Origin of the sequence: Burkholderia lata, from assembly GCF_902499025.1 — a bacterium.
In the GTDB taxonomy this organism is placed as follows: Bacteria; Pseudomonadota; Gammaproteobacteria; order Burkholderiales; family Burkholderiaceae; genus Burkholderia; species Burkholderia lata_C.
This window is the reverse complement of record NZ_CABVPW010000017.1, coordinates 56,376-168,779: the sequence shown is the minus strand read 5'-3', so window position 1 is coordinate 168,779 and position 112,404 is coordinate 56,376. Positions and strand designations below refer to the sequence as shown.

At 67.6% G+C, this 112,404-nt stretch carries 99 protein-coding genes, 2 pseudogenes and 1 riboswitch (2 of these 102 running past the window's edge); of the genes and pseudogenes, 56 read left to right on the top strand and 45 right to left on the bottom strand.

What is annotated here, in order from left to right; all coding sequences use genetic code 11:
• Positions 1-604, top strand: partial view of a M48 family metalloprotease gene (locus BDI24065_RS19110; RefSeq protein WP_175032582.1) — the 3' portion only. The gene continues 158 nt to the left of window position 1, outside the view; only the last 604 of its 762 coding nucleotides appear in the window; the start codon falls outside the window, past its left edge; it ends in the stop codon at positions 602-604.
• 100 nt (positions 605-704) lie between these two features.
• Here the strand turns inward: BDI24065_RS19110 and BDI24065_RS19105 are convergent, their stop codons facing one another.
• The 4 genes from BDI24065_RS19105 to BDI24065_RS19090 are packed head-to-tail and all read right to left on the bottom strand — an operon-like array spanning position 705 to position 5,441.
• On the bottom strand, positions 705-2,417 hold the full coding sequence (locus BDI24065_RS19105) for a lactate permease LctP family transporter (protein ID WP_175032581.1): 1,713 nt from the start codon (positions 2,415-2,417) through the stop codon (positions 705-707).
• A 50-nt stretch (positions 2,418-2,467) separates the two neighbouring features.
• Positions 2,468-3,913, bottom strand: coding sequence for a LutB/LldF family L-lactate oxidation iron-sulfur protein (locus BDI24065_RS19100; RefSeq protein WP_175032580.1), 1,446 nt, complete (start codon positions 3,911-3,913; stop codon positions 2,468-2,470).
• Positions 3,910-4,644, bottom strand: coding sequence for a LutC/YkgG family protein (locus BDI24065_RS19095; protein ID WP_175032579.1), 735 nt, complete (start codon positions 4,642-4,644; stop codon positions 3,910-3,912). Before BDI24065_RS19095 ends, BDI24065_RS19100 begins: the two co-directional genes overlap by 4 nt.
• Positions 4,641-5,441 carry a (Fe-S)-binding protein gene (locus BDI24065_RS19090; protein ID WP_175032578.1) on the bottom strand — a complete coding sequence of 267 codons (801 nt, stop codon included), beginning with the start codon at positions 5,439-5,441 and terminating at the stop codon, positions 4,641-4,643. The genes BDI24065_RS19095 and BDI24065_RS19090 overlap by 4 nt, the downstream gene beginning before the upstream one ends.
• A gap of 134 nt (positions 5,442-5,575) precedes the next feature.
• Between BDI24065_RS19090 and BDI24065_RS19085 the strand changes: the two genes are divergently transcribed.
• From BDI24065_RS19085 to BDI24065_RS19065, 5 genes are all read left to right on the top strand, one after another.
• Positions 5,576-6,292 (top strand): FadR/GntR family transcriptional regulator, encoded by a 717-nt coding sequence (locus tag BDI24065_RS19085; RefSeq protein ID WP_175032577.1) that lies wholly within the window; start codon positions 5,576-5,578, stop codon positions 6,290-6,292.
• A 225-nt stretch (positions 6,293-6,517) separates the two neighbouring features.
• The gene (locus BDI24065_RS19080) at positions 6,518-8,143 is read left to right on the top strand and encodes a phospholipase D family protein (RefSeq protein WP_175032576.1); all 1,626 of its coding nucleotides are present in this window, start codon (positions 6,518-6,520) and stop codon (positions 8,141-8,143) included.
• A gap of 148 nt (positions 8,144-8,291) precedes the next feature.
• Positions 8,292-9,065, top strand: coding sequence for a class II aldolase/adducin family protein (locus tag BDI24065_RS19075; protein WP_175032575.1), 774 nt, complete (start codon positions 8,292-8,294; stop codon positions 9,063-9,065).
• Positions 9,066-9,440: 375 nt separating this feature from the next.
• Positions 9,441-9,875, top strand: coding sequence for a CHRD domain-containing protein (locus BDI24065_RS19070; RefSeq protein ID WP_174955050.1), 435 nt, complete (start codon positions 9,441-9,443; stop codon positions 9,873-9,875).
• Positions 9,876-9,964: 89 nt separating this feature from the next.
• Complete coding sequence (locus tag BDI24065_RS19065; protein ID WP_175032574.1) at positions 9,965-10,927, top strand: alpha/beta hydrolase; 963 nt, start codon at positions 9,965-9,967, stop codon at positions 10,925-10,927.
• On the opposite strand, the gene BDI24065_RS19060 is transcribed toward BDI24065_RS19065, so the two are convergent.
• Complete coding sequence (locus BDI24065_RS19060; protein ID WP_175032573.1) at positions 10,897-11,739, bottom strand: EcsC family protein; 843 nt, start codon at positions 11,737-11,739, stop codon at positions 10,897-10,899. The two genes, BDI24065_RS19065 and BDI24065_RS19060, sit on opposite strands and share 31 nt — an antisense overlap.
• Before the next feature lie 95 nt (positions 11,740-11,834).
• Here BDI24065_RS19060 and BDI24065_RS19055 point away from each other — a divergent pair, with 95 nt between their 5' ends.
• Complete coding sequence (locus tag BDI24065_RS19055) at positions 11,835-13,430, top strand: MDR family MFS transporter (protein ID WP_175032572.1); 1,596 nt, start codon at positions 11,835-11,837, stop codon at positions 13,428-13,430.
• A 26-nt stretch (positions 13,431-13,456) separates the two neighbouring features.
• Entirely contained in the window at positions 13,457-13,903 is a 447-nt protein-coding gene (locus tag BDI24065_RS19050) for a MarR family winged helix-turn-helix transcriptional regulator (protein WP_175032571.1), read from the top strand.
• A gap of 69 nt (positions 13,904-13,972) precedes the next feature.
• Here the strand turns inward: BDI24065_RS19050 and BDI24065_RS19045 are convergent, their stop codons facing one another.
• Positions 13,973-14,554: a DJ-1/PfpI family protein gene (locus BDI24065_RS19045; protein WP_021161332.1), complete on the bottom strand. Its 582-nt coding sequence runs from the start codon at positions 14,552-14,554 to the stop codon at positions 13,973-13,975.
• Between the two features lie 156 nt (positions 14,555-14,710).
• Positions 14,711-15,991, bottom strand: a complete 1,281-nt coding sequence (locus BDI24065_RS19040; protein ID WP_175032570.1) for an amino acid deaminase — start codon at positions 15,989-15,991, stop codon at positions 14,711-14,713.
• A gap of 119 nt (positions 15,992-16,110) precedes the next feature.
• Between BDI24065_RS19040 and BDI24065_RS19035 the strand changes: the two genes are divergently transcribed.
• The 4 genes from BDI24065_RS19035 (at position 16,111) to BDI24065_RS19020 (ending at position 19,590) form a co-directional block, all read left to right on the top strand.
• On the top strand, positions 16,111-17,049 hold the full coding sequence (locus BDI24065_RS19035; RefSeq protein WP_175032569.1) for a MurR/RpiR family transcriptional regulator: 939 nt from the start codon (positions 16,111-16,113) through the stop codon (positions 17,047-17,049).
• Positions 17,050-17,051: 2 nt separating this feature from the next.
• On the top strand, positions 17,052-18,533 hold the full coding sequence (locus BDI24065_RS19030) for an N-acyl-D-amino-acid deacylase family protein (protein ID WP_175032568.1): 1,482 nt from the start codon (positions 17,052-17,054) through the stop codon (positions 18,531-18,533).
• A gap of 76 nt (positions 18,534-18,609) precedes the next feature.
• Positions 18,610-18,996 carry a RidA family protein gene (locus BDI24065_RS19025; RefSeq protein WP_011353171.1) on the top strand — a complete coding sequence of 129 codons (387 nt, stop codon included), beginning with the start codon at positions 18,610-18,612 and terminating at the stop codon, positions 18,994-18,996.
• A 174-nt stretch (positions 18,997-19,170) separates the two neighbouring features.
• A complete protein-coding gene (locus BDI24065_RS19020) occupies positions 19,171-19,590 on the top strand; it encodes a bleomycin resistance protein (RefSeq protein ID WP_175032567.1) in 420 nt (139 codons plus the stop codon).
• Between the two features lie 113 nt (positions 19,591-19,703).
• On the opposite strand, the gene queF is transcribed toward BDI24065_RS19020, so the two are convergent.
• Both queF and ilvA read right to left on the bottom strand, forming a co-directional pair.
• Positions 19,704-20,528 carry an NADPH-dependent 7-cyano-7-deazaguanine reductase QueF gene (gene queF / locus BDI24065_RS19015; protein WP_175032566.1) on the bottom strand — a complete coding sequence of 275 codons (825 nt, stop codon included), beginning with the start codon at positions 20,526-20,528 and terminating at the stop codon, positions 19,704-19,706.
• A gap of 11 nt (positions 20,529-20,539) precedes the next feature.
• Positions 20,540-22,063: a threonine ammonia-lyase, biosynthetic gene (gene ilvA, locus BDI24065_RS19010; RefSeq protein WP_175025241.1), complete on the bottom strand. Its 1,524-nt coding sequence runs from the start codon at positions 22,061-22,063 to the stop codon at positions 20,540-20,542.
• A 574-nt stretch (positions 22,064-22,637) separates the two neighbouring features.
• Here ilvA and BDI24065_RS19005 point away from each other — a divergent pair.
• The 18 genes from BDI24065_RS19005 to BDI24065_RS18920 all read left to right on the top strand — a co-directional run bounded on the left by BDI24065_RS19005 (position 22,638) and on the right by BDI24065_RS18920 (position 44,720).
• The gene (locus BDI24065_RS19005; protein WP_175032565.1) at positions 22,638-26,663 is read left to right on the top strand and encodes a DUF3683 domain-containing protein; all 4,026 of its coding nucleotides are present in this window, start codon (positions 22,638-22,640) and stop codon (positions 26,661-26,663) included.
• Between the two features lie 85 nt (positions 26,664-26,748).
• Positions 26,749-27,192 carry an HIT family protein gene (locus BDI24065_RS19000; protein ID WP_175025240.1) on the top strand — a complete coding sequence of 148 codons (444 nt, stop codon included), beginning with the start codon at positions 26,749-26,751 and terminating at the stop codon, positions 27,190-27,192.
• Complete coding sequence (locus BDI24065_RS18995) at positions 27,189-27,602, top strand: gamma-butyrobetaine hydroxylase-like domain-containing protein (protein ID WP_122946246.1); 414 nt, start codon at positions 27,189-27,191, stop codon at positions 27,600-27,602. The genes BDI24065_RS19000 and BDI24065_RS18995 overlap by 4 nt, the downstream gene beginning before the upstream one ends.
• 53 nt (positions 27,603-27,655) lie before the next feature.
• Entirely contained in the window at positions 27,656-28,387 is a 732-nt protein-coding gene (ubiE, locus tag BDI24065_RS18990; protein ID WP_043190578.1) for a bifunctional demethylmenaquinone methyltransferase/2-methoxy-6-polyprenyl-1,4-benzoquinol methylase UbiE, read from the top strand.
• Between the two features lie 41 nt (positions 28,388-28,428).
• On the top strand, positions 28,429-29,463 hold the full coding sequence (locus tag BDI24065_RS18985) for a Tim44 domain-containing protein (protein WP_175032564.1): 1,035 nt from the start codon (positions 28,429-28,431) through the stop codon (positions 29,461-29,463).
• A gap of 164 nt (positions 29,464-29,627) precedes the next feature.
• Positions 29,628-30,254, top strand: a complete 627-nt coding sequence (locus tag BDI24065_RS18980) for a ubiquinone biosynthesis accessory factor UbiJ (RefSeq protein ID WP_069248831.1) — start codon at positions 29,628-29,630, stop codon at positions 30,252-30,254.
• A gap of 13 nt (positions 30,255-30,267) precedes the next feature.
• Positions 30,268-31,845, top strand: coding sequence for a ubiquinone biosynthesis regulatory protein kinase UbiB (gene ubiB, locus BDI24065_RS18975; protein WP_175032563.1), 1,578 nt, complete (start codon positions 30,268-30,270; stop codon positions 31,843-31,845).
• A 17-nt stretch (positions 31,846-31,862) separates the two neighbouring features.
• Positions 31,863-32,489 (top strand): SAM-dependent methyltransferase, encoded by a 627-nt coding sequence (locus BDI24065_RS18970; RefSeq protein WP_175032562.1) that lies wholly within the window; start codon positions 31,863-31,865, stop codon positions 32,487-32,489.
• 95 nt (positions 32,490-32,584) lie between these two features.
• Positions 32,585-32,932, top strand: a complete 348-nt coding sequence (locus BDI24065_RS18965; protein WP_175032561.1) for an FmdB family zinc ribbon protein — start codon at positions 32,585-32,587, stop codon at positions 32,930-32,932.
• A gap of 61 nt (positions 32,933-32,993) precedes the next feature.
• Positions 32,994-33,644, top strand: a complete 651-nt coding sequence (locus tag BDI24065_RS18960; protein ID WP_011353157.1) for a DUF502 domain-containing protein — start codon at positions 32,994-32,996, stop codon at positions 33,642-33,644.
• Positions 33,645-33,711: 67 nt separating this feature from the next.
• Positions 33,712-35,514, top strand: a complete 1,803-nt coding sequence (gene aspS / locus BDI24065_RS18955) for an aspartate--tRNA ligase (RefSeq protein ID WP_175032560.1) — start codon at positions 33,712-33,714, stop codon at positions 35,512-35,514.
• 159 nt (positions 35,515-35,673) lie between these two features.
• Complete coding sequence (gene nudB / locus BDI24065_RS18950; RefSeq protein ID WP_175032559.1) at positions 35,674-36,168, top strand: dihydroneopterin triphosphate diphosphatase; 495 nt, start codon at positions 35,674-35,676, stop codon at positions 36,166-36,168.
• Positions 36,165-37,439, top strand: a complete 1,275-nt coding sequence (gene clsB / locus BDI24065_RS18945) for a cardiolipin synthase ClsB (protein ID WP_175032558.1) — start codon at positions 36,165-36,167, stop codon at positions 37,437-37,439. The genes nudB and clsB overlap by 4 nt, the downstream gene beginning before the upstream one ends.
• A 200-nt stretch (positions 37,440-37,639) precedes the next feature.
• Complete coding sequence (locus tag BDI24065_RS18940; RefSeq protein WP_006751498.1) at positions 37,640-38,239, top strand: TetR/AcrR family transcriptional regulator; 600 nt, start codon at positions 37,640-37,642, stop codon at positions 38,237-38,239.
• 58 nt (positions 38,240-38,297) lie between these two features.
• Positions 38,298-40,085, top strand: a complete 1,788-nt coding sequence (locus BDI24065_RS18935; RefSeq protein WP_043190599.1) for an acyl-CoA dehydrogenase C-terminal domain-containing protein — start codon at positions 38,298-38,300, stop codon at positions 40,083-40,085.
• Positions 40,086-40,198: 113 nt separating this feature from the next.
• Complete coding sequence (locus BDI24065_RS18930) at positions 40,199-42,634, top strand: 3-hydroxyacyl-CoA dehydrogenase/enoyl-CoA hydratase family protein (protein WP_174915398.1); 2,436 nt, start codon at positions 40,199-40,201, stop codon at positions 42,632-42,634.
• A 27-nt stretch (positions 42,635-42,661) separates the two neighbouring features.
• Positions 42,662-43,861 carry an acetyl-CoA C-acyltransferase gene (locus BDI24065_RS18925; RefSeq protein WP_043190603.1) on the top strand — a complete coding sequence of 400 codons (1,200 nt, stop codon included), beginning with the start codon at positions 42,662-42,664 and terminating at the stop codon, positions 43,859-43,861.
• A 91-nt stretch (positions 43,862-43,952) separates the two neighbouring features.
• The gene (locus tag BDI24065_RS18920; protein WP_175032557.1) at positions 43,953-44,720 is read left to right on the top strand and encodes an enoyl-CoA hydratase; all 768 of its coding nucleotides are present in this window, start codon (positions 43,953-43,955) and stop codon (positions 44,718-44,720) included.
• A 51-nt stretch (positions 44,721-44,771) separates the two neighbouring features.
• On the opposite strand, the gene fdhD is transcribed toward BDI24065_RS18920, so the two are convergent.
• The gene (gene fdhD / locus BDI24065_RS18915) at positions 44,772-45,614 is read right to left on the bottom strand and encodes a formate dehydrogenase accessory sulfurtransferase FdhD (RefSeq protein WP_438820019.1); all 843 of its coding nucleotides are present in this window, start codon (positions 45,612-45,614) and stop codon (positions 44,772-44,774) included.
• A gap of 115 nt (positions 45,615-45,729) precedes the next feature.
• Here fdhD and BDI24065_RS18910 point away from each other — a divergent pair, with 115 nt between their 5' ends.
• Positions 45,730-46,212 (top strand): nitrate reductase associated protein, encoded by a 483-nt coding sequence (locus BDI24065_RS18910; protein WP_175032555.1) that lies wholly within the window; start codon positions 45,730-45,732, stop codon positions 46,210-46,212.
• Between the two features lie 45 nt (positions 46,213-46,257).
• On the opposite strand, the gene BDI24065_RS18905 is transcribed toward BDI24065_RS18910, so the two are convergent.
• Positions 46,258-46,653 (bottom strand): acyl-CoA thioesterase, encoded by a 396-nt coding sequence (locus BDI24065_RS18905; protein ID WP_059684352.1) that lies wholly within the window; start codon positions 46,651-46,653, stop codon positions 46,258-46,260.
• A gap of 174 nt (positions 46,654-46,827) precedes the next feature.
• On the opposite strand from BDI24065_RS18905, the gene BDI24065_RS18900 reads away from it, so the two are divergent.
• The gene (locus BDI24065_RS18900) at positions 46,828-48,699 is read left to right on the top strand and encodes an ABCB family ABC transporter ATP-binding protein/permease (RefSeq protein WP_175032554.1); all 1,872 of its coding nucleotides are present in this window, start codon (positions 46,828-46,830) and stop codon (positions 48,697-48,699) included.
• Between the two features lie 201 nt (positions 48,700-48,900).
• On the opposite strand, the gene murU is transcribed toward BDI24065_RS18900, so the two are convergent.
• Complete coding sequence (gene murU / locus BDI24065_RS18895) at positions 48,901-49,620, bottom strand: N-acetylmuramate alpha-1-phosphate uridylyltransferase MurU (RefSeq protein WP_175032553.1); 720 nt, start codon at positions 49,618-49,620, stop codon at positions 48,901-48,903.
• Positions 49,621-49,651: 31 nt separating this feature from the next.
• The gene (locus BDI24065_RS18890) at positions 49,652-50,701 is read right to left on the bottom strand and encodes an aminoglycoside phosphotransferase family protein (RefSeq protein WP_175032552.1); all 1,050 of its coding nucleotides are present in this window, start codon (positions 50,699-50,701) and stop codon (positions 49,652-49,654) included.
• 223 nt (positions 50,702-50,924) lie between these two features.
• Here BDI24065_RS18890 and BDI24065_RS18885 point away from each other — a divergent pair, with 223 nt between their 5' ends.
• From BDI24065_RS18885 to rsmA, 4 genes are read left to right on the top strand one after another with little or no spacing between them, the layout of a single operon-like run.
• Entirely contained in the window at positions 50,925-53,285 is a 2,361-nt protein-coding gene (locus BDI24065_RS18885; protein ID WP_175032551.1) for an LPS-assembly protein LptD, read from the top strand.
• A gap of 51 nt (positions 53,286-53,336) precedes the next feature.
• Positions 53,337-54,695 carry a peptidylprolyl isomerase gene (locus BDI24065_RS18880; RefSeq protein WP_175032550.1) on the top strand — a complete coding sequence of 453 codons (1,359 nt, stop codon included), beginning with the start codon at positions 53,337-53,339 and terminating at the stop codon, positions 54,693-54,695.
• A gap of 11 nt (positions 54,696-54,706) precedes the next feature.
• Positions 54,707-55,696 (top strand): 4-hydroxythreonine-4-phosphate dehydrogenase PdxA, encoded by a 990-nt coding sequence (pdxA, locus tag BDI24065_RS18875; RefSeq protein WP_175032549.1) that lies wholly within the window; start codon positions 54,707-54,709, stop codon positions 55,694-55,696.
• Between the two features lie 49 nt (positions 55,697-55,745).
• Entirely contained in the window at positions 55,746-56,573 is an 828-nt protein-coding gene (gene rsmA, locus BDI24065_RS18870) for a 16S rRNA (adenine(1518)-N(6)/adenine(1519)-N(6))-dimethyltransferase RsmA (protein WP_047852199.1), read from the top strand.
• Between the two features lie 101 nt (positions 56,574-56,674).
• Here the strand turns inward: rsmA and BDI24065_RS18865 are convergent, their stop codons facing one another.
• A complete protein-coding gene (locus BDI24065_RS18865) occupies positions 56,675-57,610 on the bottom strand; it encodes a DMT family transporter (protein WP_175032548.1) in 936 nt (311 codons plus the stop codon).
• A 370-nt stretch (positions 57,611-57,980) separates the two neighbouring features.
• Between BDI24065_RS18865 and gloA the strand changes: the two genes are divergently transcribed.
• Positions 57,981-58,370, top strand: a complete 390-nt coding sequence (gloA, locus tag BDI24065_RS18860) for a lactoylglutathione lyase (RefSeq protein WP_174955567.1) — start codon at positions 57,981-57,983, stop codon at positions 58,368-58,370.
• A 109-nt stretch (positions 58,371-58,479) separates the two neighbouring features.
• Here the strand turns inward: gloA and BDI24065_RS18855 are convergent, their stop codons facing one another.
• Genes BDI24065_RS18855 through glyQ form a run of 5 tightly spaced genes read right to left on the bottom strand, consistent with a single transcriptional unit; the run spans position 58,480 to position 63,922 of the window.
• Entirely contained in the window at positions 58,480-59,367 is an 888-nt protein-coding gene (locus BDI24065_RS18855; protein WP_175032547.1) for a M48 family metallopeptidase, read from the bottom strand.
• Positions 59,368-59,413: 46 nt separating this feature from the next.
• Positions 59,414-60,178: a lysophospholipid acyltransferase family protein gene (locus tag BDI24065_RS18850; RefSeq protein ID WP_175032546.1), complete on the bottom strand. Its 765-nt coding sequence runs from the start codon at positions 60,176-60,178 to the stop codon at positions 59,414-59,416.
• 43 nt (positions 60,179-60,221) lie between these two features.
• Complete coding sequence (gene gmhB / locus BDI24065_RS18845) at positions 60,222-60,785, bottom strand: D-glycero-beta-D-manno-heptose 1,7-bisphosphate 7-phosphatase (RefSeq protein ID WP_175032545.1); 564 nt, start codon at positions 60,783-60,785, stop codon at positions 60,222-60,224.
• A 10-nt stretch (positions 60,786-60,795) separates the two neighbouring features.
• The gene (gene glyS, locus BDI24065_RS18840) at positions 60,796-62,895 is read right to left on the bottom strand and encodes a glycine--tRNA ligase subunit beta (protein ID WP_175032544.1); all 2,100 of its coding nucleotides are present in this window, start codon (positions 62,893-62,895) and stop codon (positions 60,796-60,798) included.
• A gap of 22 nt (positions 62,896-62,917) precedes the next feature.
• Complete coding sequence (gene glyQ, locus BDI24065_RS18835) at positions 62,918-63,922, bottom strand: glycine--tRNA ligase subunit alpha (RefSeq protein ID WP_175032543.1); 1,005 nt, start codon at positions 63,920-63,922, stop codon at positions 62,918-62,920.
• 310 nt (positions 63,923-64,232) lie between these two features.
• On the opposite strand from glyQ, the gene BDI24065_RS18830 reads away from it, so the two are divergent.
• Complete coding sequence (locus BDI24065_RS18830) at positions 64,233-65,870, top strand: tetratricopeptide repeat protein (protein ID WP_175032542.1); 1,638 nt, start codon at positions 64,233-64,235, stop codon at positions 65,868-65,870.
• A 124-nt stretch (positions 65,871-65,994) separates the two neighbouring features.
• On the opposite strand, the gene lnt is transcribed toward BDI24065_RS18830, so the two are convergent.
• The 8 genes from lnt to BDI24065_RS18790 form a co-directional block, all read right to left on the bottom strand.
• Positions 65,995-67,683, bottom strand: a complete 1,689-nt coding sequence (gene lnt, locus BDI24065_RS18825) for an apolipoprotein N-acyltransferase (RefSeq protein ID WP_175032541.1) — start codon at positions 67,681-67,683, stop codon at positions 65,995-65,997.
• 52 nt (positions 67,684-67,735) lie between these two features.
• On the bottom strand, positions 67,736-68,623 hold the full coding sequence (locus tag BDI24065_RS18820; protein ID WP_011353131.1) for an HlyC/CorC family transporter: 888 nt from the start codon (positions 68,621-68,623) through the stop codon (positions 67,736-67,738).
• 308 nt (positions 68,624-68,931) lie between these two features.
• A complete protein-coding gene (locus BDI24065_RS18815; protein ID WP_175013880.1) occupies positions 68,932-69,081 on the bottom strand; it encodes a hypothetical protein in 150 nt (49 codons plus the stop codon).
• Between the two features lie 70 nt (positions 69,082-69,151).
• Complete coding sequence (locus tag BDI24065_RS18810; protein WP_175013881.1) at positions 69,152-69,784, bottom strand: gamma-glutamylcyclotransferase; 633 nt, start codon at positions 69,782-69,784, stop codon at positions 69,152-69,154.
• A 12-nt stretch (positions 69,785-69,796) separates the two neighbouring features.
• Positions 69,797-70,573 (bottom strand): rRNA maturation RNase YbeY, encoded by a 777-nt coding sequence (gene ybeY / locus BDI24065_RS18805; protein ID WP_175032540.1) that lies wholly within the window; start codon positions 70,571-70,573, stop codon positions 69,797-69,799.
• Between the two features lie 147 nt (positions 70,574-70,720).
• On the bottom strand, positions 70,721-71,767 hold the full coding sequence (locus tag BDI24065_RS18800; RefSeq protein ID WP_175032539.1) for a PhoH family protein: 1,047 nt from the start codon (positions 71,765-71,767) through the stop codon (positions 70,721-70,723).
• 29 nt (positions 71,768-71,796) lie between these two features.
• Complete coding sequence (miaB, locus tag BDI24065_RS18795; RefSeq protein WP_175032538.1) at positions 71,797-73,197, bottom strand: tRNA (N6-isopentenyl adenosine(37)-C2)-methylthiotransferase MiaB; 1,401 nt, start codon at positions 73,195-73,197, stop codon at positions 71,797-71,799.
• 214 nt (positions 73,198-73,411) lie between these two features.
• A complete protein-coding gene (locus BDI24065_RS18790) occupies positions 73,412-74,353 on the bottom strand; it encodes a LysR family transcriptional regulator (RefSeq protein WP_175032537.1) in 942 nt (313 codons plus the stop codon).
• A 144-nt stretch (positions 74,354-74,497) separates the two neighbouring features.
• On the opposite strand from BDI24065_RS18790, the gene BDI24065_RS18785 reads away from it, so the two are divergent.
• The 3 genes from BDI24065_RS18785 to ribB all read left to right on the top strand — a co-directional run bounded on the left by BDI24065_RS18785 (position 74,498) and on the right by ribB (position 77,763).
• Positions 74,498-75,673, top strand: a complete 1,176-nt coding sequence (locus BDI24065_RS18785) for an MFS transporter (RefSeq protein WP_175032536.1) — start codon at positions 74,498-74,500, stop codon at positions 75,671-75,673.
• A gap of 216 nt (positions 75,674-75,889) precedes the next feature.
• Positions 75,890-76,591: a helix-turn-helix domain-containing protein gene (locus tag BDI24065_RS18780; RefSeq protein WP_069248802.1), complete on the top strand. Its 702-nt coding sequence runs from the start codon at positions 75,890-75,892 to the stop codon at positions 76,589-76,591.
• A 194-nt stretch (positions 76,592-76,785) separates the two neighbouring features.
• A riboswitch (FMN riboswitch) is annotated at positions 76,786-76,934 on the top strand.
• Positions 76,935-77,052: 118 nt separating this feature from the next.
• Positions 77,053-77,763 carry a 3,4-dihydroxy-2-butanone-4-phosphate synthase gene (gene ribB / locus BDI24065_RS18775; RefSeq protein WP_085042345.1) on the top strand — a complete coding sequence of 237 codons (711 nt, stop codon included), beginning with the start codon at positions 77,053-77,055 and terminating at the stop codon, positions 77,761-77,763.
• A 97-nt stretch (positions 77,764-77,860) separates the two neighbouring features.
• Here the strand turns inward: ribB and BDI24065_RS18770 are convergent, their stop codons facing one another.
• From BDI24065_RS18770 to BDI24065_RS18750, 5 genes and pseudogenes are all read right to left on the bottom strand, one after another.
• Positions 77,861-78,547 carry an HAD family hydrolase gene (locus BDI24065_RS18770; protein ID WP_175032535.1) on the bottom strand — a complete coding sequence of 229 codons (687 nt, stop codon included), beginning with the start codon at positions 78,545-78,547 and terminating at the stop codon, positions 77,861-77,863.
• Positions 78,548-78,739: 192 nt separating this feature from the next.
• Positions 78,740-79,726 carry an inositol 2-dehydrogenase gene (iolG, locus tag BDI24065_RS18765; RefSeq protein WP_175032534.1) on the bottom strand — a complete coding sequence of 329 codons (987 nt, stop codon included), beginning with the start codon at positions 79,724-79,726 and terminating at the stop codon, positions 78,740-78,742.
• 71 nt (positions 79,727-79,797) lie between these two features.
• Positions 79,798-80,625 (bottom strand): TIM barrel protein, encoded by an 828-nt coding sequence (locus BDI24065_RS18760; RefSeq protein WP_175032588.1) that lies wholly within the window; start codon positions 80,623-80,625, stop codon positions 79,798-79,800.
• A gap of 75 nt (positions 80,626-80,700) precedes the next feature.
• Positions 80,701-81,687 (bottom strand): annotated as a pseudogene (locus tag BDI24065_RS18755) (xylose isomerase); the annotation flags it as partial.
• 156 nt (positions 81,688-81,843) lie between these two features.
• On the bottom strand, positions 81,844-82,908 hold the full coding sequence (locus BDI24065_RS18750) for a LacI family DNA-binding transcriptional regulator (protein ID WP_175032533.1): 1,065 nt from the start codon (positions 82,906-82,908) through the stop codon (positions 81,844-81,846).
• 234 nt (positions 82,909-83,142) lie between these two features.
• Between BDI24065_RS18750 and BDI24065_RS18745 the strand changes: the two genes are divergently transcribed.
• From BDI24065_RS18745 to BDI24065_RS18735, 3 genes are read left to right on the top strand one after another with little or no spacing between them, the layout of a single operon-like run.
• Positions 83,143-84,165 carry a fatty acid desaturase family protein gene (locus BDI24065_RS18745; protein WP_438820020.1) on the top strand — a complete coding sequence of 341 codons (1,023 nt, stop codon included), beginning with the start codon at positions 83,143-83,145 and terminating at the stop codon, positions 84,163-84,165.
• Positions 84,166-84,201: 36 nt separating this feature from the next.
• Positions 84,202-84,510: a non-heme iron oxygenase ferredoxin subunit gene (locus tag BDI24065_RS18740; protein ID WP_011353115.1), complete on the top strand. Its 309-nt coding sequence runs from the start codon at positions 84,202-84,204 to the stop codon at positions 84,508-84,510.
• 4 nt (positions 84,511-84,514) lie between these two features.
• Entirely contained in the window at positions 84,515-85,765 is a 1,251-nt protein-coding gene (locus BDI24065_RS18735) for an NAD(P)/FAD-dependent oxidoreductase (protein ID WP_175032531.1), read from the top strand.
• A 186-nt stretch (positions 85,766-85,951) separates the two neighbouring features.
• On the opposite strand, the gene BDI24065_RS18730 is transcribed toward BDI24065_RS18735, so the two are convergent.
• The 3 genes from BDI24065_RS18730 to glpD form a co-directional block, all read right to left on the bottom strand.
• Complete coding sequence (locus BDI24065_RS18730; RefSeq protein ID WP_175032530.1) at positions 85,952-86,668, bottom strand: MIP/aquaporin family protein; 717 nt, start codon at positions 86,666-86,668, stop codon at positions 85,952-85,954.
• A gap of 81 nt (positions 86,669-86,749) precedes the next feature.
• Positions 86,750-88,252, bottom strand: a complete 1,503-nt coding sequence (gene glpK, locus BDI24065_RS18725) for a glycerol kinase GlpK (RefSeq protein ID WP_175032529.1) — start codon at positions 88,250-88,252, stop codon at positions 86,750-86,752.
• 106 nt (positions 88,253-88,358) lie between these two features.
• Positions 88,359-89,882: a glycerol-3-phosphate dehydrogenase gene (gene glpD / locus BDI24065_RS18720; RefSeq protein ID WP_175032528.1), complete on the bottom strand. Its 1,524-nt coding sequence runs from the start codon at positions 89,880-89,882 to the stop codon at positions 88,359-88,361.
• Between the two features lie 162 nt (positions 89,883-90,044).
• Between glpD and BDI24065_RS18715 the strand changes: the two genes are divergently transcribed.
• On the top strand, positions 90,045-90,413 hold the full coding sequence (locus BDI24065_RS18715) for a hypothetical protein (protein WP_175032527.1): 369 nt from the start codon (positions 90,045-90,047) through the stop codon (positions 90,411-90,413).
• A gap of 88 nt (positions 90,414-90,501) precedes the next feature.
• Here the strand turns inward: BDI24065_RS18715 and BDI24065_RS18710 are convergent, their stop codons facing one another.
• Positions 90,502-90,699: a hypothetical protein gene (locus tag BDI24065_RS18710; protein ID WP_006751304.1), complete on the bottom strand. Its 198-nt coding sequence runs from the start codon at positions 90,697-90,699 to the stop codon at positions 90,502-90,504.
• A 304-nt stretch (positions 90,700-91,003) separates the two neighbouring features.
• Positions 91,004-91,783 carry a DeoR/GlpR family DNA-binding transcription regulator gene (locus BDI24065_RS18705; RefSeq protein ID WP_174955543.1) on the bottom strand — a complete coding sequence of 260 codons (780 nt, stop codon included), beginning with the start codon at positions 91,781-91,783 and terminating at the stop codon, positions 91,004-91,006.
• A 222-nt stretch (positions 91,784-92,005) separates the two neighbouring features.
• Between BDI24065_RS18705 and BDI24065_RS18700 the strand changes: the two genes are divergently transcribed.
• From BDI24065_RS18700 to BDI24065_RS18690, 3 genes are all read left to right on the top strand, one after another.
• Positions 92,006-93,646 carry a gamma-glutamyltransferase family protein gene (locus BDI24065_RS18700; RefSeq protein WP_175032526.1) on the top strand — a complete coding sequence of 547 codons (1,641 nt, stop codon included), beginning with the start codon at positions 92,006-92,008 and terminating at the stop codon, positions 93,644-93,646.
• Positions 93,647-93,972: 326 nt separating this feature from the next.
• Positions 93,973-94,800, top strand: coding sequence for a ferritin-like domain-containing protein (locus BDI24065_RS18695; RefSeq protein WP_174915361.1), 828 nt, complete (start codon positions 93,973-93,975; stop codon positions 94,798-94,800).
• A 70-nt stretch (positions 94,801-94,870) separates the two neighbouring features.
• Positions 94,871-95,377: a hypothetical protein gene (locus tag BDI24065_RS18690; protein WP_175032525.1), complete on the top strand. Its 507-nt coding sequence runs from the start codon at positions 94,871-94,873 to the stop codon at positions 95,375-95,377.
• Here BDI24065_RS18690 and BDI24065_RS18685 read toward each other — a convergent pair.
• From BDI24065_RS18685 to BDI24065_RS18675, 3 genes are all read right to left on the bottom strand, one after another.
• A complete protein-coding gene (locus BDI24065_RS18685; RefSeq protein WP_175032524.1) occupies positions 95,371-96,819 on the bottom strand; it encodes a DEAD/DEAH box helicase in 1,449 nt (482 codons plus the stop codon). The two genes, BDI24065_RS18690 and BDI24065_RS18685, sit on opposite strands and share 7 nt — an antisense overlap.
• A 134-nt stretch (positions 96,820-96,953) precedes the next feature.
• Complete coding sequence (locus BDI24065_RS18680) at positions 96,954-98,252, bottom strand: c-type cytochrome (RefSeq protein WP_175032523.1); 1,299 nt, start codon at positions 98,250-98,252, stop codon at positions 96,954-96,956.
• 19 nt (positions 98,253-98,271) lie between these two features.
• Positions 98,272-99,036 (bottom strand): c-type cytochrome, encoded by a 765-nt coding sequence (locus tag BDI24065_RS18675; RefSeq protein WP_046544481.1) that lies wholly within the window; start codon positions 99,034-99,036, stop codon positions 98,272-98,274.
• A gap of 379 nt (positions 99,037-99,415) precedes the next feature.
• Between BDI24065_RS18675 and BDI24065_RS18670 the strand changes: the two genes are divergently transcribed.
• A complete protein-coding gene (locus BDI24065_RS18670) occupies positions 99,416-100,348 on the top strand; it encodes a CopD family protein (RefSeq protein WP_175032522.1) in 933 nt (310 codons plus the stop codon).
• A gap of 155 nt (positions 100,349-100,503) precedes the next feature.
• On the opposite strand, the gene dgoD is transcribed toward BDI24065_RS18670, so the two are convergent.
• Positions 100,504-101,652, bottom strand: a complete 1,149-nt coding sequence (gene dgoD, locus BDI24065_RS18665) for a galactonate dehydratase (protein ID WP_089426266.1) — start codon at positions 101,650-101,652, stop codon at positions 100,504-100,506.
• 163 nt (positions 101,653-101,815) lie between these two features.
• Here dgoD and BDI24065_RS18660 point away from each other — a divergent pair, with 163 nt between their 5' ends.
• Positions 101,816-102,499: a FadR/GntR family transcriptional regulator gene (locus BDI24065_RS18660; protein ID WP_175032587.1), complete on the top strand. Its 684-nt coding sequence runs from the start codon at positions 101,816-101,818 to the stop codon at positions 102,497-102,499.
• 27 nt (positions 102,500-102,526) lie between these two features.
• Here the strand turns inward: BDI24065_RS18660 and BDI24065_RS18655 are convergent.
• A pseudogene (locus BDI24065_RS18655) lies at positions 102,527-102,786 on the bottom strand (DUF1272 domain-containing protein).
• Positions 102,787-102,941: 155 nt separating this feature from the next.
• Here BDI24065_RS18655 and BDI24065_RS18650 point away from each other — a divergent pair.
• Positions 102,942-103,289 carry a GFA family protein gene (locus BDI24065_RS18650; protein WP_175032521.1) on the top strand — a complete coding sequence of 116 codons (348 nt, stop codon included), beginning with the start codon at positions 102,942-102,944 and terminating at the stop codon, positions 103,287-103,289.
• A gap of 34 nt (positions 103,290-103,323) precedes the next feature.
• On the opposite strand, the gene BDI24065_RS18645 is transcribed toward BDI24065_RS18650, so the two are convergent.
• Entirely contained in the window at positions 103,324-106,425 is a 3,102-nt protein-coding gene (locus BDI24065_RS18645) for a transglycosylase domain-containing protein (protein WP_175032520.1), read from the bottom strand.
• A gap of 410 nt (positions 106,426-106,835) precedes the next feature.
• Between BDI24065_RS18645 and BDI24065_RS18640 the strand changes: the two genes are divergently transcribed.
• Positions 106,836-107,228 carry an MAPEG family protein gene (locus BDI24065_RS18640; RefSeq protein WP_241011889.1) on the top strand — a complete coding sequence of 131 codons (393 nt, stop codon included), beginning with the start codon at positions 106,836-106,838 and terminating at the stop codon, positions 107,226-107,228.
• A gap of 152 nt (positions 107,229-107,380) precedes the next feature.
• Entirely contained in the window at positions 107,381-107,665 is a 285-nt protein-coding gene (locus BDI24065_RS18635) for a PAAR domain-containing protein (RefSeq protein WP_048242675.1), read from the top strand.
• Positions 107,666-107,723: 58 nt separating this feature from the next.
• Here BDI24065_RS18635 and BDI24065_RS18630 read toward each other — a convergent pair whose 3' ends face one another.
• Positions 107,724-108,035: a cupin domain-containing protein gene (locus BDI24065_RS18630; RefSeq protein ID WP_175032519.1), complete on the bottom strand. Its 312-nt coding sequence runs from the start codon at positions 108,033-108,035 to the stop codon at positions 107,724-107,726.
• A gap of 67 nt (positions 108,036-108,102) precedes the next feature.
• Positions 108,103-108,786: a DJ-1/PfpI family protein gene (locus BDI24065_RS18625; RefSeq protein WP_175032518.1), complete on the bottom strand. Its 684-nt coding sequence runs from the start codon at positions 108,784-108,786 to the stop codon at positions 108,103-108,105.
• A gap of 117 nt (positions 108,787-108,903) precedes the next feature.
• On the opposite strand from BDI24065_RS18625, the gene BDI24065_RS18620 reads away from it, so the two are divergent.
• From BDI24065_RS18620 to BDI24065_RS18610, 3 genes are all read left to right on the top strand, one after another.
• The gene (locus tag BDI24065_RS18620; RefSeq protein ID WP_175032517.1) at positions 108,904-109,875 is read left to right on the top strand and encodes a GlxA family transcriptional regulator; all 972 of its coding nucleotides are present in this window, start codon (positions 108,904-108,906) and stop codon (positions 109,873-109,875) included.
• 181 nt (positions 109,876-110,056) lie between these two features.
• On the top strand, positions 110,057-111,031 hold the full coding sequence (locus BDI24065_RS18615) for a LysR family transcriptional regulator (RefSeq protein ID WP_175032516.1): 975 nt from the start codon (positions 110,057-110,059) through the stop codon (positions 111,029-111,031).
• 388 nt (positions 111,032-111,419) lie between these two features.
• Positions 111,420-112,404, top strand: the 5' portion of a protein-coding gene (locus BDI24065_RS18610) for a DEAD/DEAH box helicase (protein ID WP_175032515.1). Its footprint extends 2,426 nt past the window's final position; the window shows 985 of its 3,411 coding nt (coding positions 1-985); its start codon is at positions 111,420-111,422; its stop codon lies beyond the right edge, outside the window.

Sequence of the window (112,404 nt, the reverse complement as noted above, 5' to 3'; positions counted from 1 at the left end):
CGACTCGTGCAAGGCGAGCGATGCCGAATCGAAGATCGCGCCGGCGAACAGCGCGTACGCGAAGCGCCTGACGAAAGTGATGAAGGGCTTCGGCGACATGACGCTGAACGGCCAGAAGATCAACTACAAGGTCTACATGACCAAGGACGTCAACGCGTGGGCGATGGGCAACGGCTGCGTGCGCGTGTACAGCGGCCTGATGGACCAGATGAACGACGACGAGCTGCGCGGCGTGATCGGCCATGAAATGGGCCACGTTGCACTGGGTCACTCGAAGAAGGCGATGCAGACGGCCTACGCGGTCAGCGCGGCGCGCACCGCGGCCGGCGCGGCATCGCCGGGCGTGGCGGCACTGACGAGCTCGCAGCTCGGCGACATCACCGAGAAGTTCATCAACGCGCAGTTCTCGCAGACGCAGGAAAGCGCGGCCGACGATTACTCGTTCGACCTGATGAAGCAGAAGGGCATGAACCAGAAGGGCCTCGTCACCGCATTCCAGAAGCTCGCGAAGCTCGACGGCGGCCAAAGCTCGATGATGAGCTCGCACCCGTCGTCGGCGAGCCGTGCGCAGCACATCGAGGATCGCATCGCGAAGGGCAGCTGATCGCGCAACCGATCGCCTGCCGAAGCGGGCGATCAACCGGCGAAATGAAAACCCCCACGCTCTTCCGGGCGTGGGGTTTTGTTTTTTGGGTGTGCGCCGCTTACGGCACCATGCCCGGCAGCACGTACGCCTGCACGAGCGTGATCAACCCGACGATCACCGCGAACAGCAGGCTGTGCCGCACCGTGAAGCGGAACAGCTCCGACTCCTTGCCGACGAGGCCCGTCGCCGCACAGGCGACCGCGATCGACTGCGGCGAGATCATCTTCGCGGTCACGCCGCCCGTCGTGTTCGCGGCTACCGCGAGCGTCTCGGGCACGCCGAGCTGATGGGCCGTGGCCTGCTGCAGCGAGCAGAACAATGCATTCGACGACGTGTCCGAGCCCGTCAGGAACACGCCGAGCCAGCCGAGGAACGGCGAGAAGAACGGGAACGCGGCGCCGGTCGCGGCCAGCATCAGCGCGAGCGTCGACGACATCCCCGAATAGTTCGCGACGAACGCGAACGCGAGCACGAGGCCGATCGACAGGATCGGGCGCGTCAGCTCCTTCAGCGTCTCGCCGAACGTGACGAGCGCGTCGCGCGGCTTCATCCTCAGCAGCGCCATCGAGATCAGCGCGGTCACGAGGATCGCGCTGCCCACCGCCGACACGAGATCGATCTTCAGCACCGCGTCGAGCGCCTTCGGCGTCGCGGCGATCGGCGCGGTCTTTACGACGAGCTGGTCGAGCCCCGCCACATGGAACTTCAGCACGGTCGACGCGAGTGCGCCGTGTGCGGCGAACAGCGCCTTGAACGGCGCGATGCTCCAGACGGTGACGACGGCCGTCAGGATCAGGAACGGCGACCATGCGCGCACGGTCTGCGCAAGCGTGTACGGCGAGGCCTGCCGGCTCGTGCCGGTGCTGAAACCGTTGCGCGAGCCCGCGCCGCCGAAGCCCGCGAGCGCGGCGCCGCCGCCCGACGCGGCGATGCCGCCCGCCGTCTGCTTCGCGGTGCGCGGCTGCCAGACCTTCAGGAACGCGGCGAGCGCGACGAGGCTGACGAGCGACGACGTGATGTCCGGCAACTCGGGCCCGATGTGGTTCGACGTGAAGTACTGCGTCACCGCGAAGCTGCCGCCCGCGACGAGCGCGGCCGGCCACGTCTGCCGCACGCCGCGCAGCCCGTCCATCATGAACACGAGCCAGAACGGCACCGCGAGCGACAGCAGCGGCAGCTGGCGGCCGGCCATTGCGCCGATATGGAACGGATCGATGCCCGTCACCTGCCCGGCGACGATGATCGGGATGCCCATCGCGCCGAACGCGACCGGTGCGGTGTTTGCAATCAGGCACAGTCCTGCCGCGTGCAGCGGCTTGAAGCCGAGGCCGACGAGCAGCGCGGCGGTGATCGCGACGGGCGCGCCGAAGCCGGCCGCGCCTTCGAGGAACGCGCCGAACGAGAAGCCGATCAGCAGCATCTGCAGGCGCTGGTCGTCGGTGATCGACAGCACGGACGCGCGAATGATGTCGAACTGGCCGGTCTTCACGACGATCTTGTACAGGAACACGGCCGCGACGATGATCCACGCGATCGGCCACAGGCCGTACGCGAAGCCGAAGCCGGCGGCCGCGAGCGCCTGCGGCACGGGCATGCCGTACGCGAGGATTGCAACGCCGAGCGACAGCAGCAGCGTGATCGCCGCGGCGACGTGGCCCTTGAGCCGCAGCACGGCCAGTGCAACGAAAAAGAAGATGATCGGGATTGCGGCGACGAACGCCGACAGCCCGAGGCTGCCGAGCGGGGTGTAGATCTGATGCCAGGCCTGCATGGATGTCTCCTCCATAGGTTTTTGTCGGTACGGCTTGAAAAACGGAACGGCTACTCGGGCTGGCCGCGTGCGCGCAGCAGGTCGGACAGGCTGCGCGGCGCCGGTTCGAGCGGCGTGCGGTGCTGCGTCCAGCCCATCTGTTTGGCGGGCGTCAGCGCACGCAGGCGCGTCGCGGCCCAGCGGAACGCGCGGTACGCGCGCGGATGCGCGAACGCACCCGACCAGAAGCGCCACACGAGGTCTTCCGCGCGGTTGTAGTTCGCGCCCTGGCCGCGCAGCGGATGCGCGACCGGTTCGTCGGGCTTGCGGTTCGCCTCGGTGCGCAGCCGCACGAGCAGTTGCGGGATCGGGATCCGCACCGGGCACACCTCGCCGCATGCGCCGCACAGCGTCGACGCGGTCGGCAGGTCGGCCGTCGCGTCGAGGCCGAGCAGGTGCGGCGAGATGATCTTGCCGATCGGGCCCGGGTAGGTCGTGCCATACGCGTGGCCGCCGATGCGCGTATAGACGGGGCAGTGGTTCATGCACGCACCGCAGCGGATGCACTGCAGCGTCGCGCGCAGCTGCTCGTCCGCGTAGGCCTGCGTGCGGCCGTTGTCGAGCAGCACGAGATGCAGCTCGCGCGGGCCGTCGCGTTCGCCGTCGCGGCGCGGGCCCGAGATCAGGTTGAAGTAGGTCGTGATCGCCTGGCCGGTGGCCGAGCGTGTGAGCAGGCTCGACAGCGGCACGATGTGCTCGAGCTTCTCGACGACCTTCTCGATCCCCATGATCGCGATGTGCGTGTCGGGTACCGTCGTCGACAGGCGGCCGTTGCCTTCGTTCTCGACGAGCCACAGCGTGCCCGTGTCGGCCGCCGCGAAATTCACGCCGGACAGACCGATGTCCGCATCGGCGAACGCGCGGCGCAGCGCGCGCCGGCCGGTCTGGATCAGCTCGTCGACGTCCTCCGTATAGCGCGTGCCGGGGATGTGTTCCTCGAACAGTTCGGCGATGTCGCTGCGCGTCTTGTGGATCGCCGGCATCACGATATGCGACGGCTTCTCGCCCGCGAGCTGCACGATGAACTCGCCCATGTCGGATTCGATGCAGTCGACACCGTGCTCCGCGAGGTAATGGTTCAGCTCGATTTCCTCGCTCGCCATCGACTTGCCCTTGATCACGCGGCGCGCCTTCTTCGCCTGCGCGATGCCGAGCACGATCGCGTTCGCGTCGGCGGCCGTCTCGGCCCAGTGCACGTGCACGCCGGCTTCGGTGAGCTTCGTCTCGAGCCGCTCGAGCAGCGCGGGCAACTGCGCGAGTGCGTGCTGCCGCACCGCTTCGCCGAGGTCGCGCAGCTGTTGCAGCTCGGCGTCGTCGGGGAACTGCGTTGCGCGCTTGCCCTGCAGGAAGTCCATCGCGCCACGAAAGCTGTTGCGCAGCGCGGGATCGTCGAGCGCGGCGCGCGCGCGGGTCTTGAAGTCGCCGGGGGCGACGAATTGCAGCGTGTGGTCGCTCATTGCGGGAGGTCCTCGCGGGCGGGGGCGGCCGGGCGTGCGACGGCCGTGTCGGTGACGATCACGACCCACAGGTGGCGCGGGCCGTGTGCGCCATAGGCGAGCGTCTGCTGGATGTCGGAGGTCTTCGACGGGCCCGACACCAGCACGAGGTTGGTCGGCATGCCGGCGTGCCAGCGCTCCGTGTGCACGGCCGCGTGCAGGTCAGGGTGCAGCGTGTCTGCATGGACGAGCGCGACATGCAGCGGCGGCACCAGCGACACCGTGCGCGGCGTGCCGGCATCGGGGGCGAGCACGACGGTGCCGGTGGCCGCGATGCCCGAGCGCGCGACGGTGAAGCCCGCGTCGATCGTGTCGAACAGTTCGGCCTTCCACGCGTCGATCGGCCGGTCGAACGGTACAGGCGCGACCGTGTCGGGCAGCGCGCGGGCGAGTGCTGCGGATTCGGCGCGGGCCGGGTCGAGCAGCAGGCGGCGCACGCCGGCATCGACGAGCCGCGCGGCGAGCTGAGCGGGCCATTCGTCGCCGGTTGCGCACCAGACGTCCGCGTGCGACGCGGCGAGCGCGGCCTGCATCGCGCGGGCAAGCGCGTGCGGGTCGTGTGCGGTCCCGGTCTGCGCGCGGCGCGCGTCGTAATGCGTGTCGATGCGCGCGTCGAGCGCGGGGGCGGCCTCGGCGGCGACACCCGGGGCGGCGGCGCGCAGCCGCTGGAGGATTGCGTCGCGCGCGCTCATTGCTTGTCTCCGCGCAGCGATGCGGCGCCGGCCGTGCGGCGCCACAGGAAGCTCGCGAGGTGCTCGACCGGCAGCGGCGCGCCGGACTTGTCGGCCGCGTGGCCGATGTTCAGCAGGCAGCCGCAGTCGGCGGACACGAGCCGGTCGCAGCCCGTCGCGCAGGCCGACGCGACCTTGTCGCGCACCATCGCGCCGGAGATGTCGGGATGCTTCAGCGAGAACGTGCCGCCGAAGCCGCAGCATTCGGATTCGCGTTCGTGTTCGATGCGCGTCACGCCCGGCAGCGCGTCGACGAGCGCGACGCCGTGCACGCGGGTACCCATCTCGCGGCGGGCCCCGCACGACGTGTGCAGCACCACGCGCTCGTCGGCGCCGGCCGGCGCGGCGAGCGCATCGAGCCGCACGTCGAGCACGTGTACGAGGAATTCGGTGAGTTCGTAGGTACGTTCCGCGATCGCACGGGCCTTCGGGCCGTGGACGGGATCGTCGGCGAACAGCGCCGGCCAATGGTGCCGGATCATTCCGCCGCACGAGCCGGACGGCACGATCACGGGCCACGGTTCGGCGAACAGGTCGAGCTGCGCGGCCGCGACGCGGCGCGCTTCGTCGGGATTGCCGCTGCTGTAGGCCGGCTGCCCGCAGCAGCTCTGGCCGCGCGGATAGTGGACGGTCAGGCCTTCGCGTTCCAGCAGCCGGACCGCGTCGAGCCCGGCTTCGGGGACGAACAGGTCGACCAGGCAGGTCGCGAACAGATAGACGTTCGCGGGGGCGGCGGCGGGGTACTGCCTTTCGTTCATGTCTCGCTCCAGAGGCGACGGCCCGGCATGCGGATGCGGGACGACGATTTCGCTGCATAATTCCCGCGACGGCGCCGCAGCTCAAATTGGTTGGGCCAATCGGCGCGGCACGCATTGCGCAGGGAGACGCGACGATGGCAGCGATGACGGCACGGGGCCGGACCGAAGTGGTGATGCGCAAGATCGAGACGGCGCTGCTCGACGGCACCTGGCCGGCCGGCGCACGCCTGCCGGCCGAGCGCGTGCTCGCGCAGGAATACGGCGTCGCGCGCAATACGGTGCGCGAGGCGACCCAGCGGCTCGTCGCACGCGGGCTGCTGCAGAGCCGGCGCGGCGCGGGCGTCTACGTGACGGACCAGTTGCGCGCCGGCATCGCGTCGCCGTGGGGGCAACTGGTCGCCGATCACCCCGCGCTGCGCGACGACATCCTCGAGTTCCGCCGCGTGCTCGAAGGCGCGACCGCGTATTTCGCCGCGTTGCGCGCCGACGCGAACGACCGCCGCCGGATCCGTGCGCTGCTGCGCGAGCTCGAAACCGCGCACGCGAACGGTGCCGCGGCCGTCGAAGCCGCGACCGACGCGAAGCTGCACGAGGCGATCGCGCTCGCGTCGCACAACACGATGTTCCTGCACCTGCATACGAGCGTGATCGGGATGCTGCGCGAACACATTACGATCAACGTGGCGGGCATGACGACGCACGACGAGCAGGCGTCCGAGCTGCTGTTGCTGCAGCACCGCGTCGTGTGCGAAGCCATCTGCGCACAACGTCCCGAAGAGGCGCGCACCGCGATGCAGACGCACATCGACTACGTGCGCAGCCATTTCGAGCGCAGCGGCGACGGGGCCTGAGATTGGTCGGACCGCTTCGATGCGTAGCCCGTCCGGCGGGCGCCTCCGGTGCGGCGGGGCATCGATGCCCGGCAGGCGGGCGCCGGCCCGCGGTCCGAAGCGGTCGGCGCCGCCCCGCGCGATTGACCGGTTCATCGGGCGCCCTCTAGAATCGGCCGGAACCGTGCGCCAGCCGCGCGTCGCGGCGCATGCGGGCCCTTTGTTCCGCCAGTCGAGGAAGCCTCCGTGTTCACGTCTTTGATCCGGCGCGCGCCGGCCGCGCCGTCATGGCGCGCTGCATGCCGCCCGGCCCGCGCGCTGGCCGTCTGTGTGCTGCTGTCGCTCGTCGCCGCGTGCGCGACGCATCCACCCGCCACCACGCTCGATCGCCCGGTCTCCCGCGCGTTGCCACCCGATGCCGCGACGCCGCTGCGTGACGCGCTGGCCGCGCCCGAGGCCGCGCATCCGGGCCAGTCGGGTTTCCGGCTGCTGCCGGAAGGCACCGAGGCGCTGCAGATGCGCATCGCGCTCGCGCGGGCCGCGACGAAAACGCTCGACATGCAGTACTACATCGCGACCGAGGACACGACCGGCAAACTGCTGCTCGCCGCGGCGCTGTACGCGGCCGATCGCGGCGTGCGCGTACGGATGCTGGTCGACGACCTGAACTTCCGCGACATCGATCGCATCATGGCCGCGCTGAACACGCACCCGAACATCGAGATCCGCGTGTTCAACCCGTTCGGCGCGTCGCAGCAGCGCATGGTCGAGCGCACGGCCAATTTCTTCACGCGCATCGACAGCTTCACGCGCCGGATGCACAACAAGGCGATGATCGCAGACAACCAGATCGCGATCGTCGGCGGCCGCAATCTCGGCGACGAATACTTCAGCGCGAGCCCGACGCTGCAGTTCCGCGATCTCGACGTACTGGCCGCCGGCCCCGTGACGAACGACGTCTCGGCGAGCTTCGACACGTACTGGTCGAGCGCGAGCAGCTATCCGCTGCGTGTGCTGAATCACCAGTCGTTCGATCCGAAGGACCTCGACGCGACGCGCGACGAGCTACGCGCCCACTGGCGCAAGAACGCCGATCCGTACAACGCGAAGCCGCTGAACGCGACGCCGCTCGCGCAGCAGATCGCGCGCGACGAGCTCGCGCTCGTGTGGGCGCCGGCCGAGTTCAAGGTCGATGCGCCCGACAAGGTCGCGCAGCCGACCGATGCGTACGTGAGCCCGCCGATGCAGCGCCTGGTCGAGCTCACGCGCGGCGCGCAGCAGGAATTCCTCGCGTTTTCGCCGTATTTCGTGCCGCACGACGCGGGCGTGAAGATCCTCGGCGACACGACCGCGCGCGGCGTGCGTGTCGCGATCCTGACCAATTCGCTCGCCGCGACCGACGCGGTCGCCGTGCAGGCCGGCTACGGGCCGTATCGCGTGCCGCTGCTGCAGCACGGCGTCGAGCTTTACGAGTTCAAGGCGCAGCCGGGCCGGCAGCGCCCGCGCCTGTTCGGGTCGCGCTCGCGCGCGAGCCTGCATGCGAAGGCGTACGTGATCGACCGGAAGATCCTCGTGATCGGCTCGATGAACCTCGATCCGCGTTCCGCGCACCTGAATACCGAACTGGCGCTCGTGATCCACAGCCCGGCGCTCGCGCAGCAAGTCGCGACGATCTTTGCGCGCGTGACGCAGCCGGATGACAGCTACCGCGTGAGCCTCGTGACACCGGCGGGCGGCGGGTCGCCCGAACTCGAATGGACGGGCCTCGATGACGGCCGGCCGACCACCTATCACGTCGATCCGCACGCGGGGCTGCTGCGCAACCTGATGACCGGCATGTTCATGCTGCTGCCGGTCGACGACCAGCTTTAAGGGGACGGAAGCGCTTCGGCTAAACCCGCGTTTCCGGTGCGTGGGGAATGATGATATGGTTGTGTGCGCAACTAGTGTGGCGCGCGCGACGTGCCGCCGGACGGCCCGCGCCACGCGTGCCGCGCACACCCGCAACCGGAGTTCCCCCATGCAACGTGTCCCGAACCAGCCGTTCACGCGTCCCGCCCGTTTCTCCGAAGCCGAATGGCAGGCGCGCGTGCAGCTCGCGGCGGCTTACCGCATCTTCGATCATCTCGGCTGGACCGAGCTGATCTACAACCATATCTCGCTGCGCGTGCCGGGCGAGGACGGGCATTTCCTGATCAACCCGTTCGGGCTCCACTACCGCGAGGTGTGCGCGTCGAACCTCGTGAAGATCGACATCGACGGCAACGTAATCGGTCATTCCGACTGGCCGATCAACCCGGCCGGCTTCACGTTTCACAGCGCGATCCATGCGGCGCTGCCCGATGCGCACTGCGTGATGCACGTGCACACGACGCCGACGATGGCCGTGTGCTGTTCGCGCGACGGGCTGTCGTTCTCGAATTTCTATTCGGCGCAGCTGTACGGGAAGATCGCGTATCACGACTTCGAGGGCATCACCGTGCATCTCGAAGAGGGGCGGCGCATCGTCGAGAGCGCCGGCGGGCGGCCCGTGCTGCTGTTGCGCAACCATGGGCCCGTGACGATCGGCACGACGCTCGCGCAGACATTCTCGCTGATGTGGCTGCTCAATCGCGCGTGCGAGGTGCAGGTCGCCACGCATGCGATCGGCGACGCGCTGCCGATCGCGCCGCCCGTGCTCGAAGGGTGCGTGCGCGATTCGCTGAATTTCGATCCGAAGCATGGCGCGGGGCAGGACGCGTTCGACGCGCTGCAGCGTATCGTCGATCGCATCGATCCGGGCTATCGCGCGTGATGTGAAACGGCGCGATCGCTTCGTCATGCTTGATACGGTGTGAGCCGGATCCGACGGCGACGTGCGCAAAAAAAAACGCGGCCGGGCGGCCGCGTGAATACTCGCAGACTCCTTCGGACGAAGGAAACAAGCAACTGTGAAACGAAGTGTAGCGAAAGGCCGCGCGCGGATTCAGTCATCAGGCTGCAAAGGTCCATTCCAGTCTGACGCAGACTGACGCGTCGTGCGTCGTGCGTCGCGCGAAAGGGCCGGCCGTGCGCGGTGCGGCGATTCGCTGCATGGCCGTTCGGTGGACGCCCGGATCGGTGGCGATCGACTACCATCATGTCTGGCGCCCCCGCTCGGGCGGCGTACAACGTCGTACAAGGAGAGTCCATGCTCAAGCTGCGTTTGCTCCAGGTCGCGTTACTCGCGGGCGTGCTGGCCGCCGGCAGCGCCGCCGCCGAAACGGTGCGCCTGTCCGCCAATCTCCAGCCGTCGAGCGAAGTGCCGCCAACGGCAACCAAGGGCTCGGGCGATGTCGAGGCCACCTACGACACGGCCACGCACATGCTTCAGTGGGCGGTCACTTACGAACACCTCACGGGGCCGGCCACCGCCGCGCATTTCCACGGGCCGGCGCCGGTCGGCCAGAACGCGGGCGTGCAGGTGCCGATTCCGAAGGACGAACTGGCAAGCCCGATCAAGGGCTCGAAGGAACTCACCGACGCGCAGGTTACCGACCTGATGGGCGGCAAGTGGTACTTCAACGTCCATACGAAGGAGCACCCGTCCGGCGAGATCCGCGGCCAGGTGATGCCGGCGAACTGAGCGCCGGCGTTTGATGTAGAGGCACCTGTCGAGCGGTGCGGGAACGATCGCACGTACCATCGTCACACTGTGATTACGGAGTGCGTCCGATGAGTTGGCAAAGCAAGTTCGCCTGCTGGCTGCTGCGCTGGCAGTTCCGTCCCGAGACCACGCGCGAAGTGCTCGATCCCGCCCGCGCGCGGCGCTTTACCGACCTGCGGATGGTCGTGCCGCGCCGCGCGCCGTCGGGCTACCGGCTGCGCCAGTGCTATGGCCCGGGCGATGCGCCGCTGCGCGGCGAATGGCTCGAACGCACCGACGCGGGCGCGGGCCGCGGGCCCGGCCGCACGCTGCTGTACTTCCACGGCGGCGGCTATTACTTCTGTTCGACGAAGACCCACCGTCCGCTCGTGTTCGGCCTGACGAAGCGCGCAGGCGTGCGCTCGTTCTCGCTCGATTACCGCTTGGCACCCGAAAACCGCTTCCCGGCCGCGCTCGACGATGCGCTGGCCGCATACCGGCAACTGCTGGCGCTCGGCACGCCGCCCGAGTCGATCGTGCTCGGCGGCGATTCGGCGGGCGGCGGCCTCGCGCTTGCGACGCTCGTCGCGCTGCGCGACCGCGGCGAGCCGCTGCCGGCCGGCGCGATCCTGTTCTCGCCGTGGACCGACCTGGCCGCCACCGGTGCCACGCTGCGCACGAACGACGGCGCGGATCCGATGTTCGCGGGCGCGGCGTTGCCGAAGGCCGCGAAGCTGTACCTGGGGGACGAGCCGGGCACGAATCCGTACGCATCGCCGCTCTATGCGGATTTCGCGGGCCTGCCGCCGCTGTATATCCAGGTCGGCAGCACCGAGGTGCTGCTCGACGATTCGCGCCGCGTCGCCGAGAAGGCAAAGGCCGCCGGGGTCGCGGTGGAGATCGAGGTGTGGCCGGACATGCCGCACGTGTGGCAGCTGTACGCGCCGATGGTGCCGGAAGCGCGCGACGCGCTCGACCGCGCGGCCGCGTTCCTGCGCCGCGTCGCGGTCGAACGTGCGGTTCAGCGCGCCGGCGAGACGTCGATCGCCTGATACGCGGCCTTGACGGCCACCGAGCCGTACTTGCGCTCGAGCCGGCGCACGGTGAAGTGGCCGTGCGCCATCTGCTGGAAGTGGTCGATGAACAGCGTATTGACGGTTGCGCCGAGCACGGCGCCGATCGCCGGAATCGACTTCGCGGCCATCTGCTCGGTCACCTGCACCGAGAAGCGCGACGCCACCGTCTGCACGAGCTTGAACACGGCCGCCGAGCTGTGCGCGGCGATGCCCTTCGTCGTGATGTCCGACGACGCCTTCGAGATCGCCTGCGCGAGCGCGCCGCGCAGCACGAAATAGCCGAGATCGGCGTCCTCTTCCTGCTTGTCCGGGTTGCCGCCCATGCCGAGCACGGCCAGGCATTGCAACTGCGTATCGACCGAGCTCAGGTCTTCGCCCTCGCTGCGCGCGATGTCGCACACCGAGCGGAAGATCAGCGTCGTCGTCACCGGCAGCTCGACCGGCAGCGCGAGAAAGCCGAACGCGCCGCCGGCCGCGCCGGTCGTCGCGACCGCGAGCTTGTGCAGCAGGTTGCTCGGCTTGTCGGGCTCGGCGTCCGGCGCGGGCGGCTTGCCGAGCGTGCGCAGCGCGATGTTCAGGCACTTGCGCAGCGCGAGCTGTGTCGCGTCGTTGATCTTGCCGGTCGCGAAATCCGGCAGCCGGGCGATCATTTTCTCGACCGGCGCGCCGAGCATGCCCGTCAGCTTCATCGTCAGCGACGGGCTTTCCAGCACCTGCTTCGCGCGCCCCAGCGCGTCCCGATCCTCCGGCGACAGCGTGGTCGCGGGGGTGATTGAAATCGGTTCCATCTTTCTCCTTGGCATTGACCGTCGCCAGCCTAGATTACTCCGGCGTGCTAGAATTTTAAGATTGTTTGACTCGTCAAAAGTTGCGCCAACAAAAAATGGCCGTCCATACTGCCGCCCACCATTCGAGCGGGCAAGTCCTGCCGTTCCGCGAATCGCTGCTGGCGATGATCGGGATCTCATTTGTCACCATGCTGGTCGCGCTCGACCAGACCGTCGTCGGCACCGCGTTGCCGACCATCGTCGCCGAGCTCCGCGGTTTCGACCTGTACGCGTGGGTCGCGACCTCGTACCTGCTCAGTTCCGTGATCACGGTGCCGATCTTCGGCCGGCTCGGCGATTATTACGGCCGCAAGCCGTTCGTCATCGTGTCGATCGTCGTGTTCACCGGCGCGTCCGTGCTGTGCGGGATGGCGAACGACATGCTGATGCTCGTGCTCGCGCGCGGGCTGCAGGGGATCGGCGGCGGGATGCTGGTCGGCACCGCGTTCGCGTGCATTCCGGACCTGTTCCCCGATTCCGTCGTGCGGCTGCGCTGGCAGGTGCTGATGAGCTCCGCGTTCGGCATCGCGAACGCGGTCGGGCCGTCGCTCGGCGGCGTGCTGACCCAGTCGTTCGGCTGGCGCTCGGTGTTCTACGTGAATTTGCCCGTGGGCCTGCTGTCGCTGCTGTTCGTGTGGCGCTACCTGCCGCACCTGCGTCACGTCGAGCACGATCGCAAGATGCGGCTCGACTGGCCGGGCGCGCTGCTGATCGCGCTGTCGCTCGGCGCGCTGCAACTGTTCGTCGAATGGCTGCCGAAGTACGGCGTCGCGAGCTGGGCGTCGCTGCTGCTCGTCGTCGCGGTCGCGGCCGGTTTCGGCCTGTGGCACTGGGAGAAGCGTTGCGCGCAGCCGATCTTGCCGTTCGACATGTTCGGCAATCGCGCGCTGTCGGCGCTGTTCGTGCTGGCGATCCTCGCCGGCTTCTCGATGTTCTCGCTGCTGTTCTATGCGCCGCTGCTGTTCCAGGGCGGGTTCGGGATGTCGCCGAAGGAGGCGGGGCTCGTGATCACGCCGCTCGTCGTGTTCATCACGATCGGCAGCATCATGAACGGCCGGGTCGTCACGCGCATCCGCAATCCGAACGCGATGCTGCACGTCGGCTTCGTGCTGTTCGCGATCACCTGCGCTGGCATCGTCGTGTCGACCCACACGACGCCGAAGTGGGTGCTGATGGCGCTGATGGTCGCGGGCGGCATCGGGCTCGGTTTCGTGCTGCCGAACCTCACCGTCTTCGCGCAGCAGACGGCCGGCCGCGAGCACCTCGGTATCGCGACGGCGCTGCTGCAGTCGCTGCGGATGGTCGGCGGGATGGTCGGCACCGCACTGACCGGCACGCTCGTCAACCAGATGTATTCGAGCGGCGTGCGCAACGCGCTGTCGACCGACCATGCGATGCAATGGCATGCGCAGCTCGCCGATCCGCAGATCCTGATCGATCGCGCCGCGCAGGGCGGCCTGGTCGCGGAGCTGACGCGTGCCGGGCATAATGGCGCGCTGCTGCTGGAAGCCGCCCGTGAATCGCTGGTCGGCGCGATTCACCTGGGCGTCGCGATGGCGGCCGTCGTCGCCGTGGTGTCGGTGTGGCAGTGCCGCCGCGTGCCGCCGATCGCGCTGCGGCGCAAGATCGAACCGCATGTCGCGGCCGACTGAACGATTGAACGAGTAGAACTGAGCGCATGGAAGAACAGGACCGCGTCGCGATCTTGCAGCAATTCGGACGCACGTATCGCGCGTTCATGACCGCGTTCGAGGCGCAGGTCGGGCAACCGATGCCGCGCTGGCGCATCATGGTCGCGTTGCACACGATGGGCGGGCATTCGTCGCAGAAGAAGCTCGTCGAAGTGCTGCGCGTCGACCCGGGTGCGCTCACGCGCCAGTTGAAGTCGCTCGACGCGCTCGGCTGGATCGAGCGTGAATCCGACGCACGCGACAATCGCGTGACCAACGTGACACTGACGGACGCCGGCCGCACCGCGTTCGACGCATGCCTGCCGCGCCGCAAGGCGTTTCTCGAGCAGACGATGGCGCAATTGCCGGACGACGTGCTGAATGCGCTGTCGGGCGCGCTGGCGATGCTGGAGTCGCGGATCGCGGACGTCGGCTCGACGCCGGCCGCGCGCTGAAGCGCGGGGCAGGGCGGCGCGAGTACGCCGCCGGCCCGGCCCTTCATCTCATTTCAATTCACTTCAGGTTCAAAGCTCGATGCGCGTGCCCAGCAGCGCGAGGAACTGCGCGAGCCAGGCCGGATGCGCGGGCCACGCGGGCGCGGTGACGAACGGCGCGTCGGTCACGGCCGCGTCGACCGGAATGTCCGCGTATTCGCCGCCCGCGAGCTTCACCTCGGGGGCGCAGGCCGGGTAGGCCGAGATGCGCTTGCCGCGGATCACGTCGGCGGCCGCGAGCAGTTGTGCCGCATGGCAGATCGCGGCGATCGGCTTGCCGGCTTCGGCGAACTCGCGCACGAGCGAGATCACTTTCGGATCGAGTCGCAGGTATTCGGGGGCGCGGCCGCCCGCGATCGCGAGCGCGTCGTAGCGCGACGCGTCGACGTCGTCGAACGCCGCATTCAGCGTGAACTGGTGGCCGGGCTTCTCGGTGTAGGTCTGGTCGCCCTCGAAATCATGGATCGCGGTCTTGATCTTGTCGCCCGCGCGCTTGCCCGGGCAGACTGCATCGACGTGGTGGCCGACGGCCTGCAGCGCCTGGAACGGCACCATCGTTTCGTAGTCTTCGGCGAAATCGCCGGTCAGGAACAGGATCTTCTTCGCGGCCATGGCTTTCTCCAGTGGAGCTGCGTTGAGGGCCCGCGCGGCAGGCGCGTGCAACGCCCGCCTGGGGCCCCGAGGACGAAAGCGCAGTGTACTCCGGCCGCTTGAAGCGCGCGTGACGGCCGCCCCGCGCGAACGGCGGGGCGGTGCGCGCGATGGGCGTCAGAAGAAGGTTTCGACGACTTCCGTCACGCTGAACTGCGGATCGAGCACGAGCACCTGGCGCCACTTGTCGAACGTCAGGCACGGGTGCGAGATGTCGAACGCGACCATGTCGCCGACCTTCACGTCCGCGCCCGGCGGGATCTGCAGGTACGCGTGCTGGTCCATCATCCCGGTGACCGCCCAGCCTTCGGCGGCGGCGACGTCGCGCGGCGCGGTGTCGCGGCCCGGGCGGAAGTGGCGTGCCGGCTCCGGCAGCCCCGCGTCGAACGCCGCGTCGCGCTTGCCGAGTGCGACGATCGCGCGATCCGCCTCCGGCACCGACTGCACGTAGGCCCACAGCTGCAGCGCGGGCAGCAGCCCTTCGCCCATCGTGCGGGCGATCGGGTTGCGCGCGAACACGTCGGTCTGCGCCTTCTTGTAGACGCCGACATCGTGCGTCAGGTAGCAGCCCGGACGCAGCACGACTTCCGCGAAGCCGGCGTTCGACGCCTTCGCGAATTCTTCCGCGACCACGTCGTACCACGCCGAACCGGCGCCGGACAGGATTGCCGGCGTACGCGCGAAGCGGCCTGCCTCGGCCAGCTCGCGCGTGAGCGCGACCGCTTCCTGCAGGAACGTGCGGATCTCGCCTTCCTCCTTCAGCACGCCTTCATAGAGTTCGATACCGGCCAGCTTCAGCGTGTCCGGATAGCGCGCGATCGCGGCGAGCACGGCCTCGCGTTGCGCGGCATCGCGCACGCCTGCGCGGCCGCCCGGCACGCCGAGCTCGAGCAGCACGTTCAGCGGCTTCTTCAGCGCACCGAAGAAGTGGCCGAGCTGGTCGACGCTCTCCGCCGAATCGACGAGGCAGAAGAATTCGAAGTCGGGATCGGACAGCAGCCCGGCGATGATCGTCATGTTCTGGCGGCCGACCAGCTGGTTCGCGAGCAGCACGCGCCGCACACCGCCGTGATACGCGGCCTGCGTCTGGTGCGCGGTCGCGAGCGTGATGCCCCACGCGCCGGCTTCGAGCTGGCGGCGGAACAGTTGCGGCGCCATCGTCGTCTTGCCGTGCGGCGCGAACTTGACGCCGTACTTCTGGACGAATGCCTGCATCCAGTTCAGGTTGTGTTCGATGCGATCCTCGTACAGCACGGCGGCCGGCAGGCTGACGTCTTCCGCAAGCAGGTTCCACTCGAGGCGGCCTGCGTCGCCGAGCGGCACGCTCGCGCTAGGCAGATTGCCGAGACCCTTGCCGAACGGATCGATCGTTGCTTCCTGATAGTTTGTAACTTTCATGTCATCCCGCTCCATCATCACTATGCATTGCACTGAAGTTGACACGCCGATGGTACAGAAAGTAGCATCGGCGCGGTGATGTTATTTAGTAACATCGAGCTTCGCACCTTTTTCCGCAGATGAATACGCCCGTCACTCCGTCCGTTCCGCTCGCGGCCGAGCTCCATCCGGCTCCGGCCGCTCCGCCGGTCCTCGACATCGTCGCGCGGATCGCCGAATGCGCGCCCGAGTTGCGTGACGCCGAGCGCAAGGTCGCCGCGTTCATCCTCGCCGACCTGGCGCGGGCCGCGCATGCGAGCATCGGCGCGCTTGCGCGCGACGCGGAGGTCAGCGTCGCGACGGTCACGCGTTTCGCGAAGGCCGTCGGCTGCCGCGACGTGCGCGAACTGAAGGTGCTGGTTGCGCAGGCGGCGGCCGTCGGCCAGCGCTTCCTGGTGCCGTCCGACGACGCGCCGGCCGACGACACGAGCCCCGCGTCGATGGTCTATGACGAAATTCGTGTCGCGCTCGCGCACAACCATCAGTTGCTGCGCAATACGTCGTTCGAGGAAGCGGCCGACCTGCTCGCCGCTGCGAAGATGACCTACGTGTACGGGCAGGGCGGCGGCTCGACCGCGCTCGCCGACGAGCTGCGCTTCCGGCTGGTGCGCTTCGGCCGGCCGGTCGCGAGCTACCAGGACAGCGTGCTCCAGCGGATGGTGGCCGCGACGCTGTCGCGCGATACCGTCGTCGTCGCGCTGTCGGTGAGCGGCCGCGTGCCCGAGCTGCTCGAGAGCTGCCGGCTCGCGAAGCGCTACGGCGCGAAGCTGATCGCGATCACCGCGCCGGCGTCACCGCTCGCGAAGCTGGCCGACCACCTGATCCCGGTCGTCGCGTTCGAAACCGATTTCATTTACAAGCCGTCGACATCGCGTTACGCGATGATGATGGCGATCGACGTGCTCGTCACCGGAGTCGCCTTGCGGCTCGGTGATGCGGGCCGAGAATCGCTGCGTCGCATCAAGCACGCGCTCGATGCGCATCGCGGCGGCGGAGACCGTCAACCGGTAGGAGACTGACCATGCATTCGCATCCCGAAGCCGCCGATACGCTGATCGTCGGCGCGCAGCTTTACGACGGTACCGGCGCGCCGCCCGTCACGCGCGACGTCGCGATCCGCAACGGCCTGATCGCGGCGATCGGCAACCTGTCGAACTGGCTTGCCGAGAATGTCGTCGATGCGAACGGCCGCGCGCTCGCGCCGGGCTTCGTCGACGTGCACACGCACGACGACACGCACGTGATCCGCGCGCCGCAGATGGTGCCGAAGATCTCGCAGGGCGTGACGACCGTGATCGTCGGCAACTGCGGGATCAGCGCGTCGCCGGTGACGCTCGCGGGCGATCCACCCGATCCGATGAACCTGCTCGGCGAGCGCGGGGCGTTCCTTTACCCGACCTTCGCCGACTATGTCGCGGCCGTGAACGACGCGCGTCCGGCCGTGAACGTCGCGGCGCTCGTCGGCCACACGGCGCTGCGCAACAACCAGATGGACCGCCTCGACCGCGCGGCGACCGACGGCGAGATCGCCGGCATGCGCGCGCAGCTCGAGGAGGCGCTCGCGAACGGCGCGCTCGGCCTGTCGTCGGGTCTTGCGTACGGCTCCGCGTTCGCGGCGCCGACCGAGGAGGTGATGGCGCTCGCCGAGCCGCTCGCGAACGCGGGCGCGCTGTACACGACGCACATGCGCACCGAGTTCGACGCGATCCTCGATGCGATGGAAGAGGCGTACCAGGTCGGCCGCCATGCGCGCGTGCCGGTCGTGATCTCGCACCTGAAGTGCGCGGGCCCGTCGAACTGGGGGCGCAGCACGGAAGTGCTCGCGTCGCTCGAAGGGGCGCGCCGCTACCAGCCGGTCGGCTGCGACTGCTATCCGTACAGCCGCAGTTCGTCGACGCTCGACCTGAAGCAGGTGACGGGCGACATCGACATCACGATCACGTGGTCGGAGCCGCACCCGGAAGTGGCGGGCAAGCTGCTGAAGGCGATCGCGGTCGAGTGGGGCGTGAGCGAGCAGGAAGCCGCGCAGCGCATCCGCCCGGCGGGCGCCGTGTACCACAACATGTCCGAGGACGACGTGCGCCGGATCCTGTCGCATCCCGCGACGATGGTCGGTTCCGACGGCCTGCCGAACGATCCGCTGCCGCACCCGCGGCTGTGGGGCGCGTTCCCGCGCGTGCTCGGCCACTACGTGCGCGACACGAACCTGCTGCCGCTCGAGGAGGCGATCCGCAAGATGACGTCGCTGTCCGCGCGCCGCTACGGGATTGCGAAGCGTGGCGAAGTGCATGTCGGCTACCACGCGGATCTCGTGCTGTTCGATCCGGCGAGCGTGATCGACGCCGCGACCTTCGAGAAGCCGCAGCAGCCCGCGCACGGGATCGACGCCGTGTGGGTGAACGGCGTGCTCACTTATGAAAACGGCCAGCCGACCGGCGAGCGCGCCGGCGGCTTCGTCGCGCGCGGCGAGCGCGTGCCGGCGAGTGCCGACGCCGCGTTCTGAACGCGGTGGTTGTTCCGATCTGCCGCGCGCGCCGTCGTCGGTGCGCGCATCCGTAACCGAAACAAGGAGTGAAACGATGAAGCGATATGGCGTAGGCGAAGCGAAGGGCACGGGCGGCCAGGTGATGCCGTTCGCACGCGCGGTCGAGGCCGACGGCTGGCTGTACGTGTCGGGCCAGACGCCGATGGTGAACGGCGAGGTCGTCGAAGGCGGCATCGTCACGCAGTCGAAGCAGACGATCGAGAACGTGATCGCGATCCTGAAGGAGGCCGGTTACGGCCTCGAGCACGTCGTGCGCTGCGGCGTGTGGCTCGACGACGCGCGCGATTTCGCGTCGTTCAACAAGGTGTTCATTTCGTACTTCGGCGAGCATCCGCCGGCACGCGCGTGCGTGCAGTCGAGCATGGTCATCGACTGCAAGGTCGAGGTCGACTGCATCGCGTACAAGGCGCCGGCGAAGTAAGGCCGCCACGGCAAGCCGCTACGCAACGGGCCCGGCGCATTCACGTGCGCCGGGCCCGTTTTTTCATGTGCCGGGAGCCGGTTGACCGGCGGGTGGTGCTCCCGAGGCCGCAACCGCCACAATGCATCCCGCTCGTTCATGTAAGGTGCCGCATGACCCTATGGGGAGACATGCATGGAATGGGCTGCGCTGGTGCCGGAGCTGATCTGCTCGGACCTTGCCGGAAGCGTTCGCTTCTATCGTGACGTGCTCGGATTCCGGATCTGCTTCGAGCGTCCGGAAGACGGCTTCGTCTATCTTGAAATCGGGCGCGCTCAGCTGATGCTCGAGCAGTACAGTCCCGAGGGCTGGCTGACCGGCCCGCTGGAGCCGCCGTTCGGGCGCGGGATAAATCTGCAGATCGAGGTCGACGCGCTCGATCCCATCCTCGACAGGATTCGCGCCGCGGGCGTGACGCTGTTCGTCGAGCCGCGCACGTCCTGGTATCGGGAGGACGAGATCGAGCATGGCCAGGTCGAGATGCTGGTGCAGGATCCCGACGGCTATCTGTTGCGCCTGGTGGAGATTCTTCCGGAGCGGCCGGTCAGCGGGTGAGGGCCGTCCGCGCAATGACAAACAGCCCGGCCGGTTGAACCCGGCCGGGCTGTTTAGTTTGACGTGGCGGCCGCGCGCTGCCCACTGCGAACCGGGGCGGCCACCCGCGGCCGTCACTGCCGCGCGTTGCGCGCGTTGTCCGGCATCGGCTGGTTGTAGTTGGTGCGGAACGGGTTGATGTCGAGCCCGCCGCGGCGCGTATAGCGCGCATACACCGCGAGCTTCACCGGTTTGCACGCATGCAGGATGTCGAGGAAGATCCGCTCGACGCACTGCTCGTGAAAGCCCGTGTGATTGCGGAACGAGATGATGTAGCGCAGCAGTCCCGCATGGTCGATCTGCGGCCCGACATAGTGGATCTGGACGCTGCCCCAGTCGGGCTGGCCGGTGACCGGGCAGTTCGAGCGCAGCAGGTCGGACACGAGCGTCTCCTCGACCGGCGCTTCGTCCTCGGCGGCCGTCAGCAGCGACGGGTCGGGTTCGTACACGTCGGTGTCGAGGTCGAGCCGGTCGAGCGACAGCCCGTCGAGCTCGTCCATTTCGAGCTTGCCGAAATCGTGCGGCGACACGAGCTGCACGGAGACGGTCGCGCCGCACGCGGCCGACACGTCGCGCTTCAGCGCGTCGCGCACCGCGTCGATCGAATCGAACTTCGTCTGCGCGAACGAGCCGAGATACAGCTTGAACGACTTCGATTCGACGATGTTCGGCGATTCGGCCGGCACGTAGAAGGTCGCAACCGCGATCTGCGGCTTGCCGCGCGCGTTGAGCCACGACAGCTCGTAGGCGTTCCAGATGTCGGTGCCGAAGAACGGCAGCGCCGACGTGATGCCGAGCTGCTCGCGCGCGCCGGCGCGCGGGATCGGGAACAGCAGCGACGCGTCGTACTGGGCGGCGTAGACGGTGGCCTTGCCGAGCGGGGAATGTTCGGGATTCATGCGTGACGCCTTTACGACAGGAAGAGGCGGTAAGCCGGGTTGGCGCTCTCCTCGACATACGGATAGCCGAGTGCCGCGAGGAAGCGTTCGAATTCGGCGCGATCGGCCTGCGGCACCTGCAGCCCGACGAGGATCGAGCTGTAGTCGGCGCCCTGGTTGCGGTAGTGGAACAGGCTGATGTTCCAGTCCGGCGCCATCGACGACAGGAACTTCATCAGCGCGCCCGGCCGTTCCGGGAATTCGAAGCGGAACAGGCGCTCGTCGAGCGCGAGCGGCGAACGGCCGCCCACCATGTAGCGGATATGCTCCTTCGACAGCTCGTCGTGCGTCAGGTCGACGCTCTTGAACCCGTGCGATTCGAAGTTCGCGGCGATCTCGGCCGATTCGCCGCGGCGCTTGATCTGCACGCCGACGAAGATGTGCGCGGCCTGCGCATCGGCGATCCGGTAGTTGAACTCGGTGACGTTGCGGTCGCCGACGAGCGAGCAGAAGCGCTTGAAGCTGCCGCGCTCCTCGGGGATCGTGACCGCGAACACGGCTTCGCGCGCTTCACCCACTTCCGCGCGTTCGGCGACGAAGCGCATCCGGTCGAAGTTCATGTTCGCGCCGGACGTGACCGCGACGAGCGTCTGGTTCTCGATGCCTTCGCGTTCCGCATAGAGCTTCGCGCCTGCGACCGCGAGCGCGCCGGACGGCTCGAGCACGCTGCGCGTGTCCTGGAACACGTCCTTGATCGCCGCGCACAGTGCGTCGGTGTTCACCGTCACGACGCCGTCGAGGTATTCGCTGCAGAGCCGGAAGGTTTCCTCGCCGACCAGCTTCACGGCGGTACCGTCCGCGAACAGGCCGACCTCGCTCAGCTCGACGCGCTTGCCTGCGCTGAGCGACTGCGCCATCGCGCATGAATCCTCGGCCTGCACGCCGATCACCTTGATCTCCGGCCGCACTGCCTTCACGTAAGCCGCGACGCCGGACGCGAGCCCGCCGCCGCCGATCGGCACGAAGATCGCGTGGATCGGGCCCTGGTGCTGGCGCAGGATTTCCATCGCGATCGTGCCCTGGCCGGCGATCACGTACGGATCGTCGAACGGGTGGACGAACGTGAGGCTGCGCTCTTCCTGCACCTTGACCGCGTGTGCATAGGCGTCGCTGTACGACTCCCCGGCCTGGATCACCTCGACGCTCGGGCCGCCGTGCGCGCGCACCGCATCGACCTTCACCTGCGGCGTCGTGACGGGCACGACGATCACGGCTTTGACGCCCATCCGGGCCGCCGAGAACGCGACACCCTGAGCATGGTTGCCGGCCGACGCCGTAATCACGCCGCGCGCGAGCGCGTCCGCCGGAATGTGCGCCATCTTGTTGTACGCGCCGCGCAGCTTGAACGAGAACACCGGCTGGTTGTCCTCGCGCTTCAGGTAGACGGCGTTGCGCAGGCGGGCCGACAGGTTGCGGGCGGATTCGAGTTCCGTCTCGATCGCGACGTCGTAGACGCGCGCGGTGAGGATTTTCTTCAGGTAATCGTGGGATGCCATGGGCGCTCGCGTGCAGTGCGGAAGCAGACGGTAAAGGATCAATGATAGCGCCAAGGGTCTGCCTGCATGCAAGCGGCATGCCGAGCGGGTGCTCGCGGGGCCGTGCGGGCGGGGCGTCTGCGACGTTGCGCTGCCTTTTTTACCGGTTTAACCGCGTGGTTACCGACCGGACGGACGGCGAATGGTCGCACGAAATCGCGCCGAGCCAGGCCTGGCGCGGCTCGCGGGGATAGCCCCACGACCTGTCCGACGTGTCACGCATGGCCCGATCATGGGTTAGAATTCCGTTTTGAATCAAGGATCGGAAGATGCAGAGGCACCCTCGGATCGCCCCGTTGAAGCCGACGCCGCGTGCAGCCACCCCCGCGGCGGAACGGCATGCGCGCCGCGCGCGATCGTGCTGATGGTTCCGAGTGCCGCCAGGCCCTGTCGCCGGCCAGGAGGGGCGAGTCGCCCGCTCCGGCCCCATGAAGGACAGCCGCGCGCCTGGTAACAGAACAGATTTCCCCAAGATTGCGCCCACGCGCTTGCCGACGCCCGTGCACGGTGTATCGGCCCTCCGAGTCGTCCGAACATGAACGCACCACAAGTTTTCGATCCGCATGGCGCGGCCGCCGCCGTCGCCGCTGACCCCGCGCCCCGTTTGCGCGAGATTCCCTACAACTACACGTCCTTCTCGGATCGCGAGATCGTGATCCGCCTGCTCGGCGAAGAGGCGTGGTCGGTGCTCGACGAATTGCGCGCCGAGCGCCGCACGGGCCGCTCGGCACGGATGCTGTATGAAGTGCTCGGCGATATCTGGGTCGTGCGCCGCAACCCGTACCTGCAGGACGACCTGCTCGACAACCCGAAGCGCCGCGCGCTGCTGATCGAGGCGCTGAACCACCGCCTGACCGAAATCGGCAAGCGCCGCAGCGCGGATCTCACCGCGCACCGCGACGACGCAGGCCGCGAACGCGCATCGCGCGTCGAGATGCTCGAAACCGCCGCACAGCGCGCGGTCAACGAGTTCGCCGACGAATTCGACAAGATGGCCGACCTGCGCCGCCGCGCCACCAAGGCGCTCGGCCGCTGCACGCAGAAGGACAACATCCGTTTCGACGGGCTGTCGCGCGTGTCGCACGTGACCGACGCGACCGACTGGCGCGTCGAATACCCGTTCGTCGTGCTGACCCCCGATACCGAAGCCGAAATCGCCGGCCTCATCAAGGCCTGCTTCGAGCTCGGCCTGACCGTGATCCCGCGCGGCGGCGGCACCGGCTACACGGGCGGCGCGGTGCCGCTCACGCCGTTCTCCGCGGTGATCAATACCGAGAAGCTCGAACAGCTCGGCGCGGTCGAGCTGACCGAGCTGCCGGGCGTCGCGCACAAGGTGCCGACGATCTTCTCCGGCGCGGGCGTCGTCACGCGCCGCGTGACCGAGGCAGCGGAAGCGGCCGGCTACGTGTTCGCGGTCGATCCGACCTCGCTCGACGCGTCGTGCATCGGCGGCAACGTCGCGATGAACGCGGGCGGCAAGAAGGCCGTGCTGTGGGGCACCGCGCTCGACAACCTGGCCTGGTGGCGGATGGTCGACCCGGACGGCAACTGGCTCGAAGTCACGCGCCACGAGCATAACCAGGGCAAGATCCACGACATCGCGGTCGCGCGTTTCGAGCTGAAGTGGTTCGACGGCGCCTACGCGCCTGGCGAGAAGCTGCTGAAGAGCGAGATGCTCGAGATCGAAGGCCGCCGGTTCCGCAAGGAAGGGCTCGGCAAGGACGTGACCGACAAGTTCCTCGCCGGCCTGCCGGGCGTGCAGAAGGAAGGCTGCGACGGGCTCATCACGTCCGCGCGCTGGGTGCTGCACAAGATGCCCGCGCACACGCGCACCGTCTGCCTCGAATTCTTCGGCCAGGCGCGCGAGGCGATCCCGAGCATCGTCGAGATCAAGGATTACCTGTTCGAAACGTCGAAGCAGGGCGGCGCGATCCTCGCGGGCCTCGAGCACCTCGACGAGCGCTACCTGCGCGCGGTCGGCTACGCGACCAAGAGCAAGCGCAACTCATTCCCCAAGATGGTGCTGATCGGCGACATCGTCGGCGACGATGCCGATGCGGTCGCGCACGCCACGTCCGAAGTGATCCGGATGGCGAACGGCAAGAGCGGCGAAGGTTTCGTCGCGGTCAGCGCGGAGGCCCGCAAGCGCTTCTGGCTCGACCGCAGCCGCACGGCCGCGATCGCGAAGCACACGAACGCGTTCAAGATCAACGAAGACGTCGTGATCCCGCTGAACCGGATGGGCGAGTACACCGACGGCATCGAGCGGATCAACATCGAGCTGTCGCTGAAGAACAAGCTGCAGCTCGTCGACGCGCTGGAAGCGTTTTTCCGCGCCGGCAACCTGCCGCTCGGCAAGACCGACGACGCGAACGAGATCCCGAGCGCCGAACTGCTCGAAGATCGTGTCCAGCAGGCGCTGGAGCTGCTCAACCGCGTGCGTGCGCGCTGGCAATTCGTGCGCGACCGGCTCGACCAGCCGCTGCGCGAGGCGCAGCACTATCTCGTGCAGCTCGGCTACGAGGCGCTTGCCGAGAAGTTCGCCGATCGCGCGGACGAGCAGCCGGGCGCGACCGTGTTCCACGTCACGCAGGACCGCACGGTCCGCATTTCGTGGAAGCAGGAGATCCGTGCGGAGCTGCGCGCGATCTTCAACGGCGGCGCGTTCAAGCAGATCCTCGACGAGGCGCAGGCGATCCACAAGCAGGTGCTGCGCGGCCGCGTGTTCGTCGCGCTGCACATGCACGCGGGCGACGGCAACGTCCACACCAACCTGCCGGTGAACTCCGACAACTACGAGATGCTGCAGGACGCCCACGCGGCGGTCGCACGCATCATGAAGCTCGCACGCTCGCTCGACGGCGTGATCTCCGGCGAGCACGGCATCGGCATCACGAAGCTCGAGTTCCTGACCGACGACGAGATCGCCGAATTCCGCGCGTACAAGCAGCGCGTCGACCCGAACGGCCGCTTCAACAAGGGCAAGCTGCTCGACGGCGCCGATCTTCGCAACGCGTATACGCCGAGCTTCGGGCTGATGGGCTACGAGTCGCTGATCATGAAGCAGTCCGACATCGGCGCGATCGCCGATTCGGTGAAGGACTGCCTGCGCTGCGGCAAGTGCAAGCCGGTGTGTGCGACGCACGTGCCGCGCGCGAACCTGCTGTACAGCCCGCGCAACAAGATTCTCGCGACGTCGCTGCTGGTCGAGGCGTTCCTGTACGAAGAGCAGACGCGCCGCGGCGTGTCGATCAAGCACTGGGACGAGTTCAACGACGTGGCCGACCACTGCACGGTGTGCCACAAGTGCGCGACGCCGTGCCCGGTGAAGATCGACTTCGGCGACGTCACGATGAACATGCGCAACCTGTTGCGCAAGATGGGCAAGAAGAAGTTCAACGCCGGCAATGCGGCGGGCATGTTCTTCCTGAACGCGACCAACCCGCAGACGATCAACGTCGCGCGCAGCGTGATGATGGGCGCCGGCTACAAGGTGCAGCGCTTCGCGAACGACATGCTGAAGAAGGTCGTGACGAAGCAGACGCAGCACCCGCCGGCGACGGTCGGCAAGCCGCCCGTGGTCGAGCAGGTGATCCACTTCGTCAACAAGAAGATGCCGGGCAACCTGCCGAAGAAGACGGCGCGCGCGCTGCTCGACATCGAGGACAACAAGATCGTGCCGATCATCCGCGACCCGAAGTCGACCACCGTCGATTCGGAAGCGGTGTTCTACTTCCCGGGCTGCGGCTCCGAGCGCCTGTTCTCGCAGGTCGGGCTGGCCACGCAGGCGATGCTGTGGGAAGCCGGCGTGCAAACCGTGCTGCCGCCGGGCTACCTGTGCTGCGGCTATCCGCAGCGCGGCTCGGGCCAGTACGACAAGGCCGAGAAGATCGTCACCGACAACCGCGTGCTGTTCCACCGGGTCGCGAACACGCTGAACTACCTCGACATCAAGACGGTGGTCGTGTCGTGCGGCACCTGCTACGACCAGCTCGCGGGCTACGAATTCGACAAGATCTTCCCGGGCTGCCGGATCATCGACATCCACGAGTTCCTGCTCGAGAAGGGGATGAAGCTCGATGGCGTGTCGGGCACGCGCTACATGTATCACGACCCGTGCCACACGCCGATCAAGACGATGGACCCGGTGAAGCTCGTCAACGAGCTGATGGGCGCGGAGAAGGACGGCTACAAGATCGAGAAGAACGAGCGCTGCTGCGGCGAATCGGGCACGCTCGCGGTCACGCGCCCGGACATTTCGACGCAGGTCCGTTTCCGCAAGGAAGAGGAGATCCGCAAGGGTGCCGCTAAGCTGCGCAGCATCCCGGTCGTGGCCGGCAACGCGCCGGCGCCGGCCGCCGCGGCCGCGAACGGCCCGGACGTGAAGATCCTGACGAGCTGCCCGTCGTGCCTGCAGGGCCTGTCGCGCTACAGCGAAGACGCGAACCTCGAAGCCGACTACATCGTGGTCGAAATCGCGCGCCAGGTACTCGGCGAGAACTGGATGGCCGATTATGTCGCACGTGCGAACAATGGCGGGATCGAGCGCGTGCTGGTCTAATGCGGGCATGACGACCGCCCGACCGGGCCAGGAATGAGCGGGCGCCGGCGCAGCAATGCCGGCGCCCGTCCACATGGGAGCGACGATGGAATGCGTGTTTTGCCGTGAAGACGGCGGCGAGGTGCTCTGGCGGGACGATGCGGTGCGTGTCGTCCTCGCGACGGGCGAGCACGAGTATCCGGGCTTCTGCCGGGTGATCTGGGGCGCGCACGTGGCCGAATTCTCCGATCTCGGCGAGCCCGAGCGGGCACACCTGATGCGCGTGGTCTACGCGGTCGAGCGGGCCGTGCGCCGCGTGATGCAGCCGAACAAGGTGAATCTGGCGAGCCTCGGCAACATGGTGCCGCACGTGCACTGGCACGTGATTCCGCGCTTTTCCAACGACGCACACTTCCCTCAGCCCGTATGGGCGCCGCGCCAGCGCAGCGTGTCCGAGGCGCTGCTGCGCTCGCGCGCAGCGCAGGCCTCGCTGCTGCACAATGCGGTGCGCGAGGAAATTCAACGCATGACCGATTCGAGGCAGCCATGAGCGGTTTGACTTCCACGACGCCGATTCCGTCCGGCGTCGTCGTGCACGCGGTGTCGCGCGTGCTCGAATTGCAGTACCCGAACGGCGACAGCTACCGCATTCCGTTCGAGCTGATGCGCGTGTATTCGCCGTCGGCCGAGGTGCGTGGCCACGGGCCCGGCCAGGAGACGCTGCAGACGGGCAAGCGCGAAGTGACGATTACCGCGCTCGAGGGCGTCGGCAACTACGCGCTGCAGCCGACTTTCTCCGACGGCCATTCGACCGGCATCTACTCGTGGGACCTGCTGTACGAGCTGGCCACGCAGCAGGATGCGCTGTGGCGCGACTATTTCGACAAACTGAAGGCGGCGGGCGTCGAGCGCGACGCCCCGATGCCGGCGGCGGGTGCGTCGCACGGCCACTGCCACTGAAATTCGACGGCGCCCGCTCGGCGCCGTCTTGCCATTTACTGAGGATCAACGCGATGAGCAAAACCCACTTCGGCTTCGAAAGCGTCGAGGAAAACGAAAAAGCGAAGAAAGTGGCGGGCGTGTTCCATTCGGTCGCGAGCAACTACGATCTGATGAACGACCTGATGTCGGCGGGCATGCACCGTGCGTGGAAGGCGTTCACGATCGCGCAGGCGAACGTGCGCCCCGGCTTCAAGGTACTCGACATCGCGGCCGGCACCGGCGACCTGACGAAGTCGTTCAAGAAGGCGGCCGGGCCGACGGGCGAGGTCTGGCACACGGACATCAACGAATCGATGCTGCGCGTCGGCCGCGACCGGCTGCTCGACAAGGGCATCGTGACGCCGTCGCTGCTGTGCGATGCGGAAAAAATTCCCTTTCCGGACAACTACTTCGATGTGGTCACGGTCGCGTTCGGGCTGCGCAACATGACGCACAAGGATGCCGCGCTGGCCGAGATGCGCCGCGTGACGAAGCCCGGCGGCCGCGTGATGGTGCTGGAATTCTCGAAAGTCTGGGATCCGCTGAAAAAAGCGTACGATCTGTATTCTTTCAAAGTATTACCGTGGCTTGGCGACAAGTTCGCGAAAGATGCTGAAAGTTATCGGTATCTTGCTGAATCTATCCGGATGCACCCCGATCAGGACACGCTGAAGACGATGATGGAACAAGCGGGCCTCGATGCCGTCAAATATTACAATTTGTCAGGTGGCGTGGTAGCTTTACACATGGGAGCCAAGTACTAAGGGGCTCTTTCCATACATTTGTCTTACATCCGGAGAAACTGATGTTCGAATCGCGTTCGTTGTTCAACCGTAGCAAGCCGTCGAAGCCGTGGGCTCGACGGGTCGGCACGCTGCTGATGGTCGGCCTGCTCACGGCCGGCACGTTCGCATCGCTCGACGCCGAAGCCAAGCGCATGGGCGGCGGGCGCAGCATCGGCCGCCAGAACTCCACCGTCACGCAGCGCCAGGCCACGCCGCCCGCGCAGCAGCCGATGCAGCAGGCCGCGCCGTCGCAGGCGCAGCGTGCGAATCCGGCCGCGCCCGCACCGGCCGCGCAGCCCAACCGCTCGCGCTGGCTCGGGCCGATCGCCGGCCTCGCGGCCGGCCTCGGTATCGCGGCGCTGCTGTCGCACTTCGGTCTGGGCGGCGCGTTCGCGAGCATGATGGCGAACGTCATCGTGATCGCGCTGCTCGCGGCGGTCGGTATCTGGCTGATCCGCAAGTTCATGAACCGTCGTCGTCCGCAGGAGCCGGCCTACTCGGTCGGCGGCTCGGCGTCGTCGTCGGGCGGCTACTCGCAAAGCCCGTCGCTCCAGCAGGGCGGCACCGGCAGCAACTATGCGGGTAGCGGCAGCAGCTACGCGAACGAAGCGCAAGGCGTGTTCGGCGGCGGTGCCGCGGCCACCGGCGCGGCAGCGGCCGCTGCGGCAGCACCGCTCCAGGTGCCGGCCGGCTTCGACACCGAAGCGTTCCTGCGCAGCTCGAAGGTCTATTTCGTGCGCCTGCAGGCCGCGTGGGACCAGGGCAACCTGGCCGACATCCGCGAGTTCACGACGCCCGAAATGTTCGCCGAGATCAAGATCGACCTCGATTCGCGCGGCAACGAGTCGAACCAGACCGACGTCGTGCAGCTCGACGCGGAACTGGTTGCGATCGAGGATCGCGGCATCGAGCAGTCGGCGAGCGTGCGCTTCCACGGCCTGATCCGCGAATCGGCGAATGCGTCGGCCGCACCGTTCGACGAGGTGTGGAACCTGTCGAAGTCGGGCAGTCAGGGCTGGCTGCTCGCGGGCATCCAGCAGATCAACACGCACTGAGCGTGACCGGCGGCCCGCGCCGCCGGACACCCGGGCAACGGCCGCCGCACTGCGACCGCTTGCCGCCGGGGTGTGCGGTCAGGCACGGTCTGCCGACGATCCGACGTTACAATAGAAACCCGCGTGGGCGCCCGGCCTGCGCGGGTTTTTTCTTTCCCAGCCCGATGACCTTTGCCGCCAAGCCTTTTGCTGCTGCTGTCAATCACCTGCTCGCCCGCGAATCGTGGGCGCGCGACCGCCTGATTCCCTATTCGGGCAAGACCGCCCGGATCGACGTGCCCCCCGTGACGCTCACGCTGCTGGTGCAGCCCGACGGCTACCTGTCGGCCGTCGATGCACACGATGCACAACAGGTCGACGTGTCGATCGCGCTTGCCGGCGACACGGTCGCCGCGTTCCTGCAGGGCGGCCAGGCGGCCGTGATGAAGCACGTGAAGATCGAGGGCGACGCAGAGTTCGCGACGCAGATCGCGAAGCTGGCCGAGCACCTGCGCTGGGAACCTGAAGAAGATCTCGCGAAGCTGGTCGGTGACGCGGCCGCATACCGGATCGCGACAGTCGTGCGCGACGCCGGCGCGCGCGCGCGACGCACCGGCCGCAACGTGCTCGATTCCGTCGCCGAATACTGGCTCGACGAGAACCCGCAAGTCGTCCGGCGCGCGTCGCTCGGCGGCTTCGACGCCGAACTGGCGCGCGCGCGCGATGCGCTCGCGCGGGTCGAAAAGCGGGTCGAGCGACTCGAACAAAAAATCGGCGCGCGCACGGGTTCCGGCCCGCGCGGCGCGCACTGAGGGGCCGCAGGGCATGCGCATTTTCCGTTTCATCAAGATTGTCTACACCGTCATCCGCTTTGGTCTCGACGAAGTGATGCTGTCCCGGATCGACGACCGGCGCGTGAAGCTGCTGTTGCGGATCACGACGATCGGCCGCCGCTATTCCGATCCGCCTGCCGTGCGGCTGCGCCGCGCGCTCGAAAGCCTCGGCCCGATCTTCGTGAAGTTCGGCCAGGTGCTGTCGACGCGCCGCGACCTGCTGTCGGTCGATTTCGCGAACGAACTCGCGAAGCTGCAGGACCAGGTGCCGCCGTTCGATTCGGCGGTCGCGATCGGGATCATCGAGAAGTCGCTCGGGGCGCCGGTCGACGAGCTGTTCGACGAATTCGAGCGCGAGCCGATCGCGAGCGCGTCGATCGCGCAGGTGCACTTCGCGAAGCTCAAGCAGGGCCAGCACGCGGGCAAGGCCGTCGCCGTCAAGGTGCTGCGCCCGAACATGCTGTCCGTGATCGATTCCGACCTCGCGCTGATGCGCGACATCGCGATCTGGACCGAGCGCATGTGGGCCGACGGCCGGCGCCTGAAGCCGCGCGAGGTGGTCGCCGAATTCGACAAGTACCTGCACGACGAGCTCGACCTGATGCGCGAGGCGGCCAACGGCAGCCAGCTGCGCCGCAACTTCGCGGGCCTCGACCTGCTGCTCGTGCCCGAGATGTTCTGGGATTTCTCGACGTCGCAGGTGCTCGTGATGGAGCGCATGACCGGCGTGCCGATCAGCCAGGTCGAGACGCTGCGTTCGGCCGGCGTCGACATCAAGAAGCTCGCGCGCGAAGGCGTCGAGATCTTCTTCACGCAGGTGTTTCGCGATGGCTTCTTCCACGCGGACATGCACCCGGGCAACATCCAGGTGAGCCTCGATCCGAACACGTTCGGCCGCTACGTCGCGCTCGATTTCGGGATCGTCGGCGCGCTGTCCGATTTCGACAAGAATTACCTCGCGCAGAACTTCCTCGCGTTCTTCAAGCGCGACTACCACCGCGTCGCGACGCTTCACCTCGAGTCGGGCTGGGTGCCGCCCGAAACGCGCGTCGAGGAACTCGAAAGCGCGATCCGCGCGGTGTGCGAGCCGTATTTCGATCGCGCGCTGAAGGACATCTCGCTCGGCCAGGTGCTGATGCGCCTGTTCTCGACGTCGCGCCGCTTCAATGTCGAGATCCAGCCGCAGCTCGTGCTGCTGCAGAAGACGATGCTGAACGTCGAGGGGCTCGGCCGCTCGCTCGACCCCGAGCTCGACCTGTGGAAGACCGCGAAGCCGTACCTCGAGCGCTGGATGACCGAGCAGATCGGCCTGCGCGGCTGGTACGAGCGCTTCAAGGTCGAGGCGCCGCAGTGGAGCAAGACGCTGCCGCAACTGCCGCGCCTGATCCACCACGCGATGGCGGCGCGCCATGACGCGCCGCGTGCGGCGAGCGAGGACCTGATGCGCCAGATCCTCGTCGAGCAGAAGCGGACGAACCGGCTGCTGCAGGCGCTGCTGATTTTCGGCCTTGCGGTCGGCGTCGGGGCGCTCGTCGCGCGTGTGCTGCTGGCGCTCGCGTACGGCACATGACCGAAAGGAGCAGGGCGATGTCCGATCCGAAGCAACCCGTTACACCGGCAGCCACCGATTTCACGACGCGCGATCCCGGCAGCGCATCGTTCTGGGACGAGCGTTTCGAACGTGGTATGACGCCGTGGGAATTCGGTGGCGTGCCCGACGGTTTCAGCGTGTTCGCGCACCGGCTCGAGCCGTGCGCGGTGCTGATTCCCGGCTGCGGCAGTGCGCAGGAAGCCGGGTGGCTGGCCGAAGCCGGCTGGCCCGTGCGTGCGATCGATTTCGCCGCGCAGGCGGTGGCTGCCGCGAAGGCGCAGCTCGGCGCGCATGCGGGCGTCGTCGAGCAGGCCGATTTCTTTGCGTACCAGCCGCCGTTCGACGTGCAGTGGGTGTACGAGCGCGCGTTCCTGTGCGCGCTGCCGCCGGCCATGCGCGCCGACTACGCGGCACGCATGGCCGAACTGCTGCCCACGGACGGATTGCTGGCCGGCTATTTTTTCCTGATGGCGAAACCGAAGGGCCCGCCGTTCGGAATCGAGCGTGCCGAACTCGATGCGCTGCTCGCGCCGCACTTCGAACTGATCGAGGATTTGCCCGTGACCGATTCGCTCGAGGTGTTCGAAGGGCACGAGCGCTGGCTCACGTGGCGCCGCCGTTGATGTGCCGGTGTCGCGGCCATTGCCGGAGCGCGGTAGGGTTTCGGCTATAATTCAAGGTTTTGCAAGCCGTTTCCAGTTTCCGCGGGAAAAATATCATGCCGATCTACGCCTATCGATGCGAAGCGTGTGGTTTCGCGAAGGACGTGCTCCAGAAGATGAGCGACGCGCCACTGTCGCAGTGCCCGGAATGCGGGAAGGATGCATTTCGCAAGCAGGTCACTGCCGCAGGCTTCCAGCTGAAGGGTTCGGGGTGGTATGTCACCGATTTCCGAGGCGGTTCGGGCGGCACCAGCGCGCCGGCGACGGCGTCGGGCGACGCAGCCCCGGCTGCAGCGGCGGACGCCGCGCCCGCTGCGGCCGCGCCGGCTGCAGCGAGCAGTTCCGAAAGCACGACGACGAGCGCCGCGCCCGCCCCGGCTGCAGCGCCCGCCGCCAGCAGTTGACTGTCGCGGCCCGGCCGGGCCGCGACCAACCCGCGCCGCCGGCGCGGTTCATTGACGGCAGATGATGAAAAAGACGACCCTGAAATCGGTGTTTCTGACCGGCCTGCTGGTTCTCGTCCCGCTCGCGATCACGCTGTGGGTGCTCGGTCTCATCATCGGCACGATGGACCAGACACTGCTCCTGCTGCCCGAATCGTGGCAGCCCGAGCGGATGCTCGGCTTCCATCTGCCGGGGATCGGCGCGGTGCTGACGCTCGCGTTCATCTTCGTCGTCGGGCTGGCCACGCGGAACTTCATCGGCCAGAAGCTCGTCACGTGGTGGAACGCCGTGGTGCGTCACATCCCGGTCGTCGGGCCGATCTACACGAGCGTCAAGCAGGTGTCGGACACGCTGCTGTCGAGCAGCGGCAACGCGTTCCGCAAGGCGCTGCTGATCGAATACCCGCGTCGCGGCTCGTATACGATCGCGTTTCTGACCGGCACGCCGGGCGGCGACGTGCTCAATCATCTGACGGAAGAATACGTGAGCGTCTATATCCCGACGACGCCGAACCCGACGTCGGGCTTCTTCCTGATGCTGCCGAAGAGCGAAGTCATCGAACTCGACATGTCGGTCGATGCCGCGCTCAAGTACATCGTCTCGATGGGCGTGGTGGCGCCCCCGGCGCCGGCTCCGGCGCCTGCACGCCGCCCCGTCGAGCCGCCGCTGTAAGTAAAGAATCATCGCCCGGGCCGCGCGTTGCGGCGCCCGTTGATCAAACCGAACGAAAGCAAACATCATGTCGATGCGTACTGAATACTCCGGTCTCGTGACCGAACACCTGCTGGGCCAAACCGTGTCGCTGTGCGGCTGGGTGCAGCGCCGCCGCGATCACGGCGGTGTGATCTTCATCGACCTGCGCGATCGTGAAGGCCTCGTGCAGGTGGTGTGCGATCCGGATCGCGCGGAAATGTTCGCGACCGCCGAAGGCGTGCGCAACGAGTTCTGCGTGCAGATCAAGGGCCTCGTGCGCAACCGTCCGGAAGGCACGGTCAACGCCGGCCTGAAGAGCGGCAAGATCGAAGTGCTGTGCCACGAACTGAACGTGCTGAACGCATCGGTCACGCCGCCGTTCCAGCTCGACGACGACAACCTGTCGGAAACGACGCGCCTCACGCACCGCGTGCTCGACCTGCGCCGTCCGCAGATGCAGCACAACCTGCGCCTGCGCTACCGCGTCGCGATCGAAGCGCGCAAGTACCTCGACGAGCAGGGCTTCATCGACATCGAAACGCCGATGCTGACGAAGAGCACGCCGGAAGGCGCGCGCGACTACCTCGTGCCGTCGCGCACGAACGCGGGCCAGTTCTTCGCGCTGCCGCAGTCGCCGCAGCTGTTCAAGCAGCTGCTGATGGTCGCGAACTTCGACCGCTACTACCAGATCACCAAGTGCTTCCGCGACGAAGACCTCCGTGCCGACCGTCAGCCGGAATTCACGCAGATCGACTGCGAAACGTCGTTCCTCGGCGAGCAGGAAATCCGTGACCTGTTCGAAGACATGATCCGTCACATCTTCAAGACGACGATCGACGTCGAACTCGACGCGACCTTCCCGGTGATGCCGTACTCGGAAGCGATGGCGCGTTTCGGTTCGGACAAGCCGGACCTGCGCGTGCAGCTCGAATTCACCGAGCTGACCGACGCGATGAAGGACGTCGACTTCAAGGTGTTCAGCACGCCGGCCAACGCGAAGGACGGCCGTGTCGCGGCACTGCGCGTGCCGAAGGGCAGCGAGCTGTCGCGTGGCGACATCGACGGCTACACCGAATTCGTGCGCATCTACGGCGCGAAGGGCCTCGCCTGGATCAAGGTCAACGAGAAGGCGAAGGGCCGTGACGGCCTGCAGAGCCCGATCGTCAAGAATCTGCACGACGCATCGATCGCGGCGATCCTCGAGCGCACCGGCGCGGAAGACGGCGACATCATCTTCTTCGCGGCCGACCGCGCGAAGGTCGTCAACGACAGCCTCGGCGCACTGCGCCTGAAGATCGGCCATTCGGAATTCGGCAAGGCGAACGGCCTCGTCCATGCCGGCTGGAAGCCGCTGTGGGTCGTCGACTTCCCGATGTTCGAATACGACGACGAAGATGCACGCTACGTCGCGGCTCACCACCCGTTCACGAGCCCGAAGGACGAGCACCTCGAGTACCTCGAGACGGATCCGGGTCGTTGCCTCGCGAAGGCCTACGACATGGTGCTGAACGGCTGGGAAATCGGCGGCGGCTCGGTGCGTATCCACCGCGAGGAAGTGCAGAGCAAGGTGTTCCGTGCGCTGAAGATCGGTGCGGAAGAAGCGCAACTGAAGTTCGGCTTCCTGCTGGACGCACTGCAGTACGGCGCGCCGCCGCACGGCGGTATCGCCTTCGGTCTCGACCGCATCGTCACGATGATGGCCGGTGCCGACTCGATCCGCGACGTGATCGCGTTCCCGAAGACGCAGCGTGCGCAGGATCTGCTCACGCAAGCACCGAGCCCGGTCGACGAGCGTCAGCTGCGCGAGCTGCACATCCGTCTGCGTCAGCCGGAACAGCCGAAGGCGTAACGCACTTCGTACCCGGTCGTGTGTGCGTTCACGCGCACACGACACACATGAAAAAGGCGCAGCGATGCGCCTTTTTCGTTTTTTGCGGTACAGTCGCAGCACTTGCCGCCCGTTCGGAGCACTTGCCCGGCGCGCGGCCCCGTGCTGCATGAAACAAAGATGACGAAGCCGCCGAAAATCCCCGAATCCGTTCTCGTCGTGATCTACACGCCCGACCTCGATGTGCTCGTGATCAAGCGTGCCGACCAGCCCGATTTCTGGCAATCGGTGACCGGCTCGAAGGACGCGCTCGACGAGCCGCTCGCGGTCACCGCCGCGCGCGAAGTGGCCGAGGAAACCGGCATCGCGATCGGCACGCCGGACGTGCCGGCCAGCGCGCTCGTCGACTGGCGCCACCGGATCGAATACACGATCTATCCGCAATACCTGCACCGCTATGCACCGGGCGTCACGCGTAACGTCGAGCACTGGTTCGGCCTGTGCGTGCCGCATCGGGTCGACGTGACGCTGTCGCCGCGCGAGCATGTCGACCATGCATGGCTGCCGTTCCGCGAGGCGGCCGCGCGCTGCTTCTCGCCGTCGAACGCCGAGGCGATCCTGCAACTGCCCGCGCGCGTGGCACTGTCGCGCACGCCGCACGGCTCGTCCGCATGACGGCGGAAGCCCGCAAGCGCTTCGCGCAATTGCGGCAGATGTTCCTGCAGGAACGCGGTTCCGCGTCGCGGCTCGCCTTCACGTCGGGCAACACCGTGCGGCTGTGCGAGGGCGGCGGCGCATTCTTCCGGGCGCTGATCGAGCGGATCGATGCCGCCCGCGAGCAGGTGATGCTCGAAACCTACATCTTCTGCGACGACGCGGCCGGGCGGCCGGTGTCGGACGCGCTGATCCGCGCGGCGCAGCGCGGTGTGCGCGTACGCGTGATCACCGACGGCATCGGCACCGCACGCCTGCCGCTGTTCGACACGTGGGTGGTGGCCGGCGTCGAGCACTGCATCTACAACCGCTTCCTGTTCGGCCGCTTCGGCTTCTCGCGCACGCATCGCAAGCTCGCGGTGATCGATCACGCGGTCGCGTTCTGCGGCGGCATCAACATCATCGACGACTACGCGCAGGGCGGCACGACGCTGCCGTTTCCGCGCTGGGATTTCGCGGTCGAGATGGCGGGGCCCGCGGTGTCCGACGTGCGTGCCGCGTTCGAACTGCAGTGGCACCGGATCATGTTCGGCCACAAGCCGTATGCGCAATACGCGGCCGGGCTGCATGGCGGTGAAGCGTTTCCCGAGATGTTCCGGCGCTGGATGCGCAGCCACCGATGGATCAAGGCCGGCGCGCTGCGGGTCGTGACGGAGCCGAGCGTCGCGTTCGTCGCGCGCGACAACGTCGTGAACCGTCGCGCGATCGAGAAGGCGTATCTCGCGGCGATCGGCCAGGCGCGCCAGCGGATCCTGCTCGCCAATCCGTACTTCATGCCGGGGCGCAAGCTGCGCCGTGCGCTCACGGGCGCCGCACGACGCGGCGTCGACGTGCGGATCCTGATCGGTCGCAAGGAATTCGCCGCACTCGATACGGCCGTGCCGTTCCTCTATCACGCGCTGCTGCGTGCGGGCGTGCGCGTGGCCGAATACGACAAGACGATGCTGCATGGCAAGGTAGCCGTGATCGACGACAACTGGGCGACGGTCGGCTCGTCGAACCTCGACGCGCTGAGCCTGATGTTGAACAATGAGGCGAATGTCGTGCTGGTGCGCTACGATGCTGTCACGAACGAACTGCGCGACGCGATCGCGGCCGCGTTCGCCGATGGTCGGGAAATCGACCCCGCACGATTCGCCGCGCGCCCGCGCATCGAGCGCATGCTGAACTGGTTCGCGTATACGGCGTATCGCCTCGTGATGAAGGCGCTGACGGTCGGTGGTTACGACTGACGAAGACTAAGCGTTCGCTTCAAAAAATCTGTCCGCACGTTCGTGCGGAAAAGCCGCTCCGGTCCCGCCGGAATCGCGCAAAATAGCGGCTCGGTTAGACACCGGTTTCTAATAATTTCCTTGTTTCGCGAGCGGCCGCACTCAATAATAGTACGGCCGTTCGATTTTATTCGAACCCCCGAACGGTTACAGAAATAGCTATGCGAAAAGGCGAACAGACGCGTGCCGCGATACTTGAAGCTGCTTTGGACCTCGCCAGCCGTGACGGGCTGGAGGGGCTGACGATCGGCCTGCTGGCCGAGCGCATGCAGATGAGCAAGAGCGGTGTGTTCGCGCACTTCGGATCGCGTGAGGACCTGCAGGTCGAGGTCGTCCGCGAGTATCACCATCGTTTCGAAAACGAGGTGTTCTTTCCGAGCCTGCGCGAGCCGCGAGGCTTGCCGCGCCTTCGGGCGATGCTGGCCCGCTGGACGGAGAAGCGCATCCAGGAGGTGACGACCGGATGCATCTACATCAGCGGTGCCGTCGAGTACGACGACCGGCCTGACAGCCCCGTGCGCGAGCAGTTGATCGCAAGCGTGACGGCCTGGCGTGCCGCGATGCTGCGTGCCATTTCGCAGGCGAAGGAAGAAGGCCATCTGCGTGCGGATACGGATCCGGACCTGATGCTCTTCGAGTTGTACAGCTTCACGCTCGGCCTGCATCACGACGCACGCTTCCTGCATTCGCCGGACGCCGTGCGCCTCACGTGGGCCGCGCTGGAAAAGACGATTGTTTCGTATCAGAGCGAGAGCCGTTAGCGGCGCGTGATCCGCCCGCCAGGAGCTCGAGCCGTTTTGCCCACCTTTGGAGAGAGTCATGGGACAGTACGCCGCGCCGCTGCGCGACATGCAATTCGTGTTGCACGAGCTTCTGAACGTCGAAGCCGAAGTCAAGCAAATGCCCAAGCATGCGGACCTCGACGCCGACACGATCAACCAGGTCCTCGAGGAAGCGGGCAAGTTCTGCTCCGAGGTACTGTTCCCGCTGAACCAGGTCGGCGATCGCGAAGGCTGCACGTATGAAGGCGACGGCGTCGTGAAGACCCCGACCGGCTTCAAGGAAGCCTACCAGCAGTACGTCGAGGCCGGCTGGCCGGCACTCGGCTGCGATCCGGACTACGGCGGCCAGGGCCTGCCGGCGTTCGTGAACAACGCGCTCTACGAAATGCTGAACTCGGCGAACCAGGCATGGACGATGTATCCGGGCCTGTCGCACGGCGCCTACGAGTGCCTGCACGCACACGGCGCGCCGGAACTGCAGCAGCGCTACCTGCCGAAGCTCGTGACGGGCGAATGGACGGGCACGATGTGTCTGACCGAACCGCACTGCGGCACCGACCTCGGCATCCTGCGCACCAAGGCAGAACCCAACGGCGACGGCTCGTACTCGATCAGCGGCACGAAGATCTTCATCTCGAGCGGCGAGCACGACATGTCGAAGAACATCGTCCACCTCGTGCTCGCGCGCCTGCCGGAAGCGCCGCAGGGCACCAAGGGGATCTCGCTGTTCATCGTGCCGAAGTTCATTCCCGACGCAGCGGGCGAGCCGGGCGAGCGCAACGGCATCAAGTGCGGCTCGATCGAGCACAAGATGGGCATCCACGGCAACTCGACGTGCGTGATGAACCTCGACGGCGCGAAGGGCTGGATGGTCGGCGAGCCGAACAAGGGCTTGAACGCGATGTTCGTGATGATGAATGCCGCGCGTCTCGGCGTCGGCATGCAGGGCCTCGGCCTCACGGAAGTCGCATACCAGAACTCGCTCACGTATGCGAAGGAGCGCCTGCAGATGCGCTCGCTGACGGGCCCGAAGGCACCGGACAAGCCGGCCGACCCGATCATCGTGCACCCGGACGTGCGCCGCATGCTGCTCACGCAGAAGGCCTACGCCGAAGGCGCGCGCGCCTTCACGTACTGGTCCGCGCTGCAGATCGACAAGGAACTGTCGCACGGTGACGAAGCGGTGCGCAAGGAAGCGGCCGACCTCGTCGCGCTGCTCACGCCGATCATCAAGGCGTTCCTGACCGACAACGCGTTCGAGTCGACCAATCACGCGATGCAGATCTACGGCGGCCACGGCTTCATCTCCGAGTGGGGCATGGAGCAGTACGTGCGCGACGCGCGGATCAACATGATCTACGAAGGCACGAACTCGATCCAGTCGCTCGACCTGCTGGGCCGCAAGGTGCTCGGCGACATGGGCGCGAAGCTGAAGAAGTTCGGCAAGCTCGTCACGGAATTCGCGGAAGCCGAAGGCGTGAAGCCGGAAATGGCCGAGTTCATCAACCCGCTCGCCGACATCGGCGACAAGGTGCAGAAGCTGACGATGGAAATCGGCATGAAGGCGATGCAGAACCCGGACGAAGTCGGCGCTGCCGCCGTGCCGTACCTGCGTACCGTCGGCCACCTGGTGTTCTCGTACTTCTGGGCGCGCATGGCGCGCCTCGCACTCGACAAGGAAGCGTCGGGCGATCCGTTCTACAAGTCGAAGCTCGCGACGGCTCGCTTCTACTTCGCGCGCCTGCTGCCCGAGACGGCGTCGACGATCCGCGCCGCACGTGCCGGTTCGAAGACGATGATGGAAGTCGACGAATCGCTGTTCTGACGCGAGTCCGGGCGGTGCGCGCCGCGCGCCGCCCGAACGCAACGGTTCCTGGTACTCACTTCGCCGTGCAGCCCCTACCTCCCGCGCTGCACGACACTATCCGGAGACATCCCGTGAGCAATTTCCTGATTCGCAAGGTCGCCGTGCTGGGCGCCGGCGTGATGGGCGCGCAGATCGCCGCGCACCTCATCAACGCGCGCGTGCCGGTGCTGCTGTTCGACCTGCCGGCCAAGGAAGGCCCGAAAAACGCGATCGCGCTGAAGGCGATCGAGAACCTGAAGAAGCTGTCGCCCGCGCCGTTCGGCGTGAAGGACGACGCAAAGTACCTCGAAGCAGCGAACTACGAAGACGACATCGCGAAGCTCGCCGAGTGCGACGTCGTGATCGAAGCGATCGCCGAGCGGATGGACTGGAAGCACGACCTGTACAAGAAGGTCGCACCGCACATCGCGCCGAACGCGATCTTCGCGACCAACACGTCGGGCCTGTCGATCACGAAGCTGTCCGAAGGTTTCTCGGACGAGCTGAAGTCGCGCTTCTGCGGCGTGCACTTCTTCAACCCGCCGCGTTACATGCACCTCGTCGAACTGATCCCGACCGCGCATACGCGCCCGGAGATCCTCGACCAGCTCGAAACGTTCCTGACGAGCATCGTCGGCAAGGGCGTCGTGCGTGCGAAGGACACGCCGAACTTCATCGCGAACCGCGTCGGCATCTTCTCGATCCTCGCGGTGATCACCGAGGCCGCGAAGTTCGGCCTGCGCTTCGACGAAGTCGACGACCTGACGGGCAGCCGCCTCGGCCGCGCGAAGTCGGCGACGTTCCGCACCGCGGACGTGGTCGGCCTCGACACGATGGCGCACGTGATCAAGACGATGCAGGACAACCTCGCCGACGATCCGTTCTTCCCGGTCTACCAGACGCCCGCCGTGCTCGCCGAACTGGTGAAGCAGGGCGCGCTCGGCCAGAAGACGGGCGGCGGTTTCTACAAGAAGGAAGGCAAGGCGATCAAGGTGCTCGACGCGAAGACGGGCACCTACGTGGATTCGGGCGCGAAGGCGGACGAAACCGTCGGCCGCATCCTGAAGCGCCCGCCGGCGGAGCGCCTGAAGCTGCTGCGTGAAACGGACCATCCGCACGCGCAGTTCCTGTGGTCGATCTTCCGCGACGTGTTCCACTACATCGGCGTGCATCTCGAATCGATCGCCGACAACGCGCGCGACGTCGACCTCGCGATCCGCTGGGGCTTCGGCTGGAACGAAGGCCCGTTCGAAGGCTGGCAGGCCGCCGGCTGGAAGCAGGTCGCCGAGTGGGTGCAGGAAGACATCGCGGCAGGCAAGGCGCTCGCGAACGTGCCGCTGCCGTCGTGGGTGCTCGAAGGCGCGGTTGCGGAGAAGGGCGGCGTGCACACGGCCGAAGGCTCGTGGGCGCCGGCCGCGCAACGCTTCGTGCCGCGTTCGGACCTCGCGGTCTACGACAAGCAGGTGTTCCGCGCACCGCTGCTCGGCGAAGCCGGTGCCGATCCGAAGACGTACGGCAAGACGCTGTTCGAGACCGACGCGGTGCGTGCATGGGTCGACGACCGTGCGGGTGAAGACGACGTCGTGATCGTGTCGTTCAAGTCGAAGATGAACACGATCGGACCGAGCGTGATCGACGGCCTCGTGCAGGCGATCGAACTCGCGGAGAAGGACTACAAGGGCGTCGTGATCTGGCAACCGACGTCGCTGAAGCTCGGCACGCCGGGCGGCCCGTTCTCGGCTGGCGCGAACCTCGAAGAGGCGATGCCCGCGTTCATGATGGGCGGTGCGAAGGGTATCGAGCCGTTCGTGAAGAAGTTCCAGGAAGGCATGCTGCGCGTGAAGTACGCGAACGTGCCGGTCGTTGCAGCCGTGTCGGGCATCGCGCTCGGCGGCGGATGCGAGCTGATGCTGCACAGCGCGAAGCGCGTCGTGCACGTCGAGAGCTACATCGGTCTCGTCGAAGTGGGCGTCGGCCTCGTGCCGGCAGGCGGCGGCCTGAAGGAAGCCGCGCTGCGCGCAGCGGACGCCGCAACGGCCGCGAACGCGACCACCGACATCCTGAAGTTCGTCACGAAGTCGTTCGAGAACGCGGCGATGGCGAAGGTCTCGGCGTCCGCGCACGATGCACGTGCGATGGGCTACGTGAAGCCGTCCGATACGATCATCTTCAACGTGTTCGAACTGCTCGACACCGCGAAGAAGGAAGCGCGCGCGCTGGCCGCAACCGGCTACCGCGCACCGCTGCGTGCGAAGGACGTGCCGGTCGCGGGCCGTTCGGCGATCGCGACGATCAAGGCATCGCTCGTCAACATGCGTGACGGCCGCTTCATCAGCGACCACGACTACCTGATCGCGAGCCGCATCGCCGAAGCCGTGTGCGGCGGCGACGTCGAAGCCGGCAGCCTGGTCGACGAGCAGTGGCTGCTCGCGCTGGAGCGCCGTGCGTTCGTCGAGCTGCTCGGCACGCAGAAGACGCAGGAACGGATCATGGGCATGTTGCAGACCGGCAAGCCGGTGCGTAACTGAGCGAGCGGATAAGGCAAGGAGTCTCAAGTGAGCAAACAATTGCAAGACGCATACATCGTCGCCGCCAGCCGCACGCCGATCGGCAAGGCCCCGCGCGGTGTCTTCAAGAACACGCGCCCGGACGAGCTGCTGGTCCATGCGATCAAGTCGGCGGTTGCGCAGGTGCCCGGCTTCGACACGAAGCTGATCGAAGACGCGATCATCGGCTGCGCGATTCCGGAAGCCGAACAGGGCCTGAACGTTGCGCGGATGGGCGCGCTGCTCGCGGGCCTGCCGCAGACGGTCGGCGGCGTGACGGTCAACCGCTTCTGCGCGTCGGGCATCACGGCGCTGGCCATGGCGGCCGACCGCATCCGTGTCGGCGAATCGGACGCGATCTTCGCGGGCGGCTGCGAATCGATGAGCATGGTGCCGATGATGGGCAACAAGCCGTCGATGTCGCCGCACATCTTCGATCGCAACGAAGACTTCGGCATTGCGTACGGGATGGGCCTGACGGCCGAGCGCGTCGCCGAGCAGTGGAAGGTGAGCCGCGAAGACCAGGACGCGTTCTCGGTCGAATCGCACCGCAAGGCGCTCGCCGCACAGCAGGCAGGCGAGTTCAACGACGAGATCGCCGCGTACACGATCACCGAGCGTTTCCCGAACCTCGCGACCGGTGAAGTCGACGTGAAGACGCGCGAGATCGCGCTCGACGAAGGTCCGCGTGCGGATACGTCGATCGAAGGCCTCGCGAAGCTGCGTACGGTGTTCGCGAACAAGGGCTCGGTCACGGCCGGCAACAGCTCGCAGACGTCGGACGGCGCGGGCGCGCTGCTCGTCGTGTCGGAGAAGGTGCTGAAGGAATTCAACCTGACGCCGCTCGCGCGCTTCGTGAGCTTCGCGGTGCGTGGCGTGCCGCCGGAAATCATGGGTATCGGCCCGAAGGAAGCGATTCCGGCCGCGCTGAAGGCCGCCGGCCTGAAGCAGGACGATCTCGACTGGATCGAGCTGAACGAAGCGTTCGCCGCGCAATCGCTGGCGGTGATGCGCGACCTCGGCCTCGACCCGTCGAAGGTCAACCCGATGGGCGGCGCGATCGCACTGGGCCACCCGCTCGGCGCGACCGGCGCGATCCGCGCGGCGACCGTCGTGCACGGCCTGCGCCGCCGCAACCTGAAGTACGGGATGGTCACGATGTGCGTCGGCACCGGCATGGGCGCCGCGGGCATCATCGAACGCCTGTAAGCGGAGCGGGACGACAAGCGACGACGGTGCGCGGGCCACGAGCTCGCGCACCGTTTTTCATTCCGATAGAGGAAAGTCAAAGGAGACGGTTGTGGCCGAAATTCAAGTGGAACGCGCCGATGGCGTGATGACGATCACGATCGCACGCCCGGCGAAGAAGAACGCGCTGACGGCGGCGATGTACCAGACGATGGCCGACGCACTCGCCGAAGCGCAGGAAGACAAGGCCGTTCGCGTGATCGTGCTGCGCGGTGGCGACGGCAACTTCACCGCGGGGAACGATCTCGAGGATTTCCTGAAGTCGCCGCCGAAGGACGACACCGCGCCGGTGTTCCAGTTTCTTGCGCGGATCAGCAGCGCGAGCAAGCCGATCGTGGCCGCGGTGCCTGGCCTGGCGATCGGCGTCGGCGTGACGATGCTGCTGCATTGCGATCTCGTGTACGCGGCCGACACCGCGACGTTCTCGCTGCCGTTCACGCAGCTCGGGCTGTGCCCGGAAGCCGCGTCGAGCGTGCTGCTGCCGCGTCTGGCCGGCCATCAGGTTGCGGCCGAGAAGCTGCTGCTCGGCGAGGCGTTCGATGCGCTGGAGGCGCACCGGATCGGCATCGTCAACCGCGTGCTGCCGGCGGCCGAGCTCGACGCGTTCGCGGCGAAGCAGGCGGCGAAGCTCGCGGCGCTGCCGGCGGCATCGCTGCGTGTGACGAAGGCGCTGCTGAAGGATACGGGCGGGGTGGCGACGCACGCGCGGATGGCCGAGGAAGCGGGCCATTTCGCCGCGATGCTGCGCGCGCCGGAAGCGCGCGAGGCGATGACGGCGTTCTTCGAGAAGCGCAAGCCGGACTTCCGTCAGTTCGACTGACGGAGCAGGGCGCGCCGGCGCGGGACGGCCGGCGTGCGCCCGTGATCGCGATCAGGCCGTGCCGTAGTCGACGTGGCCGGTTTCGCGGCAGAAGCTGACGAGCCGCAAGCCGGCCGCTTTCGCGATCTCGATCGCGAGCGACGACGGCGCGGAGATGGTCGCCACCAGCGGGATGCCGACCCGGGCGGCCTTGCGCACGAGCTCGTAGCTCGCGCGGCTCGACAGGAACACGAAGCCGTCGGTCGCGTCGGCGCGCGACAGCACGAGCGAACCGATCAGTTTGTCGAGTGCGTTGTGGCGGCCGACATCCTCGAACGCCATCCGGATCGCACCTGTTGCATCGCACCACGCGGCCGCATGCAGGCCGCCCGTGAGCCGCGTGAGCGCCTGGTGAGCCGGCAGCGCCTGCGCCGCGCGCGTCAGCGCGTCGGGGGCGAGGCGCGCGAGAAAGCCCGTATCGGGCACGCGTTCGGGCGCGAGGTCGAGCAGGTCGATGCTTTCGATTCCGCAGACGCCGCAGCCGGTGCGCCCGGCGAGTGCGCGGCGCCGGTCCTTCAGCGCGGCGAACGCCTGCTGGACGACCTCCAGGTGGACTTCCGCATGCGGCAGCGGCGCGTCGGTGTGCAGGATCACCTCGATGTCCTTGATGTCGCTGCCGCGCGCGACGATCCCTTCCGAGATCGCGAAACCGACCGCGAACGCTTCGAGGTCGCACGGCGTACACATCATCACCGCGTGCGAGATGCCGTTGAAGACGAGTGCGACGGGCCATTCCTGGCCCACGTAGTCGTGCGCGGTTTCGACGGCGCCGCCGCGCGTGCGGCGCACGGACAGTTCGATCGCGCCGCGCGGTTCGTCGCGCATTTCACCGGATTCGGTCGGATTCACGAGCACTCCCGTTGATTCAGCACGCGGGCGGCGGCAATCGTATCCACCGCCCGCGCGCAGAGGTTCTAAAATACCTCAGGCAAGCCGGCCGCGCCGGTATCCGCCACGTCAGGTAACGATCATGGGACTCAGCGACGCTCCACTGCTATTCGCCTTCGAACACGATTCGTCGGAAAACTTCACGTACATCCCGATGATCGTGCGTTTCAATCTCGACCGTTTCGGTCTGCGGATTTCACTGGAGCAGTGGCAGTTGCTGCCGCTCGAGGACCGCAAGCTGCTCGCGCGCTTTCCGGCCGACGAAGACACCGCGATCGAGCCCAACTTCGATCACGCGCTGTTCGAAATGCTGCGTACGCACGCGGATCTGGAACCATCGTGGTTCCAGCCGGACGAGCAGCCGACCTGGCGCGCGACCGACATCGTGCCGGAGTCGCTCGTGCAGCAGAGCGCGCTGGCCGGGCTGATGGCGCCCGAACTCGCGCAGTGGCAGCGGCTCCCGCCGTTCCAGCGCTACGTGCTGGTGAAGCTGTCGCGCAAGCCGAAGCTGAACCACGATTTCCTGCCCGCGATGCGGGAGTTCGGGCTGACGGCCACGCACTGAGGCGGCCGCGGGCAGGTGGAAGCGCCGCCGTGCGGCGCTCGCCCGTCAGAGCGGCGGCAGTTGCCGCGGCTTGCGGTCGGTGCCGGTCGCGACGTAGGTGAGCGTCGCTTCGGTAACCTTCACGATTTCGCCCATCAGGCGCATGCGCTGCGCGTACACCTCGACGTCGACCGTGATCGACGTGTTGCCGGTGCGCGTGATGGTCGCGTAGAAGCTCAGCAGATCGCCGACGAACACCGGCTGCTTGAACACGAACGAGTTGACCGCGACCGTGGCGACGCGGCCGTTCGCGCGCTGGCTCGCGGGGATCGAGCCGGCGATGTCGACCTGCGACATGATCCAGCCGCCGAACACGTCGCCGTGGACGTTCGCGTCGTGCGGTTGCGGGACGACGCGCAGCGCGGGCTGCTTTTGCGGGAGTTCGAGGGTCGAATCGGTCATGGCGGGGGCTTTCGTCCTGTAATAAATGCACCGCCGCGCGCAGGCTGGCCGGCGAGGGCGCCGGCAGCGGCGCGAGGCGGCTTCTGCGACAATACAACGTTCGCAAATTGTACGAGAAAGTGAGCGAGCCGGCCGCCGATGCACGCGTCCGGCACCGCCGCCGATCCTTCCCCCATGCGCCGATTTCCTGCTTCCGGCGAGCCCGCGCCGGCTTCGACCGGGCCCCGCAACGACTGGCAGACCATTCGGTCGTTGCTGCCGTACCTGACCACCTACAAATGGCGCGTCGCGCTCGCGCTCGGCTGCCTGATCGGCGCGAAGGTCGCGAACCTCGGCGTGCCGGTCGTGATGAAGCGCATCGTCGACCACCTGTCCTACGTCCAGCAGATCACCGCGATCGGCCGTGCCGAACAGTCGGCCGGCATCGTGCTCGCGGGCGGCGTGGGGCTGCTGGTCGTCGCGTATGCGTTCGTGCGGTTGTCCACTTCGCTGTTTACCGAGCTGCGCGAGATCCTGTTCTCGAAGGTCACCGAAAGCGCGGTGCGCCAGCTCGCGCTGCAGGTGTTCCGGCACCTGCACGGGCTGTCGCTGCGGTTTCACCTCGAGCGCCAGACGGGCGGCATGTCGCGCGACATCGAGCGCGGCACGCGCGGCATCCAGCAGCTGATTTCGTATTCGCTGTACAGCATCCTGCCGACGCTCGTCGAGGTCGGGCTCGTGCTCGGCTTCTTCGTGGTCAAGTACGAGGCGTATTACGCGTACGTGACGTTCGCGGCGCTGGTCACGTACATCGTGTTCACGGTGAAGGTCACCAACTGGCGCACGCATTTCCGCCGCACGATGAACGAGCTCGATTCGCGCGCGAACTCGCGGGCGATCGATTCGCTGATCAACTACGAGACGGTCAAGTATTTCGGCAACGAGGAGTGGGAAGCGCAGCGCTACGACGAGAACCTGAAGCGCTACCGCAAGGCCGCGATCCGCTCGCAGAATTCGCTGTCGGTGCTGAACTTCGGCCAGCAGGCGATCATCGGCACGGGGCTCGTGTTCATCCTGTGGCGCGCGACGCAGGGCGTGCTCGCGGGCAAGCTGACGCTCGGCGATCTGGTGCTGATCAACACGTTCATGCTGCAGCTGTACATTCCGCTCAACTTTCTCGGCGTCGTCTACCGCGAGCTGAAGCAGAGCCTCACCGACATGGACCGGATGTTCGGGCTGCTGTCGGCCGCGAAGGAAGTGGCCGACCTGCCCGATGCGCAGCCGCTCGCGGTGGCCGGCGCGCAGGTGCGCTTCGAGCACGTGAATTTCGCATACGAGCCGGCGCGGCAGATCCTGCACGACGTGTCGTTCACGATCGACGCGGGCACGACGACCGCGGTGGTCGGCCATAGCGGCTCCGGGAAGTCGACGCTGTCGCGGCTGCTGTTCCGCTTCTACGATCTCGACCGGCAGGCGGGCGGCGCGATCCGGATCGACGGCCAGGACATCCGCGACGTCACGCAGGACTCGCTGCGCGCGTCGATCGGGATCGTGCCGCAGGACACCGTGCTGTTCAACGACTCGATCTACTACAACATCGCGTATGGCCGGCCGACCGCGACCCGCGACGAGGTGATCGCGGCCGCGCGCGCCGCGCACATTCACGATTTCATCGAAAGCTTGCCGAAGGGCTATGACACGCCGGTCGGCGAGCGCGGGCTGAAGCTGTCGGGCGGCGAGAAGCAGCGCGTCGCGATCGCGCGCACGCTGCTGAAGAATCCGCCGGTGCTGCTGTTCGACGAAGCGACGTCGGCGCTCGATTCGCGCTCGGAGCGTGCGATCCAGCACGAGCTCGACCAGATCGCGCGGCATCGCACGACGCTCGTGATCGCGCACCGGCTGTCGACGGTCGTGCACGCGCAGCAGATCCTCGTGATGGACCACGGGCGGATCGTCGAGCGCGGCACGCACGACGAACTCGTGCGCGCCGACGGGTTGTATGCGCAGATGTGGGCGCTGCAGCAGCAGCGCGCGGCGGCGGGCGGGGAAGAGGCGGAAGCCGCGTGAGCGGCGGTGCTGCACGCGGGGCGCGCAGCGGAAAGTGGACGTGCCTGATGGGCGGGCGTCGGGCCGGCAGGAGAGTCCGGCAGGGGCTGGACCTGTTGATCGGCCAGGCCGACCCGGCCAGTTCGCCGGTCAGCCAACCCGTTGACTGACCGGCCGGCCAACTAGCGAGGCGATCGATCAGCCCGACGACATGTCAGCCGGTCACTCCGCGGCGCGTAGCCGCGCATCCAGCTCGCCCAACTGCGCGGGCGTGCCGACGTTCTCCCAGATACCTTCATACAGTTCACCGCTCGCGCGGCCGGCTTCGATCGCCGCGCGATAGTACGGCGTCAACGCACGCCGTGTACCGGGCGCGAGATCGCGGAACATCCGCGTGTCGTACAGGCCGATGTTGCCGAACGTGAAGCGTGCGGCGCCGTCGAGCGCGAGGCGGCCGTCGTCGCCGAGCGCGAAGTCGCCGGCCGGGTGGAACGGCGGGTTCGGCACCATCACGAGGTGCATCGCCGGTGCGTCGAGCGCGGCCATCCGGGCGGCGCGCGGCGCGAGCGTCCGGTAGTCGAACGCGCAGTACACGTCGCCGCTGACCGCCGCGAACACGACCGGTTGCCCGTCGCGCTCGAGCAGCGGCAACGCCTGCGCGATGCCGCCGGCCGTTTCCAGCGCGTCGCCCTCGGCCGAATACATGAGGCGTACGCCCCAGCGCGAACCGTCGCCCAGCGCGGCCTCGATCTGCTCGCCGAGCCACGCGTGGTTGATCGCGATCGTCTCGATGCCCGCGCGCGCGAGCGCCTCGATCTGCCACACGATCAGCGGCTTGCCGCCCGCTTCGAGCAGCGGCTTCGGGAGGGTGTCGGTGAGCGGGCGCATCCGTTCGCCGCGCCCGGCGGCGAAGATCATCGCCGTGGTCAGGGTGTTGCTCATGTTCGGCCGGGTAACAGGTGAGTCGGAACGATCAGAACGTATAGCCCACGTCGGCCGGCGCGTTGCCCTCGAGCTCGTCGAGCAGCTTCGCGAACGGCACGAGCGGGCGATAGCGCAGCGCGACCTTGCGTGCGTATGCGATGAAGCGCGGCAGGTCGTTCAGGTAGTGCGGCTTGCCGTCTCGGTAGTTGATGCGCGCGAACAGGCCGAGCACCTTGATGTGGCGCTGCAGCCCCATCCACTCGAGCTGGCGGTAGAACTCGCCGAAATCGGGGTCGACCGGCAGGCCGGCCTTTTTCGCCTTTTCCCAGTAGTACGCGAAGCAGTCGAGCTCGAACTCCTCGTCCCAGCTGATGAACGCGTCGCGCAGCAGCGACACGACGTCGTACGTCAGCGGCCCGTAGACGGCGTCCTGGAAATCGAGGATGCCCGGGTTCGGCTCGCACACCATCAGGTTGCGCGGCATGAAGTCGCGCAGCATGAAACCCTGCGGCTGCGCGTGCGCGCTGGCGACCAGCAGCGCGAAGGTGCGGTCGAGCGTGCCGCGCATCGCGTCGGTGACGGGCTTGCCGAGGTGGCGGCCGACGAACCATTCGGGCATCAGCTCCATCTCGCGGCGCAGGAATGCCTCGTCGAACGGCGGCAGCACGTCGGGCTTCGACGTCAGCTGGAAGCGGATCAGCGCGTCGAGCGCGGCGCGCATCAGCGGCTTTGCGGCGGCCGGGTCAGCCGGATCGAGCACCGAGATGTACGACGTGCGGCCGAGATCGGTCACGAGCATGAAGCCCGCGTCGAAATCGTGGGCCAGAACTTCCGGCACGTGGTCGCCGGCCGCGGCGAGCAACTGCGCAACCTGGACGAACTCACGGCACTTCTCGGGCGGCGGCGCATCGACGGCGATCAGCGTGCCGCCGGCGCTCGTGGCCGATGCGACACGGAAATAGCGGCGGAAACTGGCGTCCGACGACGCGGGCGCGAGGGTCGACAGATCGAGCGCGAAGCGTTCGGCGAGCGGGTGCAGCCACGCGGTGAGTGCTTCGAGGCGGGCGTCGGGCTGGGATGCGGCGGATGGGGGCGTCATGAAACTCGGAGGAGGGGGGAACGTCTTGCCATATAATACCCCACGACTTTTTTGACGCGCCCCGCGTCAGCTTTCCGCCGTGCAGGCCCGCCGCCTGTCGCGCCGTCGCCCGATCGCCTCCCCGGTTTGCGCTCAGCCGCAGTCGCGGTGCGACGGCGCGGCCCGCCGCGCGCGAATGTGCCGCGACGGCGCGGTTGACAAGGGGCGATTCGCCAAACGATAGATGCCGCCCAAACCGCTATTCCCGAATGTTTTCCCCGGTGACGGGGCGCCGCGCAAACGGCGGCTCGCGCTCGCGCTCCTGGCCGTGCCCGGCCTCGTGCCGGCCGTGTCGTACGCGCAGCTGTCGGGCGCGGCCGCGCAGCCGCAGCCGCTCGACTCGCCGTGGGATCTGCGTCTCGCGCCCCAGCTCGAGGATCGTCCGCTGAAGGACGGCGCGAAGCCGGCCGCCTTCGTGATCGCCGACCACACGAGCGGCACGGCCGAGCAGGATCTCGCCGCGAAGGGTTCGGCCGAGCTGCGGCGCGGTGACACCATCGTGAAGGCCGACGCGCTCCACTACGATCAGGATACCGACATGGCCGATGCGTACGGCCAGGTCAGGGTGATCAATTCCGGCACGTCGTTCGCAGGCCCCGAGGCGCACCTGAAGATCGAGGCGAACCAGGGCTTCATGACGGCGCCGAAGTATCGCTTCAACATGACGGGCGGGTCGGGCAGCGCGGAACGTGTCGACATGGTCGACAACGAGCGCTCGGTGTTCGTCAACGGCACCTACACCGCGTGCCAGTGCTCGACGAACCCCGCGTGGTACATCAAGGGCAGCCGCTTCGACTTCGATACGGGCGCCGACGAAGGCACCGCGCGCAACGGCGTGCTGTTCTTCCAGGGCGTGCCGATCTTCGCGAGCCCGTGGATGACGTTCCCGCTGTCGGGCGAGCGGCGCAGCGGCTTGCTGCCGCCGACGTTCGCGATGAACTCGAGCAACGGGTTCGAACTGTCGCTGCCGTACTACTTCAACATCGCGCCGAACCGCGACCTGACGCTCACGCCGCGCATCATCTCGCGGCGCGGCGTGATGACCGAGGCGACGTTCCGCTACCTGTCGCCGTCGTATTCGGGCACGTTTACGGCCAATTACCTGCCGGATGACCGGCTCGAGCACCGCAATCGCTACGCGATCTACTGGCAGCACCAGCAGAACTTCGGCGGCGGTTTCGGCGGCTATGTCTATTACAACAAGGTCTCGGACAATACGTATCCCGAAGACCTTGGGTCGGCGAACCAGTTCATCAACGGGACGCAGACGTTGTACCAGCAGGAGGCCGGTCTCACGTACAACAACGGCCCGTGGTCGGTGCTCGCGCGCTACCAGCACTGGCAGACGCTGCCGCCGTCGATCGCGCCGTACAGCCGCGAGCCGCAGTTGAACGTGAAGTACGCGAAGTACAACGTCGGCGGCTTCGACTTCGGCGCGGAAGCCGACTATTCGCGGTTCCGCATCACGACGGCCGATGCGACCCAGGGTGACCGGATCGTCTTCAACCCGTATGTCGCGTATGGCGTGTACGGCCCCGGCTACTTCGTCGTGCCGAAGGTCCAGTATCACTTCGCGTCGTACGACCTGAACTACCTGTCGTCGAGTTCGGCGAACGGCCCGAAGCGCTTCACCGAGTCGATCCCGACCGTGAGCTTCGATTCGGGCCTGATCTTCGACCGCTCGGTGCGCCTGTTCGGCCAGGACTTCATCCAGACCCTCGAGCCGCGCCTGTACTACGTGTACACGCCGTATCGCGACCAGTCGAACGCGCCGCTGTTCGACACCGCGGAATCGGACTTCGGCCTCGCGGAGATCTACCAGCCGAACACGTTCGTCGGCAACGACCGGATCGCCGATGCGAACCGGATCACGGCCGGCCTCACGTCGCGCTTCATCGATCCGCGCACCGGCGACGAGCGTGCGCGCTTCGTGATCGCGCAGCAGTACTACTTCGCCGATCAGCGCGTCACGCTGAATTCCGGGCAGAGTGCCGTACTGGCGCGCCACTCGGACCTGATCGTCGGCGCCGCGCTGAAGCTCGGCTCGGGCTTCATGTCGGAGACGGCCTTTCAGTACAACCAGAACAACAACCAGCTCGCGAAGGCGAGCGTCGGTTTCGGCTACAGCCCGGGCGAGCGCCGCGTGATCAACGTCGGCTACCGCTACACGCGCTCGAACACGACGCTCGACAACCAGCCGATCAACCAGTTCCTGGTGTCCGCGCAATGGCCGCTCACGCGCCGCCTGTACGCGATCGGCCGCTTCAACTACGACCTCGCGGGCGATCGCGTGGTCGACGGTCTGGTCGGCTTACAATACGACGCGGATTGCTGGGCGCTCGGGGTCGGGGTGCAACGGGCTGCGAACGGCATCAATTCGTCGGGACAGCAGAACTCGTCGACGCGAGTCATGATGCAGCTGACGCTCAAGGGCCTGTCGACCGTCGATAACGGCCTCGTGGCCGCGTTCCGCGCCGGGGTGCCGGGCTATACGCCGCTGCCGCCGCCGCCGCCGCCGATGTCCCGCTTCAGCAACTACGAGTAACGCCGGCTTGTCTGCACCGGTCAGCACGATTTCAATGGAGTTCCAGTGGCAATGAAGAAAACCCTTCGTTTCGCGGCAGTCGTGTCCAGTCTCGCTGCCGCCGCCGCGCTGCTCGCCGCCGCGCCGGCCGCGGCGCAGGCGCTCGGTTCGCAAGGTGCGCAGCTCGCCGACGAAGTCGTCGCGGTCGTCAACAACGACGTGATCACGGGCCGCGAACTCGACCAGCGTGCGGGCCTGATCGCGCGCCGGCTGCAGCAGCAGAATGCACCCGTGCCGCCGACCGACCAGTTGCGCTCGCAGGTGCTGAACCAGATGGTGCTCGAGCGCATCCAGGTGCAGAAGGCCAAGGACGACGGGATCCGCATCGACGACGCAACCGTGCAGTCCACGCTGCAGCGTCTCGCGCAGGCGAACGGCATGACGCTCGACCAGTACCGCGCGCGTCTCGAGGCGCAAGGCGTGCCCTGGAGCATCTTCACGAGCGACGCACGCACCGAGCTGATGCTGTCGAAGCTGCGCGAGCGCGAGGTCGACGGCAAGATCACCGTGTCGGACGCCGAGGTCGCGAACTACATCGCGAGCCAGCGCGGGCCGAGCGCGTCGCAGCAGCAGGACCTGCGCTTCCAGCACATCTTCATCAAGGCGCCGACCAACGCGCCGCAGGCCGACATCGAAGCCGCGCAGAAGAAGGCCGACGCGTTGCTGCAGCAGGCGAAGTCGGGCGCCGATTTCGAGAAGCTCGCGAAGAACAATTCGGAAGCGAACGACGCGAAGAAGGGCGGTGACCTCGGCTTCAAGGCGCCGAGCGCGCTGCCGGCCGACGTCGTCGACGCCGCATCGAAGCTGCGCCCGGGCCAGGTCAACCCGACGCTGATCCGCGTGCCGGACGGCTTCGAGATCGTGCGTCTCGTCGACCGCCGCCAGAGCCAGGGGGCGACTGCCGCCGCACCGAAGATCGTCCAGACGCACGTGCGCCACATCCTGTTGCGCGTGGGCGAAGGCAAGTCGGAAGGCCAGGCGCGCCAGCAACTGGTCGACATCCGCAACCAGGTCGAGGCCGGCGGCGATTTCGCGAAGTTCGCACGCACGTACTCGCAGGACGGTTCGGCGTCGCAAGGCGGCGATCTCGGCTGGATCAGCCCGGGCGAGACCGTGCCGGAATTCGAGCGCGCGATGAACAACCTGCAGGACGGCCAGATCAGCCAGCCGATTCGTACCGAGTACGGCTACCACCTGATCCAGGTGCTGAACCGCCGCGACGCGGAAGGCTCGGTGCAGCAGCAGATGGATATCGCGCGTCAGGCGATCGGCCAGCGCAAGGCCGAGCAGGCGTATGCCGACTGGCTGCGCGAGCTGCGCGATTCGTCGTACGTGCAGTACAAGATCGGCGGCGTCGGCCCGGCGAACTGAGCGAGCTTCAGATGACCACGCCCGCGCTGCAGATCGCGATCACGACAGGCGAACCCGCGGGGGTCGGCCCGGAGCTGACCGTGCAGGCGCTGCGTGACGCCGCGCAGCGCTGGCCCGACGCGCATTTCACCGTTCTCGGCGATGCGGCGCTGCTCGACGCGCGTGCGGCAGCCGTCGGCGCCGACCGGGCTACCCTGGACGGGAGCGGGCCGGTGTCGGTCGCGCATCATGCGCTCGCCGTGCCCGCTCAGGCGGGCAAGCTGGACGCGGCGAACGGCCCGTACGTGCTCGGGCTGCTCGACGCGGCGATCGACGGCGCGCTGGCAGGCCGGTACGACGCGATCGTCACCGCGCCGCTGCAGAAGAGCACGATCAACGATGCGGGCGTGCCGTTCACCGGCCATACCGAATACCTGGCGGAGCGCACGCATACGCCGCGTGTCGTGATGATGCTGGCCGGTACCGGCCACCAGCCGCTGCGCGTCGCGCTCGCGACCACGCACCTGCCGCTGAAGGACGTGTCGGCCGCACTCACGATCGACGGGCTCGTCGAGACGCTCGCGATCATCGATCGCGACCTGCGGCGCGACTTCGGTCTTGCCGCGCCGCGCATCCTCGTGACGGGCCTGAACCCGCACGCGGGCGAGAACGGTTATCTCGGCCGCGAGGAGATCGACGTGATCTCGCCGGCGCTGGCCCGCGCGAACGCGCAGGGCATCGACGCGCGCGGCCCGTATCCGGCCGACACGCTGTTCCAGCCGCGCTATCTCGCCGACGCCGATTGCGTGCTCGCGATGTTCCATGATCAAGGGCTGCCCGTGCTGAAGTATGCGACGTTCGGCGAGGGCATCAACGTGACGCTCGGGCTGCCGATCATCCGGACGTCGGTCGATCACGGCACGGCGCTCGATCTGGCCGGCACGGGCCGTGCGGACCCGGGCAGCATGATCGCCGCGCTCGACACGGCCGTCACGATGGCGCGTCATCGCCGCACGGCCTGACGCGGCCCGGCTTCACCTCATTCGTCGTATTTTTCGTTTTATTCAGTCGATGTCGAACAGCAGACAGCACCAAGGCCACTTCGCGCGCAAGCGCTTCGGGCAGAACTTCCTCGTCGATCACGGCGTGATCGACTCGATCGTCTCGACGATCGGCCCCGCGCGCGGCCAGCGCATGGTCGAGATCGGCCCCGGGCTCGGCGCGCTGACCGAGCCACTGATCGAGCGCCTCGCGACGCCCGAGTCGCCGCTGCATGCGGTCGAACTCGACCGCGACCTGATCGGGCGCCTGCAGCAACGCTTCGGCGCGCTGCTCGAACTGCACGCGGGCGATGCGCTCGCGTTCGACTTCCGTTCGCTCGCGGCGCCCGGCGACAAGCCGTCGCTGCGGATCGTCGGCAACCTGCCGTACAACATTTCCAGCCCGCTGCTGTTTCACCTGATGACGTTCGCCGATGCGGTCATCGACCAGCACTTCATGCTGCAGAACGAAGTGGTCGAACGGATGGTCGCGGAGCCGGGCACGAAGGCGTTTTCGCGGTTGTCGGTGATGCTGCAGTACCGCTACGTGATGGAGAAGATGCTCGACGTGCCGCCGGAATCGTTCCAGCCGCCGCCGAAGGTCGATTCGGCGATCGTCCGGATGATTCCGTACGAGCCGCACGAACTGCCGGACGTCGATCCCGTGCTACTCGGCGAGATCGTCACCGCCGCGTTCTCGCAGCGCCGCAAGATGCTGCGCAATACGCTCGGCGACTATCGCGAGACGATCGATTTCGACGCGCTCGGCTTCGATCTCGCGCGCCGCGCGGAGGATGTGAGCGTGGCCGAATACGTCGGCGTCGCGCAGGCGCTCGCGGCGGTGCGCAAGGCCGGCTAACGCGGGTCACGCATGCCGGACAGGATGTGCGGAAGAGGCTGCCCTGCGGGGCAGCCTTTTTTATTGCGTGTACGTGGATGGGCGCGTGTTGCGCCTGGTCGTCATGCGCGCCGGCGTGGCGGCGCGTTGACGAGTGCGATGCCGGTCAGCACCAGCGCGGCCGCGGACATGAAGCGCCAGCCAACCGATTCGCCGAGCAGCAGCACGCCGAACGCGACGCCGAACAGCGGCGACAGGAACGTGAAGACGGACAGCCGCGACGCGCTGTAGCGCGTCAGCAGCCAGAACCACGACAGGTAGCTGACGAACGCGACGATCACCGACTGGTACGCGAGGCTCGCTACCGCGACCGGTGTGACGTGCGCGAACGACACCTGGCCGAACAGTGCGGCAAGCGCGACCAGCACGACCGCCGATACCGCGAGCTGGTAGAACAGCGTCTTGCTCGCGCTTGCCCGAGCGAGTGCCGTCGAGCGCACGACGACCGTCGTCGCGGCCCACATCGCGCCGCCGAGGATCCCGAGCGCGTCGCCGGCGAGCCCGGCCAGTACCGACGCGCCGGGCGCGCGCGGCTTCAGGAAGCCGTCGGCGAACGCGAGTGCGATGCCGGCGAATGCCAGGCCGACGCCGGCCCACTGCGTGCGCTGCAGCCGTTCGCCCGGTGCGAACAGGTGCAGGCCGAGCGCGGTGAAGCACGGCGCCGTATACAGGAAGATCGCCATGTGCGATGCGCTCGTCAGCGTCAGCCCGAAAAACACGCAGATGAATTCGCCGGCGAACAGCGCACCGGCCGCAACGCCTGCGCCGAACGTGCCGTCCGCCCGGAACAGCGGCGTACCGCGCGAACGGGCCCAGCCCCACAGCAGCACTGCAGCGATCACCGAGCGCAGCCCGGCCTGGAACATCGGCGCGATCGCGGCGTTCGTGCTCTTGATCGCGACTTGCTGGAAGCCCCAGATCGCGCATAGCAGCAGCATCAGGCCGACGGCGCGCGTGTCGAGCGCGCGGCGCACGGGGGCGGCGGCGAGCGTGGTCATCGGCGAACCTCGCCGGTTCGGTACGGCGGCTGCAAGATCGGGAGGGGCGCGCATCCGGCGCGCTCGAATCGGCGGTTTCGCACGGCAGTGTGGCTGTCTAGGGGGAGAGGTGATCGCGTTCGGCGGCGGGCTGCATGCCCGATTTTGGTGCGAGGTGGAAGGATGTTACCCGATCGGCGCGTTGGCCGGGCGAGCCGGATCGTGCTGTTTTCCGCCGTTGCGTTCGCATCGGTTGGTGCCGAAGGGCTGTATCGGCCGCGCGACGAGTGGCCGCTCCCGGCTTGGCGCCCCCCGCCAGGCGTCCCCGGCGAAGTTCACCCGACTCTGGTAGAGTTCCCCGTTCTGGAAAGTCCCCACAGGAGTACAACACATGCGATTGCTGCATACGATGCTGCGAGTCGGCGATCTCGACCGCTCGATCAAGTTCTACACCGAGTTGCTCGGCATGAAGGTGCTGCGCCGCGACGACTATCCGGAAGGCAAGTTCACGCTCGCATTCGTCGGCTACGGCGATGAAAGCAACAACACGGTGATCGAACTGACCCACAACTGGGACACGCCGTCCTACGATCTCGGCACGGGTTTCGGCCATCTGGCGCTGGAAGTCGACGACGCGTACGCGGCCTGCGACAAGATCAAGGCCCAAGGCGGCAAGGTCACGCGCGAAGCGGGCCCGATGAAGCACGGTACGACCGTGATTGCGTTCGTCGAGGATCCGGACGGCTACAAGATCGAGTTCATCCAGAAGAAGGCGCACTGAGCGCCGGATGAACCGGGCAGCGGCGTGCGATGTGCGCCGCTGCCGCAAAAAAGGGCGATGCGGGGGTGACCCGCATCGCCCTTTTTCGTTGGCGGCGACGCCGTGCGCATCAAAGCGACGGCAGCAACTCGGGCGGGTGATGCTTGAGCGTGTGCCGCGCTTCGCGGAACTCGGGGAAGATCGACTCGACGGTCTGCCAGAAGGCCGGGCTGTGGTTCATCTCGCGCAGGTGCGACAGCTCGTGCGCGACGACGTAGTCGATGATCGACATCGGGAAATGGATCAGCCGCCAGTTCAGGCGGATCTTGCCGTCGCTCGAGCAACTGCCCCAGCGCGTCGCGGCCGACGACAGCGCATACATCGAATACGTGACGCCGAGCATCTCCGCATAGACCGCGAGGCGTTCCCCGAAGATGCGCTTCGCTTCGCCCTGCAGCCAGCCCTGCACGCGATCCTTGATCTGCTGCATGTCGGCCTGCACGGGTAGCGGCAACGAGAGCCGCAGCGCATCGGCATCGAATGCGACGGCGCCCGCGCCGAGCGCGATCGTCACCGTCTTGCCGAGGTACGGGAGCTGCGCGCCGTCGCGCCAGTCGATCTGCGGCAGCGCGCGTTGCTCGGTGCGCGTCTTCCACTCCGCGAGCTTCGCGAAGATCCAGCGCTGTTTCTCGGCGATCGCGGCTTCGATGTCGGCGAGCGTGACCCAGCGCGGCGCGGTGATCGACAGCCCGCTGCCGTCGATCGTAAAACCGATCGTGCGGCGCGCCGAGCGCTTCAGGCGGTATTCGAGCACGCGGCTGTCGAGTGCGAACGTGCGCACGCGCGAGCGGTCGGGCGCCGGGCCCGGGTCGAGGGGGGCGGCGGGTGCCGCTTCGGGTGGTGCCGGCGGCGTGGCGGGCGCGGACGGTGCGGCGGCCGGCCCGTCGAAGAGCGGCAGGTCCATCTGGCGATGATCGAGGGCCACGACGGCAGGCCGTGGCCGCGGACGCTGTTTCATCAGTTCGCTTCTTTTTGTCGTACGCAACGGCTGCAACCTGGGGGCGTCAGACACGCGCGGCATCGCGCGTGCCGGCATTGCCCGCCTGGCGATACGAATCCGGATCGATCCGGCGCATTTCCGCTTCGATCCATGCTTCGACCTGCGAGTTCAATGCATCGGGCGTCAGCCCGTCGCTCGGGATCGGCTTGCCGATCGACACGGTGACGACACCGGGGAATTTCGTGAACGAGTTGCGCGGCCACACCCGACCTGCATTGTGCGCGATCGGCACGACCGGTGCGCCGGTTTCGATCGCGAAGCGCGCGCCGCCCGTCTTGTACTTGCCCTGCTTGCCGACCGGCGTGCGCGTGCCTTCCGGGAACATGATCATCCATGCACCTTCCGACAGGCGCTTCTTGCCCTGGCGGATCACCGACACGAATGCATTCTTGCCTTCCTTGCGGTTGATGTTGACCATGTGCAGCATCCCGAGCGCCCAGCCGAAGAACGGCACGTACAGCAGCTCGCGCTTGAACACGTAGCAGAGCGGCTTCGGCATCAGCGCCGGGAACGCGAGCGTCTCCCATGCGGACTGGTGCTTCGACAGCAGCACCGCCGGGCCGTCAGGCAGGTTCTCGAACCCTTCGATCCGGTAGCGGATGCCGTTCAGCCAGCGCACGACCCACAGCGTCGACTTGCACCAGCCGGCCGCCATCCAGTAGCGCGCGTCGGAGCGCATGAACGGAAAGGCGATGAAGCACGCGGTGGCGTATGGCACCGTGTACACGATGAAGTAGATCAGCAGCAGCAGGGAGCGGACGAAGCGCATCGGCGTAAGTCTGGCGTTAGGGAGGATGCGCGCGGTGGCTGCATCACTCGTGTTCGTGTGAAAGGAAATCGAGCGCGAACGCGCGCAGGTCGTCGTGGACCTTCGTGCCGGGCGGCAGGTTGCCGGCGGCGAGCGTCTTCTTGCCCTTGCCGGTGAGCACGAGGTGCGGCTGGAAGCCGACCGCGACGCCGGCCTGCAGGTCGCGCAGCGAATCGCCGACGACCGGCGTGTGATCGGGATCGATCTCGAAGCGCTCGGCGATCATCTGCATCATGCCGGGTTTCGGCTTGCGGCAGTCGCAGTGATCCTCGGCCGTGTGCGGGCAGAAGAACACCGCGTCGATACGTGCGCCGACCGCGGCCGCCGCGCGATGCATCTTCAGATGCATCTCGTTGAGCGTGGCCATGTCGAACAGCCCGCGACCGATGCCGGACTGGTTGGTCGCGACGACCACGCGATAACCCGCGTGGTTGAGCCGGGCGATCGCCTCGAGGGCGCCGGGCAGCGCGATCCATTCGTCGGGCGTCTTGATGAACGCATCCGAATCGACGTTGATCACGCCGTCCCGGTCGAGGACGACGAGCTTTCGGTTGGGGCTGGTCGGCATCGTGCGGCCCTTATGCAGCGAGCTTCGAGATGTCGGCGACGCAGTTCATCTGCTGGTGCAGCGCGGACAGCAGCGCGAGGCGGTTCGCGCGCAGCGCCGGATCTTCCGCGTTGACCATCACGTCGTTGAAGAACGTGTCGACCGGTGCGCGCAGTGCGGCGAGCGCCGACAGCGCGCCCGTGTACGCACGCGCCTCGAGCTGCGACTGCACGTGCGGCGTCACGGCCGCGAGCTGTTCGTGCAGCGCCTTCTCGGCGGCCTCGACGAGCAGCGCCGGCTGTACCGCACCGTTTGCGCCGCCTTCCGACTTCTTCAGGATGTTCGAGATCCGCTTGTTCGCGGCCGCGAGCGCTTCGGCTTCCGCGAGGCGCGTGAATTCGCGCACCGCGTCGAGGCGTGCGACGAGATCGTCGACGCGCGTCGGGTTCAGGCTCAGCACCGCGTCGATTTCGCCGGCCGAGTAGCCGCGCTCGCGCAGCAGGCCGCGCAGGCGATCCATGAAGAACGCGAGGATCGCATCGGTCGATTCGGCCACGCCCGGCACGCCTTCGAAGCGTGCATGGGCCGTGCGCAGCAGCGCCACGAGATCGAGCGGCAGCTGCTTCTCGAGCAGCAGGCGCAGCACGCCGAGCGCGTGGCGGCGCAGCGCGAACGGATCCTTCTCGCCGGTCGGCGCGAGGCCGATGCCCCAGATGCCGACGATCGTCTCGAGCTTGTCGGCGAGCGCGACGGCGGTCGACACCGGCGAGGTCGGCAGGGCGTCGCCGGAGAAGCGCGGCTGGTAGTGCTCGGCGCACGCGAGCGCGACGTCGTCGGCTTCGCCGTCGTGGCGCGCGTAGTACGTGCCCATCGTGCCCTGCAGTTCCGGGAACTCGCCGACCATGTCGGTCAGCAGGTCGGCCTTCGCGAGACGCGCGGCGCGCTTCGCGAGCGTGGCGTCGGCGCCGATCGCGGGCGCGATCTCGCCGGCCAGCGCTTCAAGGCGCTCGACGCGTGCGAGCGCCGAACCGAGCTTGTTGTGATACACGACGTTCGCGAGCTGCGGCACGCGGTCGGCGAGCGGCTTCTTCTTGTCCTGCTCGAAGAAGAACTTCGCATCGGCGAGGCGCGGGCGCACGACGCGCTCGTTGCCTTCGATTATCTCGCCCGGCGTCTTCGTCTCGATGTTCGACACGATCAGGAAGCGCGAGCGCAGCTTGCCGGCGACGTCGGTCAGCGCGAAATACTTCTGGTTCGTCTGCATCGTGAGGATCAGGCATTCCTGCGGGACCTGCAGGAATTCGTCCTCGAAGCGGCACGGGTAGACGACCGGCCATTCGACCAGCGACGTCACTTCGTCGAGCAGCGACTCGGGCATCACGACGGTATCGCCGTTCGCGTGTTCGTTCAGCTGCGTGCGGATCGTTTCGCGGCGATCGGCGAAGTGCGCGATCACGCGGCCCTTGTCGCGCAGCGTGTCGGCGTACGCGCGTGCATGCTGGATCGCGACGAGGCCGTCGGACAGGAAGCGGTGGCCGAGCGTGGTATCGCCGGCGTCGATGCCGAATGCGGTGACGGGCACGATGCGATCGTCGTGCAGCACCGTCAGGCGATGCACCGGGCGCACGAACTTCACGTCGGAGCCGTCCGGGCGCTGGTAGGTCATGAACTTCGGGATCGGCAGCTTCGCGAGCGTTTCGTCGAGCGCGGCCTGCAGGCCGTCGGCGAGCGTCGCGCCGGCTGCCGAGTAGTTGATGAAGAACGCTTCGGCCTTGCCGTCCTGCGCGCGTTCGAGATCCGCGATCGACAGGTTCGGGTGGCCGAGCGCCGCGAGCTTCTTCGCGAGCGGCGCGGTCGGCTTGCCTTCGGCGTCGAGTGCGACCGACACGGGCAGGACCTTTTCGCGGACCTGCTTTTCAGGTGCGACGGCGCGCACGTTCTGCACGACGACGGCGAGGCGGCGCGGCGTGGCGTAGCGTTCGAACACGAGTTCGCCGTCAACGAGGTCGCGTGCCGCGAGGCGTTGCGCGAGACCTTCGGCGAATGCGTCGCCGAGGCGCGCGAGGGCCTTCGGCGGCAGCTCTTCGGTCAGCAGTTCGACGAGCAGGGGGGCGGGATGATTGTGCGTCATGATTGGAATGAATCTCGTCTCGTCAGTCCTGATCGATCTTGCGTTCGACCTTGAGCGGCGGCACCCACGCCGGCTGGGCGGCGTCCTGGGCGTCGGTGGTGAGGCCCGGCACGCCCGGCGGGTTGCCGAGCATCGGGAAGCCGAGCTTCTCGCGCGAGTCGTAGTAAGCCTGTGCGACGAGACGCGACAGCGCGCGGATGCGGCCGATGTACGCCGCGCGCTCGGTGACCGAGATCGCGCCGCGTGCGTCGAGCAGGTTGAACGTGTGGCCGGCCTTCAGCACGAGCTCGTACGCGGGCAGCGCGAGCTGTGCGTCGATCATCTTCTTCGCTTCCGCTTCGTAGCTGTTGAAGAACGTGAACAGCAGGTCGACGTTCGCGTGCTCGAAGTTGTAGGTCGACTGCTCGACCTCGTTCTGGTGATAGACGTCGCCATACGACAGGCGGCGCAGCTCGGGGCCGTTCGGGCCTTGCTCTTCCCACTCGGTCCACACGAGGTCGTACACGTTCTCGACCTTCTGCAGGTACATCGCGAGGCGCTCGAGGCCGTACGTGATCTCGCCGAGCACCGGCTTGCATTCGAGGCCGCCGACTTCCTGGAAATACGTGAACTGCGTGACTTCCATCCCGTTCAGCCACACTTCCCAGCCGAGGCCCCACGCGCCGAGCGTCGGGTTTTCCCAGTCGTCCTCGACGAAGCGCACGTCGTTCTGCTTCAGGTCGAAGCCGAGCGCTTCGAGCGAGCCGAGGTACAGGTCGAGGATGTTTTCCGGCGCCGGCTTGAGCACGACCTGGTACTGGTAGTAGTGCTGCAGGCGGTTCGGGTTCTCGCCGTAACGGCCGTCCTTCGGGCGGCGCGACGGCTGCACGTAAGCGGCGCGCCACGGCTCGGGGCCGACCGCGCGCAGGAACGTGTGGACGTGCGACGTGCCCGCGCCGACTTCCATGTCGATGGGCTGGAGCAGGGCGCAACCCTGCTTGTCCCAGTAGGACTGCAGCGTCAGGATGATTTGCTGAAACGTAAGCATGAAGAGCCTTCGTGGCGCTGGCGCTCCGTTGCGGGCGGCGCTCCGGGCGGGGCCCGGAGGGTCGGCTCGCGCGGCGGCGCGGCTTGTTAGTGTGCTGAAACGCGTAATTTTACCGGATCGGCGAGCGGATGCGGCCGGAACGCGGGCGGCCGCACCGTCGACCCCGTTCGAGCGGCCTGCGCAGGCGCGCCGGGCGGCCGCGCGCAGCATGTCGCGACGCGGGTGCCGCGCGGCTTCGCACGGGCGTTAAGATGCGCGTATTGCGGTGCGCGCGACGTGTGCCGCGCGACCGCTAGCCGATCCCGACTGCATGGACGAACCGACCGACATCCTCATTCCGCTGCTTCCGCCCTTCCTCGCGCTGCTCGGGCAGGCCGGCGATGCGCAGGCGCGCGGCGAGCACGCCGCGCACGACCTGTGGCTCGCCGCCGCCGCGCATCTGCATGCGGTCGACGCCGATGCGCTCGCGCAGCTCACCGGCGCGCTCGTCGCGCGGCAGCGCACGGCCGACGCGGTCGCGCTCGCCGAATGCGCGGCGCGCGTGCAGCCCGGCGCCACCGCGTACTTCAATCACGGCTACGCGCTGCAGATGGCGGGCCGTCACGCGGACGCCGTGGCGCCGTATCGCGCGGCGCTGGCGCTCGATGCCGGGCGGCCATCGCTGCGCAACAACCTCGCGATCGCGCTACGGCTGTCGGGCAGCGACCGCGCGGAGGAGATTGCGCTGCTGGAAGCGGCCGTGCATGCCGATCCGCACGACGTACAGGCGTGGATCAACCTCGTCGTCGCGCGGATCGCGACGCACGACCTGGACGGCGCGCTCGCGTGCGCCGCGCGGCTCGTCGAGCTCGCGCCCGACAACGCGCTCGCGATGAACAACGTCGCGCTGGCGATGAAGGAGGCGCAGCGCTGGGACGACGCCGAGCGCTACGCGGCGCGCGCGTGCGAGCTGGCGCCCGGCGACGCGTCGTACCGTTTCAACCTGGCGATCGTCCAGCTCGTGCGCGGCAACCTCGCGGCCGGCTGGCGCGGCCACGAGGCACGCTGGGACGGCGCGGGCGAGTTGCGCGGCCGCCGGCCGGTGCTGCCGGGCCCGCGCTGGCAGGGCGAGCCGCTCGCCGGCAAGACGCTGCTCGTGTGGGGCGAGCAGGGGCTCGGCGACGTGCTGCAGTTCTGCCGCTTCGTTGCGCCGCTCGCCGAGCGCGTGCATCGCGAGGGCGGCCGGCTCATCTGGAATACGTTCCCGCTGGTCGGCACACTGATGCAGCGCAGCCTCGGCGCGCATGCGGATGCGTTCAGTGCGGGCGGCGGCGTCGACGTGCTGCCCGCCTTCGATTACGAATTACCGCTGATCGGCCTGCCGCTGATGCTCGGCATGGAAGCGTCGACGCTTGCGTCGTCGGTGCCGTACCTGCGGGCCGATCCGTCCGCGCGGGACGCGTGGCGTGCGCGGCTCGCGGGCGACAGCCGGCTGAAGGTCGGGCTCGTGTGGACCGGCAGTGCGGGGCACCAGCGCAATCCGTTCCGGCGTGTCGGGCTCGAGCGCTATGCCGATGCATTCCGCGGGATCGACGGCGTCGCGTTCTATTCGCTGCAGCCGGGCGCGAACGCGGATGTCGTGGCGGCGCGCGCGGCCGGCTTTGCGATCGAGGATGTCACGGCGGAACTGACGAGCTTCGACGACACGGCCGCATTCATCGGCGCGCTGGATCTCGTGATCACCGTGTGCACGTCGGTCGCGCACCTGGCGGGCGCGCTCGGCGCGCGCACCTGGGTGCTGCTCGACGTGAATCCGCACTGGCCGTGGCTGCTCGAACGCAAGGACAGCCCGTGGTACCCGACCGCGACGCTGTACCGGCAACCGGCGTTCGACGCGTGGGAGCCGGTGATGGAGGCGGTGAGCGGCGACCTGCGGCGCCTGGCCGCGCAGCCGGTTCAACCGGCTTAATCGGTTCAACCGGTGGAGTCGGCCCGGCAGGCCTGAGCGGCCGGGCGGCTCGCGGCCATGGGCCGCTGCCGCATGTTGCAGGCGGCGACGGCCGCCGCGCACTGCGCAGCGGCCGCCCGTTGCGTCATTCCGGCTGGTCGTCGCCGTTCTTGTTGCCGTTGCGCCGGCGCAGCCCGGGGCCGAACGTGAAGCCGAACGCGAGCAGCACGAGCGACACCGCAAGCACGATGTTGTTGCCGCTCGTCACGTAAGGCGTGAAGCCGCTCGTGCCTTCGATCCGCACGTCGAGCGAGCCGATCGTGAACGGCTTCAGCTGGCCGAGCACGCGACCGTGCGCATCGATCGCGGCCGTCATCCCCGTGTTGGTCGAGCGCAGCATCGGCCGGCCCGTCTCGAGCGAGCGCATCCGCGCGATCTGCAGGTGCTGGTCGAGCGCGATCGTGTCGCCGAACCATGCGAGGTTCGTCACGTTGACGAGCACGCCCGGCGGCTGCGGATTGTCGCGGATCGTCGCGGCGATTTCCTCGCCGAACAAGTCCTCGTAGCAGATGTCGGCCATCACGGGCTGGTTGTGCACGAGGAACGGCTTCTGCACCGGCGCGCCGCGCGCGAAGTCGCCGAGCGGCATCTTCATCAGGTCGACGAACCACCGGAAGCCCCACGGGATGAATTCGCCGAAGGGCACGAGGTGGTGCTTGTCGTAGTGATAGATGTCGCGCGAATTAGGCGTCACGCCGTACAGGCTGTTCGTATAGTCGACGTAGTGGCCGTCCTCGGTCACCGATGCGCCGACCGCGCCGAACAGCACGGCCGAGCCCGTCGTGTCGCTGAACTTGCGGATTGCGACCGCGAACGGCTCGGGCAGCTCCTGGATCATCACCGCGATCGCGGTTTCCGGCGTGACGATCAGGTCGGCCGGCTTCTCGACGATCATCTGCGTGTACATCTTGATCGCCGCGTCGATGCCCGCTTCCTCGAACTTGATGTCCTGCTTCACGTTGCCCTGCAGCAGCCGCACGGTGAGCGGCGCGTTCGCGGGCACGGTCCAGGTGACCTGCGACAGCCCGAGACCGGCCGCGATCAGCGCGAGCGCGATGCCGGCCGGCGCGGCGATGCGCACGCGCGCATTGCCGGCGCGGGGCTCGGCGAGCGGCGACGGCCGGGCGGCGGCGAGCGCCTGCACGACCAGCGCGGCGAACAGCGCGAGCACCCAAGCGATCCCGTACACGCCGGCGACCGGCGCGAAGCCGGCGAACGGGCCGTCGACCTGCGGATAGCCGCTGGCGAGCCACGGGAAGCCGGTGAGGACGGTGCCGCGCAGCCATTCGCCGAGCGCCCAGGCGCTCGCGAACGCGAATGCGCCATGCCAGGTCGGCAAGAACGGCCGCGGGTCGGGCGTGCGGCGATGCCACGCATGGCCCGCGCAGAACGACCACAGCGCGGCGGAGAACGCCGGGTACAGCGACAGGTACAGCGAGAACAGCACGAGCGCGCCGCCCGCGAGCGGCGCGGCCATCTCGCCGTACACGTGCATGCTGATGTAGAGCCACCAGATGCCGGTGATGAAGTTGCCGAAGCCGAACGCACCGCCGGTGAGCGCGGCGCTGCGCCAGCTTGCGGTGCGCGTGAGCTGCGCGAAAAACCAGACGAATACGACGAGTTGCAGCCAGCCGCCATGCGGCGTCGGTGCGAAGCTGAGCGTATTGGCTGCGCCGGCGAGCAGCGCGGCCGGGTAGTGCCAGCGCGGCAGCGCGCGGCCGGGTGTCGGCGCGAGAAGGCCGCCAGCCGGGCGGGACAGGATCGGATCGTCCATGTGAAGCGGAAGTGGGCGAGCGGTTGTGGAACGCGCGGCTGGCGCGCGACGGTCAGTCCTCGTGCGAGGCTTCGGCGCGACGGCTGGCGAGCGGGTTGCGGCGCACCAGCAGTACGTGGACCTGGCGTGCATCGCCGCGCTGGATCTCGAACACGAGATTGCCGAGCTGCAGCTTCTCGCCGCGATGCGGGACGCGGCCGAAATGATGCGTGATCAGCCCGCCGATCGTGTCGACTTCGTCGTCGGGGAAATCGGTGCCGAACGTCTCGTTGAACTGTTCGATCTCGGTGAGCGCACGCACGCGGTAGCGGCCGTCGGGCCCCGAGATGATGTTGCCGGCTTCCTCGTCGAAGTCGTATTCGTCCTCGATGTCGCCGACGATCTGTTCGAGCACGTCCTCGATCGTGATCAGGCCCGCGACGCCGCCGTATTCGTCGACGACGATCGCGAGGTGGTTGCGGTTCACGCGGAAGTCGTGCAACAGCACGTTCAGGCGCTTCGATTCGGGAATGAACACGGCCGGGCGCAGCATCCCGCGCACGTCGAATTCCTCTTCGGCATAGAAGCGCAGCAGGTCCTTCGCGAGCAGCACGCCGATGACGTTGTCGCGGTTCTCCTCGTACACGGGGTAGCGCGAGTGCGCCTTTTCGAGGACGAACGGGATGAAATCTTCAGGCTTGTCGGCGATGTTGATCGCGTCCATCTGTGCGCGCGGCACCATGATGTCGCGTGCGCACAGGTCGGATACCTGGAACACGCCTTCGATCATCGACAGCGAATCGGCGTCGATCAGGTTGCGCTCGTGGGCGTCCTGCAGGATTTCCAGCAGCTCGCCGCGGGATTCGGGCTCGGGCGAGATGAAGTCGGTCAGGCGCTCGAGCAGCGAGCGCTTTTCTTGCGGTTTGTCGGTTGGCTTACGACTGGGATACGAATCGTTCATGGTGGTGCGCCCGGGTCATGCCGGAGCGCGCTGTCACGGAGTAGGCAAGGATACACCAAGGGCACGACGCAACCGTGTCACACCAGCCGCACGGCCAGGGTGGGCAGCTCGCGCGGGCCCCGCTCGCAGACGGCCGCGCCGCGCGCGACATCGTCCTTGGTTCCATCCTATCTCAGAAAAGGGCGGCGGGGCAGCGGCGGCAAAAAACGGGTGCGGAAGGGACGGGAAGCCCTGACGCGGGAAAACGTCCGGCGGAGGCGGTCGGGGCGGCATTCTGACGCACGCGGGCGTCGCGGCGTCGTCGGGGTTCAGAACCGCATGCCGGCCGAGCAACCGCCGGCGGCTGCGCCGTTGGTCGCGGCGCCGCCGCAGCCCAGTATCCCGCAGCCGGACAGCGCGACGCTCGCGGCGACGATCAGCGCGGCAACCTTGCAACGCGACCAGCGTGACGGTTTCATCGGGCGTGCCCTCGTTCGAATGCGCACGCGGCGCGGCAGCGCGTGGCGGCAAGCCGGGCGCCGTGCCGCGTCACCGGCATCGCGCGAGCAGCCCTTCCAGTGCGCGATCGGGGATGCCGCTTGCACGCAGCGCGTCGACCGTGCGACTCACGTAGTCGAGCGTCGTGCCGTAGCGGCCGGCCGCGCAGCCGAACACTTCCTTGACGACGGGATCGGACAGCTTGCCCGTATAGGTCGGCGCGTCGCGACGCATCACGAACGCGAGTGCGTTCACGCGCTCGCCGTTCTCGAGCGAGCACGGCAGCCACGCGGGCCGGTATGAACCCATCGGCATTTCGCGCTTCCACAGCGTTTCGAGGTGCGGCTGGGCGGTCGGTCCGGCGAGCCGGAATGCGATGCCCGAGCATGAGCCGCCGCGATCGAGCGCGAGTACGAGGCCCGGGCGCTCGGGGGTGCCGCGGTTCACGCGCGACCACAGGTAGAGCCCGCGATGGTAGCCGTGCACCTTGCCGCGCACGGCGGCGATGGTCGGCAATCCCGGGTTCCAGATCAGCGAGCCATAGCCGAACAGCCAGAGATCCTGCCGGCCGTCCCAGTCGCGCATCGTGTGCGCGAGCGATGCCGCGAGCTCGTCCTCCGTCAGCAGGCGCCCGTCGCCGATCGACGGCGGGTAGGCGGGCGGGAGCGTCGCGGCGTTGCGCATCGTGCGGACGGCTTACTGGTACGGGTTCGGGAAGCCCAGCTTGGCGAGGATGTCGACTTCGAGCGCTTCCATTTCGGCCGCGTCCTCGTCGCTCGTCTCGTGGTCGTAGCCCTGCGCGTGCAGCGCACCGTGCACCAGCAGGTGCGCGTAATGGGCCGTGAGCGGCTTGCCCTGGTCGTGCGCTTCCTTCTCGACGACCGGGCAGCACAGCACGAGGTCGCCGATCACGGTGCCGTCGGGCGCCGCGTCGTACGCGAAGGTCAGCACGTTGGTCGGGTAGTCCTTGTGGCGGTAGCCGGCGTTCAGCGTACGGCCTTCTTCTTCGCCGACGAAGCGCACGGTGAGCTGCGCGCTGGCGAACAGCGCCGGCTCGATCCATTCGGCGATCAGCTTGCGCTTCGGCAGCGTCTTGCGCACGTCGCTCGTGATTTCGTCACCGAATTGCACGGACAGGTCGAGCTCCGGTTCGCGCAGCGCGTCTTCGGTGTCGTCTTCGCGCGGTGCGGGCTCGGCACCCACGTGCAGCGTCACGCTGTCGTAGTGCTCGGGCTGCAGCGCGAGCTTCGCGCGCATGGCCGGATCGTTGTGCTGCGCGACGATCGCGACGGCGGCTTCCCCCGAACTGCCCGACAGGTCGAACATCAGGCTGCGGCCATCCGGGAAGTCGATTCGCAGCCCTTGCGCGTTGACGGTCCGGGCCTTGCCCTTCGCATCGAACAGCGAAAGGCGGGGGGAGGCGGGCGCGGCGGACTGGGCGCGCCCGGACTTGCGGGAACGGGAGGATTTCATGACGCGTGCGGCGATTAGGACGCGTTGAGGATACACCAAACGGCCGATCGCACCCGAATTCACGCAGGCGAAAAAAAGCCCGGCACGCCGTCTGGCGGGCCGGGCCGGGCTGTCGAGCCGGGGCGGCGTGCAGGCGCCGCCGGAGGGTCAGCCGTCCTGGTGCTGCGCGTGGAATTCGTCGTATGCCTCGACGATGCGCGCGACGAGCGGATGGCGCACGACGTCCGCGCTGGTGAAGCGCGTGAGCGCGATGCCGCGCACGCCGCCGAGCACCTGCTGCGCCTCGACGAGGCCGCTCTTGTGGCCGCGGGGCAGGTCGACCTGGCTCGTGTCGCCGGTCACGACCGCCTTCGAGCCGAAGCCGATCCGCGTGAGGAACATCTTCATCTGCTCGGGCGTCGTGTTCTGCGCCTCGTCGAGGATGATGAACGCGTGGTTCAGCGTGCGGCCGCGCATGTACGCGAGCGGCGCGATCTCGATCATCTGGCGCTCGAACATCTTCGCCGTCTTGTCGAAGCCGAGCAGGTCGTACAGCGCGTCGTACAGCGGACGCAGGTACGGGTCGACCTTCTGCGCGAGATCGCCCGGCAGGAAACCGAGCCGCTCGCCGGCCTCGACGGCCGGGCGCGTCAGCACGATCCGCTTGACCTGGTCGCGCTCGAGCGCGTCGACCGCGCACGCGACCGCGAGGTAGGTCTTGCCGGTGCCGGCCGGCCCGACGCCGAGCGTCACGTCGTGCGACAGGATCTGCTTCAGGTATTCGCGCTGCGCGGGCGTGCGGCCGCGCAGGTCGGCGCGCCGCGTGTAGAGCTTCGGTGCGGGCTCCTCGTCCGGCTCGCCGGCGTCGAGTTGTACGATGGGGTCGTCGAACGGATGGTCGGGGTCGCCGCGGAAGCGCACGTCGAGCGTGTCCTGGCGGCCGTTGCCGGACGTGTGGCGCACTTCGACCAGCGCGAGCTGGATGTCGTCGACCGACAACGCATCGCGCGCGCGGTTGTAGAAGTTCTCGAGCGCGGCGAGCGCGAGCTTGGCGCCGCGACCGCGGATCGCGATCCGGTGGCCGCGTCGCGACAGCGTGACGTCGAGCGCCTGTTCGATCTGCCGCAGGTTCTCGTCGAGCGGGCCGCAGAGGTTGGCGAGGCGCGCGTTGTCGTCGCGCGGCGCGACGAATTCCAGTGCTTGGGTCGGCTTCAAAGTAGCGTCGGGCTCCTGTTGAGCGTCAGTCAGTGCGTGGCCGCGCTCGCGTCGTCGCTGACGAGCACGAGCTCGCCGCGCAGCGAATGCGGGTAGGCGTGGTTGATCTTCACGTCGATCATCTGGCCGATCAGGCGCGGGTGCGAGGCGAGCGGCGCCGGGAAATTCACGACCCGGTTGTTCTCGGTACGGCCCGCGAGTTCGTTCGGGTCCTTGCGCGACGGGCCCTCGACGAGGATCCGCTCGACCTTCCCGACCATCGACTGGCTGATGCGCGCGACGTTTTCCTCGATGGTCGCCTGCAGATGTTGCAGGCGTTTGAGCTTCACCTCGCGCGGCGTGTCGTCGTGCAGGTTCGCGGCCGGCGTGCCGGGGCGCGGGCTGTAGATGAACGAGAAGCTGGTGTCGTAGCTCATCTCGTGCACGAGCGCCATCATCTTGTCGAAATCGTCCTCGGTCTCGCCGGGGAAGCCGACGATCATGTCGGTCGACAGCGACAGGTCCGGGCGGATCGCGCGCAGCTTGCGGATCACCGACTTGTATTCGAGCACCGTGTAGCCGCGCTTCATCGCCATCAGGATGCGGTCGGAGCCGTGCTGGACGGGCAGGTGCAGGTGGCTCACGAGCTTCGGCACCTTCGCGTAGGTATCGATCAGGCGCTGCGTGAATTCCTTCGGGTGCGACGTCGTGTAGCGGATCCGCTCGATGCCGGGGATGTCGGCGACGTATTCGATCAGCGTCGCGAAATCGGCGATCTCCGACGCCCCGTAGGAAGTCCCCTTGGGGGACGAGCCGGCCGCCAGTGCGCCGCGATACGCGTTCACGTTCTGGCCGAGCAGCGTGACTTCGCGCACGCCCTGGTCGGCGAGGCCGGCCACTTCGGTCAGCACGTCGTCGAGCGGGCGCGACACTTCATCGCCGCGCGTGTACGGCACCACGCAGTAGCTGCAGTACTTCGAGCAGCCTTCCATGATCGACACGAACGCGCTCGGCCCCTCGACCCGCGCGGGCGGCAGGTGGTCGAACTTCTCGATTTCGGGGAACGAGATGTCGACCTGCGCACGGCCGCTCTCGCGGCGCGCGTCGATCATCTGCGGCAGGCGGTGCAGGGTTTGCGGGCCGAACACGAGGTCGACGTACGGCGCGCGCGACACGATCGATGCGCCTTCCTGGCTCGCGACGCAGCCGCCGACGCCGATCAGCAGGCCGGGCTTCGCTTCCTTCAGCTCGCGCACGCGGCCGAGATCGGAGAACACCTTCTCCTGCGCCTTTTCACGCACCGAGCACGTGTTGAACAGGATGATGTCCGCGTCTTCCGGCGTATCGGTCTTTTCGAGGCCTTCGGCCGCATTCAGCACGTCCACCATCTTGTCCGAGTCGTACTCGTTCATCTGGCAGCCGAAGGTCTTTACGTAAACTTTCTTGGTCATGGGGATTCGCCGTTCGCAGTGGTTGACCTGGGGGCGTCGTCAAGAGTGAATCGGGACGGCCGTGCGCTGCACGCGGATCGCGCGCAGCCAGCATGAAAAGCCGTCGGGAAAGCCTTCCATTATAGCTTTTCATGCCGACCGGGACGGGCGGCGGGTTGCGGCCGCGCGACGCCGCCCGCCACGTTCCGACCCCTGAATGGCGGCGCGCCGGCCGTCAGCGGCACGCGTTCAGCAGGTCGTCGTGCGCGGCTTCCTCGCGCGCGAAGCGTTCGGCGAGAAAGTCGAGCAGCACGCGCACGCGCGGCGCCATGTAGCGCTTGCCCGGATAGATCGCGTGCAGCGGCGCGCTCTGGTGCCGCCAGTCGGGCAGCAGGACCTTGAGTCGCCCGGCGCGGATATCGTCGGCGACATCCCAGATCGAGTTCAGCACGATGCCGCGGCCGCGCAGCGCCCACTCGCGGGCGAGGCCGCCGTCGTTGGTCTCGAACGCGGTGGCGAGCGGCACCGTGCAGGTCTGCATATCGTCGCTTCGGTCGCCGCGCGTGAAGCGCCACGTGTTCATCGGCCCGGACGCCACCGTGATCACGTTGCACGGAAAGCGGGCCAGATCGTGAGGATCACGCGGCACGCCGTGGCGTTCGATGAAGGACGGCGCCGCGCACGGCACGCGCCGGTCCGCGGCGAGCCGGCGGGCGATCAGCGCGCCGTCGGGCGGCGCCGCGAAACGAATCGCCAGGTCGATCTCGTCCTGCCACAGGTTCACCGTCGAGTCGGACGCCGTCAGCGAGAACGTCACGTCCGGGTAGCGTGCCGTGAATTCGTCGAGCCAGTCGAGCAGCCGCCGGCGGCCGAAATCGGACGTCGCCGACAGCCGCACCCGGCCGCCGACGACGTTGCGGCCGGCCTGTAGCAGCGCGTTGGCGTCGTCGAGCGCCTGCAATGCCTGCCGGCATCCGTTCAGGTACAGGCGGCCCTCGTCGGTGAGCCGCAACTGCCGGGTCGAACGGTCGAACAGCCGGGTCGCGACCGCCGCCTCGAGCTTCGCGAGGCGCGCGCTCGCGGCGGCCGGCGTGAGGTTCAGCTTGCGCCCGGCGGCGGACAGGCTGCCCAGTTCGGCCGCCTCGACGAACAGCCGGATGTCGCCCAGTCGATCCATGCGATTTTCCAGAAATATTTGAAAATGGTTCAAACGCCACGCCAATTATCAAATATCGGCGTCTTCGGGACAATGCGCACATCCTGCCTTTTGTGCGGTGCGGCACCGACCGGGCGCCGCGTCCGCCGCCTTCCGGAGAACGTCATGCCCATTCCGTTACTGGCGCTTGCGATCAGCGCCTTCGCCATCGGTACCACCGAGTTCATCATCATGGGCCTGTTGCCCGAAGTCGCGCGCGACCTGGCCGTGTCGCTGCCGTCGGCCGGCCTGCTGGTCACGGGCTACGCGCTCGGTGTCGCGGCCGGCGCGCCGCTGCTCGCGGTGCTGACGAGCCGCATGCCGCGCAAGGCGGCGCTGCAGTTGCTGATGGCGATCTTCATCGTCGGCAACGTGCTGTGCGCGACCGCGTCCGGCTATGCAATGCTGATGGTCGCGCGCGTCGTCACGTCGTTCGCGCACGGGTCGTTCTTCGGGATCGGCGCCGTGGTCGCCGCGTCGCTCGTGCCGACCGACAAGCGTGCGAGCGCGATCGCGCTGATGTTCACCGGGCTCACGCTGTCGAACGTGCTCGGCGTGCCGTTCGGCACGTTCGTCGGCCAGTTGCTCGGCTGGCGCGCGTCGTTCTGGATCGTCGCCGCGCTCGGCGTGCTGGCGCTCAGCGGCGTCGCCGCGCTCGTGCCGAACCGCCACGACAGCGGGCCGGTCGGGCTCGGCCACGAAGTGCGCGTGCTGAAGGAGCCGCAGGTGTGGCTCGCGCTGCTGATGACCGTGCTCGGCTTCGGCGGCGTGTTCGTCGTGTTCACGTACATCGCGCCGATTCTCCAGTCCGTGTCGGGCTATTCGCCGCGCGCGGTCGCGCTGATCCTCGTGCTGTTCGGCGCGGGCCTGACGATCGGCAACACGCTCGGCGGCAAGCTCGCCGACCGCGCGCTGATGCCGTCGTTGATCGCGATCCTCGTCGCGCTGATGGCCGTGATGGTCGTGTTCGCGAAGACGAGCCACCATCCGGTCGCGGCGGCCGTCACCGTGTTCGTCTGGGGGATCGCCGCGTTCGCGACGGTGCCGCCGCTCCAGGCGCACGTGGTCGAGAAGGCTGCGAGCGCGCCGCATCTCGCGTCGACGCTGAACATCGGCGCGTTCAACGTCGGCAATGCGCTCGGCGCGTGGCTCGGCGGCCTTGCGCTGGAACGCGGCCTCGCGCTCGATGCGCTGCCTTGGGTGGCCGTCGCGGTGACGTTCGCGGCGTTCGTGGTCACGTGGTTCGCGATGCGGCTCGGCGCGCGCGGGCCGGCACGCGGCGCGGCGCCGGCGGCGCAATGAGCGGTGACGAGCGGCGCCCGCGCGACGCGATAGCGGCAGGAAAAGGTTCGCGAGAAACGCATTCCTCCGCGATGCTGATAACGGTGTGAAGATAACTTCGTTTGCCGCTGCAAGACCGGGTGATAGCGTCTCGATACGCGCCGTTGCTGGCGCAACCCGATTCCGATCCCGGCTTACCCCATACGCAGGGCTGCGCAGCGGCCCGGAGGCAATGCTATGTCTTCATCCCTGGCGCTCGTGCGCGACGTGTCTTCCTTCGAGTCCGGCAACGCCGCCGATGCGCGGGCGTCCGCGTCGCTCGATGTTCTCGAACAGGTCGTCGGTGTGAACCTCGCGCGGTTGCGCGCCGAGCGGCAGCTGTCGCTCGATGCGCTCGCACGGCTGTCCGGCGTGTCGCGCGCGATGCTCGCGCAGATCGAGTCGGCGCGCAGCGTGCCGTCGATCAAGGTGCTCTGCAAGATCGCCGCGGCGCTGAAGGTATCGGTCGCCGCCTTCCTGCGCCGCCATGCGGTGAACGGCTTCGAGCACCTGGCGGCCGAGCGCGCGTCGCGCGTCGTCAGCTCGAACGGCCGCTTCTCGGCGCGCGCGCTGTACCCGGAAGGCGAGCCGGCCGCGGCCGAGTTCCACGAGCTGCGGATCGCGCCGCTGCATACGGAGCCCGGCGCACGCCGTGCGCCCGGCACGACGGTCAACCTCGTCGTCAGCGAAGGCACGCTCGAAGTCAGCGTGCATGACCGCCGCCAGTTGCTCGCGACCGGCGACGCGATCGTGTTCGACGCCGACCAGCCGTACAGCCTGCGCAACCCGGGCGACAGCGAAGCGCGCGCGTTTCGCGTGACGGTGAGCCCCGAGGTGCCGCCGCGCTGGCTCGTGCCCGACGCGGCGCACGCGGCACATGCCGCGCACGCGGCGGGCTGATCGCGCAACGCAGGCCGTACGGAAGCGGGCCGCGTTCGCGTCGTTCGGACGGGATCGCGGGGTGTCCGTCGGCCGTTTGGACGATGCCGTTAGACGGAGTCGTCAGTAAGGTTTTAGGTGGTGTTCGCTGCGCCGCGCGCGCAGCTGCTGTATGCTTGGCCCGCCGCTGATGGGGTTGCCCCATCCGGCAATCAGTGCGTCTTCAGGGCGGGGTGAAATTCCCCACCGGCGGTAGGCTGGCACAAGCCGGCGAGCCCGCGAGCGCCCGCGCCTTCGCGCGGGGTCAGCAGATCTGGTCGAATGCCAGAGCCGACGGTCATAGTCCGGATGAGAGAAGATGTGCAGATAGTCATGTCCGTCAGGGCCGCTTCGCCATCCGAGCGAAGCGGGTTGTCGTTCTGTCTGTTTGCAATGCCCTGAAACGTTTTTCGCCCAAATCGTATTTGCGAGGAGCGTTTCACATGTCCTTGATGTCCGTTTCGTCGGCACCCGCCGACGCCTTTGCCGATCTCCCGTTGCTGGATTCCGAACCGGTGCCGCCGCGCATCGCCGCCGCGCTCGACGCGATGCGCGCGGGCCGTGCCGTCGTGCTGCAGGACGACCACGACCGCGAGAACGAAGCCGACCTGATCGTTGCCGCCGAGCGCATCACGCCCGAGACGATGGCGCTGCTGATCCGCGAATGCAGCGGCATCGTGTGCCTGTGCCTGACCGACGACACGGTACGCGCGCTCGAGCTGCCGCCGATGGTGCAGACCAACGAAAGCCGCAACGGCACGGCGTTCACCGTCTCGATCGAGGCACGCGAAGGCGTGCATACGGGCGTATCGGCGGCCGATCGCGTGACGACGATCCGCGCGGCGATCGCGGAAGGGGCGAAGCCGCACGACATCGTGCGCCCCGGTCACGTGTTTCCGCTGCGTGCGCAGCCGGGCGGCGTGCTGGCACGTCGCGGTCACACCGAAGGCACGGTCGACCTGTCGATCCTCGCGGGCCTGAAGCCGGCCGGCGTGCTGTGCGAGCTGATGAATCCGGATGGCACGATGACGCGCGGCGACGATGTCGAGCGTTTCGCGCAACAGCACGGGCTGCCGATGCTGACGATCGCGGAACTCGTCGAGTTCCGCGAGGCGCTGGCCGCCGCGCGTGAGCGCTGCTGCGAACCGGCCTGAGGGAAGGGGCGGGCGCATGTGAGCGCCCGTTGTACTGCGTGCGCGAGCGGGCACACGCTTGATCGTCCCGATCAGCCCGATCGGGACGGCACGACCATCAGGACTGCACGTCCCCGAATTCGCCGCGCATGCCGGCTTCGACGAACGCCGGCAGCTCGTCCATCTGGCGCATGATCCGCGTGATGCCCATCGCGCGCAGCGCGTCCGCGTAGTTGTCGGGGATGTGGCTCGCGCCGACGAACGCGATCGTCTTCATGCCTGCCGCACGCGCGGCATTCAGCCCCGACACGCTGTCCTCGACGACGATGCAGCGCTCCGGCGCGACGCCGAGCGTGTGTGCCGCATGCAGGTAGACGTCGGGGTAGGGCTTCGGCCGCGCCACCTGCTCGGAGCTGAACACGCGATCGCCGAAGATCTCGGTGAGCGCCGCGCGCTTCAGCGAGCTGCGCACGCGCGCGAGCCGGCTGTTCGACACGACGGCCGCCGGCAGGCTCACCTTCAGCAGCGCGTCGCGCACGCCGGAGATCGGGGCGAGCGATTGCGCCAGCGCACTCTCGATGTTGTGCTCGATGGTCTCGATGAAGTTGGCGGGCATCTCGATCCCGAAGCGGGATTCGATCCCCGCCAGGAAGCGCGACGTCTGCTGGCCGAACGCCGACTTCGCGGCGGCTTCGAAATCGAGATTCGGGAACGTGGCGGACAGCGTATCGAGCAGCACGCGGTCGGCGATGACTTCGCTGTCGACGAGCACGCCGTCGCAGTCGCAGATGAGGTGATCGAGCATGGTGGTGAAAAAGCGGGATGTCGGCGATGCAGATCAATTCGCCATCATACGTGCTTTCACGCCTATGCCGCGCGACGCTTCGGCAAATTTTCCCGATGCGGCTGGGTGCTCGCTACGTGTCATTCGGGTGGGCTGCCGATCGTCCGGTGGCGGCCCGCTCGCGCGGTTCGCCGCCGCTCGCCACCGGTTGCGTTACAGCCCGATTACGCGCCCCGTTTTCCACGACGTCATCGCGGCCTCGGCCAGTTCGAGCGCGGCGAGCCCGTCGTCGATCGTCGTGCGGACCGGCGTGCCGTCGCGCAGCGCGTCGACGAAGTGCGCGATCTCGGCCGCGTACGCATGCCGGTAGCGCTCGAGGAAAAACGGCTCCGGCACGTCCGTCGCGATGCCGCCCGCGAGCCACGCGCTTACCTCGGTCGGCCGCACGTTGCCGGCCTGCAGCATCCCGTTGCTGCCGAGCAGCTCGACACGCTGGTCGTAGCCGTAGGCGGCGCGCCGCGACGTGTTGATCTGGCACAGCAGCCCGCGCCGCGTGCGGATCGTCACCGCGGTCGAATCGATATCGCCTGCGTCTTGCACGGCCGGATCGGTCAGGCAGCTGCCGGTCGCGTGCAGCGTCTGCGCTTCATCGCCGAGGATCCAGCGGAACACGTCGAAGTCGTGGATCAGCATGTCCTTGAAGATGCCGCCCGAACTGCGGATGTAGTCGACGGGCGGCGCACCCGGGTCGCGGCTCGTGACGACCAGCATTTCCGGCGCGCCGATCTCGCCGCGCTCGACGCGCGCCTTCAACGCGGCGAACGTCGGGTCGAAGCGGCGCTGGAAGCCGATCATGCAGGTCACGCCGCTGCGCCGGACGACGTCCGCGCACGCACGCGAGCGTTCGACGCTCAGGTCGACGGGCTTCTCGCAGAACACGGCCTTGCCCGCGTGCGCGGCCGCGACGATCAGGTCCGCATGCGTGTCGGTGCTCGATGCGATCACGACGGCCTGGACAGCCGGATCGCCGAGCGCGCGCTCGACGTCGGCCACCTGCGCGCCGTGCGCGTGGGCCAGCGCTTCGGCTGACGGCGCGTGCCGGTCGACCACGTACTTCAGCTTCGCACCCGGATGGCGCGCGAGATTCGACGCGTGGATCTTGCCGATTCGTCCCGCGCCGAACAACGCGAATTCGATCATTCCGTTCTCCTGTTGATTTCGTGGTTTTACGCCGGCGCGCAGTTCGAGTCGATCGCGCAACGTGGCGGCGGTCATCGATCCGCCAGTTCGCCGCGCACGTAGTCGATGCTCGCGCGCAACCGGTCCTCGATGTCGTCGGCTTCGGCGATTTCGTTCGCGAACGGCTCGAACGAGAACGCGCCGCGGTAGCCGCGCGCGAGCAGTTCGCGCAGTTGCCGGAGATTGCCGAGCCGGTCGGCGCCGCCGACCAGCACGCGATGGCCGTCGCGCATCCGGTCGACCGGCAGGTCGTCTTCCTCGACGCCCGAGATGTGCACGAGGCCCGTCAGGTTCGGGAAGAAGATGTCCTCGCCCGACAGGTGATGGTGGAACGTGTCGTGCACGAGCCGGAACACCTGTTCGCCCGCCGCGTCGTAGATGCCTTTCACCGCATCCGACTTGCGGCGCAGCGCGCATTCGTCGAAGCCGAGCGGCTCGATGAAGCCGAGCAGGCCGCGCGCGTCGAGGATCGGCTTGAGCGCCTTCAGCGCCTTCACGAGATCCGTGTGGCGCGCGTCCGCGCCGCGCGTGTCGCTCCGGCTGTTGGTCGGGCACAGCACCAGCGCACGCGCGCCGCATTGCGCCGCGTAGTCGGCCAGCACGGTCGCCTCGTCCGCGCGCTCGGCGTTCCATTGCTCGAAGCGCTGCAGCGCGTTGATCGTCAGGATCGTCACGCCGCCGGCTTCGGCCGTCGCGCGCACGGCGGCGGCCGGCGTGCCGTCGGCGATCTCGACGCCGTCGAGATCGTTGCGGATCTCGATCGTGTCGATACCGAGGCGCTTGCACAGCGCGACGTAACGGTCGAACGGCAAGCGCGGTGCGCTCATCCGGTTCAGCGAAAAGTGGAAGGCCTGCGTCATCGTTCTGTCCTTGGGTCTCGAGTGGGGGCTGGGTTCGAATCGGGCGGCGGTGCGTGCGATGTCGGCTGCCGGCGGCGCGGCGAGGGCATGCCACGTGTCGCGCAGCCAGTGCGCGCACGCGACGTTGTTGTCGAAGATCGAATAGCGTGCGCCGCCGCCGTAGTCGGGAAACGGGATGAACTCGCAGCTGATCTGTTCGAGTCGCGACGGTCGTGCATGGGCCTGCGATTGCAGCAACTGACGAAGCGCGGCCTTCCACGTATCGAGCGCCTCTGCGTGCCATGCGCCGTGATAGGCGTCCGGCGCCGGGGCGACGAGCGGATACTGGATGCCGCGCCCGGGCCTGCCGTCGGCGCGGCGCATCCATGGGTTGTCCGGATTGTTCGGCGTCACGCTGCGCGCATGTGCATGCCGGACCCAGCCGCGCGCGATCCAGTCGGTGTAGATGGCGTCGGGTGATGCGGGGTCGAGCATCCGGCGGCCGGCGTCGGCCGCGTCGCGCAGGCCCGATGCATCGAGTTCGGCGCGATTGCCGATCTTGAACAGCAGGTGCGAATGATCGAGCGTGATCCGGAACGGCACGCCGGCCCGCTCGACATGCCGTGCGACGCGCGCGATGCACGTGAAATCCTCGCTCCACATGTCGACGTGCACTTCGAGGCTCGGCAGGCAACCGGCCGGCTCGCCGCGCTCGTGAGTGCGCAGGTAGAAATCGGCAACCTCGCGGTCGGACAGCGGATGGCCGTCCGCGTGATGCATGTACAGCTGGCAGTTGAGCACGGTGCTGCCGAAACGCGCGCCCGCGTCGACGATCTCGGCGACGTGTGCTTCGTCACGTCCCGCGCACCAGATGCCGCCGATCACGCGAATCGGCAGCGCATGGCGTTCGACCAGCGCGAAATACGGCGACAGGTCCTCGCCGCGCGCCGGGTTCTTTTCGACGTAGTCGAATACACCGGCGCCGGCCACCATCCGGAAACGTTCGGCGGGCGTGGGCAACGGCAGGCCGTCGTGTTCGAGCACGCCGTCGAGGTTCACGCCGATGAGGATCGGTTCAGCCATCGTCTCCTGTCCGCCGTTGTGATGGGATTGGTTGCCCAATGTACGGAGGCGCGACGCGGGCTGCATGACAAACGTTGGCGAAAAATCGCCAATGCAGCGGTCGATTTTTTCGCAATGCGCATGCGACGCGGCAGGCGATGCGCCGGGCGGCGGGATTCAGGCCGGCAGGTAGGCGCTCGTCCGCACATTGGCCGAACAGAACACGCGGAATTCGACCGGGTCGGCCGGCGGCGGCTGGTCGACGATCCCGCACGCATGGAGCACATGCTGCAGCGCGGAAATCGCCTGGCCGTCCGGATCCTGGTCGATCGCGAGATCCATCGCGCCGGCTTCGATGAAGGTGCGGTGCAGGTCGATCATCTCGTGGCCGATCCACACGACCCGGCCGGTCGCGCCGGCCTTGCGCAGCGCGGCTTCGATGCCGGCCGAGCCGGCGCCGCTGTTGTAGATCGCGACCACGTCGTCGTGTGCCTGCAGCGCCTTCGTCACCGCGCGGTAGCAGCGGTCGTCCTGGTCGAGCGTCTCGACCGGCTCGTCGTCGCAGCGGACGGCGGCGAACGCTTCGGCGAGCTGGTCGCGGCAGCCGGCCATCCGGTCGGCATGCGCGCGGTAGCCCATGCGCCCGCCGAGCAGCAGCACGCGGCCGGGGCGCGCCGCCAGGCGGCCGATGTAGTAGCCGGCCGTGCGCCCGGCCCGGTAGTTGTCGATGCCCGCGAAGTGCACGCGGTCGATGCCGCCGATGTCGGTGACCATCGTGACGACCGTCTCGCCGCGCGCGATCGCGCCGGCCAGCGCGTCGCGCACGCGGGCCGTGTCGCGCGCGGTGACGATCAGCGCCGCGCGCCGGTAGGCGGGCCGTTCGATCAGCGCGGCGGCCCGCTCGTCGTCGGCGGCGGGCAGGATCGTCCGGTGCACGACCACGCGCCGGTCGAGCATCTGCAGCGAGCGCTGCAGCGCCAGCTGCAGCCGGTGGAAGAATGCCGCGTCGGTATCCGGCAGCAGCACGTCGACGTGGATCAGCCCGTGCCGCGTGTCGGGCAGCTGGCGCGGCACGCCGAGCTGCCGCGCGGCCGCGACCACGCGTTCGCGGGCCTGCGCCGAGACGCTGCCGCGCTCGTTCAGCACGCGGTCGACGGTGGTCGTGCTGACCCCGGCGAGCGCCGCGATCTCGTCGAAGCGTGCGGTGCGCTTGCGCCAGCGCGGCCCGGATTCGCCTGCCATGGTTTTGTCTCCATCGGGGTGTCGCCATCGACGCGTGGCGATGCGAGAAACGCTAAAGCGATGGCGAAATTTCGTCAACGTTTCGATTGAGCGGGGGAGGCCGCGGGCCTAATTTTGATTCCATGCCGAAGCGCTTGCCGCGCTTCCTACGTACAAGGAATCAAGGAGACGCACGTGGTTCATACCGACGACCAGGCGCACGACCGCACGGCGGCGCGCCGTCACGAATACCGGATGATCGGCGGCGCCGGCGAGCGCGCGCACGCGGCCGGGCTCGTCAACGCCGCGTGGTACCGATGCGCGGTGCCACGGCCGCTGATGAAGCAGCTGATGCAGCGCGGCGATGCGCGCACGATCCGCGACACGCTGATCTGGTACGCGGCGATCGCGATCAGCGGCGTGCTCGCGTGGCTGGCGTGGCGCGCACATTCGGCGTGGGCGATCCCCGCGTTCTTCGTGTACGGCACGCTCTACTGCAGCCCGGCCGACTCGCGCTGGCACGAATGCGGGCATGGCACCGCGTTCCGCACGCGCTGGATGAACGACGTGCTGTACCAGGTCGCGTCGTTCCAGGTGTTCCGCCGCGCGACGGCGTGGCGCTGGAGCCATGCGCGCCATCACACCGATACGCTGGTCGTCGGGCGCGATCCGGAAATCGCCGCGCCGAAGCCGACCGACTGGCTCTCGCTCGCGCTGAACGTCGTCGCGCTGAAGCATGTGGCCGGCGAGCTGCGCAAGATGATCGCGATTGCGTTCACCGGCCGGCTCGACGACGAGGCGCGCACCTACGTGCCCGAATCGGAACGGCCGAAGGTCGTGCGCGAAGCGCGCATCCATCTCGCTGTCTACGCAATGGTGGTCGGTGCTTCGTTGTACTGGCACACGCTCCTGCCGCTCCTCTACATCGGGCTGCCGAGCCTCTACGGCGCGTGGCTGTACCTGTATTTCGGCCTCACGCAGCACGCGGGCATGCCCGAGAACGTGCTCGATCACCGGCGCAACTGCCGGACCGTGATGATGAATCCGGTATTCCGGTTCCTGTACTGGAACATGAACTACCACGTCGAGCACCACATGTTCCCGATGGTGCCGTTCCACGCGCTGCCGAAGCTGCACGAAGCGGTGAAGGCCGACATGCCGCCGCCGTATCGCAGCACGCTGGCCGCATATGCGGAGATCGTACCGGCGCTGGTCAGGCAGACGCGCGACCCGACCGATTACGTCGTGCGGCCCGTGCCGGATGCCGCGCGTGCGTGACCGATATCGAATCTTCCAACCCAGGAGACACGCAACATGACGCAATGGATCGACACCGGCGCGCTCGACGACATCGACGACGAAGATGTCGCGCGCTTCGATCATGCCGGCCACACGTACGCGATCTACCGCATCGATGGCGAAGTCTATGCGAGTGACGGCCTGTGTACGCACGAGCACGTGCATCTGGCGGACGGCCTCGTGATCGACCACGTGATCGAATGCCCGAAGCACAACGGGCGCTTCGACGTGCGCGACGGCCGGCCACTGTCCGCACCCGCCTGCGAGAAGCTGCGCACGTATCGCGCAAAGATCGAAGACGGCCGCATCCTGATCGAGGTGTGACGCGATGACGAACCACCGGGTGATGGCGATCGTCGGCGCGGGCCACGCGGGCGGCCGCGCGGCGCAGGTGCTGCGCGAATCCGGCTGGGGCGGGCGGATCGTGCTGATCGGCGCGGAGGCGCACCTGCCGTACGAGCGGCCGCCGTTGTCGAAGGGCGTGCTGACCGGCGAACGCAGCGCGGCGCAGTGCCGGTTGCGCGAGCCGGCAGCGTGGGCGGCCGATCGCATCGAGCCGGTCGTCGCGACGGTCGAGCGCATCGATCCGGGCGCACGTGAGGTGCGCGTGTCGAATGGCAGCGTGTTCGGCTACGATGCGCTGCTGCTCGCGACCGGCGGCCGCGCGCGTCGCCTGACGATTCCGGGCGCGACGCTCGACGGCGTGTTTGCGTTGCGCACGCTCGACGACGCAGCGGCACTCGGCGCGCGGCTCGTGCCCGATACGCGGGTCGTGCTGATCGGCGGCGGCTTCATCGGTCTCGAAGTCGCGGCGTCCGCGCGACTGCGCGGCTGCCGCGTGACGGTGCTCGACGCGGCGTCGCGCCTGCTCGGGCGTGCGGTGCCGGAGACGATCGCGGCGCGCGTGCACGCGCTTCACGAACGGCAGGGCGTGGCGATTCGCGTGAACCGGAAGCCGGTGGCGATCGAGCGGATGGCCGGCGGCGCGCTGGCCGTCGTGCTCGACGATGGCGACACGCTGATCGCCGACACGGTCGTGGCCGGCATCGGCATCGACCCGGCCGACGAGCTGGCGCGCGATGCGGGCCTCGCAGTCGAACGCGGCATTGTCGTGAACGAGCGGCTCGAGACTTCGGCGCGCGGCATCTACGCCGCCGGCGACGTCGCGGTGTTTCCGAGCCACCGGTCGGGGCGGCTTGTGCGTCAGGAGACGTGGCACGGCGCCGAGACCCAGGCGCGCGTCGCCGCGCGCAACATGCTCGGCGCCGACGAGCCGTATCGCGAGACGCCGTGGTTCTGGTCGGATCAATACGACGCGCAGTTGCAGGTGGCCGGGGAGCCGGTGCTCGGCGAGCGGGCGGTCGCGCGCGTGCTTGGCGACGACGCGGAAATCCATTTCCATTTCGACGCCGGAGCGCGGCTCGTTGCCGCGAGCGGTTTCGGCCGCGCGTCGGGGTTCGTCAAGGAAATGCGGGTTGCGCGGATGCTGGTCGAGCGTGGGGCGGACGTGACGCCGACCGCAGTGGCGGACGTGAACGTGAAGCTGAAATCGCTGATCGGCGAGGCGGGCGGCAGGTAGCGAAGCGATGCGCGCAATGCGCAACTGGCGCGAGCCACGGGCCGTGGGTACGAGTACGAAGGAGGAGAGAGGCGGCACGGGTGCGATACCCGCGCCGCTATGCCGGCGTGCCGGCGGTCAGGCGAAAGAGCCTGTTCCCGAAGCGCGCGTTGGTCGATTGCCACGCGCTTCTTCACAGGCCCGCGTTCAGGCCATCGCGTGCAGGTGCAGGTACAGGCCGGCCGCCGCGGCGCCGCCGAGCAGCGGGCCGACGACGGGCACCCATGCATAGCGCCAGTCGCTGTCGCGCTTGCCGGGGATCGGCAGCAGCGCGTGCATGATGCGCGGCGACAGGTCGCGTGCGGGGCTCATTGCATAGCCGGTCGGGCCGCCGAGCGAGATGCCGATGCCGAGCACGAGCAGGCCGACGGGCAGTGCGTCGAGCGCGCCGAGACCGACTTGCGGCGACGCGAGGTACAGCACGCCGAGGATCAGCACGAACGTGCAGATCGCTTCGGTCAGCACGTTGTGCGTGACGCTGCGGATCGCGGGCGCCGTGCAGAACACCGCGAGCTTCAGGTCCGCATCGGCTTCCTTCGCGAAGTGCTGGCGATACGCGAGCCACACGAGCAAGGCGCCCGCCATCCCGCCGAGCATCTGCGCGACGATGTAGCCGCCGACTTTCGACCACGCGAACTTGCCCGCGAGCGCGAGGCTGATGGTGACGATCGGGTTCAGGTGTGCGCCGCTGAACGACGCGGTCACGTAGACGGCGACGAATACGGCCATCGCCCAGCCCATCACGATCACGATCAGGTCCGCGCCTTTGCCCTTGGTCTTTGCAAGCAGCACGTTTGCGACCGCGCCGTTGCCGAGCAGCACGAGGATCGCTGTGCCGATGAATTCTGCAATATAAGGTGACATGGTTGTCTCTCTTGAGTCACGGCGGACTCGCGCATCGCGCGGTCCGCCGGTGTTGTTGTATTTCGTCTGGATGCCTGACGGTTACTGGGTGTCGTCGGCCCATGCCTTCGCGGCACGCACCGCACGCTGCCAGCCCGACATGCAGCGCTCGACGTGCTCCTTCGGCATCGACGGCGAGAAGCGGCGGTCGAGCTGCCACTGGTCGCGCACTTCGTCGAGGTTCTTCCAGTAGCCGATCGCGAGACCCGCGAGGTAGGCCGCGCCGAGCGCGGTCGTCTCGGTGATCTGCGGACGCACCGCGTCGACGCCGAGCAGGTCCGCCTGGAACTGCATCAGCAGGTCGTTCGCGCTCGCGCCGCCGTCCACGCGCAGCTCGCCGATGCTGATGCCCGAATCGGCTTCCATCGCGGCCAGCACGTCGAGCGACTGGTACGCGATCGAATCGAGCGCCGCACGGGCGAGGTGCGCGGAGGTCGTGCCGCGCGTGACGCCGAACACCGAACCGCGTGCCCGTGCGTTCCAGTGCGGTGCGCCGAGGCCGGCAAATGCGGGTACCAGGTAGACGCCGTCGGTGTGCGGCACGCTCGCGGCGAGCGCTTCGATCTCGGCGGCCGACTTGATGATGCCGACGCCGTCGCGCAGCCACTGCACCACCGCGCCCGCGATGAAGATGCTGCCTTCCAGCGCGTACTGCACGTTGTCGCCGATCTGCCAGGCGATCGTCGTGACGAGGTTGTTCTTCGATTCGATCGGCTTGTCGCCGGTGTTCATCATCAGGAAGCAGCCGGTGCCGTAGGTGTTCTTCACCATGCCGGACTGCGTGCACATCTGGCCGAACAGCGCTGCCTGCTGGTCGCCCGCGATGCCCGCGAGCGGGATCTTCGACGCGAACACGGTGGTCTTCGTGTGGCCGTAGATTTCCGACGATGCCTTCACTTCCGGCAGCATGCTGCGCGGGATGTCGAGCATGTCGAGCAGTTCGTTGTCCCACTCGCGCGTGTGGATGTTGAACAGCATCGTGCGCGACGCGTTCGTCACGTCGGTCACGTGCAGTTCGTGCTTCGTGAAGTTCCACACGAGCCAGCTGTCGACGGTGCCGAATGCGAGCTTGCCCTGGTTGGCCTTCTCGCGTGCGCCCGGCACGTTGTCGAGAATCCAGCGGATCTTGGTCCCCGAGAAGTACGAATCGATCGGCAGACCGGTCTTCGCGCGCACCTTCGCCTCGAAGCCCTGGGCCTTCAGCGAATCGCAGAAGTCGGCGGTGCGGCGATCCTGCCAGACGATCGCGTTGTAGACGGGCTGGCCCGTCTCGCGATCCCAGACGATCGTGGTTTCACGCTGGTTGGTGATGCCGATCGCGGCGATCGACGTGCCGTTCAGGCCCGTGCGCGTGACGGCTTCGGCGGCGACGCCGGCTTGCGTCGACCAGATTTCCTGCGGGTCGTGCTCGACCCAGCCGGGTTGCGGGTAGATCTGCTCGAATTCCTTCTGGGCGATCGAAACGATATTGCCCTGGCGATCGAACAGCATCGCGCGGGAACTCGTGGTGCCCTGGTCAAGCGCGAGGATGTACTGATCCTGCATGTCTCTCATCTCCATCCGTGGATTTGGCTTAGTTGTGATGCGCGCCGCATGTGGGGCGGCGCGTCGGTGAGTCAACGTCGGTCAAGCAACTGCAACTGCATTCGGATCAGGCGTGCTGCGCGTGCGCGGCGGCAAACCACGCGTCGACCGCGGCAGTCACCGCATCGAGCGTGCCGGGCGCGACGTGCAGGCCGAGCTTCGAGCGGCGCCACAGCACGTCCTGCGCGCAGGTCGCCCATTCGGCGTCGCGCAGGTAGCGCAGTTCGGCGTCGTAGACGCCCGGTGCGATTTCGGTGCCGAGATCGGCGAGCGACTTCGCGCCGTCGATCACGCGCTCCGCGCGCGTGCCGTAGGCACGGGCATAGCGGCGGGCGAGCGCGGCGGGCAGCCACGCATGGCGTTTGGCGAACGTGTCGGCGAATGCGTCGAACTTCGCGTTGGCGATGTCGCCGCCCGGCAGTGCGACGCCGGCCGTCCAGGTCTTCGCGTCGCGGCCGAGCACGCTGCACAGCATGTCGCCGGCTTCTTCCGCGAGCTTGCGGAAGGTCGTGATCTTGCCGCCGAACACCGACAGCAGCGGGGCGCCCGCGCCGTCGTCCAGCTCGAGGCGGTAGTCGCGCGTGACGGCCGATGCGTTCGCGGCGTTCTCGTCTTCCAGCAGCGGGCGCACGCCCGAGTAGGTCCAGTGCACGTCGGCCGGCGAGATCTTGCGCTTGAAGTAGCGGTTGATCGAGTCGCACAGGTACTGCGTCTCGTCGCGATCGATCGCGACCTTCGCGGGATCGTTCGTGTATTCGACGTCGGTCGTGCCGATCAGCGTGAAATCGTGTTCGTACGGAATCGCGAAGATGATCCGCTTGTCCGGGTTCTGGAAGATGTACGCGTGGTCGTGATCGAACAGGCGGCGCGTGATGATGTGGCTGCCCTTCACGAGCCGCACGCTGTGGTGCGCACCGCGGCCGAGCGCGCCTTTCAGCACCTCGCCGACCCACGGGCCGGCCGCGTTCGCGATCGCGCGCGCATGCACGACGCGGATCGAACCGTCGGCGTGCTGCAGTCGCGCTTCCCATTCGTCGCCGCGGCGCTCGGCGGACACCAGCTTCGTGCGCGTCAGGATCTCCGCGCCACGCTCCTTCGCATCCATTGCGTTCAGCACGACGAGGCGCGCGTCGTCGACCCAGCCGTCCGAATAGACGAAGCCGCGCTTGATCGAATCGATCAGCGGCGCGCCGGCCGCGTGGCGGCGCATGTCGATGCCGCGCGAGCCGGGCAGCAGTTCGCGTTTCGCGAGGTGATCGTAAAGGAACAGGCCGATGCGGATCAGCCAGGCCGGACGCAGGTTCGGCATGTGCGGCATCACGAAGCGCAGCGGCCACATGATGTGCGGCGCCGCGCGCAGCAGCGTCTCGCGTTCCTGCAGTGCCTTGCGCACGAGCCCGAACTCGTTGTACTCGAGATAGCGCAGGCCGCCGTGAATCAGCTTCGTGCTGGACGACGACGTGTGCGACGCGAGATCGTCCTGCTCGCAGAGCATGACCGACAGGCCGCGGCCGGCCGCATCGCGCGCGATGCCCGCGCCGTTGATGCCGCCGCCGACGACGAGCAGATCGTAGCGATTCGGTTGGGTCACCTGCTGTCCTTATCGTCTGAGGGAAATGGGTGAACGGAAAATGTTCGAATTCGAAATTTAACGAACGAAATCGAAAAAGTAAAGTTCGAAAAAGCGGGGCCAGTAGCGCGCGGCGCGATCCCGGACGATACTGGCGGAATCGACCGTTTCGCGAGGTGAATCATGCGTATTGGGATGTGGGCCGGCGTGTGCGCCGTCCTTCTGGCGGGGTGCAGTGCCGGGATGCCGCCGCTCGTCGGCAACTGGCGCACGCCGTCGTTCGTCGACCTGCAGACGTCATGCGGCGGCACGGCGCGGGACTGGGGCGCGGACGCGCAGCCGGTCTACTCGACGCTGGTCGACGCGTACGTGGCGAAACGGTATCGCGGGCTGACCGAAGCGAACTATTGTGCGTTCGTAAACGAACTTTCGACGCACTATGCGGCGCCGGATGCCGCGGCGCGTGCCGGCTGGATCGCGTATTTCAACGGCGCACGTGCGCAGGCCATCAGCTGGCGGGCGGCGGTCGATCCGACGCTGCGGGGCGGTTGAAGCAGGCTGCAGAAGGCGGGCAGGGAAGCGAGGATGGCCACGCGGCCCGGAATCCGGGCGGCGCGGTCAGGTCAGGAACGGTGTGGTTTTACGAATAACGGTATTTGATGGATCGCAGCGCGGCGTCGCCGGTTTCGGTCACGCAGTATTTGCGCCCCGAACCGAGTCCTTCCAGACGAACGAGCTGCTGTTCGAGCAGTGCGTCGATTTCGTCCCGATCCATGTTGGTTTGATCGGGAGCGTCCTTCACAAGCAATAGCGTGGCGAATTCATGCGGACTCAGCATCGTTCTCTCCATGGCGACCAGTCAGCCCGCGCGGTCGGCGCAGAAGCCGACGCGCGATACCCATCGGGGTATGGCTTGGGGGGAAAAGCTGCATTCGCCGGCCATGCCATTCGTCCGCGCCCTGGCACAGGCGGAACGGTTGAAACGGGCCGGGGAACTGGAGTCTAGTCGAGCACGCAGGCAACGACAAATCGTGCCCCGTTAATTTTCCGTTTGACAGCCGGGCCGCGCGCAAGCGGTTTGCTCGCGACGCCAACTTCTTGATTTCACTTGAAGTTTCGGGTGCGGTGCAGCATCCGAGCCGTCACTCCGCGACGTACACCTGGGTGCCGGCGGCCGCCACGGTGTCGGCCATCTCGGGCGGCAGCGGCTTGTCGGTGAAAAGTGCGTGCACCTGGCTCAAATGGCCCTGGCGCACCAGCGCGGGGCGGCCGACCTTCGAATGGTCGGTCACGAGATAGACGGTGCGCGCATGCTGCATGATCGCCTCGGCCACGCGCACCTCGCGCGTGTCGAAGTCGCGCAGCGTGCCGTCGGTCTCGATCGCCGACGTGCCGATGATCGCGTAGTCGACCTTGAACTGGCGGATGAAGTCGATCGCGAGCTCGCCGACGATCCCCTTGTCCCACGGCCGCACGATGCCGCCCGTGATCAGCACCTCGCAGTCCGGGTAGCCGCTCATCATCGACGCGACGTTCAGGTTGTTCGTGATCACGTGCAGCCCGTGGTGGCGGTTCAGCGCGCGCGCGACTTCCTCGGTGGTCGTGCCGAGGTTGATGAACAGCGACGCCTGGTCGGGGATGTGCGACGCCGCGAGCGCCGCGATGCGCCGCTTCTCGTCGTGGAACATCCGCTGGCGCGCCGTGTACGACACGTTCTCCGAGCTGGTCGGCAGGCTCGCGCCGCCGTGGTAGCGGCGCAGCAGGTTCAGGTCGGCGAGCCAGTTCACGTCGCGACGGATCGTCTGCGGCGTCACCGCGAAGTGCGCGGCGAGATCGTCGACGGTCACGAAGCCGTCGCGCTGCACCCATTCGAGCAGTTCCTGCTGGCGCGCGTTGAGGGTGAGGCGGGGATCTCGGGTCATGGCTCGATGGTCGTGTCGTGAGACGGAGCGAGTATTGTAAGGGCGGCAACGGCGTTAGGCCGGCATGGCCCGCATGGTCGTCCGTGATTCATGTGGAAACTGCATTGATTCATGTGATAAATGAATTTGTACGATTGCGCCGATCGCGCTGCAATGGCGGATTGCCCGCGCACGCGGGCGCGCGTCCGGCGCGTTCATTCAGCTTTCGACGAGGTGGAATCGATGACTGGCTTCAACTGGCACAACCCGTATCCGACGACCCGCATTCCGGTGTTTGCGCGCAACGTCGTGTCGACGTCGCACCCGCTCGCCGCGCAGGCCGGGTTGCGGATGCTGTGGAAGGGCGGCAATGCAGTCGACGCGGCGCTGGCTGCCGCGGCCGCGCTCACGGTTGTCGAGCCCGTGTCGTGCGGGCTCGGCGGCGACGCATTCGCGCTCGTGTGGGACGGCGAGCGGCTGTCCGGGCTGAACGCGTCGGGTGTCGCGCCGGCCGCATGGAACGTCGACCATTTCCGCAAGCGCCACGGCGAGGCAGCGAACGGCATCGCGAACAAGCCGACGCGCGGCTGGGACACCGTCACCGTGCCGGGCGTGATCGCGGGCTGGGAAGCGCTGCATGCGAAGTTCGGTTCGCTGCCGTTCGCGGACCTGCTCGAACCGGCGATCGAGATCGCGGAGCGCGGCTATGCGGTGCCGCCGATCGTCGCGCACAAGTGGGCGGCCGCGGTGCCGGAGCTCAAGGGGCTGCCGGGTTTCGCGGACACCTTCATGCCGCACGGCCGCGCACCGCAGGTGGGCGAGCGCGTATGCCTGCCGGGCCATGCGCAGACGTTGCGCACGCTGCAGAACGAAGGCGCCCGCGCGTTCTACGAGGGTGCGCTCGCCGAGTGCATCGCCGCGTTCTCCCGCGAAGGCGGCGGCGCGTTGACCGCGGCCGACCTGCATGCGTACCGGCCGGAATGGGTCGAGCCGATCGGCAAGCGCTTCGGCCGTCACACGATCCACGAGATTCCGCCGAACGGGCAGGGCATCGCTGCGCTGATCGCGCTCGGGATCGCCGAGCATGCGGGCGTGACCGAATGGCCAGTCGATTCGGCCGACTCGCAGCATCTGCAGATCGAGGCGATGAAGCTCGCGTTCGCCGATGTCTATCGCTACGTCGCCGATCCGCGCGCGATGGACGTCACGCCCGAACAGATGCTCGACGATGCGTATCTCGCCGAACGCGCGAAGCTGATCGATCCCGCGCGCGCGACGCACTTCGGCGCCGGCCGGCCGCATTCGGGCGGCACGGTCTACCTGTCGGCGGCCGATGAGCGCGGGATGATGGTGAGCTTCATCCAGTCGAACTACATGGGTTTCGGTTCGGGGCTCGTCGTGCCCGGCACCGGCATCGCGCTGCAGAATCGCGGGCACGGCTTCTCGATGGACCCGGCTTCGCCGAACGTCGTCGCGGGCGGCAAGCGGCCGTTCCACACGATCATCCCGGCGTTCGTTACCGAGGAGATCGACGGCCGCACCGAGGCCGTGATGAGCTTCGGCGTGATGGGCGGCGACATGCAGCCGCAGGGTCACCTGCAGACCGTCGTGCGGATGCTCGGCTACGGGCAGCAACCGCAGGCCGCCTGCGATGCGCCGCGCTGGAAGGTCAACCGCGACTTCACGCTCGACGTCGAGGCAACGATGAATCGCGCGACCGTCGATGCGCTGACCGCACGCGGCCATACGATCAAGTCGATCGACGATCCTTACATGGATTTCGGTTCGGGGCAGTTCATCTGGCGTCTCGACCGCGACGATCGCGAGCGTGGCTACGTGGCCGCGAGCGACAGCCGGCGCGACGGTCTGGCGGCCGGTTTCTGATGGTTTGCTGCCGGCTTTCGCCGGCGTTTTGTGTGCTTTGCGGGCGGCCGAACGGCCGCCCGTTTCGTTTGCGCGACCCGTATCGTCGAGCGGCTGCAAGCGGTTTGAAGGACTCGTCTAACGAACGGCAACAGACGCCGTGGAACTGCGCCTGTCGGGTATGGTCAGTGCTTTGGAGCATGAACATCAAAGTCCGGCTAAGATGCCAGCATGGTTCGGCCGGACCAATCCACTATAAACGCAAGTAAAACGCCGCCTGCGGGACGGTTGGCGCCAGTGCCGAAGGCATGGGCCGGCCCTCGCGCGACGACTGGGAGCGCACCACCATGGACACCAAAACGACGCATGTGATGCCGTGGCGAATCGAGGACATCGACCTGAACCGGATCGATCGTCAACGTGCCGCCGCAAACGAGGATCTGTTGTTGCTGCTGTGCGCGTCGTCGTTCATCGAAAGCGGCTCGGATCTCTACACGAGCAATCTGAGCCAGTTCTTCAACGACGATCCGGAAGTCTCCGCATGGCTCAACAATGCATGGGAGCACGAAGAATTGCAGCACGGGCGCGCGCTGAAGGCGTACATCGCGCACGTGTGGCCGGAGTTCGACTGGGATACCGCGTTCGCGAATTTCTTCGCCGAGTATTCGCAGACCTGCAAGGTCGAGGCGTTCGAGAAGACCCGCGCACTCGAGATGGTCGCGCGCTGCGTCGTCGAGACGGGCACGGCCACGCTCTATCGCGCGATCAACGAGTGCTCGGACGAGCCCGTGCTGAAGGAAATCACCGACAACATCCGCACGGACGAAGTGCGCCACTACAAGCACTTCTTCAAGTTCTTCAAGAAGTACAACCAGCTCGAAGGCAATGGCCGGCTCGCGGTGCTCGGCGCGCTGGCGCGCCGCGTGATGGAAATCAAGAACGAGGATTCCGAGATCGCGCTGCGCCACGTGTTCGCGGTCCGCTACCCGGATCGTGTCGGCGACAGCCAGTACAACCGCGAACGCGTCGCGCGCATCAGCAAGCTCGTGCGGCGCAACCTGTCGGCCGACATGTGCGTGAAGATGCTGCTCAAGCCGCTCGACCTGCCCGCGAAGATCCAGCCGGGCGTCCACTATCCGCTCACCAAGATCACGCGGCACGTGTTCCTGCGCTGATCGCCGCGGCGCGGCCCGACGCGCGTATGCTGCGGCTTCTTCATCCGCTTTCCACCGGGGCCACGCCATCATGACCGATACCCATCGCCACGCGCTCGAACAATGGACGTTCGACGCGTGGCCGCCGGCCGTCGTTTCGTTGTTCGACGGCACCGCGCTCGAGCGTCATGCCGACTTCGCCGCCTCGCTGATCGTCGCGACCGACGACGGCCAGTTACGCACGACGCTGCTCGGCGTCGGCGAAATCTATGCGCGCGATGCGCGCACGCTGCTGCTGGCGCTCTGGCCGCAATCGCGTGCGGCGCGCGCGCTCGCGCAGCGGCGTGCGGCCGCGTTGACGCTCGTCGCGGACGGTGCGTTCTTTCAGGCGCAATTGAGGATGGAGCCGCTCGAAGGCGACTTCGGCGGACTGGCCGGATTCGCTGCGACGATCGCGCACGGCGATGCGCAGCGGGTCGGCTATGCGCGTCTCGCGACGGGTGTCACGTTCACGCTGGAAGGGGAGCGCACCGCAGTGCTCGCGCGCTGGCAACGCCAGGTCGAGCACCTGCGGCGCGCGGCCGCACGGCTTCAGTGACCGCGCTGGCCGCTACGCGACGAACGGTTGCGGTTCGGGTGCGCAGCGTTGCCGTTAGCCGGGCGTGCGCTGTTGCCGCCACCTGACGGACGTCCACCCGTACCGGCGCCGCCGCCTTGCCCTTGCGTGCGCGGCTTCGCTGCCTTCTGCTGAGACGCCTTCGGTTGCGCGTTGCCGTCGCGTTTCGCGGCCGGCTGGCCCGAGCCGCCTGCACGCGGCTGGCGATTGCCGCCGCCACCGCCGCCGCCGCGCGGCTGCTGCTGGCCGCGGCGCTGCTGGATCGGCTCCGGCTTCGCGTTCGGATCGGGTTCGAAGCCCGCGATCACTTCCTGCGGAATCTCGCGCTTGATCAGCCGCTCGATGTCGCGCAGCAGCTGCTTCTCGTCGACGCACACGAGCGACACGGCTTCGCCGGTCGCACCCGCGCGGCCCGTGCGGCCGATCCGGTGCACGTAGTCTTCCGGCACGTTCGGCAGGTCGAAGTTGACGACGTGCGGCAGCTGGTCGATGTCGATCCCGCGCGCGGCGATATCGGTCGCGACGAGCACCTGCAGCGTGCTGTTCTTGAACTCCGCCAGCGCGCGCGTGCGGGCCGACTGGCTCTTGTTGCCGTGGATCGCCATCGCGCTGATGCCGTCCTTCGTCAGCTGCTCGGCGAGCCGGTTCGCGCCGTGCTTCGTGCGCGTGAACACGAGCACCTGGAACCAGTTGTGCTCGCGGATCAGGTGCGTGAGCAGTTCGCGCTTGCGGTCGCGGTCGACCGGGTGGATCTTCTGCGCGACGCTTTCGGCGGTCGTGTTGCGGCGTGCGACTTCGATCAGCGCCGGCGAGTCGAGCAGGCTGTCCGCGAGCGCCTTGATCTCATCGGAGAACGTGGCCGAGAACAGCAGGTTCTGGCGCTGCGGCGGCAGCTTTGCGAGCACGCGCTTGATGTCGTGGATGAAGCCCATGTCGAGCATCCGGTCGGCTTCGTCGAGCACGAGGATGTCGAGGTCCGACAGGTCGATGGTCTTCTGCTGCATGTGATCGAGCAGGCGGCCCGGCGTCGCGACGACGATGTCGACACCGCGCTTGAGCGCATCGATCTGCGGATTGATGCTGACGCCGCCGAACATCACGGTCGAGCGCAGCTTCAGGTACTTGCTGTACGCACGGACGCTTTCCTCGACCTGGGCGGCGAGTTCGCGCGTCGGCGTGAGGATCAGCGCGCGCACCGCGCGCTTCGCACCGCGATGCTCGGCGTAGAACGTATGCAGGCGTTGCAGGATCGGCAGCGTGAAGCCGGCGGTCTTGCCGGTGCCCGTCTGCGCGCCGGCGAGCAGGTCGCCACCGCCGAGGACGGCGGGGATCGCCTGCTGCTGGATCGGAGTCGGCGACGTGTAGCCGAGCTCATTGACCGCCTTGACCAGCGGTTCGGCCAAGCCGAGAGATTCGAAAGACATAGATACCACTCTTCAGTTTTATGATCGGCGACGTCTCGCGCGGCCCGCGCGGGAGGTGACATCGCAAAATGCAAAATGCAAAAGGGCGCGGCCGCGGTTTCCCGCAGCCGCGCCCCGTTTGTGTCAGCCGCTTCTTAGTCGAGCGGCGCGGAACGCAGGTCGCTCACCTGTTGCGGCGAGATCGGCGTACCGTTGTTGCCCCACGACATCCGGATATACGTGACGACCGCCGCCACTTCCTGGTTCGACAGCGACTGTGCGAACGGCGGCATCCCGTACGGACGCGGATTCTTGAACGTGCTCGGCGGATAGCCACCGTTCAGCACCATGCGGATCGGGTTGACTGCCGATTCCATCATGATCGAGTGGTTGCCCGCGAGCGGCGGATACGCCGGCGGCTTGCCCGAGCCGGTTTCGGCGTGGCAGGTCGCGCAGTTGTCCGCGTAGATCTTCTTGCCCTGGTCGAACAGCGCGTTGCCGAACTGCTTCGACGGCTCGTACTGCATGTTCTTCGGCGCTTCAGCCTTCTGCGGGATCGACTTCAGGTACGTCGACATTGCGCGCGTATCTTCGTCGGTCATGTACTGCAGGCTGTTGTGCACGACGTCGGCCATCGGGCCGAATACCGCGCCCTTGTTCGACACGCCGGCTTGCAGCAGGTCGGACAGCTCCTGCACGTGCCAGTCGCCGAGGCCGAGTTCCTTGTCGTTCGTCAGCGACGGCGCATACCAGTTCTGCAGCGGGATCAGGCCGCCGGCGAACGCCGACCCCGTCACCGGGCCGCCCATCATGTTGATCGACGTGTGGCACATCGAGCAGTGGCCGAGGCCTTCGACGAGGTAGGCGCCGCGGTTCCATTCGACCGACTTGGTCGGATCCGGCTTGTACTCGCCTTCCTTGAAGAACAGCGTGCGCCAGCCGATCAGCAGGTTGCGGTTGTTGAACGGGAACTTCAGTTCATGCGGACGGCTCGGCACCGACACCGGCGCGACCGAGCGCAGGTATGCGTAGATCGCGTCCGAATCCGAGCGCGTGACCTTCGTGTAGCTCGCGAACGGGAAGCCCGGGTACAGCAGGCTGCCGTCCTTCGAGCGACCCGTGTGCATCGCGCGGTAGAAGTCGTCCGACGTCCACTTGCCGATGCCGTCCTTGTCGTCCGGCGTGATGTTCGGCGTGTACATCGTGCCGAACGGCGTCGCCATCGGCAGGCCGCCCGCGAACGACTTGCCGCCGCGCACGGTGTGGCACGCGATACAGTCGCCGACGCGCGCGAGGTATTCGCCCTTCTTGATCAGCGCGGCCTGGTCGGCCGGCGTGGCCGCGACGGCGGAAGCGCCGTGCAGCGTGTCATTGCCCGGCCACAGGACCGGCACGAGGGCGGCAGCCGCGACGATCGCGACGGCCGAGAGTGCAAACAGGGACTTGCGTTTCATTGTGTCTGTCTCCCTTGCCTTATTGCGGTTCGCTGCCGCAGGCGAGCGGAGTCTTCATCGAACGCGCCGGAGCCGGCACGGGGTTGGCGGGCGCCGGTTGCGCGGCGAGCCATGCGGTCACGGCCGTCACGTCTTCGTCGGAAAGCTTCGAGGCAACTTCATGCATGCAGTCGGGCGCCTTCGCGTGACGGTTGCCCGAACGCCATGCACCGATCTGCGCGCTCAGGTAGTCGGCGTGCAGACCGACCAGGCCCGGGATCGCCGGCTGCATGCCGGTCAGCGTCGCGCCGTGGCAGGCCACGCAGGCCGGCAGCTTGCGGGACGGGTCGCCTTGCGTGACGAGCTGCTTGCCGCGCGCGAGCGTCGCGGCCGGCAGCGTCGGCTTCGCCGGCGCCGGGTACGGCGGGCGTTCGGCCGAGAAGTGCTCGGCCATTTCGCGCAGGTAGTCGTCGTTCAGGTACGTCAGCAGGTAGTTCATCGGCGGGTACTTGCGCCGGCCGTCACGGAAGTTGACGAGCTGGTTGTACAGGTACTCGGCCGGCTTGCCGGCAAGACGCGGGAAGTAGTCGTTGTCCGTGCCCTGGCCATGGACGCCGTGGCATGCGGTACAGCCGCGCACACGCTCGGCCATGGTATCGGGTGCCTTGAGCGGCGCCTGCTGGGCGTGCGCTTGCTCCGTGGGCTTGGTCTGCGCTTGGGCAGCGCTCATAAGGCCCGCGCTGCCGAACATCAGAACGGCGAGCAGCGGACGGAAGAGGCGTCTTGAAGACACACGAGACTCCATGTTTATTCGACGGGGACCTGTTGTCCGGGCTACGATCGGCTCGGCGCATGACGGCAAGGCAGCCGGGCTGCTGCGACGCGGCATTCTATCATCGATGGGTAATGACGGCTATTTGGCAAAAGGACGTCGGTTCCTGTCCGTTTGCGACTTGCGACAATTTGACGCGCATTGCGACGCACCTGTGTGAACCGGCGTGCGTTTTCACCATCGAAGACCGTACACTCGCGGGTCGCGCGGCGCCGCCTCCGCCGCAGGTCCAGTCATTTCTCCCGTTTCCGGATTCATCGATGACGTTTTCTACCGTGCCGTTGCCTTCCTCACGCTGTCCGTCCCGTTGCCGCCGCCCCGTCGGCCTGCCGCTTTCGGGAGGGTGTGCGCGATGAAGTTCGACAGCTTGTGGATCGGTCAGGTCGCGCTCGCGGCGCTGATGGACGCCGCGTTCGCGATGGCGGTCGGCTCGGCGCTGCTCAAGGCATGGCTCGGCAAGGACGGTGCCCGTCCGGTCGTCGCGCCGTCGCATCCCGCGTGGCTGCGCGCGCAACATTCGCTGGTCGCGGCGGCGCTGGCGCTGGTGCTCGCGGATCTCGGCTGGCTCGTCTACGAGGCCGCGACGATGAGCGGGGCGGGGCTCGGCGGCGCGTTCGCCGCCATTCCCGTCATGCTGACGCAGACGCATACGGGCTTCGCATGGAGCGTCGCGTTCGCCGGCGCCGTGGTGCTCGCGATCGTCGCGCTGGCGAAGCCGGAGGGCCCGGTCGCGCATGCGGTGCTGTGGCTCGCGGTGATCGTGGTCGCGGCCGGCAAGGCGTCGCTCGGCCATGCGGCCGATACGGGCGCGCTGTCGGCGGCGGTCGGCGTGCAGACGCTGCACCTGCTCGCGACGGCGGTGTGGGGCGGCCTCGTGCTCGCGGGCGGGCTCGCGGTGCTGCCGGCGCTCGGTTCGTCCGTCGCACGCGGCGCGCTGATCCGCATCGGCCAGCACCTGTCGCGTACATCGATCATTGCGGTCGTCTTCGTGCTCGGCACCGGTGCGCTCAACGCGATCCGCGGGCTCGGCGGTTCGCTCGCGCCGCTCGACGGCAGCACGTGGGGGCGCGTGTTGCTGCTGAAGCTGCTGCTCGTCGCGCTCGCGCTCGTGCTCGGCGGCCTCAACCGCTTCTCGGCACTGCCGCGCCTGCGCCGCACCGCGTCGACCGAGGATGCGCACACGTTCCGCAACATCCTGCATCTCGAAGCGCTGACGATGATCGGCGTGTTCGTCGCGGCCGCGGTGCTGTCGTTCAGCGTGCCGGGGTTCGCGGCCCTCGGCTGACGGCAGGATTCGCGCGGCGCGGCGCAAGGCCGCCGGCGCGCACCCGGCACGTGCCGGGCATCGCACCGCGCATGCATGCAAAAACGGCTGCCTGTCGGGCAGCCGTTTTCGAATCGAAACTTACCGCGGCTTGCCGCGCGCGCCGCGCATCGCGCTCACCACTCGGCGACGCTGCCGTCCTCGTGGCGCCACACCGGGTTGCGCCAGCGGTGCCCCGTCTTCGCCATCTCGCGCACCTTCTCCTCGTTCACGTCGATGCCGAGCCCCGGGCCCTGCGGGATCGCGACGAAGCCGTCCTCGTAACGGAACACCTCGGGGTTGCGCAGGTAGTCGAGCAGGTCGTTGCCCTGGTTGTAGTGGATGCCGAGGCTCTGCTCCTGGATGAACGCGTTGTAGCTGACCGCGTCGAGCTGCAGGCACGCGGCGAGCGCGATCGGGCCGAGCGGGCAGTGCAGCGCGAGCGCGACGTCGTAGCTCTCCGCGAGCGTCGCGATCTTGCGGCACTCGGTGATGCCGCCCGCGTGCGACGCGTCGGGCTGGATGATGTCGACGTAGCCGCCCGCGAGGATGTGCTTGAAATCCCAGCGCGAGTACAGCCGCTCGCCGAGCGCAATCGGCGTGTTGGTCTGGTTGACGATGTCGCGCAGCGCCTCGGCGTTCTCCGACAGCACCGGTTCCTCGATGAACATCAGCTTGTACGGGTCGAGCTCCTTCGCGAGCACCTTCGCCATCGGCTTGTGCACGCGGCCATGGAAATCGACGCCGATCCCGACGTGCGGGCCGACCGCGTCGCGCACCGCCGCGACGTTCGCGATCACCTGCTCGACCTTGTCGTAGGTGTCGACGATCTGCAGCTCCTCGGAGCCGTTCATCTTCACGGCCTTGAAGCCGCGCTCGACCACCGCGCGCGCATTGTTCGCGACGTCGCTCGGCCGGTCGCCGCCGATCCACGAATACACCTTGATGCGATCGCGCACCTGGCCGCCGAGCAGTGCGTGCACGGGCACGCCGTGATGCTTGCCCTTGATGTCCCACAGCGCCTGGTCGACGCCCGCGATCGCGCTCATCGTGATCGGGCCGCCGCGGTAGAAGCCCGCGCGGTACATCACCTGCCAGTGATCCTCGATCAGCAGCGGGTCACGGCCGACGAGATAGTCGGCCAGCTCCTGCACGGCGGCCTCGACCGTGTGCGCGCGGCCTTCGACGATCGGTTCGCCCCAGCCGACGATGCCCTCGTCGGTTTCGATCTTGAGGAACAGCCAGCGCGGCGGGACGACGAAGGTTTCGAGGCGGGTGATTTTCACGATGCGGGTCTCCAGGGTTGACCGGCGCGGGCAGTCGGGCGCGGCGCACGGTCGCGTGCTTTCGCGGTTATCCTAGCGTAGCCGGATAAAAAATAGTATTAATAGCACTATTGTGCAGATAGTGGGCAGCCGGCCCGCCCGGGCACCGGCATAACGGAGAACGATCATTCGACGCGACCTGCATGGACAGACGGCCTTCCGGCTCGCCACGGCGATCCTGCGCGGCGACTACCCGCCCGAGTCGCTGCTGCCGAGGGAACCCGACCTGATGGAGATGTACGGCGTGAGCCGCACGGTGATGCGCGAGGCACTGCGCACGCTCACGTCGAAAGGGCTCGTCGAGTCGCGGCCGAAGATCGGCACGCGCGTGCGGCCGCGCGGCGTATGGAACCTGCTCGACGCCGACCTGCTCGACTGGTACGCGCGCGTCGCGCCGCCGCTTGCGTTCGCGCTGAAGCTGCAGGAAATGCGCGAGATGGTCGAGCCGTATGCGGCCGCGCTCGCCGCGCGCATGCATACGCCGGAAACGTTCGACGCGATCGACGGTGCGGCGCGCGCGATGGCCGCCGCGCGCAACGTCGACGAATGGGTACGCGCCGACCTGCGCTTTCACCTGAGCGTGCTCGAGGCCGGCGGCAACGAGCTGCTGGTGCCGCTCGGCGCGCTGATCGATCGCACGCTCGAGGCGCAACTGCATCTGAATGCGCGCCGCGCAGGCGTGTACAACGCGTCGCTCGCCGAGCACACGGCCGTCAGCGATGCGATCCGCGTGCGCGACGAGGACGGTGCGCGCCGCGCGATGGCGGCGCTGCTCGCGGTGACGCGCGCGCGGATCGAGATGTCGTGACGGGCGCGGGCGGGTGGTGCGGCGCCGTCAGGCGTTCGCGCAGCCGCCCGGCTTGAGGATGCGCTCGGTCGACGCCGGGTACTTCGCGAGCAGGCTCGCCGGCCGCCGCGGGCGCGCGACCAGGTCGCCGCCGCAGTTCGGGCAGCGGCCCTTCAGCACGTCGTCGGCGCAGGTCGCGCAGAACGGCTGGCCGCCCGCGTGCATTCGAACGTGCAGATGCGTGCATCGGCTGAGTCGGGCGGCAGGTCCTTGTCGCAGCATTCGCAGCCGGGGCGCAGTTCGAGCATGACGGTGTTCCTTGGTGTGGGCGGGGTCGGGACGGGCGCCGCACGGACATTGCGTGTGGCGCATGTGCGCGCTACTGTACCCGCTTGGATCGGCCCGGCCAACGGTGTTCCGCCGGAGCGCCGTCGATGCGCACGGGCCGCACCGGGAGACGACCATGCTTTATCGCGGAAGCTGTCACTGCGGCGACGTGACGTTCGAGGCGGAAGGCGACCTGCAGGGCGTGATGGCGTGCAACTGCTCGATCTGCCAGCGCAAGGGCGCACTGATGTGGTTCGTGCCGCGCGACCACATGACACTCCTCACGCCCGAAGAGCATCTCGCCACCTACATGTTCAACAAGCACGTGATCAAGCACCGCTTCTGCAAGCGCTGCGGGATTCACACGTTCGGCGAGGGTGTCCACCCGAACGGCACCGCGATGGCCGCGATCAACGTGCGCTGTCTCGAAGGTGTCGATCTCGACGCGCTGCCGGTCACGCACTACGACGGCCGCTCGCACTGAGCGGCGCGTCGGCGCATGAAGGTACGCGTGGCCGTCAGGACGGCTGCGCGGCAGCGGCACCCGGCGTGGGCGTTTCCGCCTGCGGCGCGGGGCCCGCGGTGCGCGTGCCGGCCGGGCGTTCGATCAATGGCGCGAGCGCCGGCGCCATCGACTTCAGCAACTGCACGGCCATCGCGCTCGTGAAGTCGTAGCGGGCCGCATACGGTTCGTGCGCGGTTGCCGTCAGGACCCCGAAGAACCGGTCGCCGAGCACGAACACGAAGGTGCCGCTGCGGTTCACCTTGCGCGACTCGATCAGTCGCGCGCCGCGCGCATAGACGTTGAAGCGCTGGTCGCCCGTCCCCGTCTTGCCGTACACGTCGAGCGTCTTGCCGTCGGGCAGCGTGAAGCCGCCCGCGAGGCGACGCGCGGTGCCGTTGAGCACGACGTCGCGCAGCAGCGTGTGCGCCACGTTGACGATCTCCGGCGACAGCATCGGCTGCGGCTGCGCGGCCGCGCGCGCGAAGCGCGTTTCATACGGCGTGCCCTTCGCGAAGTCGAGCCGCGTGATCGTCTCGGTCGGTGCTTTCTGGCCGCCGTTCGCGATCAGGCCGATCAGTTTCGCGAGTGCGTCGGGCTGGTCGCCCGATGCGCCGATCGCGGCCGCGTACGACGGCGTGACTTCCGCGAACGGGTAGCCGAGCGCGCGCCACGCCTTCGTGATCTCCGCGTACGCGCGCAACTCGACCATGCGGCGGATGCGGCGGTCCTGGGTCGCGTGGTAGCGTGTCTTGTACAGCCACGAGTACGTGTAGAAACGCGCGTCGTGGCTGTCGCGCTGGACGTCGGCGAGCGATGCGCCCGGATGCGCGCGCAGGTAGTTGAGCGTCCACAACGCGAGCGGATGCACGCTCGCGATATAGCCGCGATCGTTGAGGTTGAAGCGGTCGATCGCGTACTTCGCGTAGAGCTTGGCGAGGTCGTCGTCGGATAGCGTCGCGGCCGGCGTGCCCTTCAGCTGGGCGCGCATCTGCGCGTCGAACCACGCGAGCGATTCGTTCGGCGCGACGCTGCGCAGCACCGTCGCGATCTTCGGCGGCGACTTGCGCACGTCCTTCAGCATCAGCGCGAGCGCGTCGTCGGATGCCTTGCCCGCATAGCGCGTGTAGTAGCGCTTCACGTAGACCTGGCTTTCGCCGTCGACGAACTGCTGCAGGTAATGCTGGCGCTGCTCGGGATCGCCGAGCCACGACGACGACGGGCCGGCCGCCTGCAACGTCTCGTAGTGGACGATGTCGCGCATCAGCCGCACGAACACGAGGTTGACCGAATGCTCGAACGCCGTGTGCAGCGTCAGGATGCGGCCGTTGTCCGACTTTTCGAAGTTCGAGAACACCTGCGCGCCGCCGCCCGTGTAGAACACGTCGGGGCTCGCCGAATACTTGCGTTCGACGGCCGCGTCGAGCATCGCCTGCAGCGAGCGATCGCGCGTATGCGACAGGTAGTCGAGCGCCCAGTGCGACAGTCCGTCGATCGGGTCGGGCTTCACGCGCGCCAGCTCCGCGTTCGACAGGTTCGCGTAGCGCGCATGCAGGTCTGACACGATCTGCAGGTAGGTGATCAGCGTACGCAGTTTCGCGGTCGAGCCGAGGTTGATGCGGCCGCCGCGATTGACGTCGAACGGCTCGTTCACGCTGTCCGTCTGCACGCGCAGCAGGTTCGCGCCGTTGCGGTGTTCGTACAGCGTGAAGCTGTACGTGAGGTGCGACGGGTCGTCCTTCGGCGCGAGCATCTCGAAACCGTACAGGCCGGCTTTCTGCGCACCGTCGCGCGTCGACGCCTGGGCAAGCCGTTCGGCGACGGCCTGCTGCACGCCGTTGTCGAGCGTGCTGGTTGCCTGCAGGTCGAACTGGTCGAGCTGGTACAGGTCGCTGATCCCGAGCGCCGACAGCAGCGACGCGCGCGCGGACGTCACCGCCTTGCGCGACACGAACGACTGCACGTGCGCGGCGGCCGGCGGCGCGCTGCGTTCGATCTGCGCGGCAAGCGCGGCGTCGCGCAGCGCGGGCGAGATCACGCCGCCGTTCGACAGCAGCCGCAGGTAGCTGTCGGTCAGCTTCTGCAGCGCCGGATAGCCGCGGTTGAGGAAGTACGACGGCGCGCGCTGCGCGATGATCAGCGACAGCACCTCGCGGAACGTCTTGCCCTGTTCGTCGACGTTGTCGCCGGTCGTCGGCGCGGACAGGATCCGGTTCACGTCGTTGAAGTCGCGGCCGTACCACGCGGCGAGACCGTCGCCGATGCCGGTGATTTCGCCGACATGCGGCCGCGCGGCGAGCGGCACGGAGTTCAGGTAGCGCACGACGATGGTGCGGCGCGCGAGCATCGTCTGCGGGCCGTTCAGGTACGCGCGCACCGACGCGGACGCGATCTGCCGCAGCTTCTCGGGCGGCGTCGCGGTGCGGCCCTCGGGCGAATGGCGGAACTTCTCGATCTGCGTCGCGAGCGTGCTGCCACCCGGGCGCGCCTGATGGCGGTTGACGACGTGCAGCGCCTGGTCGGCGACCGCGCGGCTGAAGCGCCCCCAGTCGATCGCCGGGTTGCGGTTCGGCTCGTTCGCGTCGAGCAGGTAGCGATCCTCGATGAACAGCAGCGAATCGGTGACCACGCGCGGCACCATGTCGAAGTCGGCGTAGACGCGCTGCGGGAACACGGTCGCGAACAGCGGCGCGCCGGTCGAATCGAACAGCATCAGGCCGGCCTGGTCCTTCTCTTCGAACGGAAGGAACACTCCGCGATCGCCGAGCGACAGCATCCGCTGCGAATCGCGCGCCTGCTTGCTGACGACGAAGCCGCGCGCGAGCAGCCGCTCCTGGAACGCCGGAATCATCGAGTAGCCGAGGCGCTGGTCGTACGGGCCGTTGGCGGGGAAGCGGATGTGATCGCTCGGCCCCGTCTCGACCGTGTAGCCGACATCGCGGGTGAGCTCGGACAGGTAGTGCGCCTGCAGCCGGGACGTTTCGATCTCGCTCTGCACGAGTCGCGCAACGATCGCCACGGCGATCAGCAGCGCGGCCAGCAAAGACCACTTGACCCACGTCCAGACCGATGCGAGACCGGTCACGCGCGGCAGGATACGATTTAGCGGCCGATTCATGGCGGCGTCTCCCTGAAGGTGCGGGCTCCGGCCGCACCCCATTAAGGATTAGTGTAGTCCTCCGCAGCGGGCTGCCAAGGGCGTTCACTACCGAGATGCGCCGACGCAACGGGCGTGCCTGTGCGGTGGGGCAACCGGCGTTGCGGTGCGCCGTGACGGCGTAACGTTTGCGCGTTTCAGGCCGGGGCACCCGCGTGGCAAGGGTGTCGGCGGGCAGGCCCGGACGGCCGGGCCGGCGCGCGATGCACCGGTTTCGTGCGGTGCGGCAGGGCGACAATTCGGGCCGGAACCTGTCCGTAAAATCGTGGCCTTTGTATGAAGATGCTGCGGGTTTCCGCGATAGCCGCGTGCGTCGGCCGAGGGTAGGATCGTCGGATGTGCGGCGCATTTCCGCTTTCGCCGGGAGTCCCATGCCGATCCATCCCGTCGCGCTCGTTTGCACGGCCATCCTCGGGCTGCTGCTGTTCGGGCTCGGGCTCGTCGTGTCCGTCACGCGCTTCCGGTGCACCACCGGTTCCGGGTGTGCGCCCGATCCGGCGAACGGGTTGCACAAGATCGTGCGCGCGCACGGCAACACGGCCGAATACGCGCCGTTTCTCGCGGTGCTGTTTCTCTACTTCGGCGCACACGATCCATCGCGCGCGATCCTCGCACTGATCGTCGCGGCGACCGCGTGCCGCTGCCTGCTCGTGATCGGCTTGCTCGCGTGGCCGACGATGGCCAACCCGAATCCCGTGCGTTTCGTCGGCGCGCTCGGCACGTATCTGTGCGGCGCCGCGTTGTGTATCGCGCTGTTCGTCTGAGTGGCGGCAAGCGGCGGCATACCGCACAAGTCCTGACGGGGCGGCTGCGGCGAGCGGTGATATGCTCGCGGGACGCCCGCGATCGACGGGCGGATTCCGACTGCCTGCGCGCTGCCGCGTTGCATGGCATTTCCGAGGGAAGAGCCGACAACATGAGCCGCAAATTCATTCTGAAGGGCGACACGACCGACCACGGCGGCGTCGTGCTTGAGGGGATCGCCAATTCGTCGTTCGACGGACGCGAACTCGCCTATCTCGGCGCGCCGGTATTCTGCGCGGCCTGCAAGTCGCCGGGCGTGATCGTGTCGGACGGCGGCGAGCGGACGATGACCGTGATGGGCAAGGTCGTCGCGCTCGAGCACGACCTGTGCCAATGCCTGTGCACGCCGCAGCCGAAGCTGATCGCGTCGCAGGCCACGGGGACGATCACCGGATGAAACCCGCCGCGCGGATGCGGTTGCCATCCGCGCGGCGTCAGCGTACGGCCGCAGGCCGTCAGACGCTGCCTTCGGTTTCGATCACGAGGATGCGTGCTTCGCCGAGCGGATGCGCAACGTGTTCGTTGCCGGCCGCCGCATGGAACACGTCACCCGTTTCGAGCACCGTCGCGTGCTCGACGCCTGCTTCGCGATAGCGCATCTCGACGCGACCGTCGAGCACCGCGAATACTTCCTCGCCGTCGTTCACGTGCCATCGATACGGCTGGTCGGTCCAGTGCAGGCGGACCGTGATGCCGTTCAGGTTCGCGATGTCGAGCGTGCCCCATGCGCGATCCGCGGTGAACGCGGCACTGCGGATGATGTTCATCGATGGGTTCTCCGGCGCGAATGCGCGTCGTCTTCCAGTTCTCGAGTTGATTTCCCGGTGTCCGCATTCAGCGCGACATCGCGCGCAGCGCCTGTTCGATCGTCTCCTTGCGCTTCGCGAAGCCGGCTGCCGACCGTTCGGTGACGCGCTTCACGACCGCTACCGGCGCGGTGTCGGGCGATCCGGCGTCGAACGGCGGCGCGGGTGCGTATTCGAGCTGCAGCTGGATCGCCTGCGCTTCTTCTTCGCCGGCCAGCTCCGCGGCGATCGTCAGTGCGAAGTCGATGCCGGCCGTGACGCCGCCGCCCGTGATCAGGTTGCCGTCTCGCACCACGCGCTCGCGCACCGGCACCGCGCCGAGCGGCTCGAGCAGCGTGTGGAACGCCCAGTGCGTCGTCGCGCGCCGCCCGCGCAGCAGGCCGGCCACGCCGAGCAGCAGCGCACCCGTGCAGACCGACGTGACGTAGCGTGCAGCGGCCGCGCGCTGCTGCACGAATGCGATCGTCTCGGCATCGAGCAGCAGCGCGTTGATCCCGATCCCGCCCGGAATGCAGATCACGTCGAGCGGTGGGCAGTCGTCGAACGTGCAGGTCGGCGCGAGCGCGAGCCCACTGCTTGACGCGATGACGTCGCGCGATTTCCAGACCAGATGGACGGTTGCGTCGGGCAGCGACGCGAGCACGTCGTGCGGGCCGGTGAGATCGAGTTGCTGGACGCCCGGAAACACGAGAAAGCCGATATGCAGGGTCATGCGAAGACTCCGTTTGGAAGGGGAACGAACCGTTGCGGGCACGGGATGGACAGATCGATTCTAGGCGCGTAGTGTTTGGCGAAATTGCCATATCACCCACGCTTTCAGCCAATCGCCATGCCTGCCGCTCCACGCTCGATCCTGGTCCTCGCGTTCCCTCGTGCACAGCTGCTCGACGTATCGGGGCCGCTGCAGGTGTTTGCGTCCGTCAACGAGCTCGCGCTGGAGCGCGGCCAGCCGGCGCCGTATGCGCCGCGCGTCATCGCGGCCGATGCGGGGCCGGTCGAGACGTCGTCGGGCCTCGTCGTGATGGCGGAATCGCTGCGCTCGGCGGGGCGCCATCCCGATACGCTGATCGTCGCCGGCGGCAAGGGCGTGCATGCGGCATCGAAGGATGCGCGGCTGGTGCGCTGGGTGCAGCAGCAGGCGGTGCGCACGCGGCGCGTGGCGTCGGTCTGCACCGGCGCATTCCTGCTCGCCGAGGCCGGCCTGCTCGACGGGCGGCGCGCGGTCACGCACTGGGCGCGCTGCGACGAATTCGCGGCGCGCTATCCGAACGTGCGCGTCGAGTCCGATCCGATCTTCATCCGCGAAGGCGCGCTGTGGACCTCGGCCGGCGTGACGGCCGGCATCGATCTCGCGCTCGCGCTGGTCGAGGAGGATCTCGGGCGGGCGACCGCGCTCGACGTCGCGCGCGAACTGGTCGTGTTCCTGAAGCGTCCGGGCGGGCAGGCGCAGTTCAGCGCGATGCTGTCGATGCAGCGCACCGACGACCGGTTCGGCGAACTGCATGCGTGGATGGCCGAGCACCTGACGGCCGACCTGTCGGTGCCCGCGCTGGCCGAGCGCGTGCGCATGAGCGAGCGCAGCTTCGTGCGCCACTACCGAGCCGGAACCGGGCGCACGCCCGCGCGCGCGGTCGAGCAGATCCGCGTCGAGGCCGCACAGCGCCTGCTCGGCGAAACGGCATGGCCCGTCAAGCGGATCGCCGCGCGTTGCGGCTTCGGCTCGGAGGAGACGCTGCGCCGCTGCTTCGTGCGGGTGCTGGGCGTGTCGCCGCAAGGGTATCGCGAGCGATTCGTGCGGTAACGCCCGGCGTGCGGCTGAGATCGGGGCCGGAGCGATCGCCGTGCGGAACTGAACGGAAATCGATCGATTTTCAGTCCGAAATGCAGCAACTATTCAGGATCGGAGAACAATAGGTGGGGGCTTGTGCCGCGCCCGTCGCGCGCTCTATTCTGTTTCGTTGGCGATTCGAAGGGGGAGCAGCATGGACCGAATCCAGGCAATGGAAGTTTTTACCCGAGTGGTCGACGCGAACAGCTTCACGCGTGCGGCCGATACGCTTGCGATGCCGCGCGCGTCGGTGACGACCATCATCCAGAATCTCGAGGCGCTGCTCGGCGTGCGCCTGATGCACCGGACGACGCGCAGGCTGTCGCTGACGCCGGAGGGGGCAGCGTACTACGAGCATTGCATGAAGATCATCTCGGAGATCGCGGAGGCCGACGCGAGTTTCCAGACCGGCAACCGCAAGCCGAGCGGCGTGCTGCGCGTCCACATGCCGAGTTCGCTCGGGCGGCGCATCGTGCTGCCGTCGCTGTCGATTTTCCGGCAGCGCTACCCGGACATCACGCTCGAACTGGGGCTCTCCGATCGCTATGTGGATCCGGTCGAGGAGGGTATCGACTGCATGATCCGGGTCGGGCCGCTCGAGGATTCGTCGATGGTCGCGCGGCGGATCGGGATGCTGAAGCGCGTGACCTGCGCGTCGCCCGATTACCTCGCGCGTCACGGCGAGCCGCACGAGATTGCCGATCTCGCCGAGCACCATGCGGTGAATTTTCGGTCGAGCCACGGCGCGCGTGCGATTCCGTGGGTGTTCATGATCGACGGCAAGCCGTTCGAGGTGCGGATGAACGGGAGCGTCACGGTCAACGATTCGGATGCGTACGTGACGTGTGGGCTCGAAGGGTTCGGGATGATCCAGCCGACGCTGTTCATGGTGTTGCCACACCTGCTCGACGGCTCGCTGGTCGAGGTGCTGCCGGACTGCAATCCGAAGCCGAAGCCGATTTCCATCGTGTATCCGCACAACCGGCATCTGTCGCAGAAGGTGCGCGTGTTCGCCGACTGGATCGCGGAGGTGTTCGAGTCGACGCCGTCGCTGGAGGGTGGGGAGAACTGGCGCGGGCGGGTCGACGGAAAGGCGGCGGAGGCGAGACGCGGGGTAGTGGCGGCGTAGCGCGCGGTCGGCCGACCGTGGCGTCGGCCGCTTCTGCCGCAGAGTATCGAGGGGGATGTTCGACGTCGCAACATGGCGCTTGCACGTCGCGGGTCCATTGCAATGGTTCTGCCGGTTTGCAGCACCTGTCGGTATGCGATTCATTTGATTACTCGCGATGGTATGTCTGTATTAAAAAGCGCGCGAGGAATCGACTGAAAATCTCCTGTCGGTAATGTTTTGTCCGGATTCCGCAGTTCGAATGACCGGGAATATCCCGGCTCTCGACGTATTGCGGAAGTGTCGAATACCGGGTCGCGACAGGTATTCGATCTGCAGTCGTCGGCTATGACTCGGAAATCGGGAATATGATTAGACAAAATCAGCCGAACGAGGAACCTGAGAAAGCATGGCCGACGCGGAACGGATTCATCATATTCTCGATTACTGGCACAAGATCGAATTCTTCATTCCTTTCGATTTGAAGCAGGTATCCGATCGTGCCGACGACGATTCGCTCAAATGGATCGAGCCGGCCGATCTCGAGCCGGGGGCGGCGCCGTTGTGGGCGGTCGGGACAATCCCGGAAGAGCGCGAATTGACGGGATTCCGGCTGTATCTCGGCGTATTCGACATGCAAGCCATCGTCGACTTCGCCAATACGCTTTCGCCGGAAGGGGCGTGCATTTCGCCGGAAGAAGAGGAGCGGACTGCGCTCGACGGTCGTTCATGCATGGCACGGATAACGTTGAACGCTGCCGGCGAACCTGCTTTCGATCCATTGTCCGTATCGACTGCGCCGTGGGCGATCGGCGCGGCCCGGCGCGACGGCCTCGAGATGCTCGGTTCGGCCTCCTTCGACCTTGCTCGGCGGAGTTTGTCGGACCAATTGTTCAATTTCGAGACCGAACGGCGCCGCCGGAGACGATCCGGCCTGAACCCGGACGCGCCGTCTATTCCGCTCACGGGAGACGAAATCCTGCAATTGCGCGATCTCCTGGCGGCGTGGAGCAACTGGGAATCGCAAGCCGGCTCCACGGTGGCGCTTCTGGAAATCGTGACGCGCGAGAAGAGGCCGCCGCGCGCCAAGCCATCGAACGAACGAGCGGACGTTGCAACGGACGATGCCACGGCGTCGGATCAGGCGGTACCGGAGGAGGATGACGAGGCAGACAGTGACGCGCAGGACGATGCGCCGACGGTCGACATCCTCAACAGTTTCTATATCGAGGATATCGAGCGCTGCATGGCGTCGGTCGATGCAGGCGACCTGCCGGCGGCGCTCCGCGCGTATCTGACGCCGGGCGACGCAGGGCGGCGAATCGATCTTTATACCGATGCCGGTCGTGCGGCGATCATCGATACGATACGCCCGGAAAAAACGAACGCCGGGC

What these genes read in the sequence shown, in the direction of transcription:
- BDI24065_RS18705 (WP_174955543.1), bottom strand. Translation starts at nt 91,783, where the DNA reads ATGACCCGAGATCCCCGCCTCACCCTCAACGCGCGCCAGCAGGAACTG.
- BDI24065_RS19040 (WP_175032570.1), bottom strand. Translation starts at nt 15,991, where the DNA reads ATGAAAGTTACAAACTATCAGGAAGCAACGATCGATCCGTTCGGCAAG.
- BDI24065_RS19060 (WP_175032573.1), bottom strand. Translation starts at nt 11,739, where the DNA reads ATGGAACCGATTTCAATCACCCCCGCGACCACGCTGTCGCCGGAGGAT.
- pdxA (WP_175032549.1), top strand. Translation starts at nt 54,707, where the DNA reads ATGACCACGCCCGCGCTGCAGATCGCGATCACGACAGGCGAACCCGCG.
- BDI24065_RS18985 (WP_175032564.1), top strand. Translation starts at nt 28,429, where the DNA reads ATGTTCGAATCGCGTTCGTTGTTCAACCGTAGCAAGCCGTCGAAGCCG.
- BDI24065_RS19045 (WP_021161332.1), bottom strand. Translation starts at nt 14,554, where the DNA reads ATGGCCGCGAAGAAGATCCTGTTCCTGACCGGCGATTTCGCCGAAGAC.
- nudB (WP_175032559.1), top strand. Translation starts at nt 35,674, where the DNA reads ATGACGAAGCCGCCGAAAATCCCCGAATCCGTTCTCGTCGTGATCTAC.
- ubiB (WP_175032563.1), top strand. Translation starts at nt 30,268, where the DNA reads ATGCGCATTTTCCGTTTCATCAAGATTGTCTACACCGTCATCCGCTTT.
- glpK (WP_175032529.1), bottom strand. Translation starts at nt 88,252, where the DNA reads ATGCAGGATCAGTACATCCTCGCGCTTGACCAGGGCACCACGAGTTCC.
- aspS (WP_175032560.1), top strand. Translation starts at nt 33,712, where the DNA reads ATGTCGATGCGTACTGAATACTCCGGTCTCGTGACCGAACACCTGCTG.
- BDI24065_RS18815 (WP_175013880.1), bottom strand. Translation starts at nt 69,081, where the DNA reads ATGAAACCGTCACGCTGGTCGCGTTGCAAGGTTGCCGCGCTGATCGTC.
- BDI24065_RS18980 (WP_069248831.1), top strand. Translation starts at nt 29,628, where the DNA reads ATGACCTTTGCCGCCAAGCCTTTTGCTGCTGCTGTCAATCACCTGCTC.
- ribB (WP_085042345.1), top strand. Translation starts at nt 77,053, where the DNA reads ATGTCCTTGATGTCCGTTTCGTCGGCACCCGCCGACGCCTTTGCCGAT.
- BDI24065_RS18690 (WP_175032525.1), top strand. Translation starts at nt 94,871, where the DNA reads ATGACCGATACCCATCGCCACGCGCTCGAACAATGGACGTTCGACGCG.
- ilvA (WP_175025241.1), bottom strand. Translation starts at nt 22,063, where the DNA reads ATGGCATCCCACGATTACCTGAAGAAAATCCTCACCGCGCGCGTCTAC.
- BDI24065_RS18935 (WP_043190599.1), top strand. Translation starts at nt 38,298, where the DNA reads ATGGGACAGTACGCCGCGCCGCTGCGCGACATGCAATTCGTGTTGCAC.
- BDI24065_RS18910 (WP_175032555.1), top strand. Translation starts at nt 45,730, where the DNA reads ATGGGACTCAGCGACGCTCCACTGCTATTCGCCTTCGAACACGATTCG.
- BDI24065_RS18970 (WP_175032562.1), top strand. Translation starts at nt 31,863, where the DNA reads ATGTCCGATCCGAAGCAACCCGTTACACCGGCAGCCACCGATTTCACG.
- BDI24065_RS18715 (WP_175032527.1), top strand. Translation starts at nt 90,045, where the DNA reads ATGCGTATTGGGATGTGGGCCGGCGTGTGCGCCGTCCTTCTGGCGGGG.
- ubiE (WP_043190578.1), top strand. Translation starts at nt 27,656, where the DNA reads ATGAGCAAAACCCACTTCGGCTTCGAAAGCGTCGAGGAAAACGAAAAA.
- BDI24065_RS18680 (WP_175032523.1), bottom strand. Translation starts at nt 98,252, where the DNA reads ATGAAACGCAAGTCCCTGTTTGCACTCTCGGCCGTCGCGATCGTCGCG.
- BDI24065_RS18635 (WP_048242675.1), top strand. Translation starts at nt 107,381, where the DNA reads ATGAGCCGCAAATTCATTCTGAAGGGCGACACGACCGACCACGGCGGC.
- BDI24065_RS18885 (WP_175032551.1), top strand. Translation starts at nt 50,925, where the DNA reads ATGCCGCCCAAACCGCTATTCCCGAATGTTTTCCCCGGTGACGGGGCG.
- BDI24065_RS18830 (WP_175032542.1), top strand. Translation starts at nt 64,233, where the DNA reads ATGGACGAACCGACCGACATCCTCATTCCGCTGCTTCCGCCCTTCCTC.
- BDI24065_RS19000 (WP_175025240.1), top strand. Translation starts at nt 26,749, where the DNA reads ATGGAATGCGTGTTTTGCCGTGAAGACGGCGGCGAGGTGCTCTGGCGG.
- BDI24065_RS18735 (WP_175032531.1), top strand. Translation starts at nt 84,515, where the DNA reads ATGACGAACCACCGGGTGATGGCGATCGTCGGCGCGGGCCACGCGGGC.
- BDI24065_RS18820 (WP_011353131.1), bottom strand. Translation starts at nt 68,623, where the DNA reads ATGAACGATTCGTATCCCAGTCGTAAGCCAACCGACAAACCGCAAGAA.
- BDI24065_RS18625 (WP_175032518.1), bottom strand. Translation starts at nt 108,786, where the DNA reads ATGACCCTGCATATCGGCTTTCTCGTGTTTCCGGGCGTCCAGCAACTC.
- BDI24065_RS18810 (WP_175013881.1), bottom strand. Translation starts at nt 69,784, where the DNA reads ATGCGCAACGCCGCGACGCTCCCGCCCGCCTACCCGCCGTCGATCGGC.
- queF (WP_175032566.1), bottom strand. Translation starts at nt 20,528, where the DNA reads ATGAATCCCGAACATTCCCCGCTCGGCAAGGCCACCGTCTACGCCGCC.
- BDI24065_RS18960 (WP_011353157.1), top strand. Translation starts at nt 32,994, where the DNA reads ATGATGAAAAAGACGACCCTGAAATCGGTGTTTCTGACCGGCCTGCTG.
- BDI24065_RS18750 (WP_175032533.1), bottom strand. Translation starts at nt 82,908, where the DNA reads ATGGCAGGCGAATCCGGGCCGCGCTGGCGCAAGCGCACCGCACGCTTC.
- miaB (WP_175032538.1), bottom strand. Translation starts at nt 73,197, where the DNA reads ATGACCAAGAAAGTTTACGTAAAGACCTTCGGCTGCCAGATGAACGAG.
- BDI24065_RS18740 (WP_011353115.1), top strand. Translation starts at nt 84,202, where the DNA reads ATGACGCAATGGATCGACACCGGCGCGCTCGACGACATCGACGACGAA.
- iolG (WP_175032534.1), bottom strand. Translation starts at nt 79,726, where the DNA reads ATGATCGAATTCGCGTTGTTCGGCGCGGGACGAATCGGCAAGATCCAC.
- BDI24065_RS18770 (WP_175032535.1), bottom strand. Translation starts at nt 78,547, where the DNA reads ATGCTCGATCACCTCATCTGCGACTGCGACGGCGTGCTCGTCGACAGC.
- BDI24065_RS19095 (WP_175032579.1), bottom strand. Translation starts at nt 4,644, where the DNA reads ATGAGCGCGCGCGACGCAATCCTCCAGCGGCTGCGCGCCGCCGCCCCG.
- BDI24065_RS18900 (WP_175032554.1), top strand. Translation starts at nt 46,828, where the DNA reads ATGCGCCGATTTCCTGCTTCCGGCGAGCCCGCGCCGGCTTCGACCGGG.
- BDI24065_RS18760 (WP_175032588.1), bottom strand. Translation starts at nt 80,625, where the DNA reads ATGACGCAGGCCTTCCACTTTTCGCTGAACCGGATGAGCGCACCGCGC.
- BDI24065_RS19070 (WP_174955050.1), top strand. Translation starts at nt 9,441, where the DNA reads ATGCTCAAGCTGCGTTTGCTCCAGGTCGCGTTACTCGCGGGCGTGCTG.
- clsB (WP_175032558.1), top strand. Translation starts at nt 36,165, where the DNA reads ATGACGGCGGAAGCCCGCAAGCGCTTCGCGCAATTGCGGCAGATGTTC.
- BDI24065_RS18630 (WP_175032519.1), bottom strand. Translation starts at nt 108,035, where the DNA reads ATGAACATCATCCGCAGTGCCGCGTTCACCGCGGATCGCGCATGGGGC.
- BDI24065_RS19100 (WP_175032580.1), bottom strand. Translation starts at nt 3,913, where the DNA reads ATGAGCGACCACACGCTGCAATTCGTCGCCCCCGGCGACTTCAAGACC.
- gloA (WP_174955567.1), top strand. Translation starts at nt 57,981, where the DNA reads ATGCGATTGCTGCATACGATGCTGCGAGTCGGCGATCTCGACCGCTCG.
- BDI24065_RS19075 (WP_175032575.1), top strand. Translation starts at nt 8,292, where the DNA reads ATGCAACGTGTCCCGAACCAGCCGTTCACGCGTCCCGCCCGTTTCTCC.
- BDI24065_RS19025 (WP_011353171.1), top strand. Translation starts at nt 18,610, where the DNA reads ATGAAGCGATATGGCGTAGGCGAAGCGAAGGGCACGGGCGGCCAGGTG.
- BDI24065_RS18675 (WP_046544481.1), bottom strand. Translation starts at nt 99,036, where the DNA reads ATGGAGTCTCGTGTGTCTTCAAGACGCCTCTTCCGTCCGCTGCTCGCC.
- murU (WP_175032553.1), bottom strand. Translation starts at nt 49,620, where the DNA reads ATGAGCAACACCCTGACCACGGCGATGATCTTCGCCGCCGGGCGCGGC.
- BDI24065_RS18880 (WP_175032550.1), top strand. Translation starts at nt 53,337, where the DNA reads ATGAAGAAAACCCTTCGTTTCGCGGCAGTCGTGTCCAGTCTCGCTGCC.
- ybeY (WP_175032540.1), bottom strand. Translation starts at nt 70,573, where the DNA reads ATGAAATCCTCCCGTTCCCGCAAGTCCGGGCGCGCCCAGTCCGCCGCG.
- BDI24065_RS19065 (WP_175032574.1), top strand. Translation starts at nt 9,965, where the DNA reads ATGAGTTGGCAAAGCAAGTTCGCCTGCTGGCTGCTGCGCTGGCAGTTC.
- BDI24065_RS19030 (WP_175032568.1), top strand. Translation starts at nt 17,052, where the DNA reads ATGCATTCGCATCCCGAAGCCGCCGATACGCTGATCGTCGGCGCGCAG.
- BDI24065_RS18640 (WP_241011889.1), top strand. Translation starts at nt 106,836, where the DNA reads ATGCCGATCCATCCCGTCGCGCTCGTTTGCACGGCCATCCTCGGGCTG.
- BDI24065_RS19090 (WP_175032578.1), bottom strand. Translation starts at nt 5,441, where the DNA reads ATGAACGAAAGGCAGTACCCCGCCGCCGCCCCCGCGAACGTCTATCTG.
- BDI24065_RS18940 (WP_006751498.1), top strand. Translation starts at nt 37,640, where the DNA reads ATGCGAAAAGGCGAACAGACGCGTGCCGCGATACTTGAAGCTGCTTTG.
- BDI24065_RS19085 (WP_175032577.1), top strand. Translation starts at nt 5,576, where the DNA reads ATGGCAGCGATGACGGCACGGGGCCGGACCGAAGTGGTGATGCGCAAG.
- gmhB (WP_175032545.1), bottom strand. Translation starts at nt 60,785, where the DNA reads ATGCCGACCAGCCCCAACCGAAAGCTCGTCGTCCTCGACCGGGACGGC.
- BDI24065_RS18995 (WP_122946246.1), top strand. Translation starts at nt 27,189, where the DNA reads ATGAGCGGTTTGACTTCCACGACGCCGATTCCGTCCGGCGTCGTCGTG.
- BDI24065_RS19105 (WP_175032581.1), bottom strand. Translation starts at nt 2,417, where the DNA reads ATGCAGGCCTGGCATCAGATCTACACCCCGCTCGGCAGCCTCGGGCTG.
- BDI24065_RS18710 (WP_006751304.1), bottom strand. Translation starts at nt 90,699, where the DNA reads ATGCTGAGTCCGCATGAATTCGCCACGCTATTGCTTGTGAAGGACGCT.
- glyQ (WP_175032543.1), bottom strand. Translation starts at nt 63,922, where the DNA reads ATGCTTACGTTTCAGCAAATCATCCTGACGCTGCAGTCCTACTGGGAC.
- BDI24065_RS18865 (WP_175032548.1), bottom strand. Translation starts at nt 57,610, where the DNA reads ATGACCACGCTCGCCGCCGCCCCCGTGCGCCGCGCGCTCGACACGCGC.
- BDI24065_RS18965 (WP_175032561.1), top strand. Translation starts at nt 32,585, where the DNA reads ATGCCGATCTACGCCTATCGATGCGAAGCGTGTGGTTTCGCGAAGGAC.
- BDI24065_RS18645 (WP_175032520.1), bottom strand. Translation starts at nt 106,425, where the DNA reads ATGAATCGGCCGCTAAATCGTATCCTGCCGCGCGTGACCGGTCTCGCA.
- BDI24065_RS18650 (WP_175032521.1), top strand. Translation starts at nt 102,942, where the DNA reads ATGCTTTATCGCGGAAGCTGTCACTGCGGCGACGTGACGTTCGAGGCG.
- BDI24065_RS18905 (WP_059684352.1), bottom strand. Translation starts at nt 46,653, where the DNA reads ATGACCGATTCGACCCTCGAACTCCCGCAAAAGCAGCCCGCGCTGCGC.
- BDI24065_RS18615 (WP_175032516.1), top strand. Translation starts at nt 110,057, where the DNA reads ATGGACCGAATCCAGGCAATGGAAGTTTTTACCCGAGTGGTCGACGCG.
- BDI24065_RS19005 (WP_175032565.1), top strand. Translation starts at nt 22,638, where the DNA reads ATGAACGCACCACAAGTTTTCGATCCGCATGGCGCGGCCGCCGCCGTC.
- BDI24065_RS18670 (WP_175032522.1), top strand. Translation starts at nt 99,416, where the DNA reads ATGAAGTTCGACAGCTTGTGGATCGGTCAGGTCGCGCTCGCGGCGCTG.
- BDI24065_RS18695 (WP_174915361.1), top strand. Translation starts at nt 93,973, where the DNA reads ATGGACACCAAAACGACGCATGTGATGCCGTGGCGAATCGAGGACATC.
- BDI24065_RS18790 (WP_175032537.1), bottom strand. Translation starts at nt 74,353, where the DNA reads ATGGATCGACTGGGCGACATCCGGCTGTTCGTCGAGGCGGCCGAACTG.
- BDI24065_RS18700 (WP_175032526.1), top strand. Translation starts at nt 92,006, where the DNA reads ATGACTGGCTTCAACTGGCACAACCCGTATCCGACGACCCGCATTCCG.
- glyS (WP_175032544.1), bottom strand. Translation starts at nt 62,895, where the DNA reads ATGACGCACAATCATCCCGCCCCCCTGCTCGTCGAACTGCTGACCGAA.
- BDI24065_RS19050 (WP_175032571.1), top strand. Translation starts at nt 13,457, where the DNA reads ATGGAAGAACAGGACCGCGTCGCGATCTTGCAGCAATTCGGACGCACG.
- BDI24065_RS19020 (WP_175032567.1), top strand. Translation starts at nt 19,171, where the DNA reads ATGGAATGGGCTGCGCTGGTGCCGGAGCTGATCTGCTCGGACCTTGCC.
- BDI24065_RS18785 (WP_175032536.1), top strand. Translation starts at nt 74,498, where the DNA reads ATGCCCATTCCGTTACTGGCGCTTGCGATCAGCGCCTTCGCCATCGGT.
- BDI24065_RS18890 (WP_175032552.1), bottom strand. Translation starts at nt 50,701, where the DNA reads ATGACGCCCCCATCCGCCGCATCCCAGCCCGACGCCCGCCTCGAAGCA.
- BDI24065_RS18850 (WP_175032546.1), bottom strand. Translation starts at nt 60,178, where the DNA reads ATGCGCTTCGTCCGCTCCCTGCTGCTGCTGATCTACTTCATCGTGTAC.
- BDI24065_RS18780 (WP_069248802.1), top strand. Translation starts at nt 75,890, where the DNA reads ATGTCTTCATCCCTGGCGCTCGTGCGCGACGTGTCTTCCTTCGAGTCC.
- BDI24065_RS18730 (WP_175032530.1), bottom strand. Translation starts at nt 86,668, where the DNA reads ATGTCACCTTATATTGCAGAATTCATCGGCACAGCGATCCTCGTGCTG.
- lnt (WP_175032541.1), bottom strand. Translation starts at nt 67,683, where the DNA reads ATGGACGATCCGATCCTGTCCCGCCCGGCTGGCGGCCTTCTCGCGCCG.
- BDI24065_RS18685 (WP_175032524.1), bottom strand. Translation starts at nt 96,819, where the DNA reads ATGTCTTTCGAATCTCTCGGCTTGGCCGAACCGCTGGTCAAGGCGGTC.
- BDI24065_RS18855 (WP_175032547.1), bottom strand. Translation starts at nt 59,367, where the DNA reads ATGAAACAGCGTCCGCGGCCACGGCCTGCCGTCGTGGCCCTCGATCAT.
- BDI24065_RS19035 (WP_175032569.1), top strand. Translation starts at nt 16,111, where the DNA reads ATGAATACGCCCGTCACTCCGTCCGTTCCGCTCGCGGCCGAGCTCCAT.
- rsmA (WP_047852199.1), top strand. Translation starts at nt 55,746, where the DNA reads ATGTCGAACAGCAGACAGCACCAAGGCCACTTCGCGCGCAAGCGCTTC.
- BDI24065_RS18745 (WP_438820020.1), top strand. Translation starts at nt 83,143, where the DNA reads ATGATCGGCGGCGCCGGCGAGCGCGCGCACGCGGCCGGGCTCGTCAAC.
- BDI24065_RS19055 (WP_175032572.1), top strand. Translation starts at nt 11,835, where the DNA reads ATGGCCGTCCATACTGCCGCCCACCATTCGAGCGGGCAAGTCCTGCCG.
- BDI24065_RS18620 (WP_175032517.1), top strand. Translation starts at nt 108,904, where the DNA reads ATGCCTGCCGCTCCACGCTCGATCCTGGTCCTCGCGTTCCCTCGTGCA.